101 protein-coding genes, 1 pseudogene and 1 riboswitch (1 of these 103 only partly in view) are annotated in these 114,379 nt (G+C 65.1%); of the genes and pseudogenes, 48 read left to right on the top strand and 54 right to left on the bottom strand.

Features of this window, described 5'->3' with window-relative positions; genetic code table 11:
- Positions 1–832: the 5' portion of an MFS transporter gene (locus tag FPY90_RS12450; protein ID WP_498681324.1), read on the bottom strand. The gene continues 485 nt to the left of window position 1, outside the view; 832 of the gene's 1,317 nt are visible here — the first part of the coding sequence; the start codon lies at positions 830–832; its stop codon lies off the left edge, out of view.
- Positions 833–837: 5 nt separating this feature from the next.
- On the bottom strand, positions 838–1,899 hold the full coding sequence (locus FPY90_RS12445; protein ID WP_498681323.1) for an MBL fold metallo-hydrolase: 1,062 nt from the start codon (positions 1,897–1,899) through the stop codon (positions 838–840).
- Between the two features lie 109 nt (positions 1,900–2,008).
- On the opposite strand from FPY90_RS12445, the gene FPY90_RS12440 reads away from it, so the two are divergent.
- Positions 2,009–2,935: a LysR family transcriptional regulator gene (locus FPY90_RS12440; RefSeq protein WP_498685581.1), complete on the top strand. Its 927-nt coding sequence runs from the start codon at positions 2,009–2,011 to the stop codon at positions 2,933–2,935.
- Between the two features lie 131 nt (positions 2,936–3,066).
- Here the strand turns inward: FPY90_RS12440 and FPY90_RS12435 are convergent, their stop codons facing one another.
- From FPY90_RS12435 to FPY90_RS12425, 3 genes and pseudogenes are all read right to left on the bottom strand, one after another.
- On the bottom strand, positions 3,067–3,339 hold the full coding sequence (locus FPY90_RS12435; RefSeq protein WP_498681322.1) for a hypothetical protein: 273 nt from the start codon (positions 3,337–3,339) through the stop codon (positions 3,067–3,069).
- 6 nt (positions 3,340–3,345) lie between these two features.
- The gene (locus FPY90_RS12430) at positions 3,346–3,468 is read right to left on the bottom strand and encodes a hypothetical protein (protein ID WP_498681320.1); all 123 of its coding nucleotides are present in this window, start codon (positions 3,466–3,468) and stop codon (positions 3,346–3,348) included.
- A 475-nt stretch (positions 3,469–3,943) separates the two neighbouring features.
- Positions 3,944–4,663 (bottom strand): annotated as a pseudogene (locus tag FPY90_RS12425) (SDR family NAD(P)-dependent oxidoreductase).
- 186 nt (positions 4,664–4,849) lie between these two features.
- Here FPY90_RS12425 and FPY90_RS12420 point away from each other — a divergent pair.
- Positions 4,850–5,038 carry a hypothetical protein gene (locus FPY90_RS12420; RefSeq protein ID WP_498681319.1) on the top strand — a complete coding sequence of 63 codons (189 nt, stop codon included), beginning with the start codon at positions 4,850–4,852 and terminating at the stop codon, positions 5,036–5,038.
- Between the two features lie 124 nt (positions 5,039–5,162).
- Here the strand turns inward: FPY90_RS12420 and FPY90_RS12415 are convergent, their stop codons facing one another.
- The 5 genes from FPY90_RS12415 to FPY90_RS12395 form a co-directional block, all read right to left on the bottom strand.
- Positions 5,163–6,884: a hypothetical protein gene (locus FPY90_RS12415; RefSeq protein ID WP_498681317.1), complete on the bottom strand. Its 1,722-nt coding sequence runs from the start codon at positions 6,882–6,884 to the stop codon at positions 5,163–5,165.
- Positions 6,877–7,401 (bottom strand): DUF6398 domain-containing protein, encoded by a 525-nt coding sequence (locus FPY90_RS12410; RefSeq protein WP_498681315.1) that lies wholly within the window; start codon positions 7,399–7,401, stop codon positions 6,877–6,879. The genes FPY90_RS12415 and FPY90_RS12410 overlap by 8 nt, the downstream gene beginning before the upstream one ends.
- Positions 7,402–7,710: 309 nt before the next feature.
- Positions 7,711–8,586: an SDR family NAD(P)-dependent oxidoreductase gene (locus FPY90_RS12405; protein WP_498681314.1), complete on the bottom strand. Its 876-nt coding sequence runs from the start codon at positions 8,584–8,586 to the stop codon at positions 7,711–7,713.
- The gene (locus FPY90_RS12400) at positions 8,567–9,397 is read right to left on the bottom strand and encodes an IclR family transcriptional regulator (protein ID WP_498681312.1); all 831 of its coding nucleotides are present in this window, start codon (positions 9,395–9,397) and stop codon (positions 8,567–8,569) included. Before FPY90_RS12400 ends, FPY90_RS12405 begins: the two co-directional genes overlap by 20 nt.
- The gene (locus tag FPY90_RS12395) at positions 9,394–10,242 is read right to left on the bottom strand and encodes an IclR family transcriptional regulator (RefSeq protein ID WP_498681311.1); all 849 of its coding nucleotides are present in this window, start codon (positions 10,240–10,242) and stop codon (positions 9,394–9,396) included. Before FPY90_RS12395 ends, FPY90_RS12400 begins: the two co-directional genes overlap by 4 nt.
- A gap of 175 nt (positions 10,243–10,417) precedes the next feature.
- Between FPY90_RS12395 and FPY90_RS12390 the strand changes: the two genes are divergently transcribed.
- The 17 genes from FPY90_RS12390 (at position 10,418) to FPY90_RS12310 (ending at position 31,072) form a co-directional block, all read left to right on the top strand.
- Positions 10,418–12,274 carry a PEP-utilizing enzyme gene (locus FPY90_RS12390; protein ID WP_498681309.1) on the top strand — a complete coding sequence of 619 codons (1,857 nt, stop codon included), beginning with the start codon at positions 10,418–10,420 and terminating at the stop codon, positions 12,272–12,274.
- Positions 12,274–13,383 carry a PEP/pyruvate-binding domain-containing protein gene (locus tag FPY90_RS12385; protein ID WP_498681307.1) on the top strand — a complete coding sequence of 370 codons (1,110 nt, stop codon included), beginning with the start codon at positions 12,274–12,276 and terminating at the stop codon, positions 13,381–13,383. Before FPY90_RS12390 ends, FPY90_RS12385 begins: the two co-directional genes overlap by 1 nt.
- Before the next feature lie 2 nt (positions 13,384–13,385).
- The gene (gene accB, locus FPY90_RS12380; RefSeq protein WP_498681305.1) at positions 13,386–13,910 is read left to right on the top strand and encodes an acetyl-CoA carboxylase biotin carboxyl carrier protein; all 525 of its coding nucleotides are present in this window, start codon (positions 13,386–13,388) and stop codon (positions 13,908–13,910) included.
- Positions 13,907–15,319, top strand: coding sequence for an acetyl-CoA carboxylase biotin carboxylase subunit (locus tag FPY90_RS12375; protein ID WP_498681304.1), 1,413 nt, complete (start codon positions 13,907–13,909; stop codon positions 15,317–15,319). The genes accB and FPY90_RS12375 overlap by 4 nt, the downstream gene beginning before the upstream one ends.
- Positions 15,312–16,898 (top strand): hydroxymethylglutaryl-CoA lyase-like TIM-barrel protein, encoded by a 1,587-nt coding sequence (locus FPY90_RS12370; protein WP_498681302.1) that lies wholly within the window; start codon positions 15,312–15,314, stop codon positions 16,896–16,898. Before FPY90_RS12375 ends, FPY90_RS12370 begins: the two co-directional genes overlap by 8 nt.
- Entirely contained in the window at positions 16,895–17,857 is a 963-nt protein-coding gene (locus FPY90_RS12365) for an HAD-IIA family hydrolase (protein WP_498681301.1), read from the top strand. Before FPY90_RS12370 ends, FPY90_RS12365 begins: the two co-directional genes overlap by 4 nt.
- Positions 17,854–19,881, top strand: a complete 2,028-nt coding sequence (locus tag FPY90_RS12360) for an acetoacetate--CoA ligase (RefSeq protein ID WP_498681299.1) — start codon at positions 17,854–17,856, stop codon at positions 19,879–19,881. Before FPY90_RS12365 ends, FPY90_RS12360 begins: the two co-directional genes overlap by 4 nt.
- A gap of 11 nt (positions 19,882–19,892) precedes the next feature.
- Complete coding sequence (locus FPY90_RS12355) at positions 19,893–20,711, top strand: IclR family transcriptional regulator (RefSeq protein WP_498681297.1); 819 nt, start codon at positions 19,893–19,895, stop codon at positions 20,709–20,711.
- Positions 20,712–20,895: 184 nt separating this feature from the next.
- Entirely contained in the window at positions 20,896–22,191 is a 1,296-nt protein-coding gene (locus FPY90_RS12350) for a cytochrome P450 (protein WP_498681296.1), read from the top strand.
- Between the two features lie 17 nt (positions 22,192–22,208).
- On the top strand, positions 22,209–23,327 hold the full coding sequence (locus FPY90_RS12345; protein ID WP_498681293.1) for a PEP/pyruvate-binding domain-containing protein: 1,119 nt from the start codon (positions 22,209–22,211) through the stop codon (positions 23,325–23,327).
- A gap of 67 nt (positions 23,328–23,394) precedes the next feature.
- Entirely contained in the window at positions 23,395–25,302 is a 1,908-nt protein-coding gene (locus FPY90_RS12340; RefSeq protein ID WP_498681292.1) for a PEP-utilizing enzyme, read from the top strand.
- The gene (locus tag FPY90_RS12335; RefSeq protein WP_498681291.1) at positions 25,295–26,059 is read left to right on the top strand and encodes an SDR family NAD(P)-dependent oxidoreductase; all 765 of its coding nucleotides are present in this window, start codon (positions 25,295–25,297) and stop codon (positions 26,057–26,059) included. Before FPY90_RS12340 ends, FPY90_RS12335 begins: the two co-directional genes overlap by 8 nt.
- A 49-nt stretch (positions 26,060–26,108) precedes the next feature.
- A complete protein-coding gene (locus FPY90_RS12330) occupies positions 26,109–26,429 on the top strand; it encodes a 2Fe-2S iron-sulfur cluster-binding protein (RefSeq protein ID WP_498681289.1) in 321 nt (106 codons plus the stop codon).
- Between the two features lie 91 nt (positions 26,430–26,520).
- The gene (locus tag FPY90_RS12325; protein ID WP_498681287.1) at positions 26,521–27,822 is read left to right on the top strand and encodes an NAD(P)/FAD-dependent oxidoreductase; all 1,302 of its coding nucleotides are present in this window, start codon (positions 26,521–26,523) and stop codon (positions 27,820–27,822) included.
- Positions 27,819–28,589 (top strand): HD domain-containing protein, encoded by a 771-nt coding sequence (locus FPY90_RS12320; protein ID WP_498681286.1) that lies wholly within the window; start codon positions 27,819–27,821, stop codon positions 28,587–28,589. Before FPY90_RS12325 ends, FPY90_RS12320 begins: the two co-directional genes overlap by 4 nt.
- The gene (locus tag FPY90_RS12315; protein WP_498681283.1) at positions 28,586–30,127 is read left to right on the top strand and encodes an aldehyde dehydrogenase family protein; all 1,542 of its coding nucleotides are present in this window, start codon (positions 28,586–28,588) and stop codon (positions 30,125–30,127) included. Before FPY90_RS12320 ends, FPY90_RS12315 begins: the two co-directional genes overlap by 4 nt.
- A 51-nt stretch (positions 30,128–30,178) precedes the next feature.
- Positions 30,179–31,072 (top strand): amidohydrolase family protein, encoded by an 894-nt coding sequence (locus FPY90_RS12310; RefSeq protein WP_498681282.1) that lies wholly within the window; start codon positions 30,179–30,181, stop codon positions 31,070–31,072.
- A 161-nt stretch (positions 31,073–31,233) separates the two neighbouring features.
- On the opposite strand, the gene FPY90_RS12305 is transcribed toward FPY90_RS12310, so the two are convergent.
- On the bottom strand, positions 31,234–31,389 hold the full coding sequence (locus FPY90_RS12305; protein WP_498681280.1) for a hypothetical protein: 156 nt from the start codon (positions 31,387–31,389) through the stop codon (positions 31,234–31,236).
- On the opposite strand from FPY90_RS12305, the gene FPY90_RS12300 reads away from it, so the two are divergent.
- Positions 31,388–32,575: an MBL fold metallo-hydrolase gene (locus FPY90_RS12300; protein ID WP_498681278.1), complete on the top strand. Its 1,188-nt coding sequence runs from the start codon at positions 31,388–31,390 to the stop codon at positions 32,573–32,575. The two genes, FPY90_RS12305 and FPY90_RS12300, sit on opposite strands and share 2 nt — an antisense overlap.
- A gap of 188 nt (positions 32,576–32,763) precedes the next feature.
- Here FPY90_RS12300 and FPY90_RS12295 read toward each other — a convergent pair whose 3' ends face one another.
- Positions 32,764–33,504 (bottom strand): SDR family NAD(P)-dependent oxidoreductase, encoded by a 741-nt coding sequence (locus tag FPY90_RS12295; RefSeq protein ID WP_498681275.1) that lies wholly within the window; start codon positions 33,502–33,504, stop codon positions 32,764–32,766.
- Between the two features lie 253 nt (positions 33,505–33,757).
- Here FPY90_RS12295 and FPY90_RS12290 point away from each other — a divergent pair, with 253 nt between their 5' ends.
- Positions 33,758–35,374, top strand: a complete 1,617-nt coding sequence (locus FPY90_RS12290) for an FAD-binding oxidoreductase (RefSeq protein WP_498681273.1) — start codon at positions 33,758–33,760, stop codon at positions 35,372–35,374.
- Positions 35,375–35,440: 66 nt separating this feature from the next.
- Here the strand turns inward: FPY90_RS12290 and FPY90_RS12285 are convergent, their stop codons facing one another.
- A complete protein-coding gene (locus FPY90_RS12285) occupies positions 35,441–36,367 on the bottom strand; it encodes a helix-turn-helix domain-containing protein (protein WP_498681271.1) in 927 nt (308 codons plus the stop codon).
- Positions 36,368–36,903: 536 nt separating this feature from the next.
- On the opposite strand from FPY90_RS12285, the gene FPY90_RS12280 reads away from it, so the two are divergent.
- From FPY90_RS12280 to FPY90_RS12270, 3 genes are all read left to right on the top strand, one after another.
- Complete coding sequence (locus FPY90_RS12280) at positions 36,904–37,437, top strand: TetR/AcrR family transcriptional regulator (protein WP_498681270.1); 534 nt, start codon at positions 36,904–36,906, stop codon at positions 37,435–37,437.
- Between the two features lie 352 nt (positions 37,438–37,789).
- On the top strand, positions 37,790–39,010 hold the full coding sequence (locus tag FPY90_RS12275) for an acetyl-CoA C-acyltransferase (protein WP_498681269.1): 1,221 nt from the start codon (positions 37,790–37,792) through the stop codon (positions 39,008–39,010).
- Positions 39,007–39,423 (top strand): hotdog fold thioesterase, encoded by a 417-nt coding sequence (locus FPY90_RS12270; protein WP_498681267.1) that lies wholly within the window; start codon positions 39,007–39,009, stop codon positions 39,421–39,423. The genes FPY90_RS12275 and FPY90_RS12270 overlap by 4 nt, the downstream gene beginning before the upstream one ends.
- Before the next feature lie 140 nt (positions 39,424–39,563).
- On the opposite strand, the gene FPY90_RS12265 is transcribed toward FPY90_RS12270, so the two are convergent.
- The 4 genes from FPY90_RS12265 to FPY90_RS12250 all read right to left on the bottom strand — a co-directional run bounded on the left by FPY90_RS12265 (position 39,564) and on the right by FPY90_RS12250 (position 44,654).
- Complete coding sequence (locus FPY90_RS12265; RefSeq protein ID WP_498681265.1) at positions 39,564–40,883, bottom strand: NADH:flavin oxidoreductase; 1,320 nt, start codon at positions 40,881–40,883, stop codon at positions 39,564–39,566.
- 287 nt (positions 40,884–41,170) lie between these two features.
- Positions 41,171–42,193, bottom strand: coding sequence for an ABC transporter permease (locus FPY90_RS12260; protein WP_498681263.1), 1,023 nt, complete (start codon positions 42,191–42,193; stop codon positions 41,171–41,173).
- Positions 42,190–43,149 (bottom strand): ABC transporter permease, encoded by a 960-nt coding sequence (locus FPY90_RS12255; RefSeq protein WP_498681262.1) that lies wholly within the window; start codon positions 43,147–43,149, stop codon positions 42,190–42,192. The genes FPY90_RS12260 and FPY90_RS12255 overlap by 4 nt, the downstream gene beginning before the upstream one ends.
- Positions 43,146–44,654, bottom strand: coding sequence for a sugar ABC transporter ATP-binding protein (locus FPY90_RS12250; protein ID WP_498681260.1), 1,509 nt, complete (start codon positions 44,652–44,654; stop codon positions 43,146–43,148). The genes FPY90_RS12255 and FPY90_RS12250 overlap by 4 nt, the downstream gene beginning before the upstream one ends.
- A gap of 125 nt (positions 44,655–44,779) precedes the next feature.
- On the opposite strand from FPY90_RS12250, the gene FPY90_RS12245 reads away from it, so the two are divergent.
- Complete coding sequence (locus tag FPY90_RS12245) at positions 44,780–46,039, top strand: substrate-binding domain-containing protein (RefSeq protein ID WP_498681259.1); 1,260 nt, start codon at positions 44,780–44,782, stop codon at positions 46,037–46,039.
- 378 nt (positions 46,040–46,417) lie between these two features.
- Here the strand turns inward: FPY90_RS12245 and FPY90_RS12240 are convergent, their stop codons facing one another.
- Together FPY90_RS12240 and FPY90_RS12235 are read right to left on the bottom strand one after the other, a co-directional pair.
- Complete coding sequence (locus tag FPY90_RS12240; RefSeq protein ID WP_498681258.1) at positions 46,418–47,437, bottom strand: dihydrodipicolinate synthase family protein; 1,020 nt, start codon at positions 47,435–47,437, stop codon at positions 46,418–46,420.
- 28 nt (positions 47,438–47,465) lie between these two features.
- Positions 47,466–48,479, bottom strand: coding sequence for an ornithine cyclodeaminase family protein (locus FPY90_RS12235; protein WP_498681257.1), 1,014 nt, complete (start codon positions 48,477–48,479; stop codon positions 47,466–47,468).
- A 144-nt stretch (positions 48,480–48,623) separates the two neighbouring features.
- Here FPY90_RS12235 and FPY90_RS12230 point away from each other — a divergent pair, with 144 nt between their 5' ends.
- The 5 genes from FPY90_RS12230 to FPY90_RS12210 all read left to right on the top strand — a co-directional run bounded on the left by FPY90_RS12230 (position 48,624) and on the right by FPY90_RS12210 (position 54,525).
- Complete coding sequence (locus FPY90_RS12230; RefSeq protein ID WP_498681256.1) at positions 48,624–50,000, top strand: aldehyde dehydrogenase family protein; 1,377 nt, start codon at positions 48,624–48,626, stop codon at positions 49,998–50,000.
- A gap of 109 nt (positions 50,001–50,109) precedes the next feature.
- Positions 50,110–51,615, top strand: a complete 1,506-nt coding sequence (locus FPY90_RS12225; RefSeq protein ID WP_498681255.1) for a bifunctional 3-(3-hydroxy-phenyl)propionate/3-hydroxycinnamic acid hydroxylase — start codon at positions 50,110–50,112, stop codon at positions 51,613–51,615.
- 57 nt (positions 51,616–51,672) lie between these two features.
- Positions 51,673–52,611 (top strand): VOC family protein, encoded by a 939-nt coding sequence (locus FPY90_RS12220; protein WP_498681253.1) that lies wholly within the window; start codon positions 51,673–51,675, stop codon positions 52,609–52,611.
- Between the two features lie 31 nt (positions 52,612–52,642).
- Positions 52,643–53,674, top strand: coding sequence for a fumarylacetoacetate hydrolase family protein (locus FPY90_RS12215; protein ID WP_498681252.1), 1,032 nt, complete (start codon positions 52,643–52,645; stop codon positions 53,672–53,674).
- Positions 53,674–54,525 (top strand): ABC transporter substrate-binding protein, encoded by an 852-nt coding sequence (locus tag FPY90_RS12210; protein WP_498681251.1) that lies wholly within the window; start codon positions 53,674–53,676, stop codon positions 54,523–54,525. Before FPY90_RS12215 ends, FPY90_RS12210 begins: the two co-directional genes overlap by 1 nt.
- 112 nt (positions 54,526–54,637) lie before the next feature.
- Here FPY90_RS12210 and FPY90_RS12205 read toward each other — a convergent pair whose 3' ends face one another.
- The 3 genes from FPY90_RS12205 to FPY90_RS12195 are packed head-to-tail and all read right to left on the bottom strand — an operon-like array spanning position 54,638 to position 57,534.
- On the bottom strand, positions 54,638–55,894 hold the full coding sequence (locus FPY90_RS12205) for an NAD(P)/FAD-dependent oxidoreductase (RefSeq protein WP_498681249.1): 1,257 nt from the start codon (positions 55,892–55,894) through the stop codon (positions 54,638–54,640).
- 9 nt (positions 55,895–55,903) lie between these two features.
- Positions 55,904–56,227: a 2Fe-2S iron-sulfur cluster-binding protein gene (locus FPY90_RS12200; RefSeq protein ID WP_498681248.1), complete on the bottom strand. Its 324-nt coding sequence runs from the start codon at positions 56,225–56,227 to the stop codon at positions 55,904–55,906.
- 26 nt (positions 56,228–56,253) lie between these two features.
- Positions 56,254–57,534 (bottom strand): cytochrome P450, encoded by a 1,281-nt coding sequence (locus FPY90_RS12195; protein WP_498681247.1) that lies wholly within the window; start codon positions 57,532–57,534, stop codon positions 56,254–56,256.
- Between the two features lie 99 nt (positions 57,535–57,633).
- Here FPY90_RS12195 and FPY90_RS12190 point away from each other — a divergent pair, with 99 nt between their 5' ends.
- The 6 genes from FPY90_RS12190 (at position 57,634) to FPY90_RS12165 (ending at position 64,318) form a co-directional block, all read left to right on the top strand.
- Positions 57,634–58,548 (top strand): LysR family transcriptional regulator, encoded by a 915-nt coding sequence (locus FPY90_RS12190; protein WP_498681245.1) that lies wholly within the window; start codon positions 57,634–57,636, stop codon positions 58,546–58,548.
- A gap of 214 nt (positions 58,549–58,762) precedes the next feature.
- Positions 58,763–59,779, top strand: a complete 1,017-nt coding sequence (locus FPY90_RS12185; protein ID WP_498681243.1) for a fumarylacetoacetate hydrolase family protein — start codon at positions 58,763–58,765, stop codon at positions 59,777–59,779.
- The gene (locus FPY90_RS12180) at positions 59,779–60,387 is read left to right on the top strand and encodes a cupin domain-containing protein (protein WP_498681242.1); all 609 of its coding nucleotides are present in this window, start codon (positions 59,779–59,781) and stop codon (positions 60,385–60,387) included. Before FPY90_RS12185 ends, FPY90_RS12180 begins: the two co-directional genes overlap by 1 nt.
- Entirely contained in the window at positions 60,384–62,354 is a 1,971-nt protein-coding gene (locus FPY90_RS12175) for an acetoacetate--CoA ligase (protein ID WP_498681241.1), read from the top strand. The genes FPY90_RS12180 and FPY90_RS12175 overlap by 4 nt, the downstream gene beginning before the upstream one ends.
- Before the next feature lie 282 nt (positions 62,355–62,636).
- Complete coding sequence (locus FPY90_RS12170) at positions 62,637–63,287, top strand: alpha/beta hydrolase (RefSeq protein ID WP_498681239.1); 651 nt, start codon at positions 62,637–62,639, stop codon at positions 63,285–63,287.
- On the top strand, positions 63,284–64,318 hold the full coding sequence (locus FPY90_RS12165; protein ID WP_498681238.1) for an LLM class flavin-dependent oxidoreductase: 1,035 nt from the start codon (positions 63,284–63,286) through the stop codon (positions 64,316–64,318). Before FPY90_RS12170 ends, FPY90_RS12165 begins: the two co-directional genes overlap by 4 nt.
- 53 nt (positions 64,319–64,371) lie before the next feature.
- On the opposite strand, the gene FPY90_RS12160 is transcribed toward FPY90_RS12165, so the two are convergent.
- The 7 genes from FPY90_RS12160 to FPY90_RS12130 all read right to left on the bottom strand — a co-directional run bounded on the left by FPY90_RS12160 (position 64,372) and on the right by FPY90_RS12130 (position 72,139).
- On the bottom strand, positions 64,372–65,736 hold the full coding sequence (locus FPY90_RS12160; RefSeq protein WP_498681236.1) for an MFS transporter: 1,365 nt from the start codon (positions 65,734–65,736) through the stop codon (positions 64,372–64,374).
- A gap of 442 nt (positions 65,737–66,178) precedes the next feature.
- Positions 66,179–66,703: a hypothetical protein gene (locus FPY90_RS12155; protein ID WP_498681233.1), complete on the bottom strand. Its 525-nt coding sequence runs from the start codon at positions 66,701–66,703 to the stop codon at positions 66,179–66,181.
- Positions 66,704–66,908: 205 nt separating this feature from the next.
- Entirely contained in the window at positions 66,909–67,517 is a 609-nt protein-coding gene (locus FPY90_RS12150; protein ID WP_498681232.1) for an NADPH-dependent FMN reductase, read from the bottom strand.
- A gap of 410 nt (positions 67,518–67,927) precedes the next feature.
- Positions 67,928–68,680 carry an SDR family NAD(P)-dependent oxidoreductase gene (locus tag FPY90_RS12145; RefSeq protein ID WP_498681230.1) on the bottom strand — a complete coding sequence of 251 codons (753 nt, stop codon included), beginning with the start codon at positions 68,678–68,680 and terminating at the stop codon, positions 67,928–67,930.
- 103 nt (positions 68,681–68,783) lie between these two features.
- Complete coding sequence (locus tag FPY90_RS12140; protein ID WP_498681228.1) at positions 68,784–69,575, bottom strand: SDR family NAD(P)-dependent oxidoreductase; 792 nt, start codon at positions 69,573–69,575, stop codon at positions 68,784–68,786.
- On the bottom strand, positions 69,572–70,930 hold the full coding sequence (locus FPY90_RS12135) for an MFS transporter (protein ID WP_498681227.1): 1,359 nt from the start codon (positions 70,928–70,930) through the stop codon (positions 69,572–69,574). The genes FPY90_RS12140 and FPY90_RS12135 overlap by 4 nt, the downstream gene beginning before the upstream one ends.
- 192 nt (positions 70,931–71,122) lie before the next feature.
- Positions 71,123–72,139 carry a LacI family DNA-binding transcriptional regulator gene (locus tag FPY90_RS12130; RefSeq protein ID WP_498681225.1) on the bottom strand — a complete coding sequence of 339 codons (1,017 nt, stop codon included), beginning with the start codon at positions 72,137–72,139 and terminating at the stop codon, positions 71,123–71,125.
- A 207-nt stretch (positions 72,140–72,346) separates the two neighbouring features.
- On the opposite strand from FPY90_RS12130, the gene FPY90_RS12125 reads away from it, so the two are divergent.
- Together FPY90_RS12125 and FPY90_RS12120 are read left to right on the top strand one after the other, a co-directional pair.
- Complete coding sequence (locus FPY90_RS12125) at positions 72,347–73,318, top strand: asparaginase (protein ID WP_498681223.1); 972 nt, start codon at positions 72,347–72,349, stop codon at positions 73,316–73,318.
- A gap of 29 nt (positions 73,319–73,347) precedes the next feature.
- Positions 73,348–74,229, top strand: a complete 882-nt coding sequence (locus tag FPY90_RS12120; protein ID WP_071214358.1) for a polysaccharide deacetylase family protein — start codon at positions 73,348–73,350, stop codon at positions 74,227–74,229.
- 705 nt (positions 74,230–74,934) lie between these two features.
- On the opposite strand, the gene FPY90_RS12115 is transcribed toward FPY90_RS12120, so the two are convergent.
- A complete protein-coding gene (locus FPY90_RS12115) occupies positions 74,935–75,273 on the bottom strand; it encodes an ArsR/SmtB family transcription factor (protein ID WP_071214357.1) in 339 nt (112 codons plus the stop codon).
- 371 nt (positions 75,274–75,644) lie between these two features.
- Between FPY90_RS12115 and FPY90_RS12110 the strand changes: the two genes are divergently transcribed.
- Entirely contained in the window at positions 75,645–76,748 is a 1,104-nt protein-coding gene (locus FPY90_RS12110; RefSeq protein WP_071214356.1) for an oxidoreductase, read from the top strand.
- 1,025 nt (positions 76,749–77,773) lie between these two features.
- On the opposite strand, the gene FPY90_RS12105 is transcribed toward FPY90_RS12110, so the two are convergent.
- From FPY90_RS12105 to FPY90_RS12065, 9 genes are all read right to left on the bottom strand, one after another.
- Positions 77,774–78,685, bottom strand: a complete 912-nt coding sequence (locus tag FPY90_RS12105) for an AEC family transporter (RefSeq protein WP_498681221.1) — start codon at positions 78,683–78,685, stop codon at positions 77,774–77,776.
- A 164-nt stretch (positions 78,686–78,849) separates the two neighbouring features.
- Entirely contained in the window at positions 78,850–78,984 is a 135-nt protein-coding gene (locus FPY90_RS12100) for a hypothetical protein (RefSeq protein ID WP_498681219.1), read from the bottom strand.
- Between the two features lie 58 nt (positions 78,985–79,042).
- Complete coding sequence (locus FPY90_RS12095; RefSeq protein WP_498681217.1) at positions 79,043–80,650, bottom strand: aldehyde dehydrogenase (NADP(+)); 1,608 nt, start codon at positions 80,648–80,650, stop codon at positions 79,043–79,045.
- A 61-nt stretch (positions 80,651–80,711) separates the two neighbouring features.
- On the bottom strand, positions 80,712–81,650 hold the full coding sequence (locus tag FPY90_RS12090; RefSeq protein ID WP_071214353.1) for a 5-dehydro-4-deoxyglucarate dehydratase: 939 nt from the start codon (positions 81,648–81,650) through the stop codon (positions 80,712–80,714).
- Positions 81,651–82,308: 658 nt separating this feature from the next.
- Complete coding sequence (locus tag FPY90_RS12085) at positions 82,309–83,961, bottom strand: M24 family metallopeptidase (RefSeq protein WP_498681216.1); 1,653 nt, start codon at positions 83,959–83,961, stop codon at positions 82,309–82,311.
- Between the two features lie 58 nt (positions 83,962–84,019).
- The gene (locus FPY90_RS12080; protein ID WP_071214532.1) at positions 84,020–84,799 is read right to left on the bottom strand and encodes an ABC transporter ATP-binding protein; all 780 of its coding nucleotides are present in this window, start codon (positions 84,797–84,799) and stop codon (positions 84,020–84,022) included.
- Positions 84,800–84,860: 61 nt separating this feature from the next.
- A complete protein-coding gene (locus FPY90_RS12075; protein WP_498681214.1) occupies positions 84,861–85,931 on the bottom strand; it encodes an ABC transporter substrate-binding protein in 1,071 nt (356 codons plus the stop codon).
- A gap of 68 nt (positions 85,932–85,999) precedes the next feature.
- Positions 86,000–86,860 (bottom strand): ABC transporter permease, encoded by an 861-nt coding sequence (locus FPY90_RS12070; RefSeq protein ID WP_083411132.1) that lies wholly within the window; start codon positions 86,858–86,860, stop codon positions 86,000–86,002.
- Between the two features lie 283 nt (positions 86,861–87,143).
- Entirely contained in the window at positions 87,144–87,608 is a 465-nt protein-coding gene (locus FPY90_RS12065; protein ID WP_071214349.1) for a RidA family protein, read from the bottom strand.
- 390 nt (positions 87,609–87,998) lie between these two features.
- Here FPY90_RS12065 and FPY90_RS12060 point away from each other — a divergent pair, with 390 nt between their 5' ends.
- Positions 87,999–88,898 (top strand): LysR family transcriptional regulator, encoded by a 900-nt coding sequence (locus FPY90_RS12060; RefSeq protein ID WP_498681212.1) that lies wholly within the window; start codon positions 87,999–88,001, stop codon positions 88,896–88,898.
- 149 nt (positions 88,899–89,047) lie between these two features.
- Positions 89,048–89,182 (top strand): hypothetical protein, encoded by a 135-nt coding sequence (locus tag FPY90_RS12055; protein ID WP_498681210.1) that lies wholly within the window; start codon positions 89,048–89,050, stop codon positions 89,180–89,182.
- A gap of 99 nt (positions 89,183–89,281) precedes the next feature.
- Here the strand turns inward: FPY90_RS12055 and FPY90_RS12050 are convergent, their stop codons facing one another.
- From FPY90_RS12050 to FPY90_RS12040, 3 genes are all read right to left on the bottom strand, one after another.
- Positions 89,282–89,443, bottom strand: a complete 162-nt coding sequence (locus tag FPY90_RS12050) for a hypothetical protein (RefSeq protein ID WP_498681209.1) — start codon at positions 89,441–89,443, stop codon at positions 89,282–89,284.
- A gap of 143 nt (positions 89,444–89,586) precedes the next feature.
- Positions 89,587–89,742: a hypothetical protein gene (locus tag FPY90_RS12045; protein WP_498681208.1), complete on the bottom strand. Its 156-nt coding sequence runs from the start codon at positions 89,740–89,742 to the stop codon at positions 89,587–89,589.
- A 307-nt stretch (positions 89,743–90,049) separates the two neighbouring features.
- The gene (locus FPY90_RS12040) at positions 90,050–92,521 is read right to left on the bottom strand and encodes a hypothetical protein (RefSeq protein WP_498681207.1); all 2,472 of its coding nucleotides are present in this window, start codon (positions 92,519–92,521) and stop codon (positions 90,050–90,052) included.
- Positions 92,522–92,685: 164 nt separating this feature from the next.
- Between FPY90_RS12040 and FPY90_RS12035 the strand changes: the two genes are divergently transcribed.
- The 4 genes from FPY90_RS12035 (at position 92,686) to FPY90_RS12020 (ending at position 97,889) form a co-directional block, all read left to right on the top strand.
- Positions 92,686–93,618, top strand: a complete 933-nt coding sequence (locus FPY90_RS12035; protein ID WP_498681204.1) for a LysR family transcriptional regulator — start codon at positions 92,686–92,688, stop codon at positions 93,616–93,618.
- A 148-nt stretch (positions 93,619–93,766) separates the two neighbouring features.
- The gene (locus FPY90_RS12030) at positions 93,767–95,098 is read left to right on the top strand and encodes an MFS transporter (RefSeq protein WP_498681202.1); all 1,332 of its coding nucleotides are present in this window, start codon (positions 93,767–93,769) and stop codon (positions 95,096–95,098) included.
- Positions 95,099–95,154: 56 nt separating this feature from the next.
- Positions 95,155–96,432: a M20 family metallo-hydrolase gene (locus FPY90_RS12025; protein WP_498681201.1), complete on the top strand. Its 1,278-nt coding sequence runs from the start codon at positions 95,155–95,157 to the stop codon at positions 96,430–96,432.
- On the top strand, positions 96,429–97,889 hold the full coding sequence (locus FPY90_RS12020; RefSeq protein ID WP_071214343.1) for an amidase: 1,461 nt from the start codon (positions 96,429–96,431) through the stop codon (positions 97,887–97,889). Before FPY90_RS12025 ends, FPY90_RS12020 begins: the two co-directional genes overlap by 4 nt.
- Positions 97,890–97,892: 3 nt before the next feature.
- On the opposite strand, the gene FPY90_RS12015 is transcribed toward FPY90_RS12020, so the two are convergent.
- From FPY90_RS12015 to FPY90_RS11990, 6 genes are all read right to left on the bottom strand, one after another.
- Positions 97,893–98,339 carry a UPF0158 family protein gene (locus FPY90_RS12015; protein ID WP_498681199.1) on the bottom strand — a complete coding sequence of 149 codons (447 nt, stop codon included), beginning with the start codon at positions 98,337–98,339 and terminating at the stop codon, positions 97,893–97,895.
- An 88-nt stretch (positions 98,340–98,427) separates the two neighbouring features.
- Positions 98,428–99,402: a C-terminal binding protein gene (locus tag FPY90_RS12010; RefSeq protein ID WP_498681196.1), complete on the bottom strand. Its 975-nt coding sequence runs from the start codon at positions 99,400–99,402 to the stop codon at positions 98,428–98,430.
- A 102-nt stretch (positions 99,403–99,504) separates the two neighbouring features.
- Positions 99,505–101,145 carry a thiamine pyrophosphate-binding protein gene (locus FPY90_RS12005; protein WP_498681194.1) on the bottom strand — a complete coding sequence of 547 codons (1,641 nt, stop codon included), beginning with the start codon at positions 101,143–101,145 and terminating at the stop codon, positions 99,505–99,507.
- Positions 101,138–102,850 carry an amidohydrolase gene (locus FPY90_RS12000; RefSeq protein WP_498681191.1) on the bottom strand — a complete coding sequence of 571 codons (1,713 nt, stop codon included), beginning with the start codon at positions 102,848–102,850 and terminating at the stop codon, positions 101,138–101,140. Before FPY90_RS12000 ends, FPY90_RS12005 begins: the two co-directional genes overlap by 8 nt.
- 2 nt (positions 102,851–102,852) lie before the next feature.
- Positions 102,853–104,142: an MFS transporter gene (locus FPY90_RS11995; RefSeq protein ID WP_498681190.1), complete on the bottom strand. Its 1,290-nt coding sequence runs from the start codon at positions 104,140–104,142 to the stop codon at positions 102,853–102,855.
- 46 nt (positions 104,143–104,188) lie between these two features.
- Positions 104,189–104,425: a hypothetical protein gene (locus FPY90_RS11990; protein ID WP_498681189.1), complete on the bottom strand. Its 237-nt coding sequence runs from the start codon at positions 104,423–104,425 to the stop codon at positions 104,189–104,191.
- On the opposite strand from FPY90_RS11990, the gene FPY90_RS11985 reads away from it, so the two are divergent.
- Together FPY90_RS11985 and FPY90_RS11980 are read left to right on the top strand one after the other, a co-directional pair.
- Entirely contained in the window at positions 104,424–105,314 is an 891-nt protein-coding gene (locus FPY90_RS11985) for an Lrp/AsnC family transcriptional regulator (protein WP_498681188.1), read from the top strand. The genes FPY90_RS11990 and FPY90_RS11985 overlap by 2 nt on opposite strands.
- Before the next feature lie 196 nt (positions 105,315–105,510).
- Positions 105,511–106,608, top strand: coding sequence for an NAD(P)-dependent alcohol dehydrogenase (locus FPY90_RS11980; RefSeq protein WP_498681186.1), 1,098 nt, complete (start codon positions 105,511–105,513; stop codon positions 106,606–106,608).
- Between the two features lie 89 nt (positions 106,609–106,697).
- On the opposite strand, the gene FPY90_RS11975 is transcribed toward FPY90_RS11980, so the two are convergent.
- Genes FPY90_RS11975 through FPY90_RS11965 form a run of 3 tightly spaced genes read right to left on the bottom strand, consistent with a single transcriptional unit; the run spans position 106,698 to position 110,141 of the window.
- Positions 106,698–107,495: an enoyl-CoA hydratase/isomerase family protein gene (locus tag FPY90_RS11975; RefSeq protein ID WP_498681184.1), complete on the bottom strand. Its 798-nt coding sequence runs from the start codon at positions 107,493–107,495 to the stop codon at positions 106,698–106,700.
- On the bottom strand, positions 107,492–108,712 hold the full coding sequence (locus tag FPY90_RS11970) for a CaiB/BaiF CoA transferase family protein (protein WP_498681183.1): 1,221 nt from the start codon (positions 108,710–108,712) through the stop codon (positions 107,492–107,494). Before FPY90_RS11970 ends, FPY90_RS11975 begins: the two co-directional genes overlap by 4 nt.
- A gap of 43 nt (positions 108,713–108,755) precedes the next feature.
- Entirely contained in the window at positions 108,756–110,141 is a 1,386-nt protein-coding gene (locus tag FPY90_RS11965) for an SLC13 family permease (protein ID WP_498681181.1), read from the bottom strand.
- A 123-nt stretch (positions 110,142–110,264) separates the two neighbouring features.
- Here FPY90_RS11965 and FPY90_RS11960 point away from each other — a divergent pair, with 123 nt between their 5' ends.
- Entirely contained in the window at positions 110,265–111,017 is a 753-nt protein-coding gene (locus tag FPY90_RS11960; RefSeq protein WP_498681178.1) for an IclR family transcriptional regulator, read from the top strand.
- 75 nt (positions 111,018–111,092) lie between these two features.
- On the opposite strand, the gene FPY90_RS11955 is transcribed toward FPY90_RS11960, so the two are convergent.
- The 3 genes from FPY90_RS11955 to FPY90_RS11945 form a co-directional block, all read right to left on the bottom strand.
- The gene (locus tag FPY90_RS11955) at positions 111,093–112,322 is read right to left on the bottom strand and encodes an amidohydrolase (protein WP_498681176.1); all 1,230 of its coding nucleotides are present in this window, start codon (positions 112,320–112,322) and stop codon (positions 111,093–111,095) included.
- Between the two features lie 115 nt (positions 112,323–112,437).
- Positions 112,438–113,181, bottom strand: coding sequence for a hypothetical protein (locus FPY90_RS11950; RefSeq protein WP_071214329.1), 744 nt, complete (start codon positions 113,179–113,181; stop codon positions 112,438–112,440).
- A 28-nt stretch (positions 113,182–113,209) separates the two neighbouring features.
- Positions 113,210–113,959, bottom strand: a complete 750-nt coding sequence (locus tag FPY90_RS11945; RefSeq protein ID WP_498681173.1) for a DUF5058 family protein — start codon at positions 113,957–113,959, stop codon at positions 113,210–113,212.
- A 171-nt stretch (positions 113,960–114,130) separates the two neighbouring features.
- Positions 114,131–114,221: riboswitch (glycine riboswitch) on the bottom strand.
- Positions 114,222–114,379: the final 158 nt, after the last annotated feature.

Here is a 114,379-nt window from a genome sequence, read left to right as displayed (position 1 = left end):
TGGCGACGGCCTCGCTGACCGCCCAGACGGTGACCATGCCGGCCATCGTGAACTGTGCGACACCGGCCAGGATGCCCAGGGTCAGCTGCCTTGGGTGGCGGGTGAACACCTCGAGGATCGGCATGCGTCGACGGTCGGCTTCCTGCTCCAGGTTCTGGAAGAGCGGGCTTTCGGAGACCTTGAGGCGAATGACCAGGGCCAAGGCAACCAAGGCGGCGCTGAGCAGGAACGGGATACGCCAGCCCCAGGACAGGAACTGCTCGTCGGGCAGCAAGGTCGCGGCGGACATGGCCAACGTCGCCAACGCGGCACCGGCAGGGGCGCCCATGTTGGCGAAGCTTGCGGCGAAGCCGCGCTTGCCCTTGGGCGCCTGCTCCAGCGCTATCAGCATCGCGCCGCCCCATTCACCGCCCACGGCGATGCCCTGGATGACGCGCAGGGTGATCAGCAGGACCGGTGCCAGCACGCCGATGGTGGCGGCGGTGGGCAGCAGGCCCATCGCGGTGGTGGCCACGCCCATCATCACCATGGAGAGGATCAGCATCTTCTTGCGGCCCAGGCGGTCGCCGTAGTGCCCGAAGATGGCCCCGCCGATCGGGCGTGCTGCGTAGCCGGCGGCCAGGGTGCCGAAGGAAGCGAAGGTGGCCCAGCCTGCGTCAAGGTTGACGAAGAAGACCTTGTTGAAGACCACTGCGGCGGCCGTCGCATAGAGCAGGAAATCGTAGTACTCGACCGCGCTGCCCACGAAGCTGGAGGCAAGGATCCGCCGCATGTGCGGCGTGTTCAGCGACGTCTCGGCAACGGCCGGGGCCGTGGTGGTGTCGTGTGACATGGTTCCTAGTCCTTCTGTGTGCTGGTGGCGACCGCAAGCGCTTCGTTGCGCGGGCGGGCAAAACTGATCGTCTCGAGGTCGTCCGGGACAAACACCGGTCCGGCGAAGGTCTCCTCGGCGGACCGCCAGACGGCGGGTTCGGCGTTGCCCGGCACCAGGTGGTGCAGGGCCAGCGCCCGGGCCCCCGCGGCGGTGGCCAGCTCGCCGGCCTGCCGTGGGGTGGTGTGCGACTTGCGGTGGTGTTCGATGGTCGCGGCGCGGGTTGCCTCGTCGACGTCCGCGTAGGAGTTGGCGGCCCAGTCCATGTCGATGGCCTCGTGCAGGAGCAGGTCGGTGTCCCGCGCCAAGCGCACGAGGTTGGCGCAGGGGGCGGTGTCCCCGGAGATGGTGACCGAGCCTTCGGCGGTGTCGAAGCGGAAGGCGAACGCCGGGGCCACCGGGGGATGGGCCACGAGTGTGGCAGTGACGGTGACCAGTTCGTCCGTGTAGATCGTGAACGGTTCCATGCCCTCGGGGGTGGCATTCTCGTTCGGATGGTAGCCGGTCTCCGCGGGGATCGCGATGTCGCAGGCCTCGAACACCGTGTACGGCGAGGGGCGCAGCGAGTCGAGCATGCGGTCGGTCAAATCCGCCGAATAGGCACGGAAGAGATGCTCGACCATGTCCTTGGTGCCGGCGGTCGGGGTGTCGGCGAAGAGCGGTTTGACGTCGCCTTCCGCGTGCTGGTTCACCGGGGGAAGCATGCCGCGGTCGCCCGGGCCCACGATGCGCACCGGGGCGCCCTGGCGCTGGCCGGTCATCATCCAGCCGAAGAGCAGCATGCCGGCCATGTCCACGGTGTGGTCCGAGTGAAGGTGGGTCAGGAAGATCCCGCGCAACTGGTTCGGGTCCAGCCCGGCCTCGGCGAACTGGCCGCTGGCCCCGCGGCCGCAGTCGACAAGGTAGACGGCCGTGCCGACGACGACAGCGGTGGCAATGCCGTTGCGCCGCCTGCCGGCAGAACGGGCGCCCCACCAGCGGGGGCCGCCGGCGGTGCCAAGGGTGATGACTCGGGGAGAGAGGTCCATGAATGCTCCTGAAAGGGGAAGGTCTTGGAGTCAACTATGACCCAGAACATATACTGTGAAAATCGAAACTAATGATTGATCTTGTTTGAAGGAGTCAACTTTGCTTGCCGTGACCCTGCGCCAGCTGGAAATCTTCCTTGTCGTGGCGGAAGAAGGCACCTTGGCCGCTGCCGCGCAACGCCTGCACATGACGGCAGGCTCGCTATCGGTGGCCCTAAGCACGCTGGAAAAAACGCTCGGGGTGCAGCTGCTGGTTCGCCGGCGGGCCAAGGGTGCCGCACTCACCGTGGCCGGGCGCGAACTGGTCGAGAATGCAAGGCAGGTGCTTGCCTCCGCCCAGGCGCTCGAGGCCTCGGCCGGCGCCATCCGGGGTGAGCTCGTCGGCACCTTGACGATTGGCTGCTTTGACACCCTGTCCCCGTGGCTGGTGCCGCCGGTGCTTGAGTACTTCGCGGAGCATCACCCGCAGGTCGAGGTCCTGGTGTCCGAGGCCTCCTCCGACGAGCTCCAGCGCCGGCTGCAGCAAGGAGAACTGGATGCCGCCTTCATGTACCAGTTGCACGTGGACACCGACCTGGAACGCGCATTGGTCGCGGCAGTGCGCCTGCAGCTGGTGCTTCCGGCCAACCACCGGCTGGCCGATCGCGAGGAGGTCTACTTTGCCGAGCTCGGGGACGAGCCGGCAGTGCTGCTGGGACTCAAGCCGGCACCGGATTTGATCATGGCCATGACGGAGGCTGCGGGCTTCACTCCAAATGTCCGGTGGCGCTTGCGCAACGTCGAGACGATCCGCTCGGTGGTGGGCCGCGGCCTGGGGTACACCGTGATCATGGGCAGGCCCAGCGGGGACAAGACCTACGACGGGCACAAATTGGTCTACAAACGCATCGCAGACGAGCTGCCGGAGAATGCCGTCCAGCTCGTTTTCCAGTCCGGGTCGCTCGGCAACGCCAAGATCCGCGCGCTGCGCGACTTTGCCACGACCCAATTGGGCGACATCGCCGATCCCATGCAGCACTGGGCCGCTGACGAGTAAAGCTGCTTCAAGGAGCGCGCTCGACTTTAGTACTGCTCTTCAATGGGCGCGGTCTCGTCGAATTCTGGTTCCGCGCATTCGCTCCGATGCAATGGCGAACGAGCGGTTGCCATGCCTGCGTTGCGGACGGATTATGCGCTGGCGCTGTAGCGTTGGCGTGCGGCCTCGCCGCTGGTGCCGATCGCTTTACCGACTTCGCGCCACGACATCCGCTGTTCACGTGCAGCACGCACGGCCTCGGCGAGTTCATGTTCGGCGGTGTCGCGCCGCCAGGCGGCGAGCTTGACGGCCAACGCCGGTGGCACCGGAGCGTCCTGGTCACCAGATTTCGGATCATAGTTTTCGAAAGCGTTGGCGAGCTCTTCGGCGCGGGCCTTGATTTCTTCGATGGAACGTCGAGTCATGATGAATCACCTCAAATATTTGGATCGGGCCGGACGCATGGCATGGGCGATGGCGGTGACACCATGCCATTCCACCACCCCTACCTCGACAAGGGTGCCCGTCTCATCGGGCCCGATGAACATGGTCATCGAGTCATTTTGAACGAAATGCCGGACAGGGAAACGGCGCGCGTGGAGCATTGCACCATCCGAGACACCATGCCGGCGAGCACTGTCGAGGATAATCGGCTCAAACTCCGCATATACAAGGTTACTTGCCACAAGTAACCTTGCCAAGCGTCTTTTAGAACGCATCCGACTTTGCCTCAGGGCTGTGGGCTGGGTCGCGCACCGGTGCTCTTTTCCTCGGCGGCGAAGGGCCAGCGGAACTGCTCGCGCGGGCTCACCACTGGCTGTCCAGGTTTCTCCGTGGTTCGTGCCGGTATCGATCCCGACGGTGGTCATACGCGAATCAACCCCGAGCGCTCTGGTTGTGTCTTTGCGAAGGCTGAGCAATTCTTCCAGCACTTCCAAACGAAATGGCCTCCAACCCAAGATGCGAAATCAGGGGTCAATGCGCATTGCATTCGCGTGCGCGAGGGACGAATGCATATGGCCCCAGGCGCTACATCACCGCGTGGGCCCCGTCGTCGGCGACATGGTGGGATCCGGTGACCCATTTGGTTTCGTCGGAGGCCCGATGGAGGCCGGCGTACGTGACGGCCAGCGGATCCCCGGGCTTGCCGTCGATCGTGCGCTTGAGGACCGGCGCGACAGGTGCGTTCTCGCCGCACTGCTCGAACATCACTAGTACGGGAGGGATCGCCATGACCACGGGGCTCGCACAATTGACGCGCACTCCCACGGCCACGCCCTCGGCGGTCAGCTGCCGGGTCAGGGCAATGACAACACCTTTCGCTGCCGCATGCGCGGCTTGCGGCAGCGCTCGTGCGCCCTGGATTCCCGTAAAGGAGCCGATGTTCACGATGGCACCGCCGATCTTGGCCAGTTGCGGCCAGGGCGCTTGGCAGGCATGACAGACCAGGTCCAGCTCGTTCTGCATGGTGAACCGGTAATCCTCGCCGCCCATCTGGGCGAACGGGGCGAATTTGGGCTTACTAGCGTTGTTGTAGCGCACGTCGATGCGGCCGTCGCTCTGGATCACGTCGGCGATTCAGCGGTCGATCTCTTCGCGGGTGCCCAGATCCACTGGCGCGCTTGACTCGATCGAGCCGCCCTCGGCCTCGAAGAACCTCACGGTCTCCGCGGCTCCCGCTGCATCGAGGTCGCAGCCCACGACGGTGGCGCCTTCGGAAGCGAACAGCCGGGCGGTCGCCCGGCCCATGCCGGATCCGATGCCCGTGAGCAAAACTATTTTTTCTTCAAGGCGGCCACCCACCATGCTACCTTCTCCATTCATCCCGTAAACGTGCTTGGCCCCCCGTGCAGTCGCGGCGGGCAAGGCGGCGGGGCTACACCCCGCTATTCAAGGCCATCAGCGCAGCGGCTCTGGAGACTTACCTGACCGCGGATGTCACCCCCGTCGCTCTTCGAAGCAGGCGAGTCTCTGGCCCCGTGGCATGAGCGCGGCATCCCGGGCTACCCCTATGTTCTGGACAACGGCGAGCTCATAGGGATGCGTGGGAACGACGAGCGGATCTACGTCGAGGCGCTTCGCCGGGGCAGCGACTACACGTACAAGGTGTTCTCCGGCTTCTGAAACTGAAGTGCTGCACCTCCACGCGTTGCGGCTTGCCCTGGAGCGAGAGACGGCCTCGTTGTACTTGCACGGCTCCCGGATGATCGCACCCGGAGGCCGCTGGCCGGGCCGAAACCAAGAAATTTTAGTTCGTCGGTGCCGCGCCGGGCCAAGCCCGCTCCAGCTCCCTGCGGAATGCAACATGCCGCGGGTAGCGGGTGGACCAGTCCCGGAACCAGTGCACACCGGCTTCGCCCCCGCGGGCCAGCGACAGCGCCAATGCACCGTCGGCCAGCCATTCGGCAGCTTTTTGGTATTCACCGCGGCGCTTGTCCGACACGATTGCATCGACGTCCCGGCCGAGCTGACCCAGCGCTGCCTCGAGCCGGGACTCCAAAGCCGCGGGGTCCGCCGCTTCGGCGCGAATCCGTTCCGCGAACAGTTCGGAGAGCGTCGGGAACCCTTCCTGGCCCGGTTCCCCGATCCGCCGGAGCATCATGATGCCCCGATCAACTTTTTCCAGGTAGTTGTGTGCCCAGTCGATCGCCTCCTGGCCGCCAGCAAACGCGTTGGAGGCGGAAACCAGCAGGTAGGGCACGAGAACTGAACCGGAGACTTCGTTCTCGCGTTCGGCGGGCGGCAGCGACAACAGCCGCGTGGCGCGCTGAAGCTCGCCGGAGAGCAGCAACAGGCAGCTGAAGAACGATCGTCCCAACGGCTCGGACTGCGGGTTGGAATCGGCGTAAGCCAGCTCTTCGGCCATGACCCGTGACGGATCGCCGAGCTGCGCGGCGGCATGGTGCAGCACCAGCAGGCGGGTCTCGCTGGGGCGGCTGCGCCAGGCTACGCGTCTGGCTTCCAGGACGGCTCCGGCGTCCGGCCCGCTGAGTTCGGCCAACTCCTCGGCGATGGCTGCCCGGCTGTAGGAACCGATCGCCTCCGCGGCCAACGCCTCACGCGCGGCACCCGCGGCCTGGGCTGTTTCCGAGGCGGAGCGCAGTGCCAGGACCCATTCCAGGAACATACTGCCCTGGCCCGGGCCGGGCTGCCGTGCCAGATCCCCCAGGGCGCTCGGGCCGCCGGACATGGTCGCGGACTCGACCAGCAACGCGCGGACCAGCTTGTTGCCGCGGTCCCCGTCGGACAGCTGACCGACCCACAACGGCAGGAAGCCGTCGAGGTCGGGAAGATCCTCCGGTGCGCAGTCGCGGATGTCCTGCAGGCTCGGTTCCTCACCCGGCAGCGGAAGCCTGGTCCATTGCCTGAGCAGTTCGCCGGCATGCTCATCGGGGTAGCTGGTTTCATACACGGCGCGCAGGTACTGGCTCATGGCCTCGTTGAGGTTGGCATCGAGCATCACCACCGCTGGTTCCTGCCCGGAAAAGGTTCCAACCTCGTCGTCGAGATCCAGGGTGTCGAAGAGTTTGCGGTAGGCCGCCCTGGCAAGGCCGAGGTTGCCCGTGGCGAATGCCTCGTTCGCTGCGTGGAAGTAGTCAGACATCTCGTACGTCCAAGAATCATCGCCAAAGGAGCGTTCGTCGCAGATCTCGTCGTCCCACCCGAAGCCCTGGAAGAAGTGACCTGTTTCAACCCGGTGGGCGAAGTCGTCAATGTCGGTCAGCAGCGGGTCGGATTCCACCGGCCACGTCAGGTTCCGGACAACCTCGGGAATCTGAGCCGATGGGATTTGCCCCTCGGAGACGTTGCCGGGGGACAGGAAGAAGTCCAGGAAGGTGCGTCGTTCATCGGCGGGGACGTCGCCCGCATAGGTGAGAAGCGCCCGCTGGAGCTCCGGCAGGCTCAGCTGTTCCAGCCGTTGCCCCAAGATGGTGAACATTTCTCGCAGACCCAGTGGATTGCTATCCATCGGTGGCCTCCTCGCCGGGTACGTAAGGGATCAGGCCCATGTCGAACGCCTGGCGCTGGAACTCGACCGGGAGTCCGCGCACATCCATCGGCATGCCGTCAACGAGCAGCATCCAGGTCAGCGGGTTGTCCTTCAGCAAATCGGGATGCGTGAATTCGGGATCCATCATCCCGATCTTCAGCAGGCTGCGCACGATATTGCCCTTGTTGCCCATGGTGGTCTTCTTGACGCCAAGCAACTCGCCCAATTGCTGCGCGCTCAGGTGCATCGGCTGCGACTTGTCGAACAGGAAGTTCTGCGATGCCATCGAGTAAATGACCCCGCTGGCCCAGATCCGCAGGTCCCCGCGCAGCAGCGGGGAGGGCCGCTTGCGCGCGAGCTTGCCGACCACGTTGTGGCACAGCTGGGCGTACTTGGCGTCCAGGTGCTCCCGGCAGAACTCATCGGTGATCCCGATGACTTCGGTGCCCTTGTCAAGCACCTCCTTGGGCATCTTCGGATCCTTCAGCTCTGCCACTCCGGTCCCCTCGTTGTGTTGATTAGTCGCTGTCTCCAGCAAACACGATACACAGGCCCGGGCCCGGGGTGGCTTGAGCGCTACGTACGAGACCATGTCACGAAGGTGGGACATGGCTGGCTGAAAGATTCCGGCACCGCAGCCACACGGGAAATCGCCCGACCGTCTCGAGACGAGCAACCGCCCGGTCTGGCTTTGATCCTCCGCGTTTCTGCACGAACAACGAAGAGCAGGGAATCATCCAAAAGGAGTGGCCTGCCATTTCCCGCGCTGATGGCGGGAAGCGGCAGGCCGTGCTTGGGGGACGAGCTAGCGGGCCAGGTAGCCGCCGTCGACGGGAATATACGAACCGGTCAGGAAGCTGGCCTGGTCACTGCTGAGCCAGGCGAAAGTGTCGCCCACCTCGCGTGGTTCACCCATCCGGCCAAGCGCGTGCATGCCCGGAAGCTGGGCACGGACGTCTTCGGGCATGTTGTCTTCCAGCCCGGTCTTGATGAACGCCGGGCCCACGGCCAGCGCGCGAATGCCTTCGGTGCCATACTCCCAGGCGATGGTTTTCATCATGCCGATCACACCATGCTTGGCCGCGGAATAGGGCAGCATTCCCCACAGGCCGCGCTGTCCGGCAATGCTTGAGGTCGTGAGGATGACGCCGCCGCCGGCGCGCTGCATCGCCGGGATCTGCGCCCGGACTCCGTAAAAAACTCCGTCAAGATCCACGCTGCGCACCCGCTCCCAGTCTTCGAGAGACAGGTCGGCCGTGGGCCGAGCCGGGATCGTGATGCCGGCATTGTTGGCCGCAATGTCGAGGCGCCCGAATGTGCTCTCAATTCGAGCCACCAGATCCATATGCTGTTGCGGGTCCGTCGTGTCCAACCGGGCGCTGGTCGCGGTGCCGCCGGATTCGGTGATCGCGGCTGCCACGGCAGCGGCGCCTTCCGCGTTGATGTCCGTCACCATGACCGAGGCGCCTTCCCGGGCGTAGGACTCGGCAATGGCTCGGCCCAGGCCAGCAGCCGCTCCGGTGACCAGGGCAACTTTACCTTTGAGCAACATGTCATTTCCTGCTTTCTTCGTGTGTTGGGCAAGGCTTGCCGCCGTTGACCCGATATCGGTTTCATTGGATGGGCGGGAGCCGGGATATCGCGGAGGAAGATCCCCGGGATCAGCCTTGGGCTGTTGCATTTCCTTCCGGAATGCCGTTCTCCGGCGCATGCAAACTCGGGAAATCCAGGCCTTCCATGTCCCTCAGTCGCCGGCCAATGCCTTCCGCGGCGTGCAGGAGCGGTTCGGAGAATCGTTCCAGATCACCTTCGAGGCGGTAATTGACCAGCGCCACGGCGGCTTGGACGGACTCTCCGACCATCACCGGCGCCGCAATCGACATCGATCCGGGGACGTATTCCTCCGAACTCGTGGCATAGCCGCGGTCCCGGATCTGATGGAGTTCCTGCCTGAAGCTGTCGGGATCGACCAAGGTGTTGGGAGTGTAGGGTTTCAGCGGCTGCGCCAGCACCTCGTCCAGCACCTCGGGTTTGCTGAAGGCCAGCATGGCCTTGCCCAGTCCGGTGGCGTGCAGCGGGATCCGCGCCCCGATGCGACTTTGCTGGGGCACCGACTCCTCGTTGGTCAGCTTTTCGATATACAGTGCGGCAGCGCCGTCCGGGATGGCGAACTGCACCGTCTCGCCGGACTTGTACTGGAGGTTAAGCAGGAAGGGCAGGGCGCTTTCCCGCAGCCGGGCATGAAGCGGGGTCAGCAATCCCATTTCCCACAGTCGCTTCCCCAAACGGTAGCGGCCGCGCGGAGACCGCTCGACGTATTGGCCCGCTTCCAGCTCTCCGAGTAGCCGAAAGACGGTGGCCACCGCCAGTCCGGTGCTTCGGGAGAGCTCGCTGATGGTCAGTGCCGGTGTGGCAACGCTGAATTGCCCCAGGATCAGCAGGGCCCGTGCCACGACCGATTTGGGGGGAGGTGCCACAAGTGGTTCGGTCATGGGGCCAGCCTTTCGTTCAGTATGCCCGAGAGCGATCGGGCGGTTTCCTGCAGCGCCGCCAATCGCGTGGCGTCGTTGCGTCCGTCGGTTCCGGACGGACGCGGGTAGCGAAGGGAGATCGACATCGGCGGTCGATCCGTGACATCCAATGCCACTGCAAGTTCGCCGAATCCCTCCTCCGCAAGATGGACATGGCGGCGCTCGCCCGCGTCGGAGACCCGCTGCTCGAGCCTGTTGAAGACCGCCCGGGTCAGTCTCAGCTTCTGCCGCTTGTCGGGGGACAGTTGGGCGGCAATCGCGATTCCTCCCGCCGAAGTGTGCAGAGGGTGCATTTCCCCCAGTCCGCTGTCGGCCGACATTGAGACGGCAAGGATTTCGTCGACACACATTGCTGCCTCGTCAAAATAGCTAAGAACCCGGACGTTTGCGGAGGTGCGGGCGCTCAGGGACATCAGCAGGGGCCGGGCGCCGCGACCGATCACGTCATGCGTCGGGGCGAGGATGCCCATGCGCCACATCAGGGGGCCGATGCCGTAGCGGCCGTCTGCTGCGCGTTCGACGGCTCCCATGGATTCGAGCTTGTGCAGCAACCGGTGCACCGTGGCCACGGGCAGGCCCACTCGGCGGGAGATCTCGGACTGGGTCATCGCGCGGTGGCGGGGGTCAAAGGACAACAGCACCATGAAGACGCGCTCTGCAACAGACTTCACCGCCAGCGGGACCGGGTGGGTTTCCTCGACACCAGTGGCCGCGGGTGCCGGGTTAGTGCCCGATTCCTGGTCGCTTTCCGGCTTCGGGGCCGCTGGCTCGGCGCTACGCGCAGACAGCATCGGATTTCGCGTCATGGCGTTCCTTTCATGTGTTCCTTCAATGTTCCCTTTTCACTGAATGAAAAACAAGGTGGTGACGCTGGTCACTGTGAGGCATGCTCGATGGTACGCCCCAGTCAAGCGAGTCAGCCCCTCGGCCAGCCATCCAGCCGAGCGGTGCCGGTTCCATTCCGAATCCAAGGAGCTCCTCATGCCAAGCCATGCAACGGATCAATTGTCCGCTCTCAAAGCAAGCTTTCCAGACCCGTACGACATCGAGACACCCGAGGGCGCCGAAGGCTGGGAGGATATGTACTCCTACCACAACCGTTTTCTCGAGGCCCGTCGTGACGAGGATTCGAAGAGGACCTGGTTCCGCAACTCACTGCACTTCCCCGAAGTCTCCTACCCCTTCGACCACGCCGTCATCGACGGGTCGTTCACCGGAACCGGCGTGACAAATACCCGGGTCTTCGCCCTGCCACCGGCCTTGGGCCTGGATGTTCGCGTCATCAACGGGTACACCTACATGTCCGCGCTGGACTCCCCGGACGAAGAGACACAAGCCCGGCGTGCCGGAGAATTTGCCCAGCGTGCCGGCTACTACTTCAAGAACTGGGACGCCCTCTACGATGAGTGGGAAACCCGCGTCACGGACGCCATCAAGGGCGTTTATGAGATCGAGGTCCCGGAACTCAGCGAGTTCGAAGCCCTTGAAAGGGTCACCGAGGACCGGGGCCCCACACAGGGAAACCTGCTGCTGGCCGGATACCACCGACTGCTTGAAGCAGGGGACCAGATCTGGACCTTGCATTCCGAATTCCTGAATCTTGGTTACGCCGCCTACCTGCAATTCCTCACGCTGTGCAAGGGGCACTTCCCGGAAATCGGCGACCAGACCATCTCACGCATGGTCTCCGGCATCGATGTCCTGCTGTTCCGTCCCGATGACGAGTTGCGCAACCTGGCCCGCAAGGCCGAGGAACTTGGCGTTTCCGACGCGGTGAAGGCCTGCTCTTCCGAGGACGAGCTGCGGGCGAACCTCACCGATGAGGCGGGTCTGGCCTGGCTCGCCGCCCTCGATACGGCCAAGGATCCCTGGTTCAACTTCTCCAACGGATCGGGCATGTACCACTCCCACCGGAGCTGGGTCGATGACATGGCGCTGCCGCTGCAGGGCATCGGAGACTACATCGACCAGCTCCGTGCCGGCAACGACCTCACCCGCCCCCTGGACAAGCTCCAGGCTGAACGCGACGAGATCACCGCAAACTACCGCGAGTTGCTGGACGAGGATGACCGGGAGGCCTTCGACGAGACCCTCGGGTTGGCACGCACGGTGTTCCCCTACGTCGAAAACCACAACTTCTATGTCGAGCACTGGTTCCTCACCGGATTCTGGAACAAGGTGCGGGAATTCAGCGCCAAGTTCGTTGAATGGGGCTTCTGGAACGACATCGAAGACATTTTCTTCCTGCGCCGCGCAGAGGTCGAGGAAGCGATCTACGACCTGCAGATGGCATGGGGCGCAGGTGGCACCCCGCAGGGCGGCTTCCACTGGCCGCCCATCATTGCCCGCCGCCGCGAGATCTACCGTGCACTCAGTGCCTGGTCCCCACCGCCGGCACTCGGCCCGGTCCCGGGCGAGGTCAACGAGCCGCTGACCATTATGCTCTGGGGCATCACCCCCGAAACCGTTGACAGGTGGCTCGCCGCCCAGGCGGGCGAGGGTGATTCCAAGGTCCTGACCGGCTTCGCCGGCTCGCCCGGTGTGGCCGAGGGACGGGCCCGCGTGGTCATGCGGCCCGACGAGTTGGATACGGTCCAGGACGGGGAAATCCTCGTCGCCCCGGTCACGAGCCCCAGCTGGACACCCGTGTTCGGCCGCATCCGCGGCTCAGTCTCGGACATTGGCGGCATCATGTGCCACGCGGCGATCGTCTCGCGCGAATACGGGTTGCCCGCCGTCGTCGGAGTCGGCTTCGGCACCTCAACCATCAAAACTGGCCAGCTGATCCGCGTCGACGGCGACGCCGGCACCGTCACCATTCTGGAGGAAGAGAACTGATGCCACGCTACGTACGTCCCTTTGCCGAATTGCGGGCCGGCGACCGCGAAACGGTGGGCGGCAAGTGTGCCAGCCTCGGCGAAATGGTCGGAGCAGGGCTCCCCGTCCCGGACGGCTTTGCCGTCACCGTCGACGCCTTCGAGGACTTTCGCGATGGCTCCGGCCTTCGCTCACGGCTGCAGGACCTGGTCCAGGGAATGCAGGACGCCGGCCCCCAGGAACTCCAGCGGGCCCACGAGAAGGCCATCGAGCTGATCCTGCACCATCCAATGCCCCAGGACATGGAACGGGAAATCACCGAGGGCTACAACGCCTTGGCGGCCCAGACTGCCGCTCGGCGCGGCCTCACCGGGCCGGACGCCGCAATGATCCCCGTGGCCGTCCGCTCATCGGCCACCGACGAGGACGGAGATGCCGCCAGCTTCGCCGGCCAGCAGGAAACCTTCCTGTGGGTCAGCGGCGCCGAAACGGTGCTCGAGAAGATCCGCGAATGCTGGGCCAGCCTCTACACCCCGCAGGCCATCTCCTACCGGTCCACCATGGACGCAGCCGAGGGCGCAGCCTCATCGCGCATCTCGGTGGCCATCCAACTGATGGCCGCTGCCGACGTCGCCGGGGTGACCTTCACGGTCAGCCCCATTTCCGGGGACCGCTCCGTGGTCGCCATCAATGCCAGCTACGGACTGGGCCAGTCGGTGGTCTCCGGCGAAGTGACCCCGGATGAATACTGGCTCTCCAAGATCGGCCCGGTCATCAAGGAAACGCGGATCGCCGAGAAAGCCCAGGAATACGTCCCCAACGCCGGCTCCAACGGCATTGAACTGCGCGAGGTGGATGCCGAACGCCGCAGCCGGGCATGCCTGAGCGAGGAAGAAGTGCTCCAGCTGGCACGGATCGCCATCGACGTCGAAAAGCACTACGGACAACCCCAAGACATCGAATGGGCACTTGAACGGCATGCGGATGGCACCAGCCAAATCATGCTCCTGCAATCGCGCCCCGAGACGAACTGGAAAAAACGCAAGGAAGAACACAACGCCCGCACGAAAGACAAGTCCGCGGCATCCGCGCTGCTGGGCTTCATCTCATCGGCTTCGAAAGGATCCTAATCATGGCAGAGAACTCCCGTCCCTCCTGGGACGACCTGGTGCAACTGATCACCGAACTCGACGGTTCCGACTTCGACAATGTCGCAGTCGACTACGACGGCATCTCCGTGCGCATGTCCCGCGGCGATCTGCCCGTCGAGGCGGCCGCGCAGCCTGTTCCCGTTGCCCCGGCCGCAGCTGTGCAACCCGCGCCCGCGCCGGCGGCGTTGGTGCAGCCGGAACCATCCGCGCCGGCAACTCCGGCAACTCCGGCAGCTCCGGCAGCGCCCGCGGCGCCCCAGGGCACAGCCGTGACATCCCCGATGCTGGGAATCTTCTTCCGTAGCCCTGCCCCTGGTGAAGCGCCGTTTGTCTCAGTGGGAGACACCGTCACAGCCGATTCGGTCATCGGCATCATCGAGGTCATGAAGCTGATGAACCCGGTCCATGCAGGGGTTGCCGGAACCGTCTCCGCCATCGCGGCGAAGGACGCCGAGGCAGTGGAATACGGACAGGACCTGCTGTTCATTGCCCCGGAGGCCTCATGAGCCAGCAGCAGGGCGGCGCGAAACCGGCCGCCATCCCCACCGTGCTGGTGGCAAACCGCGGTGAGATCGCCGTGCGCGTCATCGAGGCCGCCCACCGCATCGGGGCACGCGCCGTGCTTGCGGTCAGCGCGGCCGACCGCAATTCCCTGGGGGCAGCGCTCGCCGACCAGGTCGTTGTCATCGGCCCCGCCCAGGCATCGCAGTCCTACCTGCGTCCCGAACTGATCGCGCAGGCAGCGATCCAGGTCGGAGCGGACGTGGTCCACCCGGGTTACGGATTTCTCAGCGAACAGCCCGAGCTCACCGAACTGCTGGAAGCAGAAGGCATCGCCTTCGCCGGCCCGCGCGCCGAGACGCTGCGGGCAGTGGGCGACAAGTCCAGCGCCCGCAAGGTGGCAGTTGCGGCGGGAACCCCGGTGGCCGTGGCGGCACCCGTTGCCGACCCCCATAACGCGGAGCAGCTGCGCTCCCTGGGTGCCGAGGTGGGCTATCCGTTGCTGGTCAAGGCCGTCTACGGGGGAGGGGGGCGCGGCATCCGCCTGGCCCCCGACGCCGAGTCCCTGGTGTCTCTGGCCCCGCAGGCCGCGGCCGAGGCCATCGCGGCCTTTGGCAACGGCGAACTCTACCTCGAGCGCTACTACGCCGCAGCCCGCCACGTGGAGGTGCAGGTGTTCGGGGACGGGGAAGGCAACGCGTTGATCTTCGGCGACCGCGATTGCTCGGTGCAGCGCCGCCACCAGAAGCTGGTCGAGGAATGCCCGGCCCCCGGACTCTCCGCCGAACGCCGCAAGATCCTGCACGACTCCTCCCGCGCGTTGGTCCGCGAATTGCGCTACCGCGGGGCGGGCACCGTCGAGTTCATGGTCGACACCCAATCGGAGGACGTGATCTTCCTCGAGGTCAACGCCCGCATCCAGGTCGAGCACCCGGTCACCGAAGAAGCATTCGGTGTCGATTTGGTGGCAGCCCAGCTGCGCCTGGCCCTGGGGATGGACCCGGAACTGCCCGAGGTCCCGCCGGTGCCACCGACCACGGCGATCGAGGTCCGCATCAACGCCGAGGACCCGCTGCTGGACTTCCGCCCGTCACCCGGGCACATCAACACCGTCACCTGGCCGCGCGGGCCCGGGATCAGGGTGGACACCCACCTGCGGGATGACTACTCGTTCCCGCCGTTCTACGACAGCCTGATGGGCAAGCTCATCGTGCGGGCACACAACCGCGAGGCGGCGGTTCAGGCGCTCGCCTCGGCCGTGGCGCGCACCCGCATCGACGGGGTGAAAACCACGCTGCCGATGCACGAATTTGTCTTGAACCATCCGGACTTCCGCGCCGGTTCCATGCCCACCACGTGGTTCGGGCCCGTGTGGGAGACCCACTTGAAGGATAGGACGCAGCCAGATGACTGAACAACCGAGCACCGATTCCACCGGCCGGGCGCCGGTTCGCTTCGTCGACACCTCGCTGCGGGACGGCAACCAGTCGCTGTGGGGGGCCACCGGCCTGACCACGGGCATGGTCGAGGCCGTGGGTGAGGACCTGGCCCTGATCGGCCTGGAAGCCATCGACTTCACCAGTTCCACCAACCTGCTGATGGGTTCCAAGACCCACCTCGAGGATCCGTGGGAGCGGATTTCGCGCATGCATGCGGTGACCGGACGCACGCCGCTCTCGGCCATCACCACGGGCATGCGTTTCATGTCCTGGGACCGCGCCTCGGAGACCGTCATGCGCCTCTCCTTGCGCTTGATGGCCAAGCACGGACTGGCACGGCTGCAGATCGCCGATCCGATGAACGACGTCGACGCGGTGCGCACCATCGCCAGGTGGGCCAAGGAAGAGGGCATCACCCACGTCGTGGCAGCCACGACGTTCACCGAATCGCCCCTGCACACCGACGACACCTATGTGGAAGCGGCCCGCGCGTTCGCCAAGGACTCGAACATCGACGCGGTCTACCTCAAGGACCCCGGCGGACTGCTGACCTATGAGCGCACCGGGCACCTGATCCCGGCGCTGCGCGAGGTGGTGGTGGGCAAGACGCTGGAACTGCACAGCCACTGCACCACCGGGGAGGCACCGCAGGTCTACATGCTCGCCGCGCAACTGGGCGTGGACGTGCTGCACACCGGTATCGGGGCACTGGCCAACGGCACCGCCCAGCCCGAGATGCTCTCGGTCATGGACAACCTCGACGCCCTGGGCATCCCCTATGCGGCGGACCGCGCCGCCGTCGAGCGCGCCGCGGCAACCATCGCCCGGATCGCCGAAGCGCAGCAGCTGCCCGCCGGCCAAACCATGCCCTTTGACCTGTCGCCCCACGCCCACCAGGTCCCCGGCGGCATGATGGGCACCCTGAAACGGCAACTAAAGGAATTGCGGATCGAGGACGACCTGCCCGCGGTGATCGCCGAGACCGGGACGGTGCGCGCCGAACTCGGGTACCCGATCATGGTGACCCCGTTCAGCCAGTTCGTCGGCAGCCAGGCATTGATGAACGTGCTGGCCGCCAAGTCCGGGCAGGAACGCTACAGCCGCATCCCCGACGAGGTCGTCAGGTTCGTGCTGGGGCACTTCGGCACGCCGGTCGGCGAGATCGACCCGTCGATCCGCGCAAGGGTCAACGCCTTGCCCCGGGCCAGGGAACTGAAGATGGACCCCGCCCACGACCGCCCGCTCGAGGAACTGCGCGCCGACCAGCAGCGCAAGCTCGGCCGCGACGTCGCGGACGAGGAGCTGCTCCTGCGCCTGGTCATGGCCCCGGACCTGCTTGACGCCGTGCGCGCCGCGGGCCCGGCTCCCGCGTGGGAACCAGCGGGCAAGCGCGCCGCAGCCGCCGGCCCGGTGCTGAACCTGGGCGATGCGATCCGCGCGGTCAACACCCTGCCGAACTGGAAGTCGCTGGATATCCGCCGCGGCAACCAGCACCTGAGGCTGCAACGCCGCAACGACGCGGGCAACCCACAATCCCCCGGGGGAACAACATGAGCACCAGAACCACGACAGGAACCAAGGCCCCGGGAAACCCGGCCCGCACCGGCGCCGCGGTGGCCCCGGAGCTGGCCAAGCGCCTGGCCCGGGTCCACGGGGTGATGTTCGACATCGACGGCTGCCTGCTGCTGGCCGATCAGCCCAGCGGCTACGGCGGCACGGTCCTGCCCGGTGCCCTCGAAGCCCTCGAAGCGGTGCGGGCCACCGGACGGAACTTCGTCTGCTTCACCAACGGCTCTTTCCAGACCCCCTCCGCGATCGCCACCACCCTGCGCGAACTCGGACTGGAGGTGCGCGATGACCAGGTCATGACTCCCGCCGTGGTCGCGGCCGAGACCATGGCCACCCGCTATCCCGGCGGACGCGTCATGGTCTTCGGCGGCGAGGGCGTCACCGAGCCCTTCGCGGCGCGCGGGGTCCAGATGGTGGATCAGGACCAGGCGCTCGCCGGCCGCGCCGGAGAGGTGGCCGCCGTGGTGGTCGGCTGGGACATCGAGTTCGGCCGGGAGAAGATCGTGGCAGCAGCGGAGGCGGTGCTGGCCGGCGCCGAGCTCTACACCACCTCGGCTGCGCCGACCTTTGCCTCCCATGAACGCCTCAACGTCGGGGTCTCCGGATTCATCGCCGCGGGGCTGACACACGTGACGGGCAGGCCCTACAAGGTCCTGGGCAAGCCCTCCGCGGAGGCCTTTGGTGCCATTTGCTCCCGGACCGGCGCACAGCCCGAAGAAATACTAGTGGTCGGCGACGACCTGCGGATGGAGGCCGGAATGGCCCGGGCACATGGGGCCCTGGGGGTCCTGATGACCACCGGCACCAACTCCCGCGAGGATGCAGGCGAAGCCGGCGTCGAGCAAACCCCGGATCTCATCCTCGACTCGCTCGAGGAATTGGCAGCATTGCTGCAGGAACATGGGGCTCCGATGCCCGCACCCACCGACGAGGAGACCCCGTGAGCACCGCAAACGCAGCATCGATGGCCCAGCGACCTGCCGTCACCTGGCACCCCGCGCCCGAGCAGGTTCGAAATGCCCGGCTGAGTGACTTCATGCGCTGGGTCGAGGCCAGGCACGAGGTGTCCCTCAATGACTACCGGGATATCTGGAATTGGTCGGTCACCGAGCTTTCCGACTTCTGGGACGGCGTGCGGGAATACTTCGGCATCCTCGGGGAAGGCTTCGAGGGCCCGGCGCTCGCGGAGGAAAGGATGCCGGGAGCCGTGTGGTACCCCAACGCGCGGTTGAACTTCGCCGAGAACCTCCTGCGCCATGCCAAGGACCCGCAATTGCGCGATGCCCCGGCAATCCTTGAGGTGGGCGAGGACGACTCCCGGCGGGACATCAGCTGGTCCCAGCTCGCCGGGCGCGTGGGCGCCCTGGCCAAGCACCTGCGCGATCTCGGCGTGGGTCCCGGGGACCGCGTCGCCGCGGTGCTTCCCAACATCCCCGAGGCGATCATCGGCCTGCTCGCCGCGGCCTCCATCGGTGCGGTATGGACCATCAACTCCCCGGACCTTTCCGCCCAGGCCACCCTGGACCGGCTGGCGCAGCTGGAGCCGACGGTCCTCATCGGGGCGGACGGCTACCGTTTCAACGGCAAGGAATTCGACCGCCTGGAACACCTCGCCGAAGTCCGCGCCGGGCTGCCCAGCGTTCGGCACACGATCCTGGTGAAGAAACTGAACCCGGACCTGGCCGCCGGCGACGTGGCCTTCGAACACGGGGACTTCGCACAGCTGACCGGCACCGCAGTTGAACCGGAATTCCTCCGGGTGCCGTTCGGCCACCCGCTGTGGATCCTGTTCTCCTCCGGAACCACCGGGGCCCCGAAGGGCATCATCCACGGCCATGGCGGCATGACCCTGGAGGCCTCGAAGGGCTGCGGGCTCAACCAGGACATGGGCCCGGGCGACCTCTATTACGTCGCGGCCAACACGTCCTGGATGGTGTGGAACACCCTGGTGAACAACCTGATGGTCGGGGCCTCGGTGATCACCTACGCAGGGTCGCCCACCTACGGGCGCGCGGATAGGCAATTCCAGATCCTCGCGACCAACGGAGCCACCATGTTTGCCACCGGGGCCGCCTACCTGGCCCTGGCGCAAAAGGCCGAGACCCACCCGGGTCGGGACTGGGACCTGTCCAGGCTCCGGGCCATCCTCTCCACCGGGTCACCGCTGCCGGAAACCACCTGGCAATGGGTGCACGACGAGGTCAAGGCCGACGTGCACCTGGGATCCGACACCGGGGGCACGGACATCTGCTCCGGATTCATCGGATCCAACCCGCTGGATCCGGTGTACCTGGGGTACCTGCAGGGACCATTGCTCGGGGTGGCCGTCCAGGCCTGGAACGAGGCTGGAGAGCCGGCCGTCGGCGAGGTCGGCGAGCTCGTGGTTTCCCGCCCCATGCCGTCGATGCCCGTGGGGTTCTGGAACGACACCGACGGCTCCCGCTACCGGCGTTCCTATTTCGAGAAATTCCCCGGCGCCTGGACCCAGGGCGACTGGATCACGCAGTCGCCCTGGGGCGGTTTCGTGGTCCATGGCCGCTCCGACGCCACCCTCAACAGGGCAGGCGTGCGCCTGGGAAGCGCGGACATCTACGCCGCGGTGCAACAGGTTCCGGAGGTGGCCGATTCCCTGGTCATCGGCGTCGAGGAGTCCGGCGGCGGATACTACATGCCGCTGTTTGTCGTGCTCAAGGACGACGCCACGCTGGGGCCGGAGCTGTCCGAGCGCATCGGAAAGACGATCAGGTCGGTGACCAGCGCCCGCCATGTGCCCGATGCGGTGATCCAGGCACCTGCCCTGCCGGTGACGCATGCCGGGAAGAAGATCGAGATCCCCATCAAGCGGCTTTTCCTGGGCCACGACCCGGACGATGTCATCAACCTCGGATCCCTGGCCAATCCCGATAGCCTTGAATGGTTCATCGGGCAGGCGTCGGGGTATCGATCATTGATCGCCGCAGGGAAATAGGAGGCGCCTCGATGGCTGGGGGAAGCCGCGAAGCGGGTCGTTCGGTCACGGACAAGGTCCTGTCCGTGTTGACGGCGTTCGAATCCGAACGCCGTCCCCTGGCGCTGACCGAGATTGCCGCGATCGCTGGCATCCCGGTCAGTACCGCCCACCGCCTGGTCGGCGAGCTCACCGAGTGGCAGCTGATCTCCCGGACGTCCAACGGCCGGTACCAGCTGGGACTGCGGATCTGGGAACTGGCCCAGAATGTCGGGCGTCAGTTGCGGGACACCGCCAAGCCCTTTGTCCAGGACGTGTTTTCCCTGTCGCGGGAGACCTCCCACATCGCGATCAGGGACGGCAATGAGGTCCTCTACATCGAGCGTGTCTACGACAGCCGCCGGGTCCCGCAATCCGCCGGCACGGGCGGGCGCCTGCCCATGCACACCACCGCCGTCGGCAAGGTCCTGCTCGCCTACGAAGAGCCCTGGGTCCGCACCGCCTATCTGGGCCTGGATCTGCAGCGTGCGACCGACCGGACCATCACCGGCGCCCGGGAACTGGCGGCCGAGCTGGACCTGACCCGAGCCCGCGGTTATGCCACGACCCATGGCGAGCAGAGTCCGGGGACCTGTTCGATCGCCGTTCCGGTCTTCCACACCGGGCGGATCGGGGCCGCGCTGGGAATCGTGGTGCCGGCCGAACGCTCCGAGACCATGACCAAGCACCTTCCGGTGCTCAAGGCCGTCAGCTCCAGGCTTGAGGCCGCCACCGCGCGCATCCCGTTGGAGACGTTGATCAAGGCCCACCACGGCGACCCGCCGAAGGACACCGAGTCCGCCGGTTCGTGAAGCGGGGAAACGTCCGAAACAAGTGGTTTCCACTGAGTGAAAAATCCGATGGCGTGAGGTGGATCACCCGGCCTACGATGGTTGTCAAGCCCATCGAGTGATCCACCTCACAGTTTGCACGAAGGCCACGGAAAGACCAAAGCGCACAGCGCGAAGGCACCGGCGGCCACGGACAGGAGACGACATGACCAGCGAGTCAACCAGCACCACCGCAGCAGCAGAAGGCAAATGCCCCCATGGGCACGGCGAGGCGGCGGACACCGCGGATCACCACGGCTACCAGCCCTTCGACCAGAAGAACCCTTTCCCGGCATACGCCGAACTGCGTCGCGAGGCCCCGATCTTTTTCGACGAGCGGACCAACCTGTGGGTCGTCGCCCGGTATGACGACGCCAAGGCCGTATTCGATGACTGGGAGACCTTTTCTTCCCAGAATGCCCAGGCCCCAATCCGCGAACGCGGTCCCCAGGCCAAGAAGATCATGGAGGAGGGCGGCTTCACCGCCTACTCCGGCCTCTCGGCACGCATCCCCCCGGAGCACACCCGCATCCGCGCCATCGCCCAAAAGGCGTTCACCCCGCGTCGTTACAAGGTGCTGGAGCCGTTCATCCGCGAAAACGTGGTCTCCCGGCTGGAGGCCATGCTGGCCCGCGAGGAGCACAGGGGGGACATGTTCAGGGATCTTGCCTACGAGATCCCGACCATCACCATCCTCACACTCATTGGCGCGGACCTGTCGATGCTGGACACCTACAAGCGCTGGAGTGATTCCCGGGCGGCCATGACCTGGGGCAACCTCAGCGACGAGGAGCAGGTGCCACATGCCCACAACCTCGTGGAGTACTGGCAGGAGTGCCAACGACTCGTGGCTGAGGCCAAGGAAAACGGCGGCGACAACCTCACCGCCGACATCGTCAGGGCCCAGGCCGAGGGGGCGGAGATCTCCGACCACGAGATCTCCTCGCTGCTCTACTCGCTGCTCTTCGCCGGCCACGAGACCACCACCACGCTGATTGCCAACTGCTTCCGCATTCTCCCGACCCACCGTGACCAGTGGGAAGCACTGGCCGAGGATCCGAAGAAGATCCCCGGTGCCATCGACGAGGTCCTGCGCTACGCCGGATCCATTGTCGCCTGGCGCCGCCTGGCCACCCGGGACGCCGAGATCGCCGGCCAGAAAATCAAGAAGGGCGAGGGCATCCTGCTCCTTCAGGGCTCAGCCAACCGGGACGAAGATCGCTTCGAAGGCGGCGAAGAATTCGACATCGCCCGGCCCAACGCCCGCGAGCACCTCTCCTTCGGGTTCGGCATCCACTACTGCCTGGGCAACATGCTCGCCAAGCTGCAGGCAAGGATCTGCCTCGAGGAAGCCCTGAGAATGGTTCCCTCCTTGCGGGTGGCCGAAGGCGCCGAGATCCCCTTCCGTGAAAATCTTTCCTTCCGCGTCCCGGAGACCGTCCCGGTCACCTGGAACGCCTGAATCGAACGGGAAACACCATGTCACCCGAACTGAACCCCTACATCCAGGCCTTCGACGAACCCCGCGCCCCGGAACTCGAGACCCTCGGCGGCAAGGGTGCCTCGCTGGTATCCATGACGGCTGTCGGGATGCCTGTGCCCCCGGGATTCGTGGTCACCACCGCGTCCTTTGACGCGTTCGTGGAAGAAGCCGGCATCGCCCAGGAAATCGCCACGCTGTTGGCGGACATCGATGCCGACAACATGACAGAGGTGGACCGGGTCGCCGCGGCCATCCGCGAGGACTTGTGCAGCCGCCCCGTCCCCGCCTTGGTCCGCACTGCCGTGGTCCAGGCCTACGCCGCCCTCATGGAGCAGTGCGGTGCAGAGGTTCCCGTTGCGGTGCGGTCCTCCGCCACAGCAGAAGACCTGCCCGATGCCTCCTTCGCCGGCCAGCAGGACACCTACCTGTGGCTGACGGGCTTGCCGGCGGTCACCGAGCACATCCGCAAATGCTGGGCCTCGCTCTACACCGCGCGGGCCATCATCTACCGCCTGAAGAACAACATCCCCAATGCGGGACTTTCGATGGCGGTGGTCATCCAGAAGATGGTCAACGCCCGCGTGGCAGGGGTTGCCATCACCATGAACCCGGCCAGCGGTGACAGGTCAAAGATCACCATCGACTCCTCCTGGGGCGTCGGCGAGATGGTCGTCTCCGGCCTGGTCACCCCGGACAACATCATGCTCGACAAGGTCACCCTCCAGGTGGTTTCCGAATACATCGGGGACAAGCATGCGGAACTCGTTCCCGATGCGGTCTCGGGCGCCCTCATCGAACGCGAAGTGCCTGCCGAACGGGCCGAAATCCGGTCCCTGACCGACGACGAGCTCAGGGCAGTGGCGCAGATGGCCAAGCGCGCCGAAAAGCACTACAAATGCCCGCAGGACATCGAGTGGGCCCTGGACGCAGACCTGCCGGACGGCGAAAACCTGCTGTTGCTGCAGTCCCGCCCCGAAACGGTGCACTCGCACGGAACCTCAGGCCAAAAGTCGGCCGCTCCAGGAACCCCGACGCAGGAAGGCAAAACGACCACGCCGGCCACCGGCTTCGATCTCAGCTCGATCACCAGTTCATTGATGGGACCCGGGAAGTAATTCCGGGCCACCCACCAGCCACTCGCAAGACCGGCTTGGGCCGGTCCCCACCCCAGTTGGAGCAACCATGATCAAGAAGTCCTTCCCGAAGCCCTCCGAGCTGCCGGTTCCCGCCGGAGCCGAAGGCTGGGAAAAGCTCTATCCCTATTACCTCGTCTTCCAGGACAAGCTCAAGGCCGTGGAGGACGAGAAGTTCTGGTTCTGCGATTCGCAGCACTGGCCCACCGTTTTCAAGCCGTTCGAGACCGTCGGCACCGAGTTCGCCTCGAAGTGCCTGGGGCAGTACAACGCCCGGCACCTGATGATCCCCACGGCCAACGGGATCGACTTCCGCATCCACCTGGGCTACCTGTACTTTTCCCCGCTTCCGGTCCCCGAGGACCAGATCGCCGCCCGCGTGCCCGAGTTCCAGGCCCGCGTCGGGCACTACTTCCAGAACTGGGACTCCCTGCTGACCCAGTGGAAGACCAAGGTCCTGGGCACCATCGATGAAATGGAATCCCTTCAGTTCAACCCGCTGCCGGACATGGTCCCCATGGAAGACATCCTCTCCGGCAAGGGGAAGGACGGCTCCGAGGTGCTGCTGGAAAACTACGACCGGCTGATCCAGCTCTGCTACCAGAACTGGCAGTACCACTTCGAGTTCCTGAATCTGGGCTACATCGCCTACCTGGACTTCTTCAACTACTGCAAGGAAATTTTCCCGGACATCCCCGACCAGTCGATCGCCATGATGGTCCAGGGCGTGGACATGGAACTGTTCCGCCCGGATGACGAACTCAAGGACCTCGCCACGCTGGCAGTTGAATTGGGCCTTCAATCCCACTTCGGCAACACCGACGACGTCGAGGGCACCCTGGCCGCGATCGCTGCCGCCCATGGCGGGCAGCGCTGGATGGGCCGCTGGGCCGAGGCCCAGGACCCGTGGTTCAACTTCACCGTGGGCAACGGCTTCTACGGGCATGACAAGTACTGGAACGAATACCTCAACATCCCGCTGGGGTACATCGCCGACTACATCGGCCGGATCGAGCAGGGACAGACGATCATGCGTCCCAAGGCGGAACTGATCGCCGAGAAGGATCGGATTGTCGAGGAATACCGCGAATTGCTGGAGGGCGAAACACTTGCAACCTTCAATGCCAAGCTAGGGCTGGCCGCAACTGCCTACCCGTACGTGGAAAACCACAATTTCTACATCGAACACTGGACCATGGGCGTCTTCTGGCGCAAGATCCGCCAGCTTTCCCGCATGCTGCACGGCTACGGCTTCTGGGAAAACGAGGACGACCTGCTGTACCTGGGCCGCAACGAGGTTCGCGACGTGCTCTTCGACCTCGTATCCTCCTGGGGCGTCGGCAACCCGGAAGGTCCCACGGGTACGCACATCTGGCCGGAAATCATCGCCGAACGCACCGCTTTGGTGGACGCGCTGAAATCCGCCCGCCCGGCCCCGGCGCTGAACACCCCGCCGCAGGCGATCACCGAACCGTTCACCCGGATGCTTTGGGGCATCACCACCGAACAGGTGGAGTCCTGGTTGGGTGTGGGCGAGGACGGTTCCGAGGGCGTGCTCAAGGGCATGGCCGCTTCCCCGGGCATCGTCGAGGGTGTGGCCCGTGTCATCATGGACGCCGACGACCTGGCCGAGATCCGGCAGGACGAGATTCTCGTCGCCCCGGTCACCGCCCCGTCCTGGGGCCCGATCTTCGGCAAGATCAAGGCCACCGTCACGGACATCGGCGGGATGATGAGCCACGCGGCCATCGTCTGCCGCGAGTACGGGCTGCCGGCCGTCACCGGCACCGGAAGTGCCTCCACCACCATCAAGACCGGGCAGCGCTTGCGCGTGGACGGCAACAAGGGCACCGTGTTGATCCTTGACGGCGAGAACGCCGCGGTCCTGGTTCAGGGCCCCGGCGCCCACAGCCACCACGAGCATGCAACCCCCGAGGAGAGCCCGACCCATGCCTGAGTCGACTATGCCCCAGCCCCCGCGCACCGTCCTGGTCACCGGTGCCGCAGGTGGCCTGGGCAGGGCCATTGCCGAAGGCTTTGCCGCAGCGGGGGACCGGGTGGCCATCGCCGACATCAACTTCGACGGGGCCCAGGCCACGGCCGAGGCCATCCGCGGAACCGGGGCCGACGCCCGCGCCTTCAAGGTCGATGTCACGGACCTGGCCTCCGTCACCGAACTTGCGGCCGGAGTCGCGGAGTTCGGGAACGGAAGCATCGATGTGGTGGTCAACAACGCCGCCATCTACGCGACCATCAAGCGTTCCCCCTTCGAGCAGATCGACCCGGACGAGTGGGACCTGGTCATGGGCGTCAACCTCAAGGGGCCCTGGCTGGTGACGCGGGCCGCCAGCCCGTATCTGCCCGACGGTGGGCGCGTGGTGAACCTTGCAAGCGCGACGATCTTCTCCGGCTCCGCCGAATGGGCCCACTACGTGGCGTCCAAGGGCGGGGTGGTGGCGCTCTCCCGCGTGCTTGCCAAGGAACTCGGCGCCCGGAACATCACCGTCAATGCGTTGGCTCCCGGCTTCACCCTGACCGAGGCCAGCTACGGCCACATGGACAACGCCGAGACCTACGGCGTGGACCGCGGGTCAATCAAGCGGGCCAGCCAGCCCGAGGACATGGTCGGGGCGGCACTGTTCCTGGCGTCCCGCGGCGCCGGCTACATCACGGGCCAAACGCTCGTGGTGGACGGCGGACGCCAGTTCATCTAGTCCCGGCACCTTAACAGCGCCAGCCAGCCACAACTTCGAGGAGGACCACATGCCGGTCATTCACTACACGGACCACGACGGAAAGACCGTCGACATCAACGCCAAGACCGGGGACTCCGTCATGGAGACCGCCGTGCGAAACGGCGTGGACGGGATCGTCGCCGAATGCGGCGGCTCCCTCTCCTGCGCCACCTGCCACGTCTTCGTCCGCGAGGACCAGCTGGGCGAGCTGCCGGAGATGGAAGAGATGGAAGACGAGATGCTCTACGGAACGTCCGTGGACCGCGAGGAGAACTCACGGCTCTCTTGCCAGATCAAGGTGACCGAGGACATGGACCTGTACGTCACCACCCCCGAGACGCAGACCTAACGCACCCGGACCGCAGCCAGGCGTCGCCTGGCCGCGGCCCGCCACCAACACCAGCCCCGGCCGACCGGCCGACCCGATCCAGGAGCGAGACATGAGTACCCCGAGAACCCGGAGCGAAACGGGACTGTTGATCATCGGCGCGAGCCAGGCCGGCGTGCAATTGGCCATCTCGCTGCGCGGCACCGGCTTCGGCGAACACATCACCCTGCTGGGCGAGGAAAACCACCGCCCCTACCAGCGTCCGGCCCTGTCCAAGGAGTTCCTCCAGGACAAGGTGGACAAGGAAAACCTCATCTTCCGGTCCCAGGAGTACTGGGACGAACACAACATCGAGCTTGTCAAGGGTGCCCGGATCCAAGAGGTCCGCAAGGGCACCGACGGCGAGAACCGTCAAGACGGCTCCGGCGTCGCCGTCGCCTCGGACGGCACCGAATACCCGTTCCGCCGGGTGGCCCTGGCCGTGGGGGCGCGCGCCCGGAAAATCGAAATCCCGGGCGCCGACCTTGACGGGGTGGTCTACCTCCGCAGCGCCGACGATGCCCTTGCACTCAAGGCGCGACTGGGCGACTTCCAGGATGCGGTGGTCATTGGTGGGGGATTCATCGGCCTGGAGGCCGCCTGCTCCCTGCACGGGCTGGGCAAGAACGTCACGGTGCTTGAATACGGGCCGCGTCTGGTAGGCCGCGCCGTCGGGGAAGAGACCTCCGAATACTTCCTGCAATCCCACCGCAAACGCGGCATCGACATCCAGCTAGACTCCCGCATGACCGGCTTCGTGGACAACGGAAACGGAAAGGTCGCCGGCGTCCAGCTGGAGGACGGTTCCGTGGTCAAGGCCCAATTGGTCCTCATCGGCATCGGGGTCGTCCCGAATACGGAACTCGCCGAGCAGATGGGACTGGAGATCGACAACGGAGTGGTGGTGGACAAGCACGCCCTCGCCTCCGACGGGACCACCATCGTCGTCGGGGATGTGGCGAACATGCCCAACCCGTTGCCGGGCGCACCCGAAGGCGAACGCATCCGCCTCGAAAGCGTGAACAACGCGATCGAGCATGCCAAGATCGCCGCCTATTCGCTGACCGGGCGCCAAGAGGAATATGCAGGCATTCCGTGGTTCTGGTCCAACCAGGCCGACCTGAAGCTGCAGATCGCCGGACTCACTCTTGGCTACGACTCCACCGTGGTCCGCCATGATACGGAGAAGGGAAAATTCTCGGTGCTCTACTACCGCGGCGAACAGATCATTGCCGCCGACTGCGTCAATACGCCCCTGGACTTCATGGCCGTGCGGACCGCCCTGGGAAAGAACCAGAACATCCCCGCGGACCTGGCGGCCGATGTGTCGGTTTCGCTGAAATCAATCACCGTGGACCTGGAGGTCACAGCATGAGCAACACCGAGACTTTGCCCAGGGACCTGCCCGAGGAAATCACCTCCCGCATGTCCGTCGAGCAGGAAACGCACGCCCGCGATCCGCGCGCGCTCGCCTTCGCCGATGCCTACCCGACACGGCCCATCCCCGCACAGGGGAAGGTGAACACCGACCCGATCGCCACCACCCCCTCCACCGGCCACGACGAGTTGTGGAGGGCAATCATCCCTGAGACTCGCTCGCGTGCCAATGACCTGCACCTGCCGATCGTGGCTGCCTTCGCCGCGCGCCTGTGCGACGCCCATCCGGAGGCGGACCGCGAACTGGTCATGGTTGCGACAATCCTGCACGACACCGGGTGGGCGCACGTGGATCAGTCACGCATCGTCTCGGAAGGATTTCGCGGAAGCGGCGACTGGCGCCAGGCCGTTATCCGGTTCGAGCACGAGGTGGAGGGCATGAAGGTGGCCCGCCGGGTGCTGCCGGGTCTCGGCTATGACGAGTCCTTCGTTGAACGGGTCTGCGAGATCATCGACGGCCACGACACCCGGAAGGCTGCCTTCAGCCTCGAGGATGCCCTGGTCCGGGACTCCGACAGGCTCTGGCGCTTCGACCAGGCCGGGATCGCCATGTCGATGGAATGGTTCGGCACCGACGCGTCCAGCTACATGGCCAGGCTCGATGCAGAGATCGTTCCCGAACTTATCAGCGCGGCAGGTGTCGCCATGGCCCGGGCCGATATCGAGCGGAACAATGCCCTGCTGCGCACCGAGGTGATCCGGTGAGCCCCGCTGCTGCTGGTACCGAGGCGAGCCAGGATGCGCGCACCCGTCGAGCGGCGCTCGATCTTCCGTACGCACATGTGGATGACTTCTACGTCGACGGGTCCTGGCACGTGGCCGCCGACGCCACCCGGAACCCGGTCACCGACCCGGCCACCGGCGAGCAATGGGGCTCTGTCCCGGCTGCCACCGCCGGGGAGTTGGATGATGCCGTTGCCTCCGCCCGGCAGGCGTTGGCCGGCTGGGGTGGTCTCTCTGCAGCCGAACGCGCCGCGTACCTGCTGCGGATTGCGGAGGAAATCGAGGTCAGGGCCGAAGTCCTGGCGCTGACCAATACGCGGGAGAACGGCTCTCCCATCACCGAGACGCGCGGGGCCGCAGCCAATGCGGCGGGCATTTTCCGCTATTTCGCCTCGCTGGCGGGTTGGCTGGATTCGGACGACATCCGCGCCTTCCCGGCCGGCGGCGCCGAGTCCGTGGTTCAGCGGGACCCCGTCGGCGTGTGCGGGCTGATTGCGCCCTGGAACTTCCCCATCAACCTCGTGGTCATCAAGCTGGCCCCGGCCCTGCTCGCCGGCTGCACGGTGGTCATCAAGCCTGCCTCGCCCACCCCGCTGTCCTTGCGCTTCATCATTGATGCGGTGCACGCGGCAGGCGTCCCGGCCGGCGTGGTGAACCTGCTGACCGGCCCTGGCCGCCTGGGCGATGCGCTGGTGCGCCATCCCGGGATCGACAAGATCGCGTTCACCGGTTCGACGCCGGTTGGCCGGAAGATCGCCGCGGCCTGCGGCGAGCTGCTGCGCCCGGTGACCCTGGAGCTGGGCGGCAAGTCCTCGGCGATCGTGCTGCCGGATGCCGACCTGGAGGCCATGGCCTCGGTGCTGGTGCGCTCCTGCATGCGCAACACCGGCCAGACCTGCTACATCTCCACCCGCATCATCGCCCCGGCCTCCAGGTACGAGGAAGTGGTTCGGATGGTCGGCGAAACGATCTCCGCCGGCAGGCAGGGAGACCCGCTGGACGAGTCGACGGTCTTCGGCCCGGTGGCGCACCGGGCCCAATACGACACGGTGATGGAGTACATCGAATCGGCCCACGCAGAGGGTGCCCGGGCCGTGGCGGGCGGTGCAGCAGTCGACGGAGGTTCATTGGGGCCCGGGCTCGAGAACGGAGCGTTCATCCGACCGACGGTCTTCGCCGATGTCACCAGGGACATGCGGATTTCCAAAGAGGAAATCTTCGGTCCCGTCATCTCGATCCTGAAGTACGACGATTCGGGCGGTTCCGCCGACGAGGCGGTGGCCCTGGCCAACAACACCGAGTTCGGACTCGGCGGCCTGGTCTTCGGGGCCGACGAGACCCACGCGTTGGAGGTCGCGAAGCGGGTGGACTCCGGATCGGTGGGAATCAATTTCTTCGGGTCCAACCATGCCGCGCCGTTCGGTGGCCGGCACGATTCCGGCTTGGGCGTGGAATACGGCATCGAGGGACTTGGCGCGTACCTCAGCTTTAAGTCGATCCACCGCAAGATCGCTGGCTGACGGCGTGGCAAGATGATGCCCAACAATCACGGAGAAAGTGACACGGCAAATATGAGTGTTCGCTACGAGTCCAGGATCGATCTCGACGCGGTCACCGCAATCGACATGCACGTGCACCTCGAGGTCGACGGGCACGGGCACAAGGCCATGCCCGAGGACCTCTTCGAGGCCTCCGCCGCGTACTTCAAGTCCGCGGAGCGCACCCCCTCGGTGGACCGCATTGCGCAGGTCTACCGCGAGGCGAAGATGGCCGCGGTGCTGTTCACCGTGGACGCGCGCACCGCGCTGGGCCACGCGCCGAACTCCATCGACGACTTGGTCGCCGGGGCCGCGCGGCACAACGACGTGCTGATCCCCTTCGGCTCGGTGGACCCGCGCACCGGCCCGGGCGCGATCACCGAGGCGCGCCGCCAGGCGGAGCAGCTCGGGGTGCGCGGCTTCAAGTTCCACCCCTCGCTGCAGGGCTTTGACCCCTCAAGCCAGGAGTTCCACCCGCTGTGGGCGGCCCTTGAGGAGATCGGCCTGCCGTGCATCTTCCACACCGGGCAGAACGGGATGGGCGCCGGGCTTCCCGGCGGGCGCGGCATCAAGCTGCGCTATTCCAACCCGCTGCTGCTTGACGATGTGGCCGCGGACTTCCCGAACCTGACGATCATCATGGCGCACCCCTCGGTGCCCTGGCAGGACGAGGCCAACTCGATCGCCACGCACAAGGCCAACGTTTTCATCGACCTCTCGGGCTGGAGCCCGAAGTACTTCCCGGAGTCGCTGGTGAAGATGAGCAACAACGTGCTCTCCACCAAGGTGCTCTTCGGGACCGACTACCCGCTGATCACCCCGGAGAAGTGGCTTCGCGCCTTCGCGCAGCTGCCGCTGAAGGACGAGGTCCGCCCGCTGATCCTCAAGGACAACGCGGTGCGGGTGCTGGGACTGGACAAGACGTGACCGGGATTCTCGGCCGGGGAGCAAGAACTATTTCTGCCGTGGTTGGAGACGGGGGCGAATCGGCTACCTTCGCCGCCCCGCTTGCTGCGGATCCAGGCCTTGATTCCTTGCTGCAAGCATTTTCTTCGGACGGCCGAGTTCTCCTCAGGGACAGGGTCAACTCAAGCCACCGATGTAACGGCGAACCCGGCAAACCAGCATTGCAACGCGCCGGCCACGGCATCCTTCCGCATCGTGCGGTCAATCCACCAGTTCTCGCTGAATGTCATACCAACGACGCCCTTGCGACTCAATCCTCCAATCAAAGGAATGCCCATGTGTGTTGACCTGCCCACCGAAATGCGCTCCGGGATCGGCCGCCGCCGCCTGATGGCTGGCCTGGGGCTTGGTGCGGCCGGCCTTGCGCTGGGTGCCGCTGCCCCGGCCGAAGCCAGTGGCGCGGGCAAAGCCCGCCGCAAGTTCGGACCCCCGAAGTCCCGTGGCTCCAGGACCAGGCTGGTGTTGCTGGGGACCGCCGGCGGGCCTGCAATCTTTCCCGGCAATGAGACAGCGGGAATTGCGTCCGCCTTGGTCGTCGGGGACAGGTACTACCTGATTGACGCCGGTCACGGGGTCCTCAGCCAACTGCATAAGGCCAACCTGGGACCCGAAAGCAATACGGCACTGGACGGGCCGCTCGACGCCCTGGCGGGGATTTTTCTGACCCACCTGCATTCGGACCATGTGGTGGATCTGAACAACGTGTTGGTCAACGGGCTCTACAACGGTCTGCAGAGCGTGAAGAAGATCCCCGTCTGGGGACCGGGCAACCGCGGGGCTCTTCCCCCGCTGTTCGGCACGGGCCCCTTACCATCCCCGGTCAGCCCCGGGAACCCGACACCCGGCACCCGGGAAATGGGCGAGCTGATGATGCAGCTGTTTGCCACGGACCTCAACGACAGGATCTTCGACAACCGGAAGCCGGTGCCGACCCAGCTGTGGGAGGCCAAGGATGTCCCGGTCCCGGAGCGGTACCTGGGCGATCCCAACGGCACTCCGGCGCCGGCCATGAAACCGTTCACCTTCTATGAGGACGAGCGGGTGAAGGTCTCCGCGACGCTGGTGAACCACGCTCCCGTGTTCCCCGCGCTGGCCTACCGCTTCGACACCGACGACGGATCCGTGGTGTTCTCCGGCGACACGGCCAAGTGCCCGAACCTGGTGCGCCTGGCCAGGAATGCGGACGTGCTGGTGCACGAGGTGATCGACGAGGACTGGGCCGCGAAGCTGTTCCCCGTCCCGCGAAGCGAGGCGGAGGAAGGCCTCTACCAGCACCTCGTGCAGGCGCATACGCTGAAGACGGAGGTCGGATCGATTGCGGCCCAGGCCAACGTGGACACCCTGGTGCTTTCCCACCTGGTCCCGGTGATCCAGCCCGAGTCGGTGTGGGCCGCCTGTGCCGAGGGATTCAAGGGGCGAATGGTCGTCGGGCGCGACTTGGACGTCATCGACATCGGCAGGTAATCGCCAGGTGCCGGACACCGCATGCGCGGTCTCCGGCTCCTGGCGACTGCCATAGATTCTTCCAATGGACGAGAAGTCGGACGCGGTGCAGGGCTCGGCAGCTGCCGGGTGAAGAATTTGCGCACGCAGGGAGTTGGTCTTCATTCTGCCCAGGTGTGCGGATACGGCACATTGGCAGCCGAGAGCAGCTACATCACCGCGTGCGCCCCGCCGTCCACGACGAGGTGGGATCCGGTAACCCATTTGGCCTCGTCGGAGGCGAGGTAAAGACCTGCGTAGGCAACGGCCAGCGGATCCCCGGGCTTTCCGTCGATCGTGCGCTCGAGGATCGGTGCGACGGGTGCGTTCTCGCCGAACTCCTCAAACATGGCCAGCACCGGCGGGGTTGCCATGACCCCGGGGCTCACGCAGTTGACCCGGACCCCGGCGGCCACGCCTTCTGCGGCGAGTTGCCGGGTCAGGGCGATGACCGCCCCCTTGGCCGCAGCGTGGGCTGCCTGCGGCAGTGCCCGGGCGCCCTGGACCCCGGCGACGGAGCCGATGTTCACGATGGCCCCGCCAACCTTGGCCAGGTGCGGCCAGGCCGCCTGGCAGGCGTGCCAGACCAGGTCCAACTCGTTCTGGATGGTGAAGCGGTAATCCGCCCCGCTCATCTGTGCGAACGGTGCGAATTTGGGCTTGCTGGCGTTGTTGTAGAGCACGTCGATGCGACCGTGGCGTTCCACCGCGCGCTCAACCCAGGCGTCGATCTCCTCCCGATTGCCCAGGTCCACCGGCGCACTTGAATCGATCGATCCACCCTCGGCCTCGATGAGCCTCACTGTTTCCGCGGCCCCGGCGGCGTCGAGATCGCAGCCGACGAGCGTTGCTCCCTGGGACGCGAACAAGCGGGCGGTCTCCCGGCCCATGCCGCCTCCAATGCCAGTCAACAGGACAACTTTTCCTTCAAGGCGGCCACCAGCCATGGTTCCTTCTCCATTCAATTTCGTCTTATCCCAGTGGCCCCATGCAACCACACCAGGCAGTGGGGAGGAGACCTCGGCCGGGCGACGGTGCAGTTCGCGCACACTTCTGTGCACGAACTGCACCATCGCCCCGTGGCTATCGAATGCGGAGACAAAGTCGCGCACGATGGGTGACACGCACCACACCCACACCGCAGCACGTAGGAGATAAGACAAGATGAGCAACACATCCGCGACCTCGACCCGCCCGCTCCCTCCCGGCGTCACCGAGGACGACCTCGAGGCGGCCTTCGCCGCGTTCGCCGAGGCCATCGGCGCCGAGAATGTGGCCACCGATGCCGCATCCCTTGAAGACTTCCAGGACCCCTTCCAGGTTCCGGGAACCGCCACGAATGTTCCCTCCGGTGTCGTCAGCCCCCGCAGCACCGAGGACGTCCAAGCGATCGTGCGGATCGCCAACCAGTACCGCGTTCCGCTCTGGCCCATCGGCCGCGGCAAGAACAATGGCTACGGCGGGGCGGCGCCGCAGGTCCGCGGATCGGTGATGCTTTCCTTCCGCGAGATGAACAAGGTCCTGGAGATCAACGAGGAACTCGGCTACGCGATCGTGGAGCCGGGGGTGAGCTGGTACGACCTGCATGATGCGATCGAGGCCGGCGGGCACAACCTGGTGGCCTCCATCGTGGACATCGGATGGGGAGGCGTCGTCTCCAACACCCTGGAACACGGCCTGACCTACATGCCGTACTCGATCGATCAGGCCTCGCACTGCGGGTTCGAGGTGGTGCTGCCGAACGGGGACCTGATGCGCACCGGCTCCGGCGCCATGGACAACAACCCGACCTGGCCGCTGTACAAGCGGGGCCTGGGCCCGACCTCCACCGAGATGTTCATGCAGTCCAACTACGGCATCGTCACCAAGATGGGCTACTGGCTCATGCCAAAGCCCGAGACGTACATGCCGCTGTGGCTGCGCGTCTGGGACGAGGAGCAGATGCCTGCGGTGGTCGATGCGCTGCGCGAGCTCATGCTCGACGGCACCATCGACATGCGCCCGCAGCTGTCCAACACGCTGTGCATGGCCTCGATGCTCACCACGCGCGCCGAGTGGTACACCGGCGAGGGCCCGATGCCGGAGGAGGTCATCGACAAGATCGCCAAGGAGATGGGCCTTGGCCGCTGGATGATGCGCTTCGCGCTCTACGGCGACGAAGCAGTGGTCGACCACAACTTCGCCAAGCTTGAGGCGCGCTTCCTGCAGATCCCTTCCGTGGACCTGGTGGGCCAGAAGCACGGGAAAGAGGCGTGGGAGACGCTGCCCAACCCGCACGAGCGGGTGCAGATCGGGGTGCCGAGCCAGGACCTGTACAAGATGGCGGGCTGGTCCGGCGGCGAGGAAGGCGGCCACGTCGACTTCTCGCCGGTCATCCCGCTCACCGGCAAGAACGCGATCGCCGCCCAGAAGATGATGAGGGAAATGTGCGCCGAGGCGGGCCTCGATTTCCTCGGAGGCATGCTTCCGATCAATGCGCGGTCCACCACGTTCATCAACGTAATCGCCTTCGACACGAAGAACCCCGAACAGGTCGCCAATGCGTACGCCCTGGCCAAGCGCATGGTGGCCGAGGCCGGCAAGCGCGGCTACGGCGAGTACCGGGCGCACCTGTCCTTCATGGACCTGGCGGCCGAGCAGTTCGGCTTCAACGACCACGCGCTGCGCCGCTTCAATGAGCAGATCAAGGACACCCTTGACCCGAACGGGATCATTGCCCCGGGCAAGTCGGGGATCTGGGGTACCCGGCTGCGCGAGGCCGGCTTCCCGCAGCAGGTGTGATCGCGTCAGGCTAGAAGGCTCCCCGCCCCTTCAACTGGGCGGGGAGCTTTATGCCGATAGTGGCAGCTACCGTGCATCGCGCGGAGCGCAACCGTGGACCTCGCGGAACGCCCGGCTGAAGCTCGCCGGATGTCGGTATCCCCACCTCGTCGCGACGGTCGCGATCGTCGTTTCCGGGGATCGGCGCAACTCGTTCACGGCACCTTCAAATCGGCGTTCGCGGATCCAGGATGACACCGCGGTGCCGGAGGATGCAAAGATCTTGTGCACATAGCGCGTTGAGACATAGTGGGCCTGTGCGATTGACTCGGGTCCGAGTTCCGGGTCGTGCAGGTTCTCCATCGCGTACCGCTGCATGCGAGCGAGCAGTGCCGCAGGGCGGGAGCGCGGATCGGCAGTCTCTTGTGTGGCATACATGCTCCGCAGCAGGGGCAACATCATGTCCGCCGCGGCTTCGCCGTCAGGACCCGAGAACCCGCCGCCGATTGTGGTGGTCCGGGCGAGCTGCGCGAGGAATGGAATTGCCGGACCGGTGAGCCGTCCGCGACCTGTTTCCACCCGAGTCGCCGAACGCCGGGCAATGCCCTCGGCCGGCGCCCCGATGAACATTTTGGGAATGCTGAAGACGAGCACCTCGAAGCCCTCCCGCCCCTCAAAAGTGGAAGGCCGCGACGTATCCTGGCAAGCAATGTCGCCAGGGCGAAGGGCACAGCTGCGCTCGTCCTGCTCGATCTGGATCTCGCCCTTGGCCATTAAATAAAGCAGGATGCACTCGGGATCGGCGGTGGCGATCATCCGTTGCGTCCGCGCCACCCGGTGTGCAAGTCCTTGGATGGACTGGACCCCGACCTGTCCCATCTGGCCCCCGGCCAGGCGGGCCTCGAAGGAAGAGGCCCCGACCGATTCGACCTCCATCGGAAAGAAGCGTTCGGCGATCCCTGCGGACCAGTAGTCCCGGCGGTCGGCAGCGGGAACCGTCCGGGTGTCGAGCACGGAAGTCATTGGTCCAACTCGAAGCAGGCTCGGTGGGAGTTCCGCGGGGCCGGCAGGTGCGCGCGAAGCAAGGAACGGTGGGCGCTAACCGAGCCCACCGCGAGTGCCTTCGCTGGGTTTTTTGCTTCCACGACCTCCGGGGCAAAAAATGCAGACACGATGCCTCCCAATAAGAACCGATCCGTTTCGTATTGAGTGTAAGGCGCATCACAGTGCAATGCAAAGATGTCACGTCATCCCGCCGACGAGCCTCGGGCAAGAGTCCCAAGGCCACGACTCTGGGCGTGACGCCTCGGGGATGCCTCCCGCGGCTGTTGGGCACTTATTGCCTTCGACCCGCTCGGAGTGTGATTGTTCCAGTGTTCGTCGGGTGGGACGCACTTGCTGACCCGCCAGTGACGACCGCCCCACGATGCCCTGGTGCAGAATTGCCCAGAAACGATCGTGTACGTTTCGTATTGGATGATTTGGCACGTATTGTTTGACGCATGGCAATTAGAAGCGAAGACAGTCGGCGGGCGGTTTTGGAAGCAACGATGAAGTTGCTCGATGGCTCGGGGTCGGACGGATTTACGGTGCAGAAGCTCTCCATTGAGCGCATTGCCCGCGAAGCGGGCGTCAGCAAGACCACCATCTACAGGTGGTGGTCGAGCAAGGTTGCCGTGGTGATCGACACGTTCCTGGACAACCACGTCGCACGCACTCCGGTGCGCGAGGATGTTTCCGCGATCGAAGCGCTCCGCGAGCACATGGCATCGCTTGCAGAGGTCTATGCGGGTAGCGAGGGCCGGCTTGTTGCCCAACTTATTGGCGAGTGCCAGCAGGACGAGGCCACCATGGCCGAGTTCAAGAAGCATTTCTGGACCCCGCGAGCGCTGGTCGTTGAATCTTTGGTTGAGCGGGCCATCAGTGAAGGGTCGATGCGCGAGGGTCTCGATTCGCGGGTAGTCACGGAATTGCTCTACGCGCCCATCTACTTCCGGCTGTTGTTCCAGTCCGGCACCCTGGATGCCAAGGTCACCGGTGCCATCATGCAGACGGCACTTGAGGGGCTCGCGGCCGGAAAGTGATTCCTGGAATTTCTCGGGATCTATAATGCTCCACGGGTCCCGAGGCCAGGGGCTTGGCCCTGCAATCCTGGGGAAGAATTGCGCCGGGTCGAGTATCCGCGCGACGAGGCTAGCGTGCTTTTCCAGCCCGGTCAACCTTGATCCCGTGCTTCAGGTGCCCGTCGGGGCGGCTCCGGTTGCGCATGACCCTTGTGCAATACGATACGGTTCGTATATATTCGAGGTGACGTTGGATGAGTAAACCCGCAGTGCCGGTTGTGCACCTGGCTGCTCAGTGCTAATCCTCATTCTTTTCCTGTCCGCGGAGCCTGTCCGATAGGCGGGGACGTCGACAACGAAAGGAACCATCATCGTGAACACCGCCCTCGCGCCGAACGACGCGGTCATCGTCGCCTACCGCAGGACGCCGATCGGCCGGGCCCGCAAGGGATCGCTGGCCACCGAACGCCCCGAAGACCTGGCATTGGCTGCCATCCGTGGCGCGCTTGCGAGCATTCCGCAGCTGGAGCACACCGAGTTTGCCGACGCCTACATGGGCTGTGCGGTCCCGCAAGGTGCCCAAGGCGACAATATCGGGCGTCGTGTCATGGTGTTGGGGGGAATGGACAGTGTCCCGGCTGTCACGGTCAACCGCTTTTGCGCCTCCTCGTTGCAGGCCACCGCGATGGCGGCCCAAGCGGTGAAGGCCGGCGACGGGGAAGCATTCCTGGTCGCGGGCGTCGAATCGACCAGCTCCACACCTCCGATGCTCGAGTCCCCGCACCCCGCCTTTGCTGCCGCGGCACGACATGCCGATGAGGTGTTCGAATCCGAACAGCAGTGGGTTGACCCCCGCGAAGCCGGGCAGCTTCCCGATGTGTCCCTCTCCATGGGCAAAACCGCCGAGTTCGTAGCCCGCCAAACCGGCACCACGCGCCGGGACCAGGACGAATGGGCGCTCGAGTCCCAGCTCCGGGCGGAACAGGCGATCGGCTCCGGGTACTTTGCCCGAGAGATCGTGCCGGTGACCACGGCTTCCGGCCTCGTGGTGGGCTCCGATGACGGCCCGCGCCCGGGAACCACGTTGGAGGCGCTTTCCGGCCTCAAGCCGGTGTTTCACGAATCCGGAACCGTGACCGCGGGCAACGCCAGCCCGCTCAATGATGGCGCATCGGCCCTGGTGATGATGAGCGCCAAGCGTGCGGGCGAACTGGGATTGAAGCCGCTGGCCCGCATCCTGGGCAGTGCCGCGAGCGGACTCTCGCCGGAAATCATGGGCCTGGGTCCGGTGGAGGCATCCACCCGCCTGCTGGCGCGTTTGGGTCTGTCCATTGGCGACATCGACATCATCGAACTGAATGAGGCCTTTGCGGCCCAGGTGGTGCCCGTGGTCCGGAAGCTCGGTGCCGACCCGGAAAAGGTGAACCCCTTCGGCGGGGCGATCGCCCTGGGCCACCCCTTCGGTGCCACAGGCGCGCGACTGGTCGGAACGCTCATCAATGGCCTGCAAACCACCGACGGCTCCCTCGGCCTGGCCACGCTCTGTGTGGGCGGCGGCCAGGGCATGGCAATGGTCGTGGAGAGGATCTCATGAACCCGTCAACACTTATTGCCGACCCGGCCCGCTCGATGCTGGCAGCCGACAGGGCCTTGGAGGGCCTCGGAATCCAGGTACTGAGCGCCAGCGAGGGACGAGCCACGGCGATCCTGACGGTGACCCCGGAGATGGCCAACGGGCACGGGATTGCCCATGGCGGGTTGGTCTTTGCGCTGGCGGACACCGCGTTCGCCATGGCCGCCAATACCTTCGGCGCCGGAATCGCGACGGCCGAGGCATCCATCTCCTATATTTCACCGGCCCACATCGCCGACGAACTGGTGGCCACCGCCGAGGTCAGCTTCCATGAGGGCCGTCGGATGATTGTTGATGTGATGGTGCGCGCGGGGGAGCGGACCGTGGCCATCTACCGCGGGACCGGCAGGGCGCTGCGCCCGGCCGGCCAATGACTTTCGAAACAGCCGCAATTAAATAGACCAGAATGCGTGTGCGCCCGGACTCCGCTTGGAGTCCGGGCGCACACGCATCTTGTCACGATCGCCACGCCGGGTCTCCTCAGGAACGGAGGAGACCCGGCGTGGCACTGGTGTCAGCTCTTGGCTGCCTTCGAGCCGGCGGTCGCCAGCTTGTCGGCAATGCCCATCAGGACGGTGGAGCCGGTCGCTGCGATGAGCAGGCTCTCCACCGGACGCTTGAGCATGATGGATACGGGTTCCTTGGCACCGGCGAGAACCGCTTCGCGCCCCATGGCCGGATTCTTGTGGCAGCGTACCGGTACGTTGAGGATCAGCCGGCGCAGGCATGAGTTGTCGTGGTCGCACCAGTTGATCTCATTCTGGCGACCCTGGAGCACCTTGTTGGGGAAATCCGGGTCGGCCAGCAGCTGTCGTGCGAGCATGATTCCGTCGGCGAACCCGGCGGTGATGGCGTCCGCGCTCTGCCGCGGGTTGTAGGTGCTGCTGAGCAGCAGGGGGACGTGGGGCATGGCGGCACGGAATGCCTGGGGCTCTCCATGCTCGATGATTGCACCGGACTCGGAGGTGACATTGTTGTCCATCGACTCGTAGTTTGCATCGCTCAGGGCGATGTATCCGAGACCTTCCTTGTTGATGATCGACGCAACCTCCGCGAACCCCTCGGGCCCCTGGCCGTCGGGGAGGTGGTCGTTGACGCTCATGCGCAGGCCCACCGGGTAGTCGGTGCCGACCTCGGCGCGAATGGCCCGAATCGTGTCCACGAGAATGCGTGCGCGGTTTTCGGCGCTGCCGCCGTATTCGTCGGTCCTCCAGTTGGTGCGCGGCGAGAGGAAGGAGGAGTAGAGGTAGCGCATGTGCGCACCGAGCTCGACTCCGTCGAATCCGGCGGCCTTGGCCCGGAGCACCGAGGCAACAGTGGAGTTTTGGACCTCGAGGATCTCGTCCTTGGTGATCTCATCCGGAGTCGGGTTGGTGCGCCCGCCCGGAATGTAGAGGCCGTGCGGCAGGCGCGGTGCTGCCATGCGGACAGGCTTGGGGCTTGCCGCACGAGTTGTCCTGCCCTCGCCGGGTACGCCCATGGCGCCGAAGCTCGGGAAGATCTGGGCAAAAATGGGGACATCGTGTTCGTGCACGGCATCCACCATGCGCTTCAGGCCCGGAATGAATTTGTCGTCGTCGAAGCGCATCAGTGGCTGGAACGGTGCTTCCTGGTTTCCGCGCTCGGTGGCAACGGTGCCACCGATGATCAGGAGGCCGGCGCCGCCGCGCGCGCGCGTGGTGAGGAACGCGATCGTCTGGTCGCTGGGGTGGCCGTCCTTGGTGGGCTGGAGCACTGCCATGGGGCTGAGCACATAGCGGTTCTTGATTCTCAGTCCGTCGATTTTCCAAGGGCTGGACAGCACCTCGGCGACGGTGGAGGTCTCGGCGGGCATTTGTTCTCCTTGGATGGATTTTCAATGGAACCACGATGAAATCGTTCATCCATTATTAAATTCGAGTCGTATCGTATCGTATCGTGTTGGCGCTGGGTTGCCTATGGGTTCGGGATAACAATTTGTGCCACGGGCGGGTTTCCGGGACCCCGTCGCGGCTGCGACCCGATTGAAACCGCACCCTACCCCGTCCTCGCCCAGCCGATGTGGCGTCAGGTGGGTTATCCGCTGACTTGGGTGAACATTCCGGCAAGCGTCCGCGCTGTTGAGCAAGCCCGGCCCGGAACCTAGAACCTGTCGCGGACGTGGCGCTCGCGCCCGTAGAGGGAGACCACCGCCAGGATGATGATCCCGAAGATGATTCGGCTTTGCGCCTCGGACAGCCCGTTGCTCACGATGATCGTGGACAGCAGGGTGAGGGTGAGCGCACCGAGCAGCGTCCGGGTGTAGCTGCCGCGGATCGACCCGAAGATGGTGCCGCCGACCAGGACGGCGGCCAGCCCGGAGAACAGATACGGTTCACCGATGGTCTGCGACCAACCCGAGCCATAGGCGGCAATGAAGATGCCGGCGATCCCGGCCAGGGCGCCGGAGGCGGCGAAGACCAGGGTCCACACCACTGAGGTGCGGATCCTTGTCAGCCGGGCGGCCCGGAAGTTGACGCCCGTGGCGTGGAAACGGCGTCCTGCAGCGGTGCGGTTGAGGAAGATCCACATGCCCACCCCGCAGAGCAACACGATCATGATGATGGGCGGAAACGGCATGCCGAAGGTGGTTCCCCGCAGGCTTGCCAGGGAGCGCAGCGCTTGCGGCGGGGCGGAGGAGTAGTCCCCGTCGGCGAGGAACAGTGTCGCGCCGGTCAACGCCGCGCCGGTGCCCAGCGTCACGACCAGCGGCTGGACGCTGAAGCGGTGGCAGATCCAGCCGATGAGCGCGCCGATGCCGCCGCAGACCAGGACCGTGCCCAGCACTGCAACGGCCGGCGGCACGGCAAGCTTGCCCGCGACGTTTGCGGCCATGAAGGCACCGAAGAGGATGTAGCCCGGCGCGGCCAGGTCCAGTCCGCCCAGGATCACCACGAGCGTCTGTCCCATTGCCGCCAGGGCCAACAGCGAGGTGATGACCAGGATGGAGGTAACGGACCTCGGGTTGGCGATGGCCGGGATGGCGGTCACCAGCCAGGCCGCCAGAGCAAGCACCACCAGGACCTGCAGCAGGGGAACCTCGAGGGCCCAGGCCCTGAACCTGGCCCACGGCCGGCTGATGCGGACCGCGGGTGCGGGGGCGGGGGAGAGGGTTTCGCTGGTCATGATGCGCTCCTTTTCAGGCGGGGTGCCAGCAGCGTCGCGCCGAGCACGACACCGACGACAAGGACCGCGCCATAGGCAAATTGGATCAGGCTGGGTGCCACGCCGGAGGCGGTGAGCAGTTGTTGCAGCAGGTAGATGGACACGGCCCCGAAGAGGGCGCCGAGCAGGCCGCCGCGCCCGCCGGCCAGGGAAGTTCCGCCCAGGACCGCGGCGGCGAGGCCCAGCAGGGCATAGGTGGTGGCCAGGGAGGACTGCGAGGACTGGACGATGGCCGTCAGCGCGATCCCGGCGATGCCGGCGAACAAGCCGCCGAGCGTGTACGCCAGGATGCGGACCGCCATGACGTTCACCCCGGATCCGTAGGCGGAGACATCGCTTTCGCCGGTGGCCAACAGGTTGCTGACAAAGGCGGTGCGGCGCAGGGAGAACCAGAGGAGCCCGGCGGCACCGATGGTGATAAGGGCGCCCGGGAGGAAGCCGACGCCGCCTGCAAAGACCTCGGTCCAGTTGTCCGGTGCGGCCACCGGATTTTGGGCGATGGTCAGCGACAGGCCCACGAGCAGGAACAACATGCCGGTGGTGGCGACGACCGGGTGCAGTCGCACCACGGCGATGAGGATTCCGTTCAGCGCGCCGACCCCGGCGGCAACGGCCAGGACAATGGGCGCAGCCAGCTGCCAATCGCCCAGGCCCGCGGGAATGAGCACGGCAACGAAGAAGCAGTTGATGAACGTGGCCAACGGGCCGACGGAGATGTCGATTCCTCCGGCCAGGAGCGAGGGCGTCGAGGCGAATCCCACCAGGACGAAAGGAGCCAGCGTGGCCAGGGTGCCCGGCAGCCGTGCGGGGGAAAGGAAGGACGGCGAGATGGCCAGGTTCAGCACCAGCAGCACCAATGCGAGCAGCAGGGCGAAGGCGAAGGGCCAGCGCTGGAACAGGGTCAGTACACGATTCATGAGAGCACCTCTGATTTCTGGCCGAAGTAGGCGGCAACGACGGACTCGGTGCTGAGCCCCGAGTGGGCGATTTCGGCGAAGACCGCCTGGTCGCGGAAAACCAAGACCCTGTCGGCGAGGTCCACCAGCTCGTCGACCTCGCTTGAGAGCACCACGATGCCCATGCCCGTGGCGCTGAGCCGGTCCAGGATGGCGTAGATCTCCCGCTTGGTTCCGATGTCCACCCCGCGGGTGGGGTCGTTGAGCAACAGGACCTGCGGATCGGTGGCCAGCCAGCGCGCCAGCAGGACCTTTTGTTGGTTTCCGCCCGATAGCGTGGAAATGGCATCGTGTGCGGTGCCGAAGCGCAGGGAAAGCAGGTGGGCGAAGGCCTCGAACCGCTTCGCGATGCTGGCGGAGTCCAGCAGCCCGGCGCGGCGGTGCATGTGCAGGGTGGGAAGCGCAAAGTTCTCGCGGATCGACATGGACTCGAAGAGCGATTCTCCGCGGCGTTCGCGCGGCAGGTAGGCGACACCCAGGGTGTTGCCGTTGCGCTCGGACACTTCCTCCGGCCCCCGGGCCAGGACGCGTTCGACGCGTCCTGGCCCGGGGGCGAGGCCGGCCAGGCGCTTGATGAACAGGTCCTGCCCGTGGCCCTCGAGCCCCGCCAGGCCCACGATTTCCCCGGACCGCAACTCGAAGTCGATGGGGGCGGAGCCGGCGGCCAAGCCGAGCGCGGTGCCTTGGAGGATTTTCTCCCCTGGCTCGTGGGGCTGTCGCCGGGTTGCGTCGTGGTCGGGGTTTCCGGTCATGTCCGTGATCAGCCGGTCAATGGAGAGTTCGGCACGTTCCACGGCGGAGACGGTTCTTCCGGAGCGCAGCACGGTGACGCGGTCCGAGATTTCCGCGACCTCGTCCATGCGGTGCGAAATGAACAGGATGGCTGTTCCCTCGGCCGCAAGCCGGCGCATCTCGACGAAGAGCCGATCGCGCGAGCCGACATCCAGGGAAGCTGTCGACTCGTCGAGGATCAGCACCTTGGGCTTGCGGACCAGGGCCCGGGCTATGCAGAGGGACTGGCGCTCGGACAGGGAAAGTTGGCCGGCCGGAAGATCCAGCGGCATGTCCCCGGCAATCCTGGTGAGCACCTCGCGGGCAATGGTGCGCTGCTCGGCCCGGGGCATGGCACGGCGAAAGATCCCGTGGGATCCGAGCCAGACGTTCTCGAGAACGGATTGGCTGCCGGCGGTGAGGACCTCCTGGAACACCGTGGCGATCCCCAGGTCCATCGCCGCCCGCGGGGAGCGGCTGGCCACGGGAACGCCGTCCAGCGTTACGGTTCCCGAGTCGGGGCGGTGGACCCCGCCCATGATCTTCACAAGTGTGCTCTTGCCTGAGCCGTTCTCACCCAACAGGGTGTGGATCTCGCCGGGGCGCAGATGCAGGTCCCCGTCGATGAGGGCGCGCGTGGCCCCGAAGCGCTTGCTCACCCCGGAGAGCACCAGGCCGGTGGGTTGGTTGTTCACGGAGGATCTCCTAGGAAATGCGAGTTAAGTGGCGTGGATCTCATTCGAAACTAGACGAATCGTACCGCATATGGTTACTCTGATTCAATACGATACGAATCGTTCACTCGGCAAGGAGCTAGACCATGAAGAAAACCTCCTCTTTCCCCCGTTTCACCACGTTCGGCACCGCGATCCTGGGCGCCGGCGCGCTTGTCCTGAGCGGCTGTGCGGCATCGGCACCGGCGGAGCCCGCCGCTTCCGGCGCTACCGCTGCTGCCCCGTCGGCCTCCGCGGCGGCGGGAACCTGCGGGGCCGTGCCCACGGGCACGGCCAAGGATCCCAGCGGACTGTTGGCCGGCTTCCCGAAGGAGATCTCCGCGGGATACGACCTCTACCCGTACGAGATCCGCAAATCTGCATGGTCGGAGTTCAAGTCGAAGAAGACCGAAGGTTTCACGGCAGCCATCGTGGGCATGCCGCCGGCCAGCCCCTTCATCGCCTCGATGTCGGAGTCGATCCGCAAGACCCTGAAGGCCGAGGGTGTCGAGATTGTCGGCGAATTCGCCCCGGACGATCCCTCCAACGTCCCGCTTCAGCTCCAGCAGTTCAACGAGGCCCTCTCGCTGAAGCCCGACGTCATCATCTACACCGCCATTGCCCCGGAGCCCTCGGTTGACCTGGCCAAGGCTGCCCATGCCGCTGGCATCCCGCTGGTTGCCGCCCAGGTGCCGATCGATTCCGAATACGCCGTGAGCGTCACGCGCAACACCCCGCTCGCCATCGCCCAGGTCACCGCGGGAACCGTCGGGGCCATCGGGGGCAAGGGCAACGTCCTGCGCGTCGATGGCATCCCGGGGATCCCGGTCTCCACCTTTGCAACCCTGGGCATCGACGCCGTCCTGGAAAACTGCCCGGACATCAAGGTCGCGGGATCGGTCACCGGATTCTTCCAGCCGGCCACGGCCCAGGCGGAGGTCCAGAAGTTCTTGGCAACCAACCCGGCCGGCGTTGACGCCGTGCTGCAGGCGGGAACCATGGGCGTGGGCATCCGCAACGCCTTCGAGGAATCGGGCATGGAGGTACCGCCGATCGCCGATGACGGTTCCAGCCATGGGTTCTCGTCCTGGGCCCTGGCCAATGCCGATTACCCCTACTTCGGCACCACGACCCCCTCGGTGCGCACCGGGGAGGCGGTGGTTGATGTGGCCCTGCGCATCCTGAAGGGCGAGGGGCCGAAGGTCAACCAGATCGTTGAGCCGTCGGTGATCGTCAACCGGGAGAACCTCGCCGATATTGCGGATCCCTCCTGGGATGCCAGCGACCTGACCGACCTGGCCGGCGCACCGGAGGACTACCTGCCCACCGAGCGCCTCAACAACTTCTTCGCGAACCCGGGCCAGTAGTTTCCTGACCGGTTCGCGATGCAACGGACTTGTTGCAAGCCGAAGGGCCTCGTTCGGAGGATGGTGTCGACAAGGCAACCATCCCTCGGGCGGGGCCCTTCGTCGGTTATGCCTTCGAGAGGCGGGCGATGCGCCCGCAGCGGCCACGCGCGACATCTCGCTGAATCTTGACCGCCCGTCCGGGCAGGTGCCCGGCTCCATCCGTCCGGTGCCGCGGCATCCCGTCCGCCTCCTCGCTTCGAGGGGGCCGTCCGGGGTTCTGGACCGAGGTTTCCCGCCGCCGGTAGGCACACGATGGAAGCCCCCGGGAAGATCGAACCGGATCGGTTCGATCTTCCCGGGGGCTTCCGGATGCCGCGACGCGGCAGGGTCGATGGATTAGGCGCTGACGCGCCCGCGCAGGAATTCGGAATCAGGGGAGTCGGTGACCGGAAGCCCCGAGGCTTCCAGGCTGGCGCGCAGCTGCTTCATGAAGCGGTCCGGCAGCCTGACGGCAGGCGGGCGCAAGGCGCCGCCGTTGAAGCCGGAGAGCCATTCCTGGTACTTCCACTGGGTGCGGTTGATGGAGCTGGTGCCCGGGGTGGAGGTGGAAGACACGGCGATGTTGGCGGCGCGGGCCGGCTGGACCTCCCAGTAGCGCTCCATCGCTTCTTCCCACTTGCCGGTGCGTGCAAGCTCGAAGGCCTTGGGGTAGTAATCTCCCATCCAGTTGGTGTTGGCGGTGCCGGAGAACTGGACGTCCAGGACCGACATGAGCGGGATGATCTCGGCCTCGATGGGGCAGGAAATCACCACTTCGTCGCGGAAGTGGTGGTACATCTCCATGACGCCCGGGATGCCCGGGTAGCCCTGCTCGGCCTTGATGGCGACGATGCTCGGCATCGCATCCAGCACGCGACGCACAAAGTCAACGCTCATGCCCGCGGGGTGGATGCGCTCAAAGCCCCAGGCGGGAAGCGGGAACAGCATGGTGGCCAGGTCGGTTTCGTCGGTGAAGCGCTTGGTGTAGTCGAAGACCTCGTCGTAGGAGGTCGGCCAGAACGAGGACGGGTAGGCGAGCAGGGCGCGGTCGGCTCCGGCCTTGGCGGCCAGGTTTGCCGCGTGGATGTTCTCCTCCAGGGTGCCGAAGATGGCGTGGAAGAAGAGCCCGAAATCCGGCCCTGCGGCCTCGCGGGCCACGGCCGTGATCCGGGCGTTCTCCTCCGGGGTGACGTTTGCTTCGGCGATGATCAGCGAACCGGCGTAGCCGCGTTCCTTGAGCAGCAGGATGTCGTGGCGGATCGCGTTCTCGTTGATGCCCGAAAAATCGGGGGTGAAGGATGGGTGCGTCACCGCGACGGTGCCGGTGAAGTTCTCCTTGGCCCAGGCGCGGGCTTCGGATTTGGTGTATTCCACCATGGTGTTCTCCTAAGGTGTCTGTGAGGTGTTATTTGCGGCTGGTGACGATGCCGACGGGCAGGACGGTGCCGATGCCCTCGGCGCGGGCGCGGTCAACGAGCATCTCGGCAACCACGATGTCCTGCAGGCCGGAGCCTGTTGACTTGTAGATCCTGATCCCGTGCGCCGAATCGATCTCGGTTTCGCCGGACAGGACGGCATTGAGCGTGACAACGATCGAATCGACATCGACGCCGTGCGCGCGGGCGGCGATCATGTCCCCGCTGTCGTTGACGACCTCGTCACGGGAATCCACCACGACCACCGCTGCGCGGGCGATGAGTTCGGCGGGCAGCTCGCGCTGGGCTGCTGTCGTGGATCCGATCGACACCACAGCGGCGTTCTCCGAGACCCAGTCGGCCTGCAGCGTGGGGGATTCATCGCGGGAGCGTGCTGCGCACAGGATGAGATCCGCGCCCTCGGCGGCCTCGCGGGCCGAGTCGACTGCCCGTGCGGGGGCCCCGAATGTGCCGTCGAATTCGGCGGCAAAGGCCTCGCGGTTGGCGGGGGTTGGGCTGAACACGCGGATTTCGGCGAACTCCAACACGTGCGAAAAGGCTGTCAGGTGGGAACGGGCCTCGAAGCCGGAGCCGATCACGCCCACGGTCAGCGGCCGTTGCGGCACGATCGTGGAGGTGCCCACCGCGGTGGTCGCGGCGGTGCGCAGGCCGGTGACGCGGTTCCCATCAACCAGCGCCACCAAATCCGCGGTGTCCTTGTCGAAAAGGGAAATCAGGTAGCTGACGCGCAGGCCGTCGGCGAAGGACCCGGCGATCGACTTGGCGCCGAACAGTTGTCCGCTGGGCGGCACGGAGGGCATGATCCGCAACCATTCCCGCTGTGTCTGGGCGAAGATCCGCCCCGGGGTCCCGGCCTCGTCGCCGGGGGCCTTGTAGGCGGCGCGAATGGCTTCGATCGCTCCGGACCAGTCCGAAAGGTTGGCCACGTCGGCGTCGGTGAGGAAGAGGGGAAGGTTCGTCGGCAGCTCGCCATTGGTGCTCACGATGGCACTCCTTGGTGTTCGGGCAGCCGGTCCACGGGCTGCGGGTGGAGGTGGATTCATTCGGTGGAACCAAATGGTGTCCGATACGAATCGTATCCTATATAGTCGTGACAGAGAACACGCCTGAAGAAAAGGATCCCACCCATGGCAATTGCAACCATCAACCCGACCACCGGTTCGACCGAAATGATCATCGAGCCGCACTCGCCCCAGGAGGTTCAGGACCGCATTGCCCAAGCCGCCGAGGCGGCGCGCTTGCTGCGCGGCACCACCTTTGCCCAGCGCGCGGCATGGATGCTCGCTGCGGCAGACGCCCTGGAAGCCCAGGCCGAGGGCCTTGGTGAATTGATCACCGTCGAGATGGGCAAGCCCATCGCCCAATCGGTCGCCGAGGTGCACAAGTGTGTCAAGGCCATGCGCTTCTATGCCGCACAGGCCGAGGGGTTCCTGGCCGATGCCCCGCTGGCCGACCCGGAGTCCGTGGGCGCGAGCAACGCCTGGACCCGCTATGAGCCGCTGGGCACCGTCCTGGCCGTCATGCCATGGAACTACCCGCTCTGGCAGGTCATCCGCTTTGCCGCCCCGGCGCTCATGGCCGGCAATTCCGGGCTACTCAAGCATGCCTCCAACGTCCCCCAGGCTGCGCTTTTCCTTGACACGCTCTTTGAGCAAGCCGGCTTCCCGGCGGGTTCCTTCCGCACGCTGCTGATCGGCGGCTCCGAGGTTGCCGCAGTTTTGTCCGACCCCCGCGTCAAGGCGGTGACCCTCACGGGCTCCGAGCCGGCCGGCCGCTCGGTGGCCTCCATTGCCGCCGACCACGTGAAGAAGTCGGTGCTGGAACTGGGCGGCTCCGACCCGTTCATCGTCATGCCCTCGGCCGACCTCGCCGCCGCCGCCGCGACGGCCGTGCGCGCGCGGATCAGCAACAACGGCCAGTCCTGCATCGCCGGGAAGCGATTCATCGTTCACGCCGAGGTTTATGACGCATTTGCCGCCGAATTCGCGAAGCTGATGTCGGAGCTGGTGGTCGGGGATCCGCTGGACCCCGAGACCCAGGTGGGGCCGCTGGCCACCGCGTCCGGACGTGACGAGCTGGCCGAACTTGTTGAGGATGCCCGCGCCCTGGGTGCCCAGGTGCTTACCGGCGGGACGGCCCCGGAGGGCCCGGGTTTCTTTTACGCCCCCACGGTGCTCGCCGGCCTCACCGATCAGATGCGCATCATCCAGGAAGAGACCTTTGGCCCGGTTGCCTCGCTGTACCGCGCTACCGACCGCGAGGACGCCTTGCGCATCGCCAACCAGACCACTTTCGGGCTTTCCAGTGCGGTCTGGACCAATGATGCCGAGGAGGAAGCCTGGTTCACCGCCGGCCTTGATGCCGGTGCGGTGTTCATCAATGGCATGACGGTTTCCTACCAGGAGCTGCCATTCGGCGGGATCAAGCGCTCCGGTTTCGGGCGCGAGCTCGCCGCCGACGGCATCCGGGAATTCTGCAACCTCAAGACCGTTTGGAAGGCCTGAGGCTCCAACGCCCGGAGCGCACTCGGGGCCTATCCAGGCCCCTTGCGCACCAAGCGTGACGGGTGTTACATTTATTCGAAACGATACGTACTGAACTTGAGGGAGCGAAATGGCAAACGTCATTGATGTGGACGTAGTGGTTGTCGGTGGCGGACCCGTCGGGGTCACCGCCCTGGCGTTGCTGGGCCGCGCCGGCTTGAGTGCCATTGGCGTGGAGCGCGAGATCCAGCCCTGGCCGACCGCACGCGCCGTGCACTTCGATGGCGAGACCTTCCGTACCCTCCAGTCCTTGGGGGTCGCCGAGCGCTTCGCCAAGGCAACCTTGCCGATGGCCTCGATGCACATTGAGAACGAGGAGCACGAGGTCCTCATCTCGGTGCCCACGGGCCGGCTCGGGACCCAGGGTTGGCACGACGACCTTACTTTCCACCAGCCTGACATTGAAGTCCTGCTGCAGGAGGTCGTCGAGGAACTTCCCGGCGTCGAGCTGCGCCGCGGCATGACGGTGCTCTCGGTGCGCAATGTCGGCGAAGGCGTCGAGGTCGCGGTGCAAAACGCGGACGGCGAGGAATCCCTCATCCGTGCCCGTTGGGCCATTGCTGCCGACGGAGCCCGTTCCCAGAGCCGCAAGGCGCTAAACATCGAGACCGAGAAGATCGGCGAGGATGCACAATGGCTGGTCGCCGACGGGATCCTTGAAGACAGCCCGGGATTGTCCTCCGACATGATCTTCCTGGGCCACCACACCAGGCCCGCCCTGTGGATCCGGCTCCCCGGCAAACGCGTACGCATGGAATTCATGCTCATGCCGGGGGACGACCCCGAGGAAATCACGACCCCGGCGGGCCTCGAACGCCTCAGCCACGGGGTGCTTCCGGCCGACAAGTTCACCGCGGACCGGCTGGCTACGTACACCTTCCGCGGGCGCATCTCCCAACAATGGCGTGCCGGGAACATCTTCCTGGCAGGCGATGCCGCGCACCAGGCGCCGCCGCTCTTTGGACAGGGACTGTGTGCCGGCATGCGCGATGTGGCCAACCTGGTGTGGAAGCTGGACGCCGTCAAGCGCGGTGCAGCGGATGGCAGCCTCCTTGACACCTACGAGTCCGAGCGACTGCCACATGCACGGTTCTGGGTGGAACAGGCTGCCAACGCCGCCGGCTTCCTGCAGACCACCGATGCCGATGTTGCCAGGCAGCGAGATGCCTTCATCCGGGCGAACCCCGCTGCATCGGCACCCGTGGCGCCCCCACTGGGACCGGGCCTGCACGAGGGCGGCACCGACGAACGCGCCGGCCGCCTAGGCATCCAGCCGATCCTCGCCGACGGGGTGCGCCTCGATGACATGGTCGGCTCCCGCTTCCTGGTGGCAACCACCCACGAGCTCTACTCCGCCCTTCCTGCCGCACTGCGCGAGCGGCTCGAGGACAACGACGACGTCGTGATCCTGTTCGACCCGGCCAAGGTCGGCCAAATCCTGGAGGCCGCCGGCGCCAAGATTGCCATCATCCGCCCGGACCGCTACATCCTGGGCCTGGGGGAGACCCCGGAGGATTTCGAACGGCTCGTGGCAGCCCTCCCACAGGCCGGCCGCGACGTGCCGGCACACCTTTAGACCACCCGTCGCCAGACCCCGCATCCACCCGGATCAACAGATTTACAGGAGAGAATCATGGCCTTCAGCCCGATCACACACCTGAGGCACTTCGACATCGCGGTGCCCGACTACAAGAAGCAGGTCGACTTCTACAAGAACCACTGGGGCTTGACCCAGATGGAGGACGACGGCGGGGTCACCTACTTCGCCGCCGAGGGCTCCCCGGAACAGTACTCGGTCCGCGTGCGCGAGGCCGACGAAAAACGCCTGGACCTGGTCGCCTTCGGCGCCGCGGACAAGGCCTCGGTGGACCAGCTCGCCTCGGACCTCATCGCGAAGAACGTGAAGCTCATCGGCGAGCCCGACGACCTCAAGACCCTGGGCGGGGGCTACGGCTTCCGCTTCTTCGACCTGGAGGGACGCACCGTCGAGGTCTCCTCGGACGTCGAGGTGCGCAAGCACCGCAAGATCGAGGAACGCGAGTCCATCCCGGTGCGCCTGTCCCACGTGGTGCTCAACTCCCCGGAGCCGGAGAAAATGCTCGCCTGGTACGAGCAGACCCTGGGCTTCCGGCTCTCGGACACCCTGAACCACCCGCACATGGGGGACCTGTTCTACTTCCTGCGCTGCAACGCCCAGCACCACTCGATCGCGATTGCCCGCGGCCCGCACGCCTCGCTGCAGCACGCCTCCTTCGAGCTGCGCGGCATCGACGAATACATGCGCGGCAGCGGCAGGCTGCTGCGCTCGGGCTTCAAGAAGATCTGGGGCCCGGGACGCCACAGCGCCGGGGACAACACCTTCACCTACTTCCACGATCCCAACGGCAACACCATGGAATTCACCACCGAGCTTGATTCGGTCGACGAAGACACCTGGCACCCCAGCATCTACGACACCCAGGATCCGCTGACCTCGGACCAATGGGGCACCGGCGGGGACATGGACGAGTTCATCGCCAAGGAAATGTTCAACGACAAGGACAAGGGCCTGTTCGTCCCGCCGCCGGTCTAGGCGGCGACCGACAGTGGCCTTTGGAGGATCCATGAAAGACACCAGCAACAACGAATTCAAGCTCGGCTCCTTCGAGGACGCCGGGGAGCAGTTCCCGGGCGCCGTCTTCGGCGACACCGTCGTCGACCTGCGCACCGTGCTGCCGGGCATCACCCGCATCGGGGACTTGTTCGCCGACTGGGATGCCCACCTGGAGAAAATCGGCACCATCGATCCGGCCGCGGCCGGGTCCCGCCGGTTGGCGGGGCTGGGGGTGCTGCCCCCGGTGCAACCGGTGGGCACCATCATCGCCGCCGGGGCAAACTACCGCGAACACGTCATCCAGATGAGCGTGGCCCACAAGCTCGGCACCGAGGGGGCCGATGCGCGGCAGCTCGCGGCCGACGCCGCGGCGGAAATCGACGAGCGCGGCCGCACCGGGGACCCGTACATCTGGACCGGGATTCCCTCCGCGGTGTGCGGGGCCTACGACGACGTGCAATTGCCCGACGTGGGCGGGGACATTGACTGGGAACTCGAGCTCGGGGTGGTCATCGGCCGGCGCGCGCATCGGGTCTCGGCCGCCGATGCCATGGACCACGTGGCCGGCTACACCATCGTCAACGACGTCACTTCGCGCGCGCTGGTGCCGCGCACCGACATCGCGATGATGGGCACCGACTGGTTCCGCTCCAAGAACCAGCCCACGTTCTTCCCCGTCGGCCCGTACGTCGTGCCCCGGCGGTTCGTGCCCGATCTGTCGAAGTTGCGGATCCGGCTGAGCCTCAACGGCCAGATGATGCAGGACGCCCTGGTTGACGACCTGCTCTTCGACATCCCGAGCCTGATCGCCTACGCCTCCTCGGTTGCCGTGCTGCAGCCCGGGGACGTGCTGATCACCGGGTCGCCGGCGGGCAACGGATCGCACTGGGGCAGGTTCCTGCGCGACGGCGACGTGATGGAGGCATCGATCTCCGGGCTGGGGACCCAGCGCTCGCCGGTGCGCGGGCCTTCCGGGCAGCTGCCTCCCTGGTACGCGGACCGCCCCGTCGCGCTCGCCGCGGCCGGAGGCAGCGTCGCGTGATGCTGCGCCAGAGCCACTTCGTTCCGCCGGTTTCCTACCTGCTGGCCTCCGAGCTCGGCTTCCTGCGGGAGCTGGAGGTGGTGCCCACGCGCACCACCTCCAGCAAGGAGCAGCTCCGTGCCCTGCTGGCCGGGGAACAGGACGTGGTGGTCACGGCCATCGACAACCTCTTCGAGTGGACCCGCGCCGGGGCGCCGCTGCGCCTGGTGGCGCAGGTCGAGGCGACCACTCAGCTGGGCATCCATGCAGGCGGAAACGTGGAAACCTTGGCGGAGCTGGCCGGGTGCCGGTTCGCGGTTGACGCACCGGACAACGGGTTTGCGCTGCTGGCCAAGCATCTGCTGGGAGAGGCCAGAGTCGAGGTCGACTACGTGGTCGTCGGGGGCGTGCGCGAGCGGCTCGAAGCGCTGGTGGACGGACGCGCGGATGCGACCCTGCTGGGCCCGCCCTTCGACAAGCTGGCCGAGAAGGCAGGGTTCAGGCAGTTGGCGGATGTCAATGCGCTGCTGCCCGAACTTCCCGGCCAGGGACTGGTGGTGCGTGCAGAGGTGCTGGAATCCGGGGAGCTGCAAGGCTACCTCGGTGCCCTGGCGCGCGGGGTTGCGGCGGGGGAGGCGATGAACGATTCCGGGGGCATCGAGTTGCTCGAGCGCTGCGGCTACCAGGGTGCGGCGGCAAGCGCCTGGGCCGCCCGGGGCCGCACCCTGGAGGTTGACCACCGCGGGCTGGAGTTGCTGACGCGGATCCGCAGCGGCCTGGGCATGCTTCCGGAGGGCATGTCCCTGAAGGGGCTTTGCGATGCCGAGCCGCTGCGAAGGGCCATGACCGGCTCGGCGTCGCTCGGCGGCTGAGGCGGCAACCCCGGCGTCGGCGATTCATTTCCAAAGCCAGGATGCCTGGAGGTCCGGGTCGATGAATTCGACCCGGACCTCCAGGCATCTATCTTGTTGCGGCGAGAAGGAACTACACAGGAGCCATGGCCCTGGCCGCCGCCTTGAGCGTGAACCCCTGCGCGCTTGCCTCGAGGCGGGAGATCCGGGCGGAGCCTGCCAGGAGCTTGCGGGCGGCCAGGTGGTCGGCCGGCAGGTTCACCGACTCGACCGCCGCCAGCAATCCGTCACGGAAGCACAGCACGGAAAACTTCGCGGCCGCCGGATCCCCCAGCACCAGGGTATCGTCCCCCGGATTCGCCAGCCCCGCCATCTGCAGGCGGTACGGGCCCTGGGTGGACCAGAACCAGGGTAGTTCCGCGTACGGGGCTGCCTCGGGTCTTTCGGCCGCGCCCGCCATGATGGTGCGCGCGGCATGGCGGGCCTGGTCGGTGGCGTTCTGCACCGATTCGAGCCGGATGCGTTCACCGCTGCGGGGGTGGGGGAAATTGGCGCAGTCCCCGACCGCCAGGATGGCAGGGTCCGAGGTGCGCAAACACCCATCCACACGGATACCGTTTCCGGTTTCCAGCCCGGCCACGGCGGCCAGCTCGTCGTTGGGCAGCACGCCGATCCCCACCACGACGAGGTCGGCCAGGTGGCGTGCCCCGGTGGTGGACACCGCGACGGCCACGCGGCCATCGGGCCCGGCCTCGAAGCGTTCGATGCCCTCGGAGAGTTTCAGCCCGATGCCCAGGCGCGCGTGGGCGCCGGCGAACCAGTCGCCCATCACCGGGGTCAGCGCCCTGCCCATGGGGCGCGGCGCGAATTCCAGGACGGTGGTGTTGCATCCGCGGGCGCGGGCTGCGGCGGCAAATTCGAGGCCGATGAATCCGGCGCCGATCACCACCACGTTCCGTGCGGCGGGCAGCGCCGCATGCAGTGCCCGGGCGTCGGCCAGGGTGCGCAGGTAATGGATCCCGGCAAGTCTGGCCCCGGCGCAATCCAGGGTCCGGTTTCGGGTGCCGGTGGCCAGGACCAGGTGCCCGTAGTCGAGGGTGGTCCCGTCGTCCAACGACACGTTGCGGCAGGGGCGGTCGATGGCCGTGGCGGCAATCCCACGCAGCAGCAAGATGTCCTTGTCTGTGAAAAAGGCCTCGCCGCGCAGCGGCAACGGCGATGCTTCCGTGCCCGGTGCCAGGAAGTCCTTGGACAGCGGCGGGCGCTGGTAGGGCAGTTCCGGCTCCCCGGCGACGACGGTGATTTTCCCGCCGTACCCCGCGCTGCGCAGCGAATCAGCGCTCTGGAGCCCAGCCTGCCCGCCGCCCACGATGACGACGCCCGCATCCATGGCCATGTCCTAGACCTGGTCCGCGGGCACGTCGACGACGATGGCGCCCAACGTCGGGCCGACGGCAACCTGGCAGCCCAGGCGCGAGGCGTCGGTGCGCGCGGCCGTGGTGCAGTCAAGCATTTCGTCTTCGTCTTCGGTGATTTCGGGCAGGGACCGGGCATATTCCGGGCGGACGTAGACGTGGCAGGTGGCGCACATGGCCTGCCCGCCGCATTCGCCGACGATTCCGTCGACCCCGTTGGAGACCGCGGCGCGCATCAGCGTGGTGCCGTCGGCAACCTGGAGGACTTGCTCGGACCCGTCGGGCTGGGTGAAGGTGATGGTCGGCATGGTGGCTCCTCGTTCGGTGTGATTTTTTAGTTCCAGGTGACGGGCAGGGATGACAGGCCGCGGAATACCCATCCGCCCCAGCTTTCGGCACGCTGTTCATCCACGCGCAGCGAACCGAAGCGCTCGTAGGCCTTGGGCACGGCGATTTGGCCGATGGCGCTCTTGGCGGCCCAGTGTCCGGCACAGAGATGGACCCCAGCGCCGAAGGCCAGGTGGGGGCGCTTGGGCCGGTGGATGTCGAAGTCCTCCGCGCCCGGCCCGAACCAGGATTGGTCCCGGTTGGCCGAGGCGACCACGACGCCGATGCCGGCGCCTGCGGGGATGGCGACGCCCTCCAGCACGGTGTCGCGCGTGGCCTGGCGCGGGTACATCCCGATGGGGGATTGCCAGCGCACCGTCTCGTCGAATGCCGCCGCCCACAGCGCGGGGTCGGCCAGCACCGCCTCGCGCTGGGCCGGATGGCGGCTCAGCGCCCACACCATGTTGGTGACCATGTGCTGGGGTTCATTCAGGCCGCCGGAGATCGCAAGCTTGGTGTTGGCTGCGACGTCCTCCACGGGCAGCCCGCTGTTGGCCAGGGCGGAAACCAGGGAGGCATCGGGGTTCTTGCGATAGAACGGAATGAGTTCGGCCAAAAGGGCGTCGGCATCGGCCGTGGAGGCGTCGCAGCGCGCCCAGATGCCGGGGTCGTCCAGGACATTGCCCATGCCGGCAATGAAGTCGTGGGACCAGCGGCGGACCTGGTCTACGTCGGCGTCGAGCAATCCGAGCAGGTCGATGAGGTTCTTCGAGGCCAGCGGGGCGGCATAGTCGGTGTTCAGGTCCGCGTGCCCGGGTCCCTTGTCTTCGAGCGCGTCCAGGTATGTCTCGGCGTTGCGCGCAAAGACCGGCGCCCAGGCCTCCTTGATCGATTTGGGGCGGAGCACCGGATTGATCGGCGCGCGGTCGATGGCGTGTTCGGGGTCGTCCTTGCGCAGCATTGGCTGGGCACCGATCGCGCGGTTCATCGTGGAACCGGAGACGTTGGCGCTGAAGGTTTCCTGGTCCTGCTCAATTCCGTGGCATCCGCCATAGCTGGTCACCAGGAATTTGTTCAGCTTCGGGACCCACGCCACCGGGGATTCCGCGCGAAGCCGGGCATAGGCGGCGTAGGGATCCGCGGCGAGACCTTCGACATCCAGCCAGTGGGCAACCGGTGCCTCGGACACCCCGCCCGGGGAGCGCAGCGGCTGCGGGACGGGGACGGCGGCGGCGGTGCCGGCCGCCTGGGTGCCGCTGTATGGGCATTTGGCAGTGCTACTGGACATCGGGTCCTCCTCAATGGTCGTTGCCCCAGTCTCACGGCAAAAGTTCTTGCAGTAAACTGCGAATATTAGCGATACTTCTTCGATTGTTTAGGAATTAACGTGGCCCGGTTCACCTTGCGGCAACTCGAACTTTTCTCAGTCTTGCCCGACCACCCGACGCTCGGTTCGGCTGCCAAGGCACTGCACGTTTCCGAATCGGCACTGTCCCATGCCTTGACCGAGCTCGAAGCGGCGGTCGGCGAGCAGCTGTGCGTGCGCCGCAAGGCCCGGGGAATGAACCTGACCCCGACCGGTCGGCACTTCGCGGCCCGGGCCCGGGAAATCCTGCGCTCCACCGACACCCTCGTCGGGGAGCTGGCGGAAGTCCGCGGGGAACTGCGCGGCCCGGTGGCCCTGGGGTGCTACACCGGCCTGGCCAGCAACGTCCTGCCGGAGGTCCTCGAGGGCATGGGGCGCCTGCATCCCGAGGTCGAGATCGGCATTGTGGTGGGAGACCACACCGAACTGCTGGCCGCATTGGACGAAGGCTCGCTCGACCTGGCGATCGTCTATGACATCGGTCTGCCCCCCGGACTGCAGCGCAGCGTCGTCTATGAAACTGAGGTGATGGCGGTTCTTGCCGACAGCAACCCGCTGGCCCGGCAGGTCGACGTCGACCTGGCCGACCTCGCCCGGCTGCCCCTGATCATGCTCGACACCGCTCCGAGCACCGGCTACACCCAGCTGATGTTTTCCCAGCGCGAGCTCAATCCGCGCATCGGCGCCGTGGTCCCGCAGATCGACCTGGTCAGGGCACTGGTGGGGCGCGGGCTGGGCTACAGCCTGCTGATGTCGCGTCCCCACCAGATCCCTGTCTCCAGCGAGGGGCGCCCACTCGTCACGCGGCCGCTGCGCCCGCGCAGCGGCGTCACCTCGGTGGTGGCCATCTGGCCCACCGGCGCCAGGCCCAGCAAGCGGGCCCAGGCGGTCCTGGACTATGCCGTCCAGGTCCTGGAAGCCGCCGAACCTCACTAAGATCGGGGGCCGCGCTCCGCCGACTCCTCCCATGAGGCGCGCCGGCGTGGGGCCAAGGCCGAACACCGCACTGGACCCGCCGCCTGCATCAAGTGGCTTCGCCGGCACGCCGGACGCCCCTGCCTTGTTATGGCACTACCTATGGCCCTTGCCATCTCCGTCACATCAATGCGATACTGTACGTATCGTATGAATTTGACTTGAAGGAACCCCCATGAAACTCGGTAGAATTGCAGTCCCCACGCCCGACGGCGAACAGATCCGCCTGGTGGCGGCCCAGCCCGAGCAGGGCCGGGTCATCGACCTCGCCCGCGCCTACGCGCTGACGCTGCAGCGCAAGGCCGCCGAACCGGACCGCGCCCGTGCCGTGGCCTTGGCTGTGCTTCCCGGAAGCCTGGCAGCCGGAATCGGCGGGGGCTCCATCTTCCTGGATGCCGCCCACGACGCACTGGCCGCAGCCGATGACGCCTCCTACGGAATCGACGAGGTTTCCTGGCGCGCGGCGGTCGACTCCCCGGTGATCCGCGACGGGCTGACCTTCGAGCAGCACATCCAGAACTTCCACCGCATCGTCGCCAAGGCCCAGCCGGCACGCTCCATCTACGAGCGCCCGGGCTACTTCAAGGGCACCACCGCCATGTCCTACGGGCACAACCAGGAACTGCCCTACCCCGACTTCACCGAGGCCCTCGACTGGGAACTCGAGGTCGGCTACGTGGTGGGCAAATCCGGCAGCAACCTGACCCCTGAAACGTCGCTTGACCACCTCTTCGGCATCACCGTCTTCAACGACTTCAGCGCCCGCGACATCCAGGGCGCCGAAATGGCCATCGGCATGGGCCCGCAGAAGTGCAAGGACTTCGGCTACGGCATCGGCCCCTGGGTCACCACGATGGACGAAATCGACTCCGTCGAGGGCCTGCGCGGCCAGGTTCGCGTCAACGGCGAGGTGCTCTCGGAAACCAAGGTCGAGGATTTCGTCTACACCCCCGCCGAGCTGCTGGCCTACGTCTCGATCTCCGACCGCCTGCAGCCGGGCGACCTCATCGGCTCGGGCACCATGGGCTTCGGCGCCGGCGTTGAAATCGGCAAGTTCCTCAAGCCCGGCGACGTCATTGAGCTGGAACTCGAGGGCGTTGGCACGCTGCGCACCCCGATCTCCGCCGAGCGCCAGAAAGCGCCTTGGTGGCCCGAGCCCCGCACGTACCCGCACGAAGAATGGGTGGCGTAATGACCCGGCCCCCGGTCCGCCGCATCGTCACCGGTCACGACGATGCGGGACGCGCCATCATCCTCTCGGACGGCGCGGCCCCCAACCACTGGTCCTCGGACATGATCCCGGGTTTCGGGGCCACCGTGCCCTGGCTGACCGAGGCCGGGGGGATCGACCATGTCACCGACGTGGACCCGGCTTCCGCCGAGGCACAGATTCCCAGCTTCCCCGCCCCCGGCCAGACCATCATGCGCATCGCCGATTTCCCGCCGGATTCCGTGTACCCGGACGAGGCCGGCTCGGTGATCTTCAACGAGCTCGACGGCCACGAGGCTGCCGAGGCGGGCGCCGAGCACAGCGGCTCCAAGCACTTCTGGTTCCACCGCACCGACTCGCTGGACTACGCCGTGGTGCTCGAGGGCGAGATCACGCTGCTGGTTGACGAGGGCGAGGCGACCATGCGCGCCGGCGACGTGGCGGTGCAGCGGGCCACCAGCCACGCCTGGTCCAACCGCACCGACACCACCGCCCGGGTCCTGTTCGTGTTGATCGGCACCGAACCGCTCAGCGCGGCCCAGATCGCGCAGCGGCGCCGGGAGGCCTCCCGCCCCCTGGAGAGCGCATGATCACCGACGCGCTCGCCGCCGACGGCGAGGTCATCTGGCGGCCCGAACCGCAGGAGCTTGCCGGCACCGGCGTGGGCCGCTTCGCCGATTTCCTTGGGGAGCGGGGCATCGACGTCGGCACCGGCTACGACGAGCTGTGGCAGTGGAGCGTGGATGAGCCCGAGCGGTTCTGGGAACACTTCGCCGGTTTTGCCGGAGTCGAATTCGGCGGGACCGCCGGCCCGGTGTGCAGCGCGGATCCGATGCCGCACACGCGCTGGTTCCCGGGGCGCACGCTGAACTTCGCCCGGCACCTGTTGCAGGGCCACGAGGGGACCGCGCTCATCGGCATCAGTGAGGACGGGAAGCGCGAGGAGGTCTCCTTCGAGGAGCTGCGCCAGGAGGTGGCTGCGCTCGCGGCCCACCTTCGGGCCCGCGGCGTGGTGGCGGGGGACCGCGTTGCGGCCATCCTGCCCAACGTGGCCGAGGCGGTCACCGGGTTGCTGGCCGCCGCCTCGATCGGTGCGATCTGGTCGGTCTGCGCCCCGGAGTTCGGCCCGGGGGCGATCATCTCGCGCTTCGCCCAGCTCGACCCCAAGGTCGTCATCGCCGCGCCGGGCTACATGCTCGGGGGCAAGGACAGGGACCGCCGCGCGGAACTGGAGGAGATTTTCGCCCAGCTTCCCACCGTCGAGCACGTCATCTGGGTCCGGCGACACACCTCGACCCCGGGCATTGCCACCGCGGCTCCGGCCGTGGACTGGGAGCGGGCCGTGGCTGAGCCGGCCGAGCTGGCCTTCGCGGACGTCGAGTTCAGCCATCCGCTGTGGGTACTGTTCTCCTCGGGAACCACGGGGATCCCCAAGGGCATCGTGCACGGACACGGCGGTGCGCTGCTCGAGGAAATGAAGATGCTGCTGATCCACTCCGACCTGCGTCCCGGGGAGCGCTACCTCAACGTCGCCTCCACCAGCTGGGTGCTGTGGAACGCGATTGTCTCGGCACTGGGCGTGGGAGCGACGGCGGTGCTGGTCGACGGGAATCCCACCTTCCCGTCGCTGGACCGGGTGTGGCAGATCGCCGCCGCCGAGTCCGTGGCGGTGCTTGGCGTGGGCGCGGGATTCGTCCACTCCTGCGCCAAGGCCGCGCTGGTGCCGATGCGCGACCACGACCTGGGTGCGCTGAAGTCACTCCAGGTCACCGGCTCCCCGCTCTCGGCCGACGGCTATCGCTGGGTCTACGGCAACGTGGGCGACATCTGGCTGGCTTCCATGAGCGGGGGCACGGACATCGCCTCCATCTTCGTGGGTGGATCCCCGACGCTGCCGGTGCGCGTCGGCTACATCCAGGCCCCGGCCCTTGGTGTGCGGGTGGAATCGTGGGACGAGGAGGGTAACCCGACCCGCGGCAAGGGCGAACTCGTGGTGACGGCCTCCATGCCCTCGATGCCGCTGAGCTTCTGGGGAGATGACGGCAGCCGCTATCACGAGAGCTATTTCGCGACGTATCCGGGGGTGTGGCGGCACGGGGACTTCATCGAGTTCACGAGCAGCGGGATCCTGATCCACGGACGCTCCGACTCAACGTTGAACCGCAACGGACTGCGGCTCGGGTCGGCCGACATCTACGCCGTTGTCGAGGCGCTGCCGGAGGTCGCCGAGGCCCTGGTGGTCGGCGCGGAACTGGGCACCGAATACTACATGCCGCTGTTCGTCCAGCTGGCCGAGGGTGTCGGGGAGGAATCGGGCCGCACGGCGATCACCCGGGCCATCCGCGAACATCTCTCCGTCCGATACCTTCCTGACGAGATGGTCTTCATGCGCGGCATCCCGCACACCCGCACCGGCAAGAAGCTGGAGGTCCCGGTCAAGCGGCTGCTGCAGGGGGCCGCGATGGACACCGTCGCGGACCTCGGCTCGGTGGATGATCCGGAGTTGCTGAAGGAGTATGCCCGCTTCGCCAGCGACCGGCAGGCGGTCTCGCCGTAAGCGGGCCCGCGGCAAAGTTGGTGAGCCGCGCACCAGGGACCGGTGAACCGTTGTCGGTTCACCGGTCCCTGGTGACGTGGGGGGGGCTACTGTTTCAACCGCTCCCGCGTTTGATGGCGGGGGGGTTGCGGGGACCAATGGCAGCAGCGGCACGACTGCCGGGTGAAATTAATCTGACCGTCAACCCGCATTAATTGCTTGAAGATTAAAGTAATTCGTGTATCGTTGAAGGCAGAGCACCACCCTCTCCCGCCCACCCCTGTCCAAGGAGCCGATCCACCCATGACCACCACACTGCGCGACGTACGCTCGACCGGCTGGACCACCACCGAGGTGCGTGACGCGGTCGTGCTCTTCCTGCACGGTTTCGGCTCCAACGAACAAGACCTCAGCTCTCTGGCCCCGGCCCTCGGCCTGGACCTGCCGTGGGCATCGCTGCGCGCACCGCTCGAACTGGGCAACGGCGGGGCCGCCTGGTTCGAGATCACCACCCCCGGCGTCCCGGATGCGGCACCGGTTGAGGCGGCAACCGCCGCCATCTGGGCCTGGATTGAACAAAACGTCGACCCGGCCACCCGCATCATTCCCGTCGGGTTCTCCCAAGGCGGCCTGATGGCCAGCCAGCTGCTGCGCACCCGCCCCGAGCGCGTGATCGCCCCGGTGATCCTGGGTGGATTCGTCCTCGGTGCCACCCAGCCCGGCGACGAGTCGCTGCGCGAAAACCTTCCGGCGGTCTTCTGGGGCCGCGGCGCCGAGGACCGGGTCATTGCCCCGGTCGCGATCGCCCGCACCACCGAATTCCTGCCGGCCCATTCCTCGCTCATCGAGAAGGTCTACCCGGGACTGGCCCACGGCATCAACGCCGCCGAGCTCGACGACGTCCGCGACTTCATCACCGCCCACCTCGGCGCCGAGGTGGTCTCCGGCGCATGAGTGCCGCCAACCCGTTCGAGATCGGGATCTTCACCTTCGGCGAGCTCACCCGCGACGCCGCCGGCACGCCGATCGACGCAGCAACCCGCATGCGCGACATCCTCGAATGGGCGCGGGTGGCCGACGAGGCAGGACTCGACGTCTTTGGCGTGGGGGAGCACCACCGCGAGGACTTCGCCGTCTCCTCACCGCCGGTCGTGCTGGCGGCCGCAGCCGCGCAAACCAAGAACATTCGCCTGACCAGCACCGTCACGGTGCTCTCCAGCGCCGACCCGGTGCGCGTGTTCGAGGACTTCGCGACGCTTGATTTGATCAGCTCCGGGCGGGCCGAGCTCACCGCGGGCCGCGGCGCCTACCTGGAATCCTTCCCGCTCTTCGGCCAGGACCTGCAGCGCTACGACGAGTACTTCGATGACCGACTTGAGCTGCTGCTGAAGATCCGCGACGAAAACCCGGTCACGTGGAGCGGCAGCACCCGCGCGCCGCTGCACGACGCGGGTGTCTTCCCGCGCCCGGTCCAAGAATCCCTGCCGATTTGGGCCGCCGTGGGCGGAACCCCCGCTTCAGCGGTGCGGGCCGGAAAACTCGGCCTGCCGCTGTACTTGGCCATCCTTGGCGATCCTCCGCGCTTCGCTCCGCTGGCCGAACTGTACCGGCGCTCCGCCGTGGCAGCGGGCCGGGAGCCCGGGCGGATCGGGGTGACCTCGCACTTCTACGTCGAGGAAACCTCCCAGGGTGCCAAGGACACGTTCTTCCCGCACTACAGCTCCTACATCGGGCAGAACATGCCCCGGGCCGGCCGCCTGGACCGGGCGGCCTTCGAATCCTGGGCGTCACCGAGCGGTGCACTGTTCGCCGGCAGCCCGGCGGAGATCGTGGAGAAGATCCTCTGGGAGCACGAGATCCTGGGACACACCCGCTTCCTGGCCCAGGTCGGGCTCGGCGGCCTGTCGCAGGCGCAGACGCTGCGCTCCATCGAACTGCTGGCCACCGAGGTCCTGCCCGCGGTCCGGGCGGCGTTGAAGAACTAGCGATTACATAAAAAGGCTGGCCTGCGATCACGGGCCACCCTTTTTACGCGTGGTCACTCAACTCGGGACGTATCCAGTTCGTCGGAGACGATCTCCGGGTCCGCCTCAACCGACTTCCGCGAGCCCGGCATGAAGAACAGGCTTCCCGCGGCGAGGAAGCATAGAACCGCGGTGGTGATCCAGGCGATCAGGTAGCTGCCCGACATCTCCCGGCCGATTCCCGCAGTCAGCGCACCCACGCCAGCGCCTACCATGTGGAACGCGAAGACCCAGCCGAAGACCACAGCCGCCCGCACCGGGCCGAAGTATTGCCGGCACAGCACGACGGTGGGCGGGACGGTGGCCACCCAGTCCAGCCCGTAGAAGAGGATGAAGATCCAGAGCACCGGCTCCACCGTGGGGCCGAGCAGCGAGTGGACGGTCAGCAGCGATATTCCGCGCAGTCCGTAGTAGAACACCAGCAGCAGCCACGGGCGGACCCGGTCGGTGAGCCAGCCAGAGGCGATGGTGCCGATGATGTCAAAGACACCGATCAATGCCAGGAGCCCGGATGCGGTGGTTGCCGGCATGCCGTGGTCGTGGGATGCGGGAATGAAGTGCGTCTGGATCAGGCCGTTGGTCGACCAGCCGCAGATCCAGAACGTGAACGCCAGGATCCAGAAGGCCCGGAACCTCATGGCATGGCGGAGCACCGCCAGAGTTTCGGCCATGGCGTTGCCGGTTGGACGGGCCTTGGCCGGTGCCGTTCCGGAGCTCGTCTCATCGGCGGCTCCATAGGCCGTGGTCTTCGCCTCGGCCGGGCTGTTGGCGAACGGCCAGAACAGCAGGGGGACAATGGCCAACGCGAAGCCCGCCACCAGCAACGAGGCGGTGCGCCAGCCGTGGAGTCCGGTGAGGTGCACGATGGTGGGCAGGAAGATCAGCTGTCCGCAGGCATTGGCCGCGGAGAAGATGCCCATCACCAGGCCGCGCCGCGCGGCGAACCAGCGGTTCGCCACCACCGCCCCGAAGACCAAAGCAATGGCGCCGGTGCCGATTCCGACCAACCCGCCCCAGAGGAGCCAGAGCTGCCACACCTCTGAAACGAAGACCGCCAGCCCGGCCCCGGCCGAGACCAAGCCAAGAGCCAAGGCGGCAACGAAACGCATCGAAAACCGTTCCAACAACGTCGCGGCGAACGGTGCCACCAAACCGTAGACCACCAGGTTGATGGTCACCGCGGTCGAAAGCTGGGAACGGGTCCACCCGAACTCGGATTCCAGCGGTTCAAAGAACGCGCCGGTGGTGGAGCGGAAGGCTGCGGCCGCCACGAGGGCGAGCACCGTCACCGCGGCCACGAGCCAGGCGCGGTGAATTCGCGGCGACTTGCGCGGCACCGCGTTGCGGGTGGGATCGGCGGACGGGGAAGGCAATGTCAAGGGCTTGGCTTTCTCACAAGGGTGGGCGGTCATCCAACGGTTTCACATGCGGCACGGATGGTCGAAGTATGTCACGGGGTTCCCATGAAATTGGACCTCGTCCAAGCCTCCACTCAGCGCGGGCCGTGGGACGGGGGTTAGGTAGTCGGGGGCGGCCTGAATATCCATGATCGAATACCCTCGCCGCGGGGATCGCACGGCAAGCCTAGAAGGAAACCCGAGAAATGTGCTTGCTGATTATCGCCCGGTTTCCGGCGTAAAGGAGAGAAACACTCTGCTCCAATTCAGTCCGAGCGAGAATATCGCGCAATGCCGTGAAGCGGCGCTCCGCGATCCTCAGGAGCCCTTGGCAATCATGGTTAAAGCCCACGCCAGAAGTTCTTAGCGGCTTGCTGACTCAATGAACCGCGTGGTTTCGCTGAGCGGAGGTCGCCGTACCGGTTTAGGCGCGGTCTGCGTTGCCCACGCGTTGTTCGGCGTCGCGGTAACCCGCTCGCCGTTTCCAGTATCCGGCGGTTGCCACCAGTTCGAGAGGTCCCCAGAACAAGATCGGTACATAGCAAACAACCATGACTGCCAGTGGAATCCCGGAGACCAGAGCGTTGTCCGGGCGCAGACCGGCACTGAACTGCGCGATGGTCGTAATGGTAAACAGCCATGTCACGGCCAGCCCACCCAAGATGGCGACCGCGAGGACAGGTGCGAGAAGTATTGTCCGTCCAAGGAACCGCTCGCCCCAAGGCCGAACCAGACCGATCGAGAGGAAGCCGGCGATGAGTTGCACCCCGCTCAGGGCGAAGACGTCAACGTACCCCTGGACCGGGTCGCCAGCGAGCTCGAATTCTCGAAGTTTCGCGGTCCCGGGCAACAGCCCGACAATCATGAGAACCCGCCAGAGCGCCGAGGGAACGGTCGCGAGGAACGCTCCCCACGCAGCGAGCAAGGCCCAGCGCTGGACTCCTGGCATATTGGCACCAACCTCCATCGTCGTAGGCTAGCCATGAATTTCGCTGGGGGCAAGGTCTTTCGGGTTCACCGGCAAGCGGAGACTGGCCATGCTTGTGGTCGTTCCGCGAGTGCAAAGCCCGGGCCGAGTGTACCCCGAGGACACGTGAACGACAGAGGGCTGGGATCGGATGAATCCTCCGGTCCCAACCCTCACACGTGTGCCTCTACTTTTCGGCCTTTTCCATCGGATCGGGATCGCCGATGTGTCCCTCGGCGCTGGCGTCCAGCACACGCTCGACGAATGCGGCGTACTCGCGCATGTAGTGGGCCAGGAAGTCGGCGGTTCCGCTGTCTGTGACGGTTCCGTCGTCCTCAAAGAGCCCGGGCTTGAAGGCGATGTAGGCCTCGGGGGAGTTCAACTGCGGGGCGTCCAGGAAGCTGAGCACGCTGCGCATGGAGGACTGCATGACCGCGGTGCCGATTGCGCCGACGGAGGCCCCGACGATGCCCGAGGGCTTGCGGGCGAAGGAGTTGGCGCCCCAGGGGCGCGAACCCCAGTCGATGGCGTTCTTCAGGGCCCCGGGGATGGAGCGGTTGTATTCGGGGGAGACGAACAGCAACCCGTCGGCTGCCTCGATGGACTGCTTCAGCGCCGTGCCCTCGGGAGGGTAGCTGGCGTCGAAGTCGTAGTTGTACAACGGGAGGTCCTTGATGGGGATCTCGGTGAATTGAAGGTTGTCCGGTGCCAGCTTGATCAACGCCTTGGACAGGGTGCGGTTGATGGAGTTGGAGGACAGCGAACCGACGAAATAACCAATGTTGTAGTTAGTCATGGGGACAGTCCAACATGGGAAATGCCGGCACGTCCATAGCCCCGGGGGAATTTTTCAGAAGACGCAACATGCACGTATTTGAGGCCGGTCATGGCCTGACTCCGGGTGCAAGGCCCCTGCAAACCGGGACAACTACGCCGCGACCGATTCGCCCGGAAACGGGACGAAGCGCATCCGCACGGCCGCCTGACGAGGGACGGCGATGGGGCAGATGGTGTATCGATAACCGTAGACCGAAGGAACTTCCACAACCCGGTCCGAATGCGAGCGCACACGACGTTTGGGAGGACGCCATGGGGCTGTGGCATCGCCTGACTGCGAGCGTGGGGAGAAACGGCCGTTGCCGGCCGTTCTCGCCAAACGAGCGGGCGTCCCGTTACCCGGGACGCCCGCTGCCAAGATTCAGTCCCTTAGGGCATGACATCGCCGCTGTTGGGACCCAAGGTCTGTCCCATGAACAGGTTCCCTCCGGGAGACGACGCCAGCAGCAACGCGCTGGGGGCAACCTCTTCGGCCGTGCCGAAGCGGCCCAAGGGGAGTTCTGCCTGCTTTTCCGCGCGCCACTCATCGCTCAAGTCACCCAGCAACGGGGTGACGATCGGGCCGGGGGCGATGGCATTGACCAGGACGTTGTCGGCGGCAAGCTCGCGCGCCATCGACTTGGTCAGGCCGAGCACGCCGGCCTTGGCCGCGGCGTAGTGGGCCAGCCCGTGGCCGCCCTTGAGTCCGATCTGGGAGGCGATGTTGATGATCCGTCCCCACTGCTGCTTCACCATGAACGGGGCAACCCAGCGGCTGCACAAAAAGACGCTGCGCAGGTCGACGGCGATCATCTTGTCGAAGTCCGCGGGTTCCATTTCCAGGAACGGGATTTCCGTCAGGATGCCGGCGCTGTTGACCAGGATGTCGATCCTTCCGTGGAGCGCCGCGACGTCCTCGGCCAGGGCCTTCGTGGAGTGCTCGTCGGTCACGTCCACGGCGTGGGCGCTGTGCGAGCCGCCAAGGGACCCCAGTTCCCGGGCGAGTGCTTGGCCCGCTTCCAGGTTCAGGTCCGCGATGGCCACCGTGGCACCCTCGCGTGCGTAGAGTTCGGCGATGGCACGGCCGATGCCGCTGGCTCCGCCCGTGACGATGGCGATTTTGCCCTCAAGCTGTCCGCTCATGGTTCCTCGTTTCAGGAGATTGGTACGTGTGATGGTTCAAAGTGCCGGGCGGGCTCCGCAGCTTCTGCCGGGGAGACCACCCGACACCATGATGTGCAAAGGGTCAGCTGGGCCAGCGAACCGTCAGGCCGCCGTCGACAATGAGCTGCTGCCCGGTGATGTAGGCGGCGTCGTCACTGGTCAGGAACCGGATGGTGCGGGCCAACTCATCCACGGTGCCAACCCGGCCCTTGGGGATGAGCTTGCCTGCGGCCTTCAGGCCTTCCGCGCCGAGGGAGTTCTTTGCGTCGAGGGACTGCGGGCTCTCGATCAGCCCCGGAATCACGGTGTTGACGCGAATGCCCCGCGGAGCCAGCTCGGTGGCCAAGGAGCGGCACAACCCCAGCAGACCGCTCTTCGAGGCGGCGTAGTGGGCGTGATCGTCCCAGCCGTAGACGCCGCCGGCAATCGATGAAACCGCGACCATGGAGCCGCCGGAATCGCCCATGTGCCGGGCGCTGGAGCGGAACAACCGCAAGACCCCGGTGAGGTCAACGGAGAGCATGTCGTCCCAGACCTGGTCGGTCATCTCGGCCAAGGGCGCGCGACGCAGGATCCCGGCGCTGGCCACGGCAATGTCCAACGAGCCGAAGCGCTGGATGGCCTGCTCGGCCAGGGCATCGACCTGCTCGGTGCTGCGCACGTCCACCGCCACCGGATGGCATTCGCCTCCGGCCGCGCGCACGGCGTCGACGGTTTCCTGGACATCATGCGGGTCGCCGGGGTAGTAGCCTGCCACGGTCTTGGCGCCGGCACGGGCGTAGGCGACGGCAAGGGCCCGCCCGATGCCGCTGCCGGCTCCGGAAATCACTGCAACCTTGCCTTCGAGGCCGTCGTCGCGGACGAGATTGTTCATGCCGATACTCCTTCGATTGCGGGTTGGCGGTGGTCGACCTTGCGGGCGCCGAGCATGACCAGTCCCGCCAGGGCGAGCGGGAGCGATCCTGCCAGCAGTGCTGCGGCGGTCATCGGCACTCCGGCCGTCAGCAGGACGGAGACCAGGGCCGAGCCGACGATGGCGCCGACGGGAGCCATCACGTGGGCAAGGTTGCTGCCGGTGCCACGGACGTGGGCAGGGAAGGACTCACCCATGTAGAACAGCATGGCGGCAAACGGACCGGTGAGGAAGAACAACGTCAATGCGTACATGGTGATGACGAAGCCCGAGCTGTTGGGACCCAGCAGCATGGCGGCGCTGGCAATGCCGCCGAGGACGAATCCGCCCAGCACCGTGTTGCGTCGGCCCAACTTGTCGCCCACCCAGCCGTGGAACAGGTATCCGGTGAAGGCAACGGCGTTGGCCAGGATCAGGATGAACAGGGCGTTGTCGAAGGAGAGGCCCTTGGCTTCGACCAGGACGGTGGTCCCGAGCACGGAGAACACCTGGATGGCCATCCAGCTGAACAGCCATGCCAGCGAAATGCTGATGGTGTGGACCCGCAGCTCGGGGGTGAAGACGCCCCGGAGGCCACTCTTGGAATCCGTGCCGGTTTCCAGCTCGTGTTCGGCAGCCAGCGCCGCGGCGCCGGCTTCGTCGCCGGCCTTGCGCCTGCGTTCGACTTCCTTCATTGCTGCAAAGGTGGGGGATTCGGGGAGCTTGGCGGCCAGCAACACCACGACCAGCGAAACGAGGGCCGCGATGACGAAGCTGCCGCGCCATCCCACGATCGGGAGGAACAGGGCCGTCATGCCCGCGGCGAGCAGGGCGCCCACCGGCCAGCCGGACTGGACCAGGCTGAACATGAAGCCGCGGCCCTTGGCCTTCTTGTAGATCTCGTTCAGGTAGACGGCGTTGACGACCTCTTCGGAGATCGCGAAGCCGGAAAAGCCGCGGATGATGACCATGGAGAGTGCACCGGCGGCTGCGCCGGTCAGGCCGGAGCTGACCGCTCCACCGATGACCAGCAGGATCAGGGCGCGCTTGCGGCCCATCTTGTCCATGATCGTTCCGACCACCAGCGAAACCAGGAAGACTCCCACGGTTGCCCAGGTGTTCACAGACATGGACTGTGCCGCAGTCCAGCCGAAGTCTTCGGCGATGACCGGCAGGAGGGTGCCAAAGAGCGTGTAGTCGTAGACGGAGGCAACCCAGGCGATGAAGCAGACCACGGATACGTAGGCCATCTTCTTGCCGGTGATGACCACGTTCCACGGTTCGATTTTTGTAGCGGCAGTCTGGGTGCGGCGGGAAGCCGATGTTGTGGAATCCATGGACTGCTCCTTTCGGGGTGAAAGTTCCACAAACCTTTGTGTAAACGGCCAAACGAGACGGGGCCGGGGCATGCGTGGAACTTGATCGAGTGTGTGAGGGCACGTACGCAAACCTTTGTGTACGTGTCAGAAAGGGACATTACACGGGAAAGGTGTTGCTTGTCACCCCCGCGATCGAGGTGCCGGAGACTTTCAGCCTGCGGTCGAGGCGCGGACGACCAGTTCAGGGGCCAGTCGTACCGACTGGACGGCTTCGCCACGCAGCATCGCGAGCAGCAAGTTCAAGCCGGCGCGCCCCATCTCATGCATCGGCGAATGGATCGTGGTCAGCGGGATTGAAAGCTCGGCGGCCAGCGGGGTGTCGTTGTAGCCGACGATCGCCACGTCGTCGGGCACCCCGATCCCGCGATCGCGCAGGACGCCCATGGCACCGATGGCGGCGAAGTCGTTGGTGGCGAAGATGGCATCTGGGCAACCGCCCTGCTCGAGTAGGCGCTCGGTGGCCTGCCGCCCGCCCGGGGCATCGAAACCTCCATGGACAATCCGCTCGGGCCGGATCCTGATGCCGGCCTCCAGGCAAGCTTGGACCACACCGGCCGTTCGATCGTTGCCGGTGGATGCGTACTGGCGGCCCGACAGGATGCCGATGTCCCTGCGGCCGGTTGCCAGGAGGTGTTCGGCAACCAGTCGTCCGCCCAGGATGTCGTCGCACGTGGCAGAGATGTGGTCGCCCGATCGGCGGGACACCAGGGTGAACTTGATGCCGCGCTTGGCCAGGGTGTCAAGAAACGGGTCCCCGGCATGGGCATCACCGAAGATCAGCCCGTCAACGCGCCGCGAGAGCATGAGCTCGGTGCGAGAGGCCTGGTTTTCCGGTCGGTCGAGCGAGTTGGTGACAAAGGTGGAGATTCCCTGCTCCGTTGCGGCTTCCTCGATGCCTTCGTAGACCGTGGCCAGGACAAAGTCCTGAAGCCGGGGGACCAGCACGCCCACCAGACCCGAGCGGCGCGTGCGCAGGCTCGCGGCGTGGGGGTTTCGCTGGTAGCCCCGGGCGGCGACCACCGTTCGGATCCGGTCGATCATCTCACTGGACGCCCACCGCCGCGCCTCCTTGTCGGAGGAATTGATGACCCGGGAAACGGTGGAAACATTGACCCCGACCTCGTCCGCAATCATGCGCAATGTAACGGGCTCTGAACCTTTGTCCATGTCTCCTCCGAAGGTGCCGCGTGCCTCAGCCGCATGCGCGACTGGTTGTGCACTCATCAATGCCCCAGCATATTTCATCGCACCAAGGTGACGTGACGCACTTGCGGCAAACGTTTGTGTAGGGCATGCTTGCGGTATTCGTTCCCGCAGCAGCAGCTGACGCGGGAGTACTCCTGCAACGGAAGGGTCCAGGCAAAGGTGCACAGCATGCCTCAGGTTTCGGTATTGGCAACGGGAGGGACCATTGCCTCAAGCGAAAACGATCGCGGAGCCTCGGTTGCAAGTCGTGGGGCGGGCGAGCTGCTGGACGGCATCGCCGCCGGCGGGCCCAACGTGTCGTCGCGGGATGTCATGCGACTCGGGTCCTACCTGTTGGGCCACCGCGACCTCCGCGTGGTCTGCGAAGCCGTGGCCGCGGAACTGGCGGATGGCGACGTGGACGGCATTGTTGTCACGCATGGAACCGACACCATGGAGGAAACGGCATATCTCCTGGACCTGGTCCATTCCTCTTCCAAGCCCGTGGTGCTGACCGGCGCCCAACGCCCTGCCGACCACCCCTGCCCTGACGGCCCGGGAAACCTGCAGGAGGCCATCGCTGTCGCGGCAAGTTCCTCGGCCCTAGGCAAGGGCGCGATGATCAGTTTCGCCGGCAACATCTATGCAGCCAGGGGCACCCGCAAGGCCCACACCATCGCGCCCTCGCCCTTCAAGACCATGGACGGCGGCCCGATCGGACAGGTTGCAAACGGGCAGGCCCGCTTCCTCTCGGCCCCGATCCGGCCCAAGGCTCTTGCCCTGCCCCCGCCGGCGTTCGATAGCACCAGGGTCGACATCGTCACCGTCCACCCGGGTTCCGACGCCACCCTTGCCAGGGCCGCCGTTGAAGCCGGAGCCCAAGGCGTCATCATCGCCGGCAGCGGGGTGGGCAACGGCAACTCGTCCATCCTGGCCTGGGCCGAGGAAGCCGTGCAGGCAGGAATCACCGTGGGGCTGGGCACCCGGGTTCCTGAAGGCCCCGTGGTCCCGTTCTACGGCAACGGGGGCGGCGCCGACCTGCTCAGGGCGGGTGCGCTGCAGCTCGGCTCGCTGCCGCTTTTCCAGGCCCGCCTGCTTTTGGCATTGATGCTCTCACAGGGGCAGAAGCCAAACCCTGAGCTGCTCGCAGCTTACATTTGAACCGATCCGCAACAAGATAAGGAATGAAGATGGCAAAAGAAATTTCCGTGGCGTTCGGCATCGACGTTGATGCCGTTGGTGGATGGCTTGGATCGTACGGGGGAGAAGACTCCCCGGATGACATCTCGCGCGGCATGTTTGCCGGCGAGGTCGGCGTCCCGCGGCTGAACGCCCTGCTGAAGAAGTACGACCTGCCGGCAACCTGGTTCTGGCCTGGCCACTCCATCGAAACCTTCCCCGAGCAGTTCGACGAAGTCGTCGCCGCGGGCCATGAAATCGGGGTGCACGGCTACAGCCACGAAAACCCCCTCGCGATGACCCGCGAGCAGGAAACGGACATCCTGGACCACTGCATCAACCTGATCGAGCAGCGCACCGGCAAGCGGCCGACCGGCTACGTGGCACCGTGGTGGGAATTCTCCAACGTCACCAACGAGCTCTTGCTCGAACGCGGCATCACCTACGACCACTCGCTCATGCACCGCGACTTCGAACCGTACTACGTGCGTGTCGGGGACAGCTGGACCAAGATCGACTACGACAAGCCCGCCAGCACCTGGATGAAGCCCCTGGTCCGTGGCGTGGAAACCGACCTCGTGGAGATCCCGGCCAACTGGTACCTCGACGACCTGCCGCCGATGATGTTCATCAAGTCCAGCCCGAACAGCCACGGTTTCGTGAACCCCCGCCACCTGGAAGAAATGTGGCGAGACCAGTTCGACTGGGTGTACCGCGAACACGACCAGGCGGTCTTCACCATGACGATCCACCCCGACGTCTCCGGCCGCCCACAGGTGTTGCTGATGCTGGAACGCCTGATCGAGCACATCAACAGCCACGAAGGCGTGAAGTGGACCGACTTCAACACCATCGCTGAAGAGTTCAAGGCGCGGAACCCGCGCCAGAAGTAGCTGGAAGGAAGTCGGCACGCACATGTGTGGAGCCTGCGCACGCGTCGCACCGGATTGGGCCGGGCCAATGGTCTCCGGCCCAATCCGGCGTGCCTCGATTGGTCGGTTCCTCACGGGTGTGTGCCGAGGGATCAAGGTCGGCACCTTCCCCGGAGGATGGACCGTTTCCAAACAAACGGGTGCGGCTCGCACCGCTTCAACCTTCGATGAACTCCTAGACATGGTTGGGCAGCACTGCTCCGCCGCCGGCTGGGAAGCCTTGGATGCGGCTCTTCTGGAATACCTGGGATCCGCAAGAGCCGAGGAATTCAGCGACTATCTGCCTCTGCCCGCCGTTGCCGGGCGCGTACCTGCCTTGGTCCTTGTTCGATCCCGTGCTGCTCCAACGCACCTCCGCCTGACCGCGTTTGGACTCGGGCTCAGGACATTGGAAGCACCTAGCGCAGCGGTGGAATTCCCGTACCGGCTGGCGCCGTTCATCATGGTTGCAGTCGATGGGGCCATTCTGGGCTCTGTTTCGCTGCCGGCTCCGGCCTCGTGAAAACGAGACTTCGCTGCTCGTTTACAGGACGCCGGATGAAGCCCTGTGGAGGCTGGCACGTCGCGTAACCCTTGGTGGTCCAGACGGGAGCTGCCGCATGTCAAGCAGTCCCGCCTTGGGGGAGCTTCGGGCTCCCCGCGACCAATCGACGGACCTGCATCCAGTCATTCCACTTCGGACGTGGCGAGGGTCGTTTCGCTGCGGGCGGCACGAAGAACCGCTCGCAGCAACCCCGGGAACCGGGCTTCGAGGTCGGCTGCTCGTAGCGTGTTGAGGATCGTGGTGCCGCTGTAGCGCTGTTCAATCAGGCCAGCCTCACGCAGGACCCTGAAGTGATACGTGGAGGTGGACTTGCTGATTGGCAGTTGGAAAGCGCTGCAAGCCTGATCGATAGATGCGTTCGCGAGTTGGCCAACAATTTGTCGTCGCACTGGGTCGGATAGCGCGGAAAGCACCGTGTCCAGCTGCATCTCTGCTTGGGTCGGGTGGGCGAGAGCGCGCATGTGTACTTGGCCTCCTCGATTGCTGAATTGACTGAGAATCTATTGTACGATATTTCTAGTACTACGAAGAGTGTCGTACTTTGAATGCGGGTAACGGCGGCAAGGGCTTGCGTGCTGAAAATGCACAGGTCGTTGTACCCCTGTCTGCTCTGCCACCCTCGTGCGGATCCATGAACCGCCAATAATGCACTGATCCATACATACTTGGTGCGGTTGGCGACTAACGCGGTCTCCGATAGACCGAACTGGAAATCCCGAAAATTCAACAAACCGAACGTAGGGCATCTTTGCCTACACAAACGTTCGGGTAACCAATATGCGCATGCTTTCCACCGGAATAGCGTCGCCCCTGAAAATCCAAGGAGACATTCATGACAAACCCCAGCCCGTTCTGGTCGAGCCTGCAGATCGGTTCCACGCAGTTGTCCAACCGCGTGGCGTTGGCACCCATGACCCGTGTTAGTGCCACCGAGGACGGATTGGTCACGGACAAGATGGTCTCCTACTACGAGGCTTTCGCCAGGGGCGGCTTCGCGCTGCTCATCACCGAGGGCATCTATCCCGACACTTCATACAGCCAGGGCTACTTGCATCAGCCTGGTCTGGCAAATGATGAACAGGCCCGGTCCTGGGCCAGGGTTGTCGACGCCGTCCACGCATCAGGGTCCGCAATATTCGCGCAGCTCATGCACGCTGGATCCCAAGCCCAGGGAAGCCGTTTTGCGGACGCCACGGTGGGTCCCTCCGAGGTTGCGCCCAAGGGAGAGCAACTGGCCTTCTATCGCGGCGAGGGAGCTTACCGGGTGCCCGCTGAAATCACTCGGGAGCAAATGCAGGAAGTTCGCGAAGGCTTCGTGGATGCCGCATTGCGCGCCAAGGAAGCTGGGTTCGATGGCGTGGAGATTCACGGCGCCAACGGCTACCTGCTGGACCAGTTCCTCACCGATTACCTCAACCTCCGCACCGACGAGTACGGAGGCTCCGCCCAGAACCGGGTGCGTTTCCCCGCGGAGATCGCTCGCGCCGTGCGTGAGGCCGTCGGGCCTGAAATGACCGTCGGTATCCGCATCTCCCAGGCCAAAGTCAGCGACCACGACCACCGGTGGGCCGGCGGAATCGATGAGGCCGAGGTCATTTTCTCCACTCTGGGTGACACCGGCGTCGACTTCATCCACACCACCGAGTACAAAGCCTATGCTCCGGCGTTTGGCGACGGGAGTCCCTCGCTGGCCGCCCTGGCCAAGCGGTATTCCGGGTTGCCGGTGATTGCCAATGGCAACCTTGACGACCCCGAGACAGCGGAAGCGCTGCTGGCCGACGGCACAGCCGATGTCATTGCCCTGGGCAAGGCGGCTCTGGGCAACAGAGACTGGCCGGAGCGGGTTCGCCACGGACGGCCCCTCGACGAGCTGGACGCGAGCCTTTTTGCCCCGTTGGCCGACGTCAAGGACTGGGAGCTTGAGTTGCTCTCCTGAGAGAAACCTCTTCATGGGGAACAACGATTCTGCGGCTTCCACGTGAGACCTCCCCTTCGGTAGTGGTGGCGGTTGCTTCGCGGGCCACACCGTTGGGGGTGGCCCGCGTCAAAGCGGATGACCACGACGATTTCCGCGTTGGGATTCCTCTTCTCATTCGCTCTGCTGCAGCGAAAGCCGGGCATGCGGTCGGTGCAGCAAATGCCTGCGGAGCGGACGCGCATTCGAGGCCGATCTGTAACTTGGACAAAGAACCGCCACGAGCGGACAGCTACGGTTGGTGTAGCGCTGCTGGCACATTTCCGTAAAAGATTTCCGTTGTTCTCTGGGCAAGGCGCGATGGCCTGGCTGCCTGAACCGAATAATCCGTCGCTGTGGCCGAGGGGTTTACTTAGTGCAGCGCCGGATCCTGCCTCGGAAGCAGATGCTGGACGGCCCAGCCAAGTCGCATGTCGGCAGCCTGCAAACACGGAAACCGACAAGAGATGCATCGGCGGATTCAACGTGCACGACAGCGCTGCTGTACCGCCCGAACGATTACCTCGAGCGGACAGTGTTCGGGCATTCCCACCTTGTGGGTAGGGGATCGTACGACAATGATCCTCGCAAAGGAGGAAAACAGTGACTACTGCGTGCTGAAGACCGTCCCCGACGGCGGGGGTACATGGCGGCCCGGACCTCAAGATACGTACGATGTTCTTGCGGGCACTGGTGCCCGTTCAGGATCTCGGATCTTGCCCGTCCAACGTACTAGCATGCCTTGGCTCCGGTAATTCCTCCAGGCGCCTGAACCATCTGACGTGTGCGTGCCTAGCCTATCGCCGGGACTGCTGCACGGGTTCAGGCGACAGGACCGCGTGGTGTGGTCTTCGAGGAAATCACCGGGCCCACCGGCTGTCGAAGCAGAATACACGCATATCGTCCACCAACGCATCGGCCGAGACGTTGAAGAAGATCTTGCTGGAATAACTTCACCAGAAAGCAACGAATGTCCACGGGCAACGTCATGGAAACCGATGTGCAAATCAGCCGAGGACGAAGGTAATCACCAGCGTCACCGGCAGCGCCAGCAGCGTGCTGCACAGGATCACCTCGCGGACGACGGTGGTTTCAAGCCTGAATTGCTGGGAGAAGAGCAACACGTTTTGCGCCGTGGGCAGGGCCGCCATGATCACCACCCCTAGCAGGTCCGTTTCTTCCAGCCTGAAAACGAGCGCCGCGAAGGCCCAGGCGACCACCGGCATGAAAAGCATCTTGAAGAAGGTGGCCAGGAAGACCTCTCCGCGCAACGCCTTGTCGGCCAGCGGACGCTGCCCGAAGAGCGACATGCCAAAGGCCATCAAGAGCAGCGGAATGGAGGCCTGGCCCAGCATGTCAATGGGGATGTTGATGACTTCGGGCAAGTTCAGGTCGAATGCAGCGAACAGGGCCCCAATGAATGTGGCGATGGTGACCGGGCTGGCGATGGAACGAAGGATGGTCCTGCCCAGCGGGGACCTGTTTTCCTGGTTGCCCCTGGCCCGGGCGGCCAGGGCGAAGATGCCCAGGTAAACCGGGGCGATCAGCAGCAGCTGGGCGATGAGGACCGAGACCACGGGGTTGGTGCTGCCTACGGCGTAGAGCGCCAGTGGAACACCGATGTTCCCGGCATTGACGTAGCTGGTTGACATGGCTGCGCCGGGAAGCCGGTTGGCCGGGACCTTGAAGAACAGCTTGGCGCTCAGCGCATACAGACCACCGGTCACGGCTGCAGTGATCAGCGCAATCGGGGTGTACACGCCGATCACCGAGCGCAGGTCGGTCTCCGAAAGCAGCATGAACATCAGCGCCGGATTGGTGATGTAGTAGATCAGCGGTGTCAGCCCGGCGGCAATGGACTCGCGCTTGCGCGGCAGGACCCTTGCCGTGACCAGGCCAACGCCAATCAGGATCAGCACGATCGAGAACCCCTGGAGCACTCCTTGCACACGGCCTCCCGAATAGGCGTTGGTGATCGTCGTGGCGAACCGGTGTCCGCCAAGGACGGCAAGGGACGGTGGGGAAGTTCGCTTGAACCATCCCCGCCGTCCCTTGCCCTATTTTATTGTTCCCAAGAGCCCTCTCAGCGCACCAGCGCCGGGGACTTGGCGTCGAATTCCCACCCCGGAATCAGGTACTGCATCGAGGCGGCGTTGTCGCGTGAGCCCAGCCCGTGCTCCAGGTAGAGCTGGTGGGCCACTGAGAGGTTCCGCAGCATTGCATGGTGCGCGGCAACCGGGACGACTTAGAGGGAGCAATGGTGGGCTGGTTTGCACTCATGCTTGTTCTCCAGCAGACCTCAAGGTGCCGTCGAAGCGGCGGGTCAGCTTCCACGGGTTTGACTGCTGCAATGGTGCCGGCAGCAGGCCATCCGGCAGGTTCTGGTAGGCGACCGGGCGCAGGAAGCGCTCAATGGCTAGTGTGCCGACCGAACTGGTCCGGGTGTCCGAGGTGGCGGGGAACGGTCCGCCGTGCACCATGGCGTGGCCGACCTCGACTCCGGTGGGCCAGCCGTTGACCAGGATGCGACCGGCCTTGCGCTCCAGGATGGGCAGCACCGCGGCGACGGCCTCGTGGTCCGAGTCGTTCAGCTGCAAGGTTGCGGTGAGCTGGCCCTCGAGCTTGGACAGTGCGGCGGCCAGATCGGCGCCATCCACGTAGCGGATGACCAGGGAGGCTGCGCCGAAGATTTCCTCGTGCAGCACCGGGTTGTCCAGCAGCTGCGCAACCCCGGTGGAGAAGATGGACGGGGCCGGTGCGTTCTCGGTTTCGCCCTTGGTGCCCTGGGCCAAGAGCTTCACTCCGGGCTGCTGGCCGAGGGTTTCCACGCCCTGGACCCAGGAGTTGTAGATGCCTTCGGTGAGCATGGTCTGTCCGGCGGCGGTGGCCGTCTCGGTGCGCAGGGCCGCGGCGAACTTGTCGCCTTCCCCGCCTGCCGGGACAAAGACCAGTCCCGGGGCGGTGCAGAGCTGGCCGCTGGAGCCGGTGACCGATCCCAGGTAGGCCTTGGCGTGTCCGGCGGCGTCCTCGGCCAGCGCGCCAGCGAAGAAGATGACGGGGTTGATGGAGCTCATTTCGGCGTAGACAGGAATCGGCTCCGGACGTGCGGCGGCGGTGGCCATCAGCGCGGTGCCGCCGCCGCGGGAACCGGTGAAGCCCACGGCCTTGATGCGCGGGTCCGAGACCAGAGCCTGGCCGATGCTGGCGCCCGGCCCGTAGACCAGCGAGAAGATGCCCGGGTGCAGGCTCGCATCCGAGATGGCCTGGGTGATGGCCCGGCCCACGATTTCGCTGGTGCCCGGGTGGGCGTTGTGGGCCTTGAAGACCACGGGGCAGCCAGCGGCCAGGGCCGAGGCCGTGTCACCGCCTGCGGTGGAGAATGCCAGGGGGAAGTTGGACGCACCAAACACCGCGACCGGGCCCAGCGGGATCTTGCGCTGGCGGATGTCCACCCGCGGCATCGGCGTGCGATCCGGGAGCACCGGGTCGATCCGCACCCCGTGGTGGTCGCCCTGGCGAACCACCTGCGCAAAGAGCCGCAGCTGGTTGCAGGTGCGCCCGAGCTCGCCGATGAGCCGTGCCTGGGGAAGCCCGGTCTCCGCCATGGCCCTTTGGACCAGCTCGGTTCCCACGGCCTCGATGTTCTCGGCGATGGATTCGAGGAACCTTGCGTGGGTCTCGGGGTCAAGGGACCGGAAGGACTCGAAAGCATCTTCGGCAGCATACGTTGCCAACCTCAATTGCTCGATGCCGATCAGGCTGTAGGCCGGGTCGAGCATTTGGTTTGAGGCCGGGTTGAAGCCCCGGACCTCGCCCCCATTTCCATGTGTGCCGACCCCGGCCACGATGGACTGGCCGGTGAGCTGCTGGGTATCCGTGGACATTGCTTCTCCTGCGTTGCGCGTGGGTTTATCGGTAGTGGTGCTGGTGCGTCCCCAACCGGGGCTAGACGGTCGCCGCCACAGGCATCAGTCCGGCCGCCTGGATCAGTGCGCCCAGGTCGGCCAAGTCTGACTCGGTCATGTTCTGTAGCGGTGGGCGTACCGATCCGCCATTGCGGCCAACGGCATTCAGCCCGCCCTTGACAATCGAAACTCCGTAGCCCTGGACCCTGTCGCGGATGTCTAGGTAGGGGAGCACGAAGCGCTTGAGCTTCTCGGTGACGGCATTGTGATCCTGGTTGCGTACGTCCTTGTAGAAGTCCAAGGCGAACTCCGGCACGAAGTTGTACATGGCAGATGAATAGGTGCTCATGCCCAGCTGCAGCAGCGGCAGGGCAAAGGTCTCGGCGGTTGGGAGGCCACCGAGGTAGAAGAGGCGGTCGCCGTTCTTCGAGTACACCTTCGTCAGGTGCTCTATGTTGCCTGTGGCGTCCTTGAACCCGATGAAGTTTTCGTGGGTGTCGGCCAGGCGGGCCACGGTGTCTGCCGAGTAGATGGCGTTGGCGCGGTTATAGACAATGACACCCGTGGAGGTGGCTTTGCAGACTTCGGAGGCGAATTGGAAGAGTCCTTCCTGGTCGCATTCGGTCAGGTAGGGCGGCAGCAGCAGCAGGCCCTCGGCGCCGGCGGCCTCGGAGTCCTGGGCGTTCTGGATGGCCTGCTTGGTGGAGCCTCCGGCCGAGCCGAGCACCGGAACGCGCGAGCCGGCTTCCTCGACCGCCATGCGCACCACGCGGGCGGCTTCCTCGGGGGTGAGGGTGAAACCCTCGCCGGTGCCGCCGGCGGCAAAGAGGCCGGCAACGCCGAAGCTTGACTGCCAATCCAAGTGAGCGCGGTAAGCGGCTTCGTCGATTTCAAGATTGTCGTCAAAGGCAGTGACGGGGAACGAGAGCAGTCCATCCTTGAGCTTGTTGGCAAGTTCGTCAGGGGTGTAAGTGGCCATGATGTACTCCTAGTTTTCTATGCCGTCACGATTGGGGTTGCGGCATTGGGGGATGTTCGTTGTCACCAGCCTATGGACGAGAATGATGCATGTCCAAGCCTATATTTGTATTGATTGATGCTCGAAAGGTATTGTTCAAATCTCGTTGGATTCCCCGGAAAAATCCGTTGTGGACTGGGCGCGACATACTTCATGGACGGGCAGGGAACGCCTGGATGATGCTGGTTCCAAGCTGTCCACTGCCCGACGCTGCACCGTAGCGGTGCCTTGGTCCGGGGTCCCGGGACAATAGCGGGAGAACTTCAGGGTTGCTTCAGGGTTTAGACGGGAATGGGCCACTGCCGGCGATGGAGAGCGGGCCGAACAGAGGCAAGAAGGCCTGACTTTGGGGGCGAATCCGGGCGGGGCGAGCCAACCGACGTTGAGTTGGAGGAGCCACTGTCAGCGATCGAGACGGCGTGAAGAGACGCGCCAGTCTGGGAACGGCTACCCAAATGGAGGACAACCATCTTCAAATTCGGACACGGCCCCTTTCCGGTAGCGGAAACCCGAAGGCTCCGTGGCCTCGAACCTGCCATCGTCGGGGGAATCGCGGCGGATCGAAGTCACGGAGCGGGCGCAGGGTTTGACCTCAGTGATGAGGCTGCTGGGCCTTGCCCTACAGAAGTGTCAACAGGTAGGTCTTCTCCTCGCCGAGGTACCACATGTCCTCGGTCCCGATCGCGTACCCGTTGAAACGCCACGGAATCTCCGCAGCGCCCAGGGAACCTACGTGAAGGACATGATCGTAGCCGGGGCGGAGCTCATTTGCGAAGGACTCTTGCTTGCCCATGAGATGGCCGACATTGCGCTTCTTGTATTCCTTGACGAAATCAAGATCCGGGGCGAGGAGCCCGAGCTCCTCAAGCCGGGTCCGGTTGGCCGTCAGGGCCGTCATGGTGTGCTCATGGACATCGGAGCACACCACCCCTGGCCGGAGCTGCCCAACGATGTCCTCGCGCATGATCCGGGTGAGTAGGTCGTAGCCTTCCTTGCCTTCGGGTGTCAGGAGGAGCGAACGGGCCATGTCAGAGGTCGCCACGACAATGCCATCGACAGTTACCTTGACACCCGCATCCAACTGGATGCACCGGGTCTCTTCATCGAGCGGGTAATCGGTCGGGGGACCGGGGAACAGCATGCGGGACGACGAATGGAGATTGGTGAAATATGGTTCGATGCAGAACGGAATCCCGTTCTTGGCACGGAACTCCTGGATGGCTTCGAGATACGTCCGGTATACATCGTTCTCGGTCAGCGCGTTTCCGGAGCTAATCTGAGCCTGCGCGAAATCAAGTGCATTCTCGATGCAGGTGACACTGGCACGCGCGGCTATCACCTGGAACGGAAGATCCTCGTGGTCACGGATATCGCGCCAGTGTCCGAGGGCGATCGAGGCGTTCTCCGTCTCCAACCCAGCCTGGGCGATGTCCAGGCCCAAACGGGCGCTGATCCACTGCTCCTCAACGCCGATACGGCGGGTTGGCCCTTCCAATAGTCCGGCCAGCGCGTGGGCGGCCGAGTCAAAGAGACCGATTGGCTTCCCCGGTACATCCGTCTTGCCCGCGGGGGCAATGATGATGACGGCGTCGGAACCGCGGCTCCAAAGCGCCACGCTTTCTTCGTCGGCCCGGTACCCGGTGGCTTCCGAGAAGTTCGGGGGCGAGGCAAGCAGGAATCCATCGACATCCAGGTTGGAGGCCAGCGTCTCGAGACCCGTGAATCGGGTGTCGACGCCCGAAACCAAATCGGCTTCGAGACCATCCAAGTGACCGATGCCGTTGATGAGCGTCCGGGCCGTCGAGACGCCGGATTCCCGAATCAACTCGAACTTGGCCAACACGTCTGCGGTGCCGACGGCGTAGGCACGTACCTGCTGCACAGGAGCGTCGGGGAACGTCACCGCGACCCGACCCTGCAGTGCACGGTAGTGGACCAAGGGGATGCCTTCGTCGAACTCTACCGACGTGCCCTGGGCCAGGTCTTCGACCGCATCGGCGAATTTCGGGAGGACGGGAACCCCGGCCGTGATGCTTTCGTCAATGGTTACCCAGGGCTCGTAGAACTTGAGGTCCGCATGCTGAATTCCAGCGGAGAGCAAGTTGCCCATTTCCTGCTGGCGAGCCATGAGGAAGCGGCCTGACTTGGTCTCGGCGAGGAGTGGTGTCACCATTTTTCGGGAGTCAAGTCGGATGTTGGTGAAAAGAAGCTGAGCCACCGGATCAAGCCCATAAGTTTCCCGGATCGTTTCAACTTTGCTGATGAGTCGCATTCTTGTGCCTTTCGTTTCTGCTGCTCGAAAATGCCCTGAGGGTGTGGCTGTGAAGGAGTTAGCTGATCGCTCCGGGCGTGCCAATGAGTGCCTCAATTTGGCGCTCATATGCAGTGAAGTCTTCTGAGAACCTGTGCTCGCGGGTGCGCAATCGCGGAATATCAATTTTGATGTCAGCCACGATGCGCCCGGGGCGGTCTCCAACCACGATGACGCGGTCGGCAAGCCAGATTGCTTCGGGAATACTGTGCGTGACAAAGAGGACGCTCTGCCTGGTTTCGTGCCAAATGCGCTGCAATTCAAAGTTCATGGTGTCACGAGTCATCGCGTCGAGAGCGCCAAACGGCTCATCCATCAGGAGGATGTCGGGACGGGAAACCAGCGCTCGACAAATGGCAACACGCTGTTGCATTCCTCCACTTAGCTCATAGGAGTACTTTGTTGCCTGGTCGCCCAGACCGGCAATCTCCAGGAGTTCTTTGGCATACGCTCGAACCTGCGGAGTGACTGCCTTGCGGAATTCCATGGGAAGCAACACGTTATCCAAGTTGTTCCGCCAGGGAAGAAGGACCGGAGCCTGGAACACCATGGCCAATTCCCGCAGTGAATGGGCCACGTTCTTGCCCTTGAGCAGGACCTCGCCGGAAGTATTGTTGATCAGGCCTGAGATAATTCGCAGGAGCGTGGACTTGCCGCTGCCGGATTGACCGACGACCGAGACAAATTCTCCGGGCGCAACATCGAAGTTGCATCCTTCGAGCGCCGTATGCGAACGGCCGTCTCGAGTTTTGTAAGTCATGCCCACATCTTTGACTTCAATGACTGCACTGCTGCTCATCATGATTCCTCTCGAGCATCGTTGGGACTGGTGGGGGTTTCTTGTCGGATGAACGGCACGGCTACGACTGCTTGGCAGGGAGCTCGATCTTGGCGTCCTTCTTGATCGGCTCAAGGAATTCGTTGCTGTAAACGTCTTGTGGCGTGAGCTCGTCCGGGTTCTCCAGGCCGAGGTAAGTGGCGGCAGTGTCGATCGCGTTCTTGACCCCTGCATCGCTCATGGTGCCGAAGCCGGTCTTTTCGCTTTCATCGTTCCAAAGCAGGCTGCATTGGCCATCAAGCGCGTTCTTGACGGCGCTTTCCTTGAGGCCAGTGACCTCTTCCATGATGTCTACAGCTGCTTGGTCCTGGTTCTGACAGGCCCACATGAAGCCCTTGGACATGGCACGATTGAATTTCTTGATAAGTTCCGGGTCCTTGGCGATCATGCGGTCGCTGGCAACGATGCCGTTCCCGTAGAGTTCGAAGCCCAGATCTGCCCATTTCAGGACGACTGGTTCTTTTTCCAGTCCGACGAGAACTGGCCCGTCAGAAACAAACAGGGCTAGGTTCGCGTCCCATTGTCCAGCCAAAAGTCCAGGAATCTTTGCCTCACCTGCGGCGTGAACCACTTCGATGTCGGACTCGGCAAAACCAAGCTTCTCCAAAGCCAGGGGCCACATCGATGTCATGGCGCCGGCACCCTCGGTGGCAACGGTCTTGCCCTTCAAATCGTCCCAGGTCTTGATGCCACTCTCGGCAAGGGCCACAGTCGCGTACGCATCCTTAGCCTGGACGAGGTTGATTTGTTTGACCTCGGCACCCTTACCTTGGTTTAGGACAGTCACACCGAAATCGGCCCAACCGAAATCAATCTTGCCGGTGTTCACCGCAACGACGGTGTTGTTGGAACCGGATCCGGGCAAGATCTCGAGTTCGAGCCCTTCTTCCTTGAAGAAACCTTGCTTGGCTGCGGAGAAGAATGGAGCGTGCTTTGGAAGGAATGCAACATCCGTCATCATGGTCACCTTCTGCAACCCGTCTGCGCCGCTTGCGCCCGAGCTGCACCCAGCCATTCCGAGAGTCAAACCTAGTGCTGCGGCTGTGACGATTCCTTTGCCGACGTTTTTCTTGAGATGCTGGCTGATTTTCATGATGATGGGCCTTTCCCGTGGTGGTGCGGTGTTTACGAGTGTTTTATGGACTTGCGAGCTCGAACGGTCTATTTGCCTGCGTCTCGCCAGGGTAGAAGTTTCTTGCCGAGGCGATCGATGAACAGGAATAGAAGCAGCGAAATGCTCGCGAGAACCATGAAAGCAGCGAACATTGAGGCCAGGTTTACTTGGCTATTGGCCAGCAGAACCACATGGCCCAGACCGGAAGACCCTGCGATGAATTCCCCGACGACGGCGCCACCGACGGCCATGGAAATGGAAATTTTCATCCCGGTAAACAGGTTCGGTAGGGCGTAGATGAATTCAATCTTTGTCATTTGCATAAATCGGCTGGCCTTGTTGATCTTTGCGAGTTCCCTTAGCTCCGAAGGAACGGAGGAAAGTCCGTCAAAGGTATTGATAACCAGCGGGAAGAAGGCAATCGCCATCGAGACGAATGCCTTCGACTCGAAGCCGAAGCCGAACCATACGATGAACAGCGGCGCGAGGGCGACTTTCGGGATGGTGTCGATGGCAATGAGAGTCGGGTAGAGAAAATGCCGGATAAAAGGAATGTAGAAAAGGATCGCACCGCAAATTATTCCGAGTGCTGCACCTAACGCGAATCCTGCCAGGGCTTCCTGGATGGTGATCCAACTGTGTTCCAGATAGAACATGGGTCGTTCGGCCAGTTCGGCAAACGCCTCAAGCGGGCCCACGAGGAGATAGCGAGGCATATCAAATATGCGTACGATGCTTTCCCAAATTGCCAGCATCAGTGCCAGCCCCGTTACAGCTTTGGCCGCTGGGCTAAGCAGGATGCTTGAAGCGGATAACCGCCTCGGTTTGTGGTGTGGAGCGACAGATGGCGACCCGGGTTTCGCTACTGGGGTCACTTCCAGATCTTCAATGACGGTTGGTTGTTTCATGGCGCCCTCTCAAGCATGTTTGGTGCATTTCCGTGGCCATCGTGGCTGAGTGTCTGAGCTTCGTTGGCCGTAATATGCCGTTCGCATTGAAAATAGTATTCGCGACATAGCGATACCTGTCTAGGACCCATTTGGTATGCAGCGAAACCCAAAAGGTATCATATTTGTGAAACGGAGGAGACGTTGGCCACAAATTAGTGACTTGGCTTGAACTTGCTTGGGAAGCCACCGGCGATCGAACGGCTGCAAAGGTCAATGAACATCTCCCTTTCTGTCCGGAAAATCATGCCTTGAGCCCAAAGACCGCTTCGATCTCGACGAGTGAATTCGCGGGGAGCATACGCACTCCGAGAGCGGTGCGTGAGTGACGGCCCGCATCGCCGAGAACGTTGAGCAACAGTTTTGAAGCTCCATCGATCACCTGGGGCTGGTCGAAATAGTTGGTTTCGCTGGAGACATATCCGTTGATCTTTAGTAGCTGGTCGATCCGCTCGAGGCCGACATTTGCTTCAACTTGTGCCAGAAGATTGAGTGCGCAAATTTCTGCGGCGTGAATTCCGTCTTCAAGTGGTCTTTCGGTAGACATGCTGCCGGTGTACTCAATGGTGCCGTTGCGTCGAGGAATCTGCCCGGAGACGAACAGTAGCTTGTCCCATTGGGTGGTCGCCTCGTAGGCATACTTGGGAGCTGTTGCGACGGGAAGTTCGAGGCCAAGGTCAGCTAGGCGAGAAGAGATTATTGCCTTCATGATGATTCTCCGGTTCAAAATTGGACGGCCCGGCACGCCGATGACTCCGTGCCAAACGAGGCAGCGGGCCGGCGGGGTTCGGAAAGGAATGTGGCAAGCGCTGCGAGAAGCGGAGCGGTGCCAAAGTGACGGAGACAGCTAAACATCTAGATTGTGACTTGTCCAACACGAAAGCTGATTTCGGCCTCGGCGTCCTTGGAATATTGACCTTCGGCAGCACTTGTCGGGTTCGGCCTTTCTCGGTTGGGGTATTTGGCAGTGGCCAGCGACAGCAAGTAGGCGGCAGTTCCGATTTGTCCATCCGCGAGCAGGTCTGCGTGGCAACGAAAGCCGCAGGCTGTTGGAAATTCCCGGGCATGGTGATTCGGCCCGATGGTAGTGTTTCGCACTATGTTCTCATTGGATCAATTGCGTGCTTTTGTGGCTGTAGCCGAAGAGCTTCACTTCGGCCGAGCAGCTGAACGCCTTAATATGACGCAACCTCCGTTGAGTCGGCAGATCCAAAAGTTGGAGAAGAGCATCAAGGTGCAGCTTTTCAAGCGGGATAATCGGCATGTGGCACTTACACCTGCGGGGAAGGCCTTTCTGACGGAAGCCCGCAGTTTGTTGGCCCATGCGCAGAGCGCCCCCGAGCTAGCACGTCGCATTTCCGATGGTTCCAGTGGGCTGATCCGCATCGGTTTCACGGCAGGGTCCAGTTTTGGTCTCTTGGGCAAGCTGCTCGCGGAGATCTCAGCGGAACTCGATGGAATTTCCATCGACTTGCGGGAAATGGTGACGACCGAACAACACAGCTCCCTTGAGCTGGGTCTGATCGACATAGGCTTGGGTCGTCCGCCAGCGGATACAAGGATGTTCGACACCATGACAGTGGGACGCGAAGACCTTGTGGTTGCGGTGCCCGTAGGCCACCATTTATGTTCGCTTGGTCGGCCCATTTCTCCACAAGATGTCGCTGCAGAGCCCATGGTCATGCATTCTCCTATCAAGGCCAGATACTTCTACGACCTTTCGGTTAGGGCAGTGCCGACGAGCAGTGACAACGTGGCTCATACAGCTAGCCAGATCTTGACGATAATTGCCTTGGTTTCCGGCGGACATGGCATTGCGTTGGTTCCGGAGTCGAGCAAAGTCATGGGATACCAGGGTGTCGATTATCTTGAGTTCAAAGGCGATATCCACACGCCAGTAGAGCTCCTAGCCGTCTGGAAAAGAGGCTTTGACAACCCCGCGCTCGAACGCGTTTTGGATTTGTTGGCTCGCCGTTTCAGCACAACGATCAAACCATAATCGAGACCAGCTATCGGCTATTAGGGCTCAGTATTCCTTTGCGATCCGCGTCTTGGAAAACCGCCCGCAGGCTTTGGCCGTTAGAGCTTGCGTTTGGACCGGGGTCTCGGCGCCGGGTGTGCCTCGGCGCGCGGATCAGGTTCCGCAGCATGACGAGGCCGCTGGTCAGGGTGATCATCGTGTCAAAGACCCGGCGCCGGTGTGCGGTGCAGACCAACAGCCTCGTGGAACCGGAGGTGTTCCTGGCGTTGATCCGCTCGACCACCAATCGGGTGCCGGCCTGAAGCGGTTCGCCTTTGGTGCCGATCACCCAGTCGGACCCGAGCCCGGTGAGCAGGGTCCTGAGCTTGGAGCTATCGTACCGGCGTTCAGGTGCGCGGTGATCAGTGGGACAGGTGGAACCCGATGGGTGAGAGTTTCCCCGGGATGGGGCACATCAGCGCGGAGTCGTTCCGGTTGGCCGGAGTGGTCACCCAGTCCAGCGGGATGCCCCTGCCGTCGGTCAGCACGGAACACTTGGTGCCGAGTTTGACACGGTCCACCATGGATTGTCCGGCCATTTTCCCGCCGCAGGAGGCATTACGGTGCACCCGTCCACGGTGAGATGCCCGGTTCCAGGCCAATGATCAGGTCGAAAGACCCCAAACGGATCCGTTCCCGGGCGGGGAAGGACACAGAGCCGGTCCATTCATCGCGCCGCCGCCGGATCGAATGTGGCCGAGCAACCGGTGTCGCCGATCTTCCCGGAGGCGTCCTCGGGGTCGAGGACCTGGACGATCTTGCCGCAGACCACGCGATCGCCGCTCCACAGCTGGTGGCAGTCCAGGGGGTGGTGCTCCTCCACCGGCGGGATCAACACCTCGAATTGGCACCAGAACGGTTCGACTATGAATGATCGAACGGCATAAGGTTCTCCCGCTCAAAAGTTTTCTTGGTCGAAAACATACTTGACAGGAGCCTTACCCGCTTTGCTTCTAAACGACGCTTGGCCGGCGATTACTGGTGCTGGTAAGCGGATCAAGGGTGCTGGAGTGGGGGCCTGTTGCCGGATTTTCTCGGCCGTTTCTTGTCTATTGCCGAGTAGTGGTAAGTGTCGGTGTGCGGACGGTGTCGCTCCATCCGCGTTGCCGAGGGCGTTCACCAGCTCTTGTCTATCTCGCTGCATCCAGCAATTCATGGGAGCGGCGTTGGGCTTCCGCGTCGCGTATGCCCAGCTTGTCCACCAGATCCTGCAACTTGTCGATCTGCAGCAGGTATTCGGTGCCGAGGCGCTGGGACAGCGGACGGGCAGCGAGGTCGTCCGCCATCCGCCAGGCCACGGCCAGGGCGCGTTCAAAGATCCGCTGGTCGGCTTCCGCGCTGGTGGCCGCCGGGCCGGCGCCAAGCACCGCAACGGTGTTGAGCCGCGAGTCATCCAAGCCGAGCGCAAGGTCGTCCAACCGGCGGCGCAGCCTGCGCAGAGTCTTGGCGTTGCGCCCAAAACGGCCCAGCCGCATCGAGACGGTGCCGCCGTAGGCGATGACCTGGGTGAGGGTGGTCAGCGCGAGGGCAAAGGTCAGCGTCAGCAGCCAGTAGAGCAGCGATTCGTTGAGCGGTTGTTTCGTGAACCCGTTGCCCTGCAAGCCGCGCGCGAGTTCCTCGATGCTGTTGGCGACCTTGAGCTCGGGGTAGGTCGAGACGTAGTAGCTGCCGTACTTCCATGAGGTGTCGACCAGCCTGCTGTTGCCGCCCAGGCCCACCGCGCCGGTGATCAGGACCGGTATGGTCACTGTCCCGTCGGGGAAGGTCCACACGGGGATGATGGTTTGGTCAGGGAAAAGCTCGCCGGTGGCGGGATTGACCAGGGCCGGGAGTTCGCCCTTGATTTTCCACAAGGCATCGACCAGCACTGTCGGATCGATCTTCTGCCTGGTGGCTTCGTCGTCCGTGTCCGGCTCGGGGCGTACCTGCAGGTATTCCTCAGCATCGCGCACGGCGAGGGTGACATCAACCTGCTCGGTGAACTTGTCCTCCAGGTATTTGCGGATTCCTGCTTCGGTGATCACCGCGGACTGTCCGTCAATGGCCAGGGAGCGCAGGGGCTGGGTACCCTCAAGCGTCCACGAGGGTCGCATCGTCAGCTTGTCGTTGGCCACGCCGCCGGCGATGAGCGACGCCACCATGACCACAGCACCGATGCCGATCCACGCTCCCCGGTGGCGAATGCGCGGCAGCGACAATTTCCAGCGGCGGGGCGGGGCAGCGGGCTCCTGGTATCCCATGGCTTCCGGCAACGGGCCGAACAGTGCCTTGGCCGCGGCGTTGGCGCCGTCCAAGACATGCAGCGCCCGCAGCGAACCACGGGGAGAGAGCCCCATGCCCGCACGCAATGTTGACAGGTCATCGCGAACAGCGGAGGTGCCTCGGACCCGGCCTTCACGTTTGCGGCGCAGCCACCTGTTGACGATCGTTGCGCTGCGCTCCAGCGCATGTTCGGCCTTCTCCCAGGCCCGCACGGCCGCTGCGGAATCCTGCTCCTTGGCGCCGGCGGTGAGCAGCGCGGCAAGCGCGCTTTCAAGACGGCGGATACGCTTTGGGGCCACGGCGCCCGGGGGAGCGGCGTGCAAGCGTGCGAGCAATTCACGCGTGGCAAAGGCCAGCGGCGCGGCCAGCCGGTCGAGGGTTCGTCGGCTGTTGATGGACCGTCCAAGCACCGACCCCGCACCCATTAAGGCGTCCGCGGAAGCCGTGAGGCTGCGGCCGCCCGCCTCGAATTCCGCCAGGAGCGTGGCGGTGTGTGGCTTCAATGCGTCCCGGGACGCATAGACCGCCTCGACCACGGCAGCCTCGGTGCGCGCCAAGTCCAGGGAAGACGTGCGTATCTTGTTCCAGGCGGCGTTGAACCCCGCCGGGCGTATGGCCTTCTCCGTGGCCTGGTAAGTGACTTCCAGTGCCTCGAGGTCGAGCACCACGCGGGCCAGCTGGTGCTGGGCGACGGTGAGCCGGCGATAGCGCGATTCCCGGCGCATGCGCCGGGACAGGGAAAAACCGAGGCCCAAGATGGTGAGCAGGAGCCCGAACGCCGTGCCCGCCACCCAGAACACGGGGGTGCGGATGGGACCGTCGTCGAGGACCTCCGCGGCCCGCTGAGCGGTGGCGACGACCGCCATTGGGCCGTGGCCCAGCCCCAGGTTGCCCATGTAGGCCTTGTGGATTGCGAAGCGGCTGGTCGAATGCTCCTGGCGATCGGCCAGCTCGGGGTAGATGCCGGCACCCGTGAAGCCTGCGTCCGGCCCGAAGCCCCGGTAGTCGTCGATGATGGCGGTGCTCAGGATGACGTCGGCGCCCGGATCCGTTTTTCCCTGGAGCTCGTCGTAGCTCAGCAGGCGATTGGTGACCCGGATCGTCAGCGGTCGCCACGCGAGGATCGGCTCGGTGACCACCGCGTCGACGGTGGCCTGGGAGATGTTCCAGGGATGTTCGCCGTCGACGATGATTTCCACGGGTGCCGCTGGCCGCGCGGTGACGGCATGGATGCCGGTTCCGGCGAAAACGATGGTGCCGATTCCCAACAGCATGGCCAGCCACGGAAGGCCGAAGCGTGGTTTGCGTCGGGCACGGATCAACTGGTTGGTCATTGGCACGCGTGAATCGGGAAGTGGCACATCGACCTGATTCTAACGTCTATTGACTAACAGTGTCCCGAGGCCGCATCGGCTGCCGCCGGTTTGTGTGGTTCCTGTGTAATATTGCCCGCCTCCCGGTAGCTTGCCGGCGGCAGGGCGCCCTGCAGGACCATAATGCAGTCATGAGCAAATCCTTCACGCTGGTGCAGCTGCGCTACTTCGGAGCGGTGGCCCGGCTGGAGAACATGACAGCAGCGGCGGCCGAATTGAACGTCACCCAGTCAACACTTTCCTCGGCCATCGCAAGGCTCGAAGAGGAATTCGGGGCTTCCTTGTTCACGCGACTCTCCAGCAAAGGGCTGCGGCTGACCCCGTCGGGCAAGCGCCTGCTGCTGGGGTCCCAGGCCTTCCTGGAGGAGGCCGACCTGCTCTATCAAGCGGTCCTGGACGAAGGCGAGGCGCTCGCCGGGGAGCTGGTGGTGGGCATGTACTCGCCATTGGCGCCGTTCAAGGCCCCGGTGATCCTGCAGGCGTTCGAGGCGGCGCATCCCCACGTGAAGGTCAGCTTCCACGAGGGGGACCAGGAGTCGCTGCGCCAGGCGCTGCTCGACGGGGTCTGCGAGCTGGCACTCATGTACGACCAGGGAATCGGGGCCGAGTTTGACCGGCGGGTCCTGGAACGGATTCCACCGCACGTCTTGGTCCCGGCCGACCACCCGCGGGCTGCCACACCGAATACGCCGGTCAGCCTGCGGGACTTCGCCGACGAACCGCTGATCTTGCTGGATGCAAAACACACCAGGGAATACTATCTGGACATGTTCAGCCGGCTCGGGGTCCATCCCTCCATCCGGCACGTCGTCTCCGGCTACGAGACGGTGCGCTCCTATGTGGCCCGCGGCCACGGGTATTCGCTGTTGAACCAGCGGCTGAGCAGTGACCTGACCTATGCCGGCGGTTCGGTGGTGCCGCTGGATATTATCGAGGACCTCCCGCCGATCGAGATGTCGCTGGTGCGACCCATTGGCGCCAAGCCGACACGCAAGTCGCTGGCATTCGAGCAGGTCTGCATCGGACTCTACGGGTCTGCCTCCGATCAATCGACCTCCGCCTGACCGAGTTCCAATCGATTCACTCGATGGGTTCAACCGAAATAATCCGTTAGACCCGTGTGACTGCGGTCACCACAATGGTTCCAGGGTAAACATCAAAAGCCGCCGTTTGAGCCAACGGGTCGAACGGACCGCACATTCAGGAGCATCGATGAAGACCGAGATTAAATCCCAGTTACCGCAGACAGGAACGAAACAGGACCGCAAGGCCGCCAGCGGGATGCAGAAGCGAGTGCTCGCCGGCGGCAGCATCGGGCAGTTCATCGAGTTCTACGACTTCACGCTCTACGGGCTGTCCGCAGTTGTCCTCTCCCAACTCTTCTTCCCTGGCACCAGTGCCCTGGCCGGGCTCCTGGCCACCTTCGCGACCTTCGGCGTGGCCTTCCTGGTCCGCCCTTTGGGCGGGCTGTTCTTCGGGGCCCTGGGGGACAAGATCGGGCGCCGCAAGGTCCTGTTCATCACGCTGCTTTCCATCGGCGCGGCCACCGCGACGATCGGCCTGCTGCCCACCCACGCGGCCATCGGCGCCGCAGCCCCGGTGTTGCTGGTGCTCTGCCGCATGGTGCAGGGTTTCTCCGCCGGTGGCGAATCCGTCGGGGCCCCGGCCTTCGTCTTCGAACACGCCCCGATCAATCGGCGCGGCTTCTGGCTGAACATCACCCTGGCCGCCACCGCCCTTCCCTCGGTCTTCGGCGGCACGCTGATCCTGGTGCTCTCCAGCTCCATGTCCTCCGAATCATTCATGTCCTGGGGCTGGCGCATCCCCTTCCTGCTGGCCCTGCCCATGGCCTTCTTCGGCCTGTGGATCCGCTCCAAGACCGAGGAATCCGAGGCGTTCAAGGCCGTGCTGGCCAAGGAATCGACCAAGGAATACAGCCCGTTGCGCGAGGCCTTCGCGGAAAACAAGGTCCGCATGCTGCAGGTCATCTTCGTCATGGGCCTGACCGCCATGGGCTTCTACTTCCTCTCCGGCTATTTCGTGTCCTACGTCCAGGTCACCGGAAACCTGAGCCGCGACCAATCGCTGCTGGCCAACGCCACGGCCATGCTGCTCTATGCGATCCTGCTGCCCATCGGCGGAATCATCGGTGACAAGGTGGGCCGCAAGCCGATGCTGATCGCCGGCTCCGCGGCGCTGGCCCTGCTGTCCATCCCGTGCTTCATGCTGGTCACCTCCGGCTCGCTGCCGCTGGCCATCGCCGGACAGCTGCTCTTCGTGGTCCCGATGTGCATCTACGGAGGCGGCTGCTACACCTTCTTCGTGGAAATCTTCACCACCCGCACGCGCTTCACCTCCGCCGCCATCAGCTACAACGTCGGTTACGCAATCTTCGGTGGATCGGCACCCTTCGTCGGAACCTTCCTGGTCTCCCAGACCGGGCTGAACGCGGCGCCGGGCTACTACATGGCTGCCGCCGCCGTCATCGTGTTCCTGCTGCTGACGCTGACCAAGGTCCCGGAGACCCACCACCGCGTCGGCTGACGCACTTCTCGACACCCCACGCGAACCACAGACCCACCGCAAGGAGCACCCACCCCATGAGAGATGCAACATTCCTCACCGATTTCCACCACGTCGCCGGAATCGGTGCCACCGAGAACAACGGCGTCGAGCGCCAGGCCGCCACCGCGGCGGACAAAGCCACCCGGGACTGGTTTGCCGCCTTTGCCGGGGAACGGAACTGGGAGGTGCGCGTCGACGGGATCGGGAACATGTTCGCGCTGATCGAGCTTGTCCCCGGCGCCCCGTACATCCTGCTCGGATCCCACCTGGATTCCCAGCCGCTGGGCGGGCGCTTCGACGGGGCCTACGGGGTGCTGGCGGGCCTGCACGCCGCCGAACGCGTGGCAGGATCCCTGGCCGCCACCGGCACGACCCCGGTGTTCAACCTGGCCGTGGTCAACTGGTTCAACGAGGAAGGCGGGCGCTTCGCCCCCTCCATCATGGGTTCCTCGGTCTTCGCCGGGCTCATGGACCAGGACAAGATGCTGGCGGTCAAGGACCTGGCCGGCACCACCGTCGCGCAGGCGCTGGAAGCCATCGGCTACCTGGGCAGCGACGAACGCCCGGAACTTGCCGGCTACGCGGAGATCCACATCGAGCAGGGCCGGATCCTGGAGCGCGAGGGCATCACCCTGGGCGCCGTCGACTATTCCTGGCACACCCAGAAGCTGGACATCGAGGTGCTCGGCGAACAGTCGCACACCGGTGCAACCGCCATGGCGGATCGACACGACGCGTTGGTGGCGGCCTCCAAGGTCGTGCTGCTGGTCCACGACGTCACGCAGAAGTTCTCCGAGGAGGCCCTGGTGTCATCGGTCGGGCAGCTGACCCTGGAGCCGAACTCCCCGATCGTGGTGGCCCGCCGCGTGCACCTGGTCGCCGACCTGCGCTCGGCAAGCCCGGACATCGTCGCCGAGGCCCGGGCTTCCTTGCTGGCCGACATTGCGCAGATTGCCAAGGACCACGACATCCGCATCAACGTCAACGACTTCGACGTCCGCGGGATCCAGCACTACCCCGAGGCCGGGCTGGAACTGACCGAGAAGGTCGCCGCGAACCTGGGGCTCTCGGTGCGCCGGATCCGCACCATGGCCGGGCACGACTCGGTGGCCATGAACCGCATCGTCCCCACCGTGATGATGTTCATTCCCTCGGTGGACGGGGTCAGCCACTGCGAACGCGAGTTCACCACCGATGCCGACATGGTGGCCGGGGTGAAGGCACTCGAAGCGGTGGCCCGGGAGATGGTCAGCGGGGCGCTGGCCCCCAGCGACCGGGCCGAGTCCGAGCTCTCGAAGGCGGGTGCCGCGTGAGGCCGGGCGCAGCCACCGTCGTGGACTCGCTGGCGCTGCTGCCAGCAACCGATGCGCTGGCCTTGTTCCGGTCCCTGGAAATTTCGCCCGTGGAAGTCCTCGAGGCCCAGATCCAGCGGATCGAGTCGCGCAACGGGGACCGGGAGACCGGTATCAACGCCTTCACCGAGACGCTCTTCGACTCCGCCCGCGCGCAGGCACATGTCGCGGCGGATGAGTATGCGCGCCTGGCGCGTGAGGGTGGCGAGGTCCCGGCGTTGCTCGGGCTGAGCGTGGCCACCAAGGAAAAGCACGGGATCGCCGGGCTGAAGCTCGAGCAGGGACTGGCGGCCCACCGCGGACGCGTTGCCCCGGTGGACCACCCCGTGGTGGAACGGCTGAAGACCGCGGGCGGCATCATCCACGCCCGCACCACGAGCCCCGAATTCAGCTGTGCGACCACCACGCATTCACCCATGTGGGGCATCACCCGGAACCCGTGGAACACCCAGGCCTCGCCCGGCGGATCCTCCGGCGGTTCCGGGGCCGCCCTGGCCGCGGGGTTCACCACGCTGGCCACCGCCTCGGACATTGCCGGGTCCACCCGCATCCCGGCCGGGTTCACCGGAACCGTGGGCTACAAGGCACCCTATGGCCGGATCCCGGGGGCCGGGGCGCTGGCCGCAGACTGGTACCGCGGCGACGGGCCGATGGGACGCACCGTTGCAGACACCGCGCTGCTGGCCGGCGTCATGTCAGGACGCCACCGCTCGGATCACGGCTCCTGGGGTGAAAACGGCAGCAACCCGCTTGGCGGCCGGGACGTGACAGGGCTGCGCATCGGGCTGTCGCTCACGCTGGGCAACTACCCTGTGGCCCCGGAGATCGTCGAAAACACCCTCAAGGTGGCCCGGGCACTGGAAGCCGCGGGAGCCGTGGTCGTGCCGGTTGACTTGCCTTGGACCACGGCGCGGATCACCGAAACAACCTTCGCCCACTTCGGGCACATCCTGGGCCCGGCCATGGCCGCGGAGACCGCAGGCACCGAGTCCGAGCTGGCGGCCTACACGGCCCGGTTCATCAAGGACGCAGCCGCCGCCGCAAGCCGGCACACACTGGTGGAATCCCTGGCCATGGACCATGCGCTCCAGGCCGAGCTCGCCGCGGCGATGGCGGGGCTGGATGCTCTATTGTGCCCGACCTCGGCGGTGGCCTCGCTGGCCGCTGACGGGGACTACCTGGACGGGATCGAGACCTCCGAAGGGCACTTGGGCCACTATTGGGAGGCGCACCTGACCAGCCCGTTCAATGTCGCCAACCGCTGCCCGGTCATGTCGATTCCCAGCGGGCTGTCCACCGACTCGGTGCCTACCGGAGTGCAGGTCGTGGGACACCCCTTTGACGAGGCCATGGTCTTCCGCGTCGCAGCGGCGGTGGAGTCCCTCGTGCCGGGACCGGGGTTCCCGCTCCTGGGGTAGGCCTTATTCCGTGTCCGTCCTGGAGATGCCGTGAGGGTCGGGATCCTCAATGGCCTTGATACCGACCAGCCATTCGACCACGACCTTGTTCATCGCGTCGTTCTTGAATGTGTACCAGGCCTCGCGTTCGGCCGGGAAGTCTTCCAGCACGTCCCTGAAATGCCGGAACGGCTTGCTGCGGATGAGCGCCTGCTCCAGTTTCACCCGTGCCCCGCCCTCGGGAAGGCCCACGGTGAAGTCCTCCATGTGCCGGTAGGACTCATAGGATTCTAGGGGATCGACATAGGCGTAGTTGCCCTCCTCGATTTGATCCTCGCTGAGGTCTTCGTCGAGCCCCGGCACGACGACTTCCCCGGATTCCAGGTTGAGGTAGTACTCGTGGCCCATGGAGCGGTCGTTCTGCATGGCCCAGGCGATTTCCTCCAGGTTCAGGTCTTCGAGTTTCAACATGGTTCTTCCCTGCCGCAGTCGGTGTTGTATCCCTTCCAGCCTTGCGTCAGCCGATCCACAGCGCAAGGCCATCCGGGTGTGAGTCTGCCTAGCGTGCGGGGGAGGGGACCAGCAGCGGCGTTTCCGGTTCGGCGCCCTGGAGGACTGCAATGACGTTGAGTGCCGGCAGGGCGATATACTCGCGCAGCGATGCGTCGGACCGGTAGGCGGTGTGCGGGGTGACGATCGCGGAGGGGTGGTTCACCAGCGGATGGTCCGCCGGCGCGGGCTCCTCGGCCAGCACATCCAGCATGGCCCCGGACAGTTGCCCCGAATCCAAGGCAGCGAGCAGCGCGGTCTCGTCGATCAGCCCGCCACGGGACACATTCACCAGGTAAGAGCCGGGCTGCATCGATTCGATGGCCGCGGCATCGATCAGGTTTTCGGTTTCCGGGGTCAGCGGAGTGTGCAGGCTCAGCACATTGGCTCCGGCCAGCACCTCGTCCAGCCCGACCCGGCGCACCGAGGCGGGCCAGAACTCCACCGGGGTGAAGGGGTCGTAGGCGATGACTTCCTTGAAGACCGGGGTAGCAATCATGGCCAGATGTTGGGCGATCCGCCCGAAGCCGACAAGCCCCAGGGTCAGGTTGCTTGGTCGCGGCGGAACCGGGAGCCCGGTGCCGGTCCAGTCGCCGGAGAACGTGAGCGCCTGCGAACGCGGCAGTTGCCGGATCAGCGCGAGCATTCCGGCGAAGGCGTGGGTTGCCACGTCCCGGGTGGCGGCGGAGGGCACCGTGCACACCGTGATTCCGGCGTCTGCCGCGGCCCGGACATCGACCATGTCGAAGCCGGCAGACATGGTGGCGACGACCTTCAACTCCGGCAGCTCGGCAATCATCGCGGCATCCAGGATGGCGTAACCCAGGATGAGTCCGGTGCAATTTTTCGCCGCGGCCAGGATCTGTTCGCGGTCGCGGGAATCCAGGTACGAGGCCTCGACTCCGGCTTTCGCCAGCAGGTCCAGGGCAATGGTGTGGTCCAGGTCGGATGCGTCGGTGATCAGGACGCGGGGCGTGGCTGGCAAGGGGTGGCTCCTGGTTTGGGGAAAAGGGAATGGCGGCGCATATGACGGTGGGGCTGCGGGAAGGAAGGATCCTTTCCGCAACCGCACTTCGGTTGGTGTCGTTTAGCTGAACAGCGCCATCGGCACGTGGATGAGCTGCACACCGCCGTTGGCCAGCGCCGTGCGGATGGCCGGGGCCAGCTCTGCGGCGTCGGCGATCCTGGTGCCGGTGCCGCCGAACGCGGTGGCAAGCGCCGCCCAATCGGGCTGCACCAGGTCCACACCGACGGGCGTGATGCCGCGGTCCAGCTCGTTCTGCTTGATCTCGCCGTAGCCGCCGTTGTCCGCGCAGACCACCACGAGATCCAGGCGCTGTTCCACGGCCGTGACCAGTTCCTGGACGGCGAACATCAGGGCGCCGTCGCCGATCACGCAGACCACCGGGCGCTCCGGTGCGCCGATGCGCGCCCCGATGGATGCGGGCAGGCCGTAACCGAGCGTCGCGTAGGCGGGGGTGTAGAGCAGCGAGTGCGGCGCATCCTGCGGGATGAAGCTTGCCGTGCCCAGGTAGGTGGCCTGGGAGGAGTCCCCGCCGATGATGGTGTTGGCCGGGACCGCGGAGGCAACCTGTTCTGCCAGTGCGGCGAATGCGGGGGACAGGGCCCTGGCATCGGCGCGCATCGTTGAGCGCAGGGCTTCCAGCCGCGGAGCCGCCGGTGCCTGGTGTTCGGACAGGGCTTCGAGCAGCTGCGGCACGATGGCCGCGGAGTCTCCCACCAGGCCGATGTCCGCGGCGAGGTTCTTGTTCAGCTGGGTGTCCAGGATGTCCACGCGCACCACGGTGCCCGAGGGGTTCAACCTATTGAACCAAAGCTCGGCATCTCCCACCTTGGAACCGAGCACCAGCAGCACGTCGGCGTCCTCGCAGAACTTCTGCGCAACATCCAGGCGGATGTCCGAGCCCAGGGACAGCGGATGCGATTCGGGGATCGCGCCCTTGCCGTTCAGCGTGGTCACCACCGGGGCGGCCAGCTTCTCGGCAAGCGCCAACACATCGGCGCCGGCACGCAGCGAACCGCCGCCGGCCAGGATGACCGGGTTGGTGGCGGTGCGCAGCGCCTCGGCCGCCTTTGCGAGCGCAGCAGCGTCTGCCTGCTGCGGGGCACGTTTCGCCACCGCTTCAAGCAGCTGCAAAGGCGCGTCCGAGGGGCCCTCGAGGATGTTCAGCGGGATCTCGATGTGGATCGGGCGCGGACGGGAGTAGCGGAACAGTTCGAAGGCGTCGTGGATCGCCTGGACCGCCTCGGTGCCGGAGGCCACGCGGCGGGACCACTCGACGATGGCGCCCACGGCGCCGGTGGCGTCCTTGGTCTCGTGCAGCGAACCGATGTCCGCGAATTCCTCGCCCACCGGCACACCGGGGGAGAGGATGACCAGCGGGCGGGACTCGCAGTAGGCCGTGCCCGCCGCGGAGAGTGCGTTGAGCAGGCCGGGCCCCGAGGTGGTGATGACAACGCCGGGCAGGCCGGTTTGCTGGGCCCAGCCGTCTGCGCCGTAGCCGGCGCCCTGCTCGTGGCGGTTGGTCACCGGGCGGATGCCCAGCGGGGCCAGATGGCGGTAGAACTCGAGGTTGTGGGTTCCGGGGATCCCGAAGACGGTGTCGATGCCGTAGTTGCGCAGCACCGTCATCACGTCCAGGCCGGCGTTGTTGGCCACGACGCCCTCGGGCAGCTCGATGGTGGAGGTGGTTTCCGGGTTAGACATGTTCGAGTTCCTTTTCCACGGAGGTTGAGCGGTCTGCGGTGAAATGGCAGATGCCGCCCACCCAGGTTTCCAGCACACGGATTTCGGCGATCGCGCCGACCTGAACGGCCAGCGGGTCGGCGGCCAACACGGCGAAGTCGGCGCGCTTGCCGGCAACCAGGGAGCCCAGGTCGTCCTCGCGGCCCATCGCAAAGGCCGCATTGATGGTGTGGGCCTCCAAGGCCTGCTTGGCGGTGATGAGCAGCTCGTCGCCGCCAAGCTTGTGGCCCTGGCGGGTCACGCGTGTCGCGGCGGCCTGGATGGCCTCCAGCGGGAGCGGCTCGGCCACCGGGGCGTCGGAGGAAATGGTCACCTTCACGCCGGCATCGATGAATTCGCCCAGCGGGTTGAAGCGCTCGCCGGGGGTGCCGATCGCCTCGGTGACGCCTTCGCCCCAGTTGTAGTAGTGCTGCGGCTGGTTCACCGGGTGGATGCCGGCGGCCGCCATGCGGGTGATCTGCTGCGCGGTTGGGAGGCCGCAGTGCTCGATCCGGTGGCGCGCGTCGGTGTCCGGGCGTTCGGCCTGGGCCGCCTCGATCGCGGAGATGACCATTTCCATCGCGGTGGGGGACTGGGCGTGGGTCGCGGTCTGCAGGCCCAGTCGGTGGGCCTTGGCGATGAGCTCGGCGTAGGCGGCGGGCTCGTGGTAGAGCTGGCCGGTGCGGCAGGGGTCGCCCACGTATCCGTCGGGGAAGTAGGCGGTCCAGCCGCCCAGGGTGCCGTCGGCGTAGAACTTGAAGCCGGCGAAGCTCAGCTGCGCGTTGCCGAAGGCCCCGTGCATGCCCATCTCGGACGCCTCGTCCAAAAGGTGCGAGAGCAGGTACATGCCCACGCGGATCTTGAGCTGGTTGGCGCTTGCCATGCGCAGGTACATGTCGAATTCGCGGCGCGAGACCTGGGCGTCGCCCACGGTGGTGACCCCTCCCGCCAGGAATCCCTCCTGGGCGATCTGCAGCTGCCGCAGGTGTTCCTCGGGGGCGTCGGCCAGGTGGAAGTTGGGACCGTGGTGCCCGATCTTCACGCCCTCGACGCCGGTGAGGATGTTGCAGGCGGCGTCCGACAGCTCGCCGGTGAGCTCGCCCGCCTCGTCGCGGAAGAATTCGCCGCCGGCCGGGTTCACGGTGCTCTTGTCCACCCCGTGCAGCTTGAAGGTGTAGTTGTTCACGACCCCGCCGTGGCCCGAGGCGTTCATCAGGTAGACCTCGCGGTCGGAAGCGACCTCGTCGAGTTCCGCGGCGGTGGGGTGGCGTTGCTCAACCAGGTTGGTCTGTTCGTAGCCGTAGCCGCGCACCGGCAGCCCGTTGGGGGTCTGTGCGGCGCGTTCCTTGAGCAACGCCACGATCTCCGGGATGCTCTTGGCCTGCTCCGGCCCGCAGTCGACCCAGGTCTTCAGCTGCCCGTACATCAACGGGTGGGCGTGGGCATCGATGAAGCCCGGGACCACGGTGGCGTCCCCGAAGTCCTGCACGCGCGGTTCCGGCAGTCCCAGTTCGGTGGCGGCCTTGCGGCATTCGGCCGCGGTGCCGACGACCAGCAGGTGCCCGTCGTGCAGCAGCATCGCGGTGGCGACGGGGGTGGCCTCATCCATGGTGTGGATGGTGGATGCGGTGACCAGCTGCGGGATGAAGGTGCGTGCCGGTGCGTCGAAGGTCTGCAGTTTTCTCATGGTCAGGCCCCAATCGTTTCGTTCGTGGTGGCGAGTGAGGAGTCGGTGGTCTCGGAGTACGGCTCCTCGTCGCGGTGCTGCGGTGCGAAGTACAGGCAGAAGATGCTCAGCGTCCCCATGCCCAGGAAGACCGCGAGGACCGGCCAGATGCTGCCGGTGGTTGCGTAGAGCAGGGTCGCGGCCAGCGGGGAGAGTCCTCCCCAGAAGGCTGCGGCAATGCCGTTGGACAGCGAGATGGAGGTGTAGCGGGCCTGCGGCGGGAACAGCTGGGCCATGATGGTGGCCATCGGCGCGTAGGTCGCGGTCATCATCAGGCGCATGGCGCAGAAAGCCACGAAGAGCAGCCACTCGGGTCCGGTGGACATGACCAGGAATTGCGGGATCACCAGGATCATCGAGCCGAGCAGGCCAACGAACATGACGCGCTTGCGGCCCCACCTATCGCCCAGCCAGGCAACACCGAGGGTCGCCACGAGTTCCACCAGCGCGGCCAGCGCCAGGGCGTTGAGGACCAGGGTCTCGTCCAGTCCCACCGACGGGTCGGTGCCGTAGGCGGTGGCGAAGGTGGTGGTCAGCTGGTAGCCGCCGGTGGACAGCGGCAGCAGGCCGATGCCCAGCAGGATCGGCTTCCAGTTCTTCACGATGGCGGTCTTCAGCGGCAGGGTCTGGGCGACGCCCTCGACCTTGGCCTCGAAGACCGGGGATTCCTCGACCCGGTTCCGGACCCAGAAGCCCACCAGGATCAGCACGAAGGAGAGCAGGAACGGGATGCGCCAGCCGCCGTTCATCAGGAAGTCGTCCCCGCGGGAGGTCAGGGCGCTGAACATCAGCGTGGCCATCAGTGCGCCGGCGGGGTTGCCCAGCTGGGCGAAGCCGCCGTAGAAGGTCTTGTGCTTTTCGGGGGCGTGCTCGACGGCCATCAGGACCGCGCCTCCCCATTCGCCGCCCACGGCCAGGCCCTGCAGTGCGCGCAGGACGATCAGCAGTGCCGGTGCCCAGACGCCGATGCTGGCGTAGGTGGGCAGCAGGCCGACCAATGCGGTGGATACCCCCATGACCAGCAACGTGATGACCAGGGACGGGCGGCGCCCGAACTTGTCACCGATGTGCCCGAAGATGATCCCGCCCAGCGGGCGGACGGCAAAGCCGACGGCGTAGGTCGCGAAGGCCGCGGCCACGCCGACCATGCGGTCGGCCTCGGGGAAGAACAACGGCCCGAAGACCAGGGCCGCCGCCGTGGCGTAGATGTAGAAGTCGTACCATTCGATGGCCGTGCCGACGAATGCGGCCATGCCTGCCCGTCGTGCACGGGCGTGACTGAATTCTTTCACTGCGGCCCTATTTTGTTCCATGGGAGATTCCACCTTTTCCAGCTCTAGCCAGAACTTGTCTGTGATGCGGACTACTGTAGCCACGGAAAAGCGTGACGGCAAACACAATAAATACGCTTGCCGTGAGGTAATCTTCACTATTGTATGGATCGATCAGTATTTGCGTTCCAGAGAAAATAATCCATGCACGATTACGCAGTTTTTGTTCCAGAGTCGAAACATACCTGAGAAATGAAGGCGCCATGAAGGATCCACGAAACATTGACACCGCGATCATCCGCGCGTTGCAGGTCGATGGCCGCGCCAGTTTCCTGGACATCGCCAAGGACCTCGGTGCGCCGCGGGCGACGGTGGCCACGCGGGTGCAGCAGTTGCTGGATGCGGGCACGGTTCGGGTCATCGCGGCAGTTGATCCCTCGTTCCTGGGCCAGCGGGTCATCGCCCACGTCTCGGTCGTGGCCGAGGGACCGGTGCGCGTCATCGCCAACGGCCTGGTGCAAGACTCGGATTCGGTGCTGGTTTCGGCGGTCGGCGGCGACCACGACCTGATTGCCGAGTTCCGGGTGACCAGCCACGAGGAACTGCACCGAAGGCTGGCGGACGTGCGGCGGCTGCCGGGGGTGGCCAAGATCGACACCCTGATCTACACCTCGGTCATCAAGGGCTTTTTCATCTCCAAGTACACCGGCGACGCGGCGATCGATGCCATGGACACCCGGCTGATCGAGCTGCTGCAGGCCGACGGGCGGAGCAGTTACCGGCAGATGGCCGGAATCGTGGGACTGTCGGCCACCGCGGTGCGCACCCGCGTCCAGAGGCTGCTGGACCTGAGAATCATCAAGATCAGTGCGGTCGAGGCGCGCGGCGCACACGGACGGCAGCTGTCCATGGGGGTGGGGCTGAACATCAATGGGGGGCACGACGAAGTGATCGAGCTGCTGCGCACCTCGAGCGACATCGAGTTCGCCGCCGAGACGGTGGGCAGGTTCGATGCCGTGGCAACGCTGGTGGGCCAGTCACCTGCCGCGCTGCTACAAACCCTCGAGGTCCTGCGTGCGCTGCCGGGAGTCAAGCGCACCGTGTCCTGGTCGCACCTGGACGTGTTCAAGGAGGACTACGCGCGAAGGGTCTAAGCGGGTGCTCCTCTGGGCTTTGGCTTCCGGGCCGTCCCAACCACTTCGTGCTGCCGAAGGGCTAGCATGAGGGCAGTGGGCCAGGGCGCTTGTGCGCCAGTGAATGGTTTCACCGAAGCCGTGCGGGATGCGACGCGCGAGCCCCCAAGCGGGCATGCGCGTTCGTTCGAACGCGCATGACCTGAAGGGAAGACACATGAAGACCAGAGCAGCAGTGGCGATTGCCCCCGAAACCGACCTCGAGATCCGCGAGATCGAGGTGGACGAGCCCCGTTCCGATGAACTCCGCGTGAAGATTGTCGCTTCCGGCGTGTGCCACACCGACGCCATCATCCGCGACCAGTGGTACCCGGTGCCGCTGCCGGTGGTCCTGGGCCACGAAGGAGCCGGGATCGTCGAAGCAGTTGGCTCGGACGTGCAGGGATTCTCCGTGGGCGACAAGGTCGTCATGGGTCCGGCGTTTTGCGGCCAGTGCGAGCAATGCCTGGCCGGGCACCCGATGTACTGCGTGAACTTCTACGACCGGAACTTCGGGGTCCAGCGCGCCGACGGCTCGAAGGCTTTTTCGGACCAGAACGGCGCGATCGGATCGCACTTCTTCGGCCAGTCGTCCTTCGCCGAGCACACCAATGTCGCGGCCCGTGGCGTGGTCAAGGTCCCCAACGACGTGCCGCTGGAGATCCTCGGTCCACTGGGCTGCGGGATCATGACCGGTTCCGGGGCCGTCCTGAATGTCCTTGAGCCGAAGCCCGGATCCTCCATCGCGGTGTTCGGCACCGGGGCCGTGGGCATGGCCGGCATGCTTGCCGCAAAGGCCGCCGGCGCCACGACCATCATCATGGTGGACATCGTCCCCGAACGCCTCGCATTCGCCAAGGAGCTGGGTGCCACCCACACCGTGAATTCCAAGGAGGTGGACCCGGTCGAAGCGATCAAGGAGATCACCGGCGGCGGGGTCAACTACGCGTTGGACACCACCGGCGTACCCCCGGTGTTCTCGCAGATGACCCAGTCGTTGGCCACCCGCGGCCACGGCGCCCTCGTCGGTGCCGCGAAGCTGGGGACCGAGGCGCCGTTCGCCATCGGCAACCTGCTGCTGACCGGCATCAAGGTTTCCATGGTCATCGAGGGCGACGCGGTGCCCAAGGAATTCATTCCCCGGCTGATCAGCCTGCACGCCCAGGGAATGTTCCCCTTCGACAAGTTGATCAAGAAGTACAAGTTCGAAGACATCAACCAGGCCTTCGCCGATTCCGCGGACGGATCGACCCTCAAGCCGGTCATCGTGTTCTAGCGCCTACGGATCCCGTTGTGGGGTGGCCGGACATGTGCCAGCTGGCGCGTGTCCGCCCACCCTTCCTCAGGAATGGACCAGTGCAAGACTCAGTCGCCCCACGTGAACCTGGGCCGCTCGCCTTCCAGGAACGCGCGTTGGCCGACGGCGAAGTCCTCGCTGGCCGGCAGGTTGGCCCATTCCTCGCGCCACAGCTCATCCTCCGCGCCGCTTCCGGAAACCAAGGAATCGATCAGCTTCTTCATGGTGTGGATCGAATACTGGGAGCGCGTGGCCATGCGGGCGACCAAGCCTTGGCTGAGGGCCTCGAAGTCGGCCTCGGGAACCACGTCCGTCAGCAGCCCCCAAGCCGCGGCCTTCTCCGCGGGGATCAGATCCGCACTGAACAGCACGTACTTGGCCTTGTCGGCGCCGAGACGCTGGACCAGGCGTTCGACGCCGCTGCGCGGATAGATGATGCCGAGCTTGGACGGCGTCACCGCAAGTTTGACGGAATCGGCGGCGATGCTGATGTCGCAGGCCGAGGCAATCTGCCACCCCCCTCCCATGCAGGTCCCGCGCACCAGCGCCACGGTCGGCTTGCGTGCCGCCCCGATCGCGGCATCGGCGGCGCTGAGGTGGTCGATGGTTTCCCCGTCCGGGCTCTCGTCGAACAAGACCTGGTGCAGTTCGTTGATCGCGGCGCCGGCCGAAAAGTCCTGCCCGCTTCCACGCAGCGTGATGACCTTAACCCTCGGGTCGGCATCGAGCCGGCGCACCCGCTTGGCAAGTTCGAGGCACATGTCCCGGGTCAGCGCATTGCGCTGGCGCGGGTTCTCGATCACGATGGCGCCGACATCCCCGCTGACTTCGCTGGCGATGCGGCCGGCCAGCGTCGTCGCGCTCATGCCGTTGCCCCGGTCGTGGCCAGGACGGCCGGTTCCCGCACGATGCCCTCAGCCATCAGCCGGTCGATCTGTTCGTTGTCCAGTCCCATGCCGGTGAGGATCTCTCGGCTGTGCTCGCCCAGCACGGGCGGGGCATGGCGCACCGGTGTGGGGGCATTGCCGATGCTGACCGGACCACGCAGGATCCGCAGGTTGGTGCCGTCGGCTCGCTGGGTTTCGGCGATCAGCCCGAGCGCGCGGGCCTGGTCGCTGTTTACCGCCTGCAGGTAGTCGAACACCGGCCCGCTGGGGATTCCCACGGCGTTGAGATCCTCGATCCATTCGGCGGCGGGGCGGGTCGCCAGCTCCCTGGTGACCAAGGCGTTGAGTTCTTCGCGGTGCACGGCCCGGTCCCTGCCGGTGGCAAAACGGGGATCTTCGGTCAGCTCGGTTCTGCCGAGCACCGAGCAGAATGCCGCCCACTGCGACTCGGTGGCAACGGCCAGAACGATGTCGTCGCCGGCCGTTGCGTAGGCCCCGTAGGGGGCGATGGTCGGGTGGTTGTTGCCCTGGGGTTCCGGTGCCCGGTCCTGCGATAGTGCGGTCTGTCCCTGGAATGCCGAAAGCCCCAGCGCGGTTTCGAACAGCGAGGTGGAGACGTTCTGCGCTTCGCATCCCTGGGCCCTTGCGTAGAGCGCACTGACCAGGGCGAAGGCGGAGATCATGCCGGTGGCGATATCGATGACGGGAACGCCGACGCGGTAGGTTTCCTCCGTGTTCTTGCCGGTGACCGAGGTTAGCCCGGAGGCGGCCTGGATGACCTGGTCCAGTCCGGCCCGGTCCTTCCATGGTCCTGCCGTGCCGTAGCCGGTAATGGAGGAAACGATGAGTCGCGGGTTGAGTGCACGCAGCCGTTCGGCCCCGAGCCCCATCTTTTCCATGGTTCCGGGCTTGAAATTCTCCACGAGCGCGTCGGCATCCGCGAGCAGCTCGGAGAGCAGTTGGCGTCCGGATTCGCTGTAGAGATCCAGCGAGAACGACTTCTTGTTCCGGTTGGTGGAGTCGAAATACAGGCTGTGGTTGCCGTCAAACGGCGGCCAGGACCGCGACGAGTCCCCGCCGGTGACGGTCTCGATCTTGATGACGTCCGCACCCATGTCCGCGAGCAATGCTGTGCAGTAGGGGCCGGCCAGTGCTCGGCTGAGGTCGATGACGCGAATACCGCTCAATGGCAGCAAGGTGTCCTCCTTGGGATGAAATGAATCGGAAATGGCGGGGGCACTAGAACATGGTTGGAAGCACTAGGGCGCCCACGAGGCCCAGCGGGCCGATCACGACCATGGACATGCCCCACCGGGTCAGCAGCTGGTTGATGCGCGGGCGCTCGTCCTCATCGACGGTGGCCACCAGTGTGGCTCCCACCGTTGAAAACGGGGATACGTCCACGATCGAGGAACAGACTCCAAGCGCCGCGATCAATGCCCAGCCGGCGATGTCGCCCGAGGCCACCAGCGGGATGGCCAGGGGCACCAGGGCCGCGAGCATTCCGGTGGTCGAAGCGAAGGCCGAGACGAGCCCGCCGATCAGGCAAATGACAAGGGCCGCGATCAATGGGCTTCCGATCTGGCTCGCGGCATCGCCCAAGAGCTCGACTGCGCCCATCTTCTGCAGCACTCCGACGAAGGTGATGATGCCACCGACCATCAGAACCGTGGACCAATCGATTTTGGCCACTGCGGTCTTTCCGGTCTTGGGGTCCACCAGTGTCATGACAGCAGCGAAGGCAAAGCAAAGGACTCCGATGTCCGGATCCAGCCCGAAGAGCGCGAGGGCGATGACGCTGGCCACCAATCCGGCCATGCACAGCACGGTGATCAGTTGTGTTGGGTTCATTCGTGGACGAACCGCAGCGGGGGTTTCTGTGCGTTGGAGCGTCTTTAGCCCGCCGCGCGCGATTTGTGCGCTTCGCTTGGAGATGCCCTCGCGTTCGAAAGGATGGGATGGAAGGGGGGCCTTGGCGGCGAAGTTCGGTGCAATGGCCGGTCCGATTTCACCCGGTGCCCGGGTCTTGAGCAACTTGAATCCCCCGAACATGACATATGCGGCCGCAAGCAAAACGATGTTGGCGCCGAGCGCCACGGCAAACAGCAACAACGGGTTCAACGGAATGCCGACCGAATGGGCGGTTCCGTAGGTAACGATGCCAAAGAGGCTGGTGGGAGCGAATCCGCCGGCGCTCAGGCCGCATCCGATGGCAAGCCCCATCAGCATCCGGTCGATGCCGTATTTCTTGGCCAGCGGCATGCCTATTGGGGTCATCACCAAACCGGCAAGCGGTGAGCCCATCGCGGAGATACCTGCGGTCAGGGCAAAGAACACCATGGGGAGAACGAAGGCGTTGTCCCCGACCTTCGAGATGGCGGATTCGATGATCTTGTCCACGGTGCCATTTGCCTGCGCGATGGCAAAGAAGTAGGTGACGCCAACGAGCAACACCAGGATGGAGATCGGGAAGCCGGCAACAACCTGCTTCATTTCCATGTCGGCGAGCCAAATGCCAACACCTGCGGCACCGGCGAACATGATGACGCCCAAGTGCACCTTGCGAATCGTGGCCAAGGCGAAGATGCCTACAAAAATTATCAAGGCAATGATCTGAGAAGTCACTGTGATCCTTTCACAAAAACATTCATTGGTTCATCTAGTGAACCGACGGTTCATTTTGCTGCATTGGCTGTAAGCTATATCACAAACAAGGATTGGGCAAGAGATGAAATTGGGGCGTACGGGTTGAGCACACAAAGCGTGAAGTCGGCAATGCAGATCATCGAGGTCATCTCGGAGCACCAGCCCATTGGCCTCTCGGATATCGCGAGAAGGACCGGCGGTTCAAAGGCCACGGTCCTGCGGATGCTCACGACTCTCAGGGATATGCGTTGGGTGGAGCAAAGTGATACGCGAGATGCAACCTGGTCGCTGAGCTTCCACGCCTATGCAGTGACTGCCCGCGCAGGGCTGGGCGTCGACCTGCGCGACATCGCCATTGGGCCGATGAATGGGCTTCAGCTGGATACCCGTGAAACGGTGCACCTTTGTGTCCCGGATTCAAACTGTCTGGTGGTCATTGAACGGCTCGATACCCCGCATGTCCTGCGCGCGTTCTTGGCGTTGGGCACGCCGATTCCGCTCCATGCCTCGGCCACTGGACTGGCGTTCCTCGGGGCATCCACCGACGAGTTTGTCGAGGGAGTGTTGAAGGGCCCGCTGGAAAAGACCAGCGGGCAGACGGCTACAACCCCGGAAAGTGTGTGGAAACTGGTGCGTGAGGCACGCGAGCGCGGCTACTCCATCAACGAGGAGGGACTGAGTGACGGAATCACCTCGGTGGGAGCCGCAATCATGAACTCCACGGGTGCACCGGTGGGCTGTGTGTCCATCTCCGGGCCGTCGAGCCGAATAGTGTCTTCCAAGTACGAGGAATACGGCACGGCCGTGATGCGAACGGCCAATGAGATCAGCGGGCTGATGCGCGGTCGACGCTGAAGCTTGGCTTCGGATTGGGTTAAAAACGTCCGGCCAGACCCGCCGGGGATCTGGCCGGACGCCGAGTCTTCGTCTTTACTTGCCGACCTTGGAGAACAGCGCGCGGACCGCAGCCTGCACGCCGGTGCTCAGCGTCGGTTCCATGACCGGGGCGAAGAACGGCGAGTGGTTTGCCGGCGGGTGGCCGGCGGCCAGGGTCTTCGCGTCATTGCCGCCGAAGAACCAGAACACCGAGGGCACGCCGATCGCCGCGGCCAGCGCACCGAAGTCCTCGCTGCCCATGACCGGCGAGCCCTGGCGAACGCGTTCCTCGCCGAACTCGGCACGGAACTGCTCGGCAAGCTTCTCGGCCTCGGCCGGGTCGTTGTACAGCGGCGGGAAGTGGGAGATGTCCTCGATGAGCGGTTCCGCGGCACCCGAGGCCTGCGCCTCGGCGGCAATGATGCGCCGGATCGAGGAGAGCACGATGTCCCGCACCTCGGGATCAAAGGTGCGCACGTTGAGGGTGAACACCGCGCGATCGGGGATGACGTTTTCCTTCAGGCCCGCGTGGAAGGACCCGATGGTCACCACCGCGGCGGATTGCGGGGCCACCTGGCGCGAAACGATGGTCTGCAGGCGCAACACCATGGCCGCTCCCAGCACGATCGGGTCGATGGAGCGCTCGGGCATCGATCCGTGGGAGCCTTGGCCGTAGACGGTGACCTTGAAGGAATCCGCGGTGGTCATGGCCGCACCGCCCATGATCTCCACGGTGCCGGCGAGCCCGTTCATCACGTGCTGGCCGAACATGATTTCCGGTTTGGGGGCCTTGTCCCACAATCCGTCCTCAACCATGGCCTTGGCGCCGGCGGCCGTTTCCTCGCCCGGCTGCAGCACGAACACGATGGTGCCGGCCCAGGCGTCCTTGGCGGCGGCGTACAGTTCGGCGGTCTTCAGCGCGGTGGCCATGTGGGTGTCGTGGCCGCAGGCGTGCATGGTCGGGACCTCGGTGCCGTCATCCAGGAAGCCGGTGGCGGTGCTGGCGTAGTCCAGCCCGGTGTCTTCGAGCACCGGCAACCCGTCCGTGTCGGCGCGCAGGCCGATGACCGGTCCCTCGCCGTTGCGCAGGATGCCCACGACCCCGGTGCCGCCGCAGCGGAACACCTCGAGCCCGAGGTCTTCCAGGCGTTTGGCCAGGTAGTCGGCGGTCCGGTGTTCCTGCATGGACAGCTCGGGGTTGGCGTGGAGGTACTTGTAGGTCTCGTGCACTTCCGCGGTCGAGTCCTCGGTCAGTGCCAGGGCCGGCGGGATGGTGTTCGTCATCGGGCGTTGTTTCCTTGCTCTTGGGTGGGGCGGCGGCACCCGGGAGTGCCGCCGCCGGTAACTGTGGTGTGGATGCGCTCGGTCTCGGGCCGGTCCGGGCAGCCGAGTGCGTCGGTCAGTAGACCGGCCCCTCGGGGGTTGCATGCACCGGTACGTCCTCCGGTGTCCCCAGGGTCTTGCGGTCGCGCAGCACCCAGGCGAGAACAGCCGTGGCAATCACGGCGACAGCGGTGGAGAACAGGCCGAAGGGCTTGAAGAAGAAGGCCACGGAGACCACGATGATCGAGACGACCAAGGCAATCAGCGCCGAGCGCGGTGCCTTCTGGCTCACGATCGCCTGCACGACCACGGCGCCCATGACGGTGGGCAGGATGTAGAACTGGATGGTCTGGACGATGTCAGTGGGAATCACGCTGACCAGCCAGGTGCCCAGCAGTCCGACGAAGATGAACAGCGAGGCCAGGTGGACGGTGGCGGCACCGCAGATCGCGGCGACCGAGGCCAGCTCGCCCTTGCGGGTGCCGGGCTTTACGCCGATGGTGGCCTGGGCGATCATGGCCGCCGGCAGCAACTTGTTGGAGATGTTGCCGATCATGAACGCCTGGTACATGGACGAGGCGCCCAGGATCGGGAAGTAGGTCAGCGGCTCGACGATCCAGATGACCCCGAAGACCGCGGCCAGCGCACCGAAGGCGGCGATGATGCCGGAGACCTGGATGTCCAGTCCGGCAAAAAAGACCAGGTAGGCAGGGGCGGCCAGCGAGAAGAACAGGCCAATGATCATGGTGATCCGGCCCCAGCGGGAAGTGGTCTTGTCGAAGGCGCCGAGCGCCTGGTGGATTTCTGTTGCCTGAGGCATGATGTGCTCCTGGGAATCTTGGCTGCGATTAGAGGCGGGTGGCCGCGTAGGTGATGGCCAGGGAGAGGATGATGGCAATGCCCAGGGCCCATTCCTTGATCCAGGGCCGGTTGACCTTCTTGGCGATGACCATCAGACCGGTCATGATCGCGGCCGAGGAGACGAAGGCGACCACGTGTATCCATGACTTGGGCAGTTCGCCGATTCCCAGCACCATGAAGGCGGCAACCATGGCGGCACCCGGGACCACGAGCATGATGGCCGGGTTGACCTTGCGCAGCGCGGAGTCGCCCTTCTTGAGCAGCGGGGTCAGGATGAGCGTGGCAATCATCCACATGGCCCCGCCCAGGCTCATGGCGGCCAGGGCCAGGCCAAAGACGGCCTGCGTGTAGGTCGGCCCGCCGAGTTCGGCTCCGGCGGTGTTGGCTGCGATTGCCGCGGCGGCGGTCTCGTAGGACACCGAGCCGATCAAGCCGATGCGCACCAACACCGCGGGGGTGCCGAAGACCGTCAGCAGGGCGACGGCAACCATGACCACTGCCAGTGAGGGGCCAAGCGCGGAGATGGCGCCGGCGCGGAAGCTGGTCTTCAATTCGGCCTGGCTCATCCCGACATGGGGTGCAGCGATCCGTGCGGCCTTCATATAGATGACGGACTGGACGACGATGACCAGGAAGACGCCGACAGCACAAGCCCAGAGGACTGGCGAATTGGCTATGGCGAGGATGTCCGTGGAATTGCTGTCCGCAGCGGCGGGCAATATGGCAGGTACGTGCATGGGGGAGTTCTACCGTTCATCGAAGGGGTCAGTGCGGTGCATGCGGGCCCTGGGTGATGCCGGTGCCACCGTGCCCGCTCTGTCCTGAACCTGAAAGTGAAACCGGTGCCCCATGGCACCGGCGTGCTTCGTCGGTGAGCCACCGGTCCCGGCGGCTGCTCTCCAGAGTTTCCTCACGCGGCTGTTCCTGGTACCTGAGAGATTGCGGGTGCTTGCCCCTTCGGTGCCCGAGTGGTGTCCGGGACTCTCCAGCCGCGCGTGACCGGAAGACTATTCAGTTGTGTGCGGATGCTTTTCCGCGTGCGACCAAGAATACTTGACGCGGGTCACAGTGGCTCTTTTGTTTCTCCCGACCAAGCAGTCGTGAATCAATATTTTTGCGTCTGGTCATCGATGGCCTAAGGAGCCAACCTCGTCCGC

Origin of the sequence: Arthrobacter sp. C2 (assembly GCA_024207135.1) — a bacterium.
GTDB lineage: Bacteria > Actinomycetota > Actinomycetes > Actinomycetales > Micrococcaceae > Paeniglutamicibacter.
Note: the sequence above shows the minus strand (reverse complement) of the source record. Positions and strands in the feature narration are given on the sequence as shown.

Coding starts and splice junctions, on each gene's coding strand:
- FPY90_RS11975 (WP_498681184.1), bottom strand. CDS start 107,495: ATGAGCGCGACGACGCTGGCCGGCCGCATCGCCAGCGAAGTCAGCGGG.
- FPY90_RS12345 (WP_498681293.1), top strand. CDS start 22,209: ATGTCACCCGAACTGAACCCCTACATCCAGGCCTTCGACGAACCCCGC.
- FPY90_RS12370 (WP_498681302.1), top strand. CDS start 15,312: ATGACTGAACAACCGAGCACCGATTCCACCGGCCGGGCGCCGGTTCGC.
- FPY90_RS12025 (WP_498681201.1), top strand. CDS start 95,155: ATGAGAGATGCAACATTCCTCACCGATTTCCACCACGTCGCCGGAATC.
- FPY90_RS12400 (WP_498681312.1), bottom strand. CDS start 9,397: ATGACCGAACCACTTGTGGCACCTCCCCCCAAATCGGTCGTGGCACGG.
- FPY90_RS12170 (WP_498681239.1), top strand. CDS start 62,637: ATGACCACCACACTGCGCGACGTACGCTCGACCGGCTGGACCACCACC.
- FPY90_RS12120 (WP_071214358.1), top strand. CDS start 73,348: ATGGCAAAAGAAATTTCCGTGGCGTTCGGCATCGACGTTGATGCCGTT.
- FPY90_RS12375 (WP_498681304.1), top strand. CDS start 13,907: ATGAGCCAGCAGCAGGGCGGCGCGAAACCGGCCGCCATCCCCACCGTG.
- FPY90_RS12200 (WP_498681248.1), bottom strand. CDS start 56,227: ATGCCGACCATCACCTTCACCCAGCCCGACGGGTCCGAGCAAGTCCTC.
- FPY90_RS12205 (WP_498681249.1), bottom strand. CDS start 55,894: ATGGATGCGGGCGTCGTCATCGTGGGCGGCGGGCAGGCTGGGCTCCAG.
- FPY90_RS12340 (WP_498681292.1), top strand. CDS start 23,395: ATGATCAAGAAGTCCTTCCCGAAGCCCTCCGAGCTGCCGGTTCCCGCC.
- FPY90_RS11990 (WP_498681189.1), bottom strand. CDS start 104,425: ATGGCGCCTTCATTTCTCAGGTATGTTTCGACTCTGGAACAAAAACTG.
- FPY90_RS11945 (WP_498681173.1), bottom strand. CDS start 113,959: ATGCACGTACCTGCCATATTGCCCGCCGCTGCGGACAGCAATTCCACG.
- FPY90_RS12385 (WP_498681307.1), top strand. CDS start 12,274: ATGCCACGCTACGTACGTCCCTTTGCCGAATTGCGGGCCGGCGACCGC.
- accB (WP_498681305.1), top strand. CDS start 13,386: ATGGCAGAGAACTCCCGTCCCTCCTGGGACGACCTGGTGCAACTGATC.
- FPY90_RS12395 (WP_498681311.1), bottom strand. CDS start 10,242: ATGACGCGAAATCCGATGCTGTCTGCGCGTAGCGCCGAGCCAGCGGCC.
- FPY90_RS12335 (WP_498681291.1), top strand. CDS start 25,295: ATGCCTGAGTCGACTATGCCCCAGCCCCCGCGCACCGTCCTGGTCACC.
- FPY90_RS12070 (WP_083411132.1), bottom strand. CDS start 86,860: ATGAAACAACCAACCGTCATTGAAGATCTGGAAGTGACCCCAGTAGCG.
- FPY90_RS12075 (WP_498681214.1), bottom strand. CDS start 85,931: ATGAAAATCAGCCAGCATCTCAAGAAAAACGTCGGCAAAGGAATCGTC.
- FPY90_RS11995 (WP_498681190.1), bottom strand. CDS start 104,142: ATGGCCGCATTCGTCGGCACGGCCATCGAATGGTACGACTTCTACATC.
- FPY90_RS12065 (WP_071214349.1), bottom strand. CDS start 87,608: ATGAAGGCAATAATCTCTTCTCGCCTAGCTGACCTTGGCCTCGAACTT.
- FPY90_RS12330 (WP_498681289.1), top strand. CDS start 26,109: ATGCCGGTCATTCACTACACGGACCACGACGGAAAGACCGTCGACATC.
- FPY90_RS12240 (WP_498681258.1), bottom strand. CDS start 47,437: ATGGTGGAATACACCAAATCCGAAGCCCGCGCCTGGGCCAAGGAGAAC.
- FPY90_RS12245 (WP_498681259.1), top strand. CDS start 44,780: ATGAAGAAAACCTCCTCTTTCCCCCGTTTCACCACGTTCGGCACCGCG.
- FPY90_RS12255 (WP_498681262.1), bottom strand. CDS start 43,149: ATGAATCGTGTACTGACCCTGTTCCAGCGCTGGCCCTTCGCCTTCGCC.
- FPY90_RS12420 (WP_498681319.1), top strand. CDS start 4,850: ATGTCACCCCCGTCGCTCTTCGAAGCAGGCGAGTCTCTGGCCCCGTGG.
- FPY90_RS12355 (WP_498681297.1), top strand. CDS start 19,893: ATGGCTGGGGGAAGCCGCGAAGCGGGTCGTTCGGTCACGGACAAGGTC.
- FPY90_RS12180 (WP_498681242.1), top strand. CDS start 59,779: ATGACCCGGCCCCCGGTCCGCCGCATCGTCACCGGTCACGACGATGCG.
- FPY90_RS11980 (WP_498681186.1), top strand. CDS start 105,511: ATGAAGACCAGAGCAGCAGTGGCGATTGCCCCCGAAACCGACCTCGAG.
- FPY90_RS12155 (WP_498681233.1), bottom strand. CDS start 66,703: ATGCCAGGAGTCCAGCGCTGGGCCTTGCTCGCTGCGTGGGGAGCGTTC.
- FPY90_RS12300 (WP_498681278.1), top strand. CDS start 31,388: ATGTGTGTTGACCTGCCCACCGAAATGCGCTCCGGGATCGGCCGCCGC.
- FPY90_RS12095 (WP_498681217.1), bottom strand. CDS start 80,650: ATGTCCACGGATACCCAGCAGCTCACCGGCCAGTCCATCGTGGCCGGG.
- FPY90_RS12230 (WP_498681256.1), top strand. CDS start 48,624: ATGGCAATTGCAACCATCAACCCGACCACCGGTTCGACCGAAATGATC.
- FPY90_RS12130 (WP_498681225.1), bottom strand. CDS start 72,139: ATGGACAAAGGTTCAGAGCCCGTTACATTGCGCATGATTGCGGACGAG.
- FPY90_RS12030 (WP_498681202.1), top strand. CDS start 93,767: ATGAAGACCGAGATTAAATCCCAGTTACCGCAGACAGGAACGAAACAG.
- FPY90_RS12270 (WP_498681267.1), top strand. CDS start 39,007: ATGAACCCGTCAACACTTATTGCCGACCCGGCCCGCTCGATGCTGGCA.
- FPY90_RS12150 (WP_498681232.1), bottom strand. CDS start 67,517: ATGACTAACTACAACATTGGTTATTTCGTCGGTTCGCTGTCCTCCAAC.
- FPY90_RS12125 (WP_498681223.1), top strand. CDS start 72,347: ATGCCTCAGGTTTCGGTATTGGCAACGGGAGGGACCATTGCCTCAAGC.
- FPY90_RS12430 (WP_498681320.1), bottom strand. CDS start 3,468: ATGACCATGTTCATCGGGCCCGATGAGACGGGCACCCTTGTCGAGGTA.
- FPY90_RS12445 (WP_498681323.1), bottom strand. CDS start 1,899: ATGGACCTCTCTCCCCGAGTCATCACCCTTGGCACCGCCGGCGGCCCC.
- FPY90_RS12225 (WP_498681255.1), top strand. CDS start 50,110: ATGGCAAACGTCATTGATGTGGACGTAGTGGTTGTCGGTGGCGGACCC.
- FPY90_RS12365 (WP_498681301.1), top strand. CDS start 16,895: ATGAGCACCAGAACCACGACAGGAACCAAGGCCCCGGGAAACCCGGCC.
- FPY90_RS12185 (WP_498681243.1), top strand. CDS start 58,763: ATGAAACTCGGTAGAATTGCAGTCCCCACGCCCGACGGCGAACAGATC.
- FPY90_RS12325 (WP_498681287.1), top strand. CDS start 26,521: ATGAGTACCCCGAGAACCCGGAGCGAAACGGGACTGTTGATCATCGGC.
- FPY90_RS12405 (WP_498681314.1), bottom strand. CDS start 8,586: ATGCAACAGCCCAAGGCTGATCCCGGGGATCTTCCTCCGCGATATCCC.
- FPY90_RS12145 (WP_498681230.1), bottom strand. CDS start 68,680: ATGAGCGGACAGCTTGAGGGCAAAATCGCCATCGTCACGGGCGGAGCC.
- FPY90_RS12005 (WP_498681194.1), bottom strand. CDS start 101,145: ATGTCTAACCCGGAAACCACCTCCACCATCGAGCTGCCCGAGGGCGTC.
- FPY90_RS12060 (WP_498681212.1), top strand. CDS start 87,999: ATGTTCTCATTGGATCAATTGCGTGCTTTTGTGGCTGTAGCCGAAGAG.
- FPY90_RS12000 (WP_498681191.1), bottom strand. CDS start 102,850: ATGAGAAAACTGCAGACCTTCGACGCACCGGCACGCACCTTCATCCCG.
- FPY90_RS12390 (WP_498681309.1), top strand. CDS start 10,418: ATGCCAAGCCATGCAACGGATCAATTGTCCGCTCTCAAAGCAAGCTTT.
- FPY90_RS12035 (WP_498681204.1), top strand. CDS start 92,686: ATGAGCAAATCCTTCACGCTGGTGCAGCTGCGCTACTTCGGAGCGGTG.
- FPY90_RS12100 (WP_498681219.1), bottom strand. CDS start 78,984: ATGCTGCGGAACCTCTCAGTGGCCCACCAGCTCTACCTGGAGCACGGG.
- FPY90_RS12015 (WP_498681199.1), bottom strand. CDS start 98,339: ATGTTGAAACTCGAAGACCTGAACCTGGAGGAAATCGCCTGGGCCATG.
- FPY90_RS12280 (WP_498681270.1), top strand. CDS start 36,904: ATGAAGTTGCTCGATGGCTCGGGGTCGGACGGATTTACGGTGCAGAAG.
- FPY90_RS12115 (WP_071214357.1), bottom strand. CDS start 75,273: ATGCGCGCTCTCGCCCACCCGACCCAAGCAGAGATGCAGCTGGACACG.
- FPY90_RS11985 (WP_498681188.1), top strand. CDS start 104,424: ATGAAGGATCCACGAAACATTGACACCGCGATCATCCGCGCGTTGCAG.
- FPY90_RS12220 (WP_498681253.1), top strand. CDS start 51,673: ATGGCCTTCAGCCCGATCACACACCTGAGGCACTTCGACATCGCGGTG.
- FPY90_RS12435 (WP_498681322.1), bottom strand. CDS start 3,339: ATGACTCGACGTTCCATCGAAGAAATCAAGGCCCGCGCCGAAGAGCTC.
- FPY90_RS12350 (WP_498681296.1), top strand. CDS start 20,896: ATGACCAGCGAGTCAACCAGCACCACCGCAGCAGCAGAAGGCAAATGC.
- FPY90_RS12085 (WP_498681216.1), bottom strand. CDS start 83,961: ATGCGACTCATCAGCAAAGTTGAAACGATCCGGGAAACTTATGGGCTT.
- FPY90_RS12140 (WP_498681228.1), bottom strand. CDS start 69,575: ATGAACAATCTCGTCCGCGACGACGGCCTCGAAGGCAAGGTTGCAGTG.
- FPY90_RS12305 (WP_498681280.1), bottom strand. CDS start 31,389: ATGGGCATTCCTTTGATTGGAGGATTGAGTCGCAAGGGCGTCGTTGGT.
- FPY90_RS12135 (WP_498681227.1), bottom strand. CDS start 70,930: ATGGATTCCACAACATCGGCTTCCCGCCGCACCCAGACTGCCGCTACA.
- FPY90_RS12290 (WP_498681273.1), top strand. CDS start 33,758: ATGAGCAACACATCCGCGACCTCGACCCGCCCGCTCCCTCCCGGCGTC.
- FPY90_RS12165 (WP_498681238.1), top strand. CDS start 63,284: ATGAGTGCCGCCAACCCGTTCGAGATCGGGATCTTCACCTTCGGCGAG.
- FPY90_RS12050 (WP_498681209.1), bottom strand. CDS start 89,443: ATGGTGGACCGTGTCAAACTCGGCACCAAGTGTTCCGTGCTGACCGAC.
- FPY90_RS12415 (WP_498681317.1), bottom strand. CDS start 6,884: ATGGATAGCAATCCACTGGGTCTGCGAGAAATGTTCACCATCTTGGGG.
- FPY90_RS11955 (WP_498681176.1), bottom strand. CDS start 112,322: ATGACGAACACCATCCCGCCGGCCCTGGCACTGACCGAGGACTCGACC.
- FPY90_RS12265 (WP_498681265.1), bottom strand. CDS start 40,883: ATGCCCGCCGAGACCTCCACCGTCGCCGAGGTGCTGTCCAGCCCTTGG.
- FPY90_RS12195 (WP_498681247.1), bottom strand. CDS start 57,534: ATGTCCAGTAGCACTGCCAAATGCCCATACAGCGGCACCCAGGCGGCC.
- FPY90_RS12320 (WP_498681286.1), top strand. CDS start 27,819: ATGAGCAACACCGAGACTTTGCCCAGGGACCTGCCCGAGGAAATCACC.
- FPY90_RS12175 (WP_498681241.1), top strand. CDS start 60,384: ATGATCACCGACGCGCTCGCCGCCGACGGCGAGGTCATCTGGCGGCCC.
- FPY90_RS12090 (WP_071214353.1), bottom strand. CDS start 81,650: ATGGCCACTTACACCCCTGACGAACTTGCCAACAAGCTCAAGGATGGA.
- FPY90_RS12110 (WP_071214356.1), top strand. CDS start 75,645: ATGACAAACCCCAGCCCGTTCTGGTCGAGCCTGCAGATCGGTTCCACG.
- FPY90_RS12210 (WP_498681251.1), top strand. CDS start 53,674: ATGCTGCGCCAGAGCCACTTCGTTCCGCCGGTTTCCTACCTGCTGGCC.
- FPY90_RS11950 (WP_071214329.1), bottom strand. CDS start 113,181: ATGCCTCAGGCAACAGAAATCCACCAGGCGCTCGGCGCCTTCGACAAG.
- FPY90_RS12080 (WP_071214532.1), bottom strand. CDS start 84,799: ATGAGCAGCAGTGCAGTCATTGAAGTCAAAGATGTGGGCATGACTTAC.
- FPY90_RS12260 (WP_498681263.1), bottom strand. CDS start 42,193: ATGACCAGCGAAACCCTCTCCCCCGCCCCCGCACCCGCGGTCCGCATC.
- FPY90_RS12215 (WP_498681252.1), top strand. CDS start 52,643: ATGAAAGACACCAGCAACAACGAATTCAAGCTCGGCTCCTTCGAGGAC.
- FPY90_RS12055 (WP_498681210.1), top strand. CDS start 89,048: ATGACGAGGCCGCTGGTCAGGGTGATCATCGTGTCAAAGACCCGGCGC.
- FPY90_RS12310 (WP_498681282.1), top strand. CDS start 30,179: ATGAGTGTTCGCTACGAGTCCAGGATCGATCTCGACGCGGTCACCGCA.